Raw genomic sequence first — 84,125 nt, 5'->3', positions numbered from 1 at the left:
GCCCAGAAACGAATCACGCAGGATCCCAGCGCAATTCACCAAACCGGCCACCGTCTCACCCTCAGCGATCACCGAACCCACCGCCTCGGCCACACTGCCACGGTCAGAGACATCCATCGCCACCGTGCCAATCTGTTCAGAGCCTAACTCTGTGCCCTGCAATGCATTAGGAACGTCCGCCGCGATCGGCTGGTAGCCACTCTCGACCAGTCGCCGACAGATTGCGCGGCCGATGACACCGGCTCCGCCGGTGACGATGACCCTGTCTCCCATCTCATCTCCTCTCTAGATGCGCTCGGGGTTGGGGATCAGTCTGCGCTTTAAACAGCTAAAGGTCAACTCTTTAGCCCTTATCGCTCGGACCTACCGAAGAGAGCAGCCCGCAACGATGTGGTCCATTGAGTAGTTCAAATGCGGTTTTGCCGCATGCCGTCGGATAAAGTCGAGGTAGAAGACAGAAAGGAGGCCTGGAGATGACAAGCCCGGTAGGCATAGAACTGACCCGCGTACGGCAGATCCCCGCCCACGAACTGGTCGTTGAGCAGATCCGCCGAGCCTTGGAACTCGGCCGGTTCAAGCCGGGCGACAAGCTTCCGGCCGAACGTGAACTGACAGAGATGCTCGACGTCTCCCGCACCGTGCTACGTGCGGCAATGACCATTCTCGATCGGGAAGGCCTGGTCTCTGTGCGCCGCGGACGCAACGGCGGTGTTACCGCCCTGGCGCCGCGCCGGGACGACGCTGCCGCCCGGCGGGCATTGCGCGAGAATCGCGCCTCACTGGGCAATGCTTTCGACTACCGCGTCGTGGTCGAATCTGGCGCGGCTCGACTGGCCGCCCAACGGCGCCGAGCCGCCGATGTCACCCAGCTGCGCAAGATGCTGGCCGCTATGGACGCACATATCGCCCGGGCACAGGGGGACGACGATTCACCGCATCTGGTCACCGAGTGGCAATCGCTGGACTCGGCCTTTCACCTCAAAATTGCCGAATCCTGCCGCAACGAGTACTTCTTCGATGCCGTCGTCCAAGCCCGTCGGGCGATGTGGCTGCCGGTCGGTGCGATCTTCCACCACATCGAACCGAACGCCAACGACTACCACGATGTGATTGTCGACGCGATCGAGGATCGCGATGAGGACCGCGCCGCCGCCATGATGACCGAGCACATCAACTCGACGCGCCACACCCTCGAATCGTGGTTGCGCCGGCGCTAGTCAGCGCTATCCGTCTCACTCGGTCGCGAGCACGATCGGCCGGTCCCTGACCCCGCCGTCCCGGTCGCCGGCGGCATCGTCGTCGTCGAACACTGTCCTGCCGATGCGCTCGTACACCAGCGGCTTTGCATTACGCAGGTACCAGGCGACTCCCATGGAGCCGAGCAGGAGTGCCACCACGATCCATGGAATCGCCTTGAACAGTGGCGATTCGGCGGCGGCTCCCGCCGCGGTGGCCATATTGGTGGCCATCAGGTAGATCACGAACATCATGCCGAGCCCACCGATGATCGGGGATAGTAGGGTCCGCCACCAGCTGGCCGTCTCGGGATGCTGTTTCTTGACGTGGAAGTAGACCACGGTCGAGATCGAGCACATGGTCTGCACGACCAGCAGACACAGTGTGGCCAGGATCGCCACCAGAGTGAACAAGATCAGGTAAGGATCTGACTTCGTCGCGATGGCGATGACCAGCAACAACGCCGTGAACGCCGACTGTACAAGCGAGGCGATCCACGGTGAGCCGTGCCGCGGATGCGCAGCCCCGAGTTTGCGCCACAGCAGACGATCACGGCCGAAGGCGAACAAGTATCGACTGGCCGCATTGTGGATGGCCAGCGCGCACGCGAAGGTGCCGCCGAGCACCAGCAGCTCGAAAACCGTCACCGCCCAACTGCCGACATACTCGCGCGCCGGCGTGTACAACAGCTCGAATGGGCTATCCCCCGAGGCGAGTTCGATCGATCGCGCCGGGCCGCTGGCGCTGATCACTGCCCACGCGATGAACGTGTAGAACACGCCGATCCCGATGACAGCGATCAGCGTGGCCCTCGGCACGACGCGCTTGGGATCGGTGGATTCCTCGCCGTAGATCGCGGCAGCCTCGAAGCCCACCCAAGACCAAAACGCCATCAGCAACCCCAGTCCGACGGCACCGTCGATTACCCCGTTGGCATGCAGCGCCGCAGTAGGCACAAGCGACCCCCATTCGGGTCCGCTACCCCGTACCAGGCCGCATACAGCGGTGACGGTCAGGATGGCAACCTCGGCGATCAATGCGACCCCAAGAACTTTGGCAGCCAACGACACGTCTTTATGGGATAGCAACGCGATGGCCACTACCGCGATGAAGCCGAACCACCACCACGGGATGTCCACGGACAGAAACCGGGAGGCTGCCTGATGCGCGAATGCGGAGAATACGCCGATGACACCCGCCTCCATGATCATGTAGACGAACATCGACATCACACCGGCAGCCAGACCAGGGACGCGCGACCACCCCCGCGAGACGAACGTGTAGAACGCGCCGGCAGCCGTGATGTGCCGAGCCAGCGCCACGAAGCCGACGCTGAAGATGGTCAGCACCACGGTGGCGATGATGAAGCCGGCCGGCGCCCCCGCCCCGTTGCCGAAGCCCACCGCAACCGGAAGGTTGGCTGTCATCGCGGAGATGGGTGCCGAGAAGGCCACCACCATGAACACCACCCCGACCACGCCGATGGCGCCGCGTTTCAGTGTGTGGGGACTTTCGTCCTGCGAACCCGTTGTCTCCGAGCGGTTCTTGCCTCTGTTCACATCGACCCCTTCTCCGCGTCGCTGATGCATTTGGGTTAAAGAGATGCTCATTAGACCATAAAGGTGACGGATTGCACATGGCCGCGGCGAAGCGACCCGCGGCACATCTCCCACCCTGCGTCATTAAAGAGCTATTGACTAGTCCTTTAGCTGTTATCTATCGTCACACCGTGATCGCGCTCTACATCCGCGACGAACACCCGGCCGTTGCCAGGAAGGAACCGCAGTGATCGATCTTCGCCAGCCCGCTGTAGCCGTAACGATGGATTTTCAGGTACTCCAGCACTATCACCATTGGCGGGCAATGCTGGGCGGCATCGTGGCCGCCGGCGCCGCGCCGCTGACCATCGACTGCCGGCAGCCGCGGACCGATCTTGAACATCTCATCGGAATGGTCGACGGGTTGGTCTTACTCGGCGGTCCCGATGTCAATCCTGAACTGTACGGCGGCACCAGCACCGACCCGCTGATCAAGCCCGGCCCACGCGCTTTGGACGACAACGAGGTCACCGCACTCGAAATCGCACTGCGCCGGGGTATTCCAGTACTGGCGGTGTGCCGCGGCGCGCAACTGACCAACGTCGCTCTCGGCGGCACACTGTTCGCTGACCTGGCCCGCGACCGGCCAGGTTCAATGGTGCACCGCACCACTGCCGCCGACCTCGACGGCGCCGCGCACACCGTGAACATCCAGCCCGATACGTTGTTGGCCTCTTGGCTCGGCACAGCGGGTCGCGTCCCGGTCAACAGCTACCACCATCAGGGTTTCGACGCCCTCGCCCCGAGTGTTCGCCCGTCCGCCACGGCCGAGGACGGACTTGTCGAGGCGTTCGAGATCGCGGCCGCCAGGTTGGTCGCGGTCCAGTGGCATCCGGAAATCCTCTGGCCCACCGACGAACCCTCCGCGAGGCTGATGCGCGGTTTCGTCGGCAGCTGCACAGACCGATCCCCCGCAGCGGGCGCACGGTGTTGAGCCCGAGCAGAAAGGAACAGAAAATATGACCGGTCTCGACAGCGCGCTGAGCCCGTTGCGGTTCCTCGATCGCTCCGCCGCAGTGTTCCCAGACAAAGTGGCCGTGATCGACGGCAATCGACGCCTCACCTATTCCGACCTCTCCGCGCACGTGACTCGACTGGCGCACGCCGTGCGGGCTTCCGGTATACAGCCGGGCGAACGGATCGCTTACCTGGCTACCAACTCCGCCGAGATGCTTGCCGCCCACTTCGCAATTCCACTGGCCGGTAATGTTCTCGTCGCGGTCAACACGCGGCTGGCACCACCGGAGATCCAGTACATCTGCGACCATTCGGAGGTCGCGATGCTGATCGCCGACGGCGCTCAGCTACAACGAATCCAGCTGCGTCCGGACGACTTCCGCACCGTGAACGAGATTGTCGAGTTGCCCGACGCCGATGGCGCCGACCCCCACAGCTGGGCGGCCACTCCTTACTCGACGTTGCTGGACCGAGGTAGTGACGAGCCGCTTCCGTGGCAGGTGCCCGACGAAACCGCCACCATCACTATCAACTACACCTCCGGCACCACCGGCCGCCCCAAAGGGGTCATGTACACCCACCGCGGCGCCTACCTCAACGCACTGAACCAGGTCGTACACAACGGCTTCAGTGCCGACACCCGGTACCTGTGGACACTGCCGATGTTCCATTGCAACGGTTGGTGTCACCCTTGGGCGGTCACCGCGTCCGGCGGAACGCACGTGAGCCTGCGGGCGGTGCGTGCCGACGCGATGTGGCAAGCGATCGACGGGCACGGCGTCACCCACCTCAGTGGCGCGCCGATCGTCCTCAGCACCTTGACCAACGCATCCGAAGCCCACCAGCTGCGCCACGGCCTCACCATCACTACGGCCGGGGCGCCGCCGAGCCCGGACACCATCGAAGCGGTGCGCTCCCTGGGTGCGACGGTCAAACACGTCTACGGACTCACCGAAACCTACGGCCCCTACTCGATCTGCGAAATGCAATCCGACTGGCACACATTGGGTTCCGAGGAGTTGTCAGCCCGGCTGGCCCGCCAGGGCGTCGGCATGCTCTGTTCGGAGGACATGCGGGTGGTACGCGCGACGTCGGCTCCCGGAGAGCCGCTCGTCGATGTGCGCCCTGACGGAAGCGAGATGGGCGAGATCGTCATGCGCGGCAATATCGTCATGAAGGGCTACCACCAGGAACGCGAACTCACCGAGAAAGCCTTCGCCGGTGGCTGGTTTCATTCCGGTGACCTCGGCGTCCGCCATCCCGACGGGTACGTCCAGCTGTTCGATCGGGCCAAAGACGTCATCATCTCCGGCGGCGAGAACATCTCCTCGGTCGAGGTCGAGCAGGCATTGATGTCGCATCCCGCAGTGCTCGACGTCGCCGTCGTCGGCGTACCGGACGCGACCTGGGGCGAACGGCCCAAGGCATTCGTCGTCACCGTCCCGCACGCTCAGGTCAAGCCCACCGAACTGATCGAACACATCAAGACCCGATTGGCCGCCTACAAAGCACCCCGCGACATCCAGATCGTCCCCGAGATACCGAAGACCTCAACGGGCAAGACACTCAAGACCACACTGCGCAACGACGAATGGGGCGAGGCCGCTGCCAAGATCCGCGGCTAGCCCAAACGCCACTCCAAACAAAGGACTCCTTCATGACTTTCCTGCAGAACCGCCGCATGTTGCTGACCACCCGCCCGGTGTGGACCCTGAAGCAATCCGATTTCACTGTCGACACCACACCGGTGCCCTCGCCCAGCCCCGGCCAACTCGTCGTCAAGGTGCTCTGGTTGGCATTCGATCCCGCCCAGCGCGGATGGATGAACGACGGGCCGTCCTATGCTCCCCCGGTCGCACTCGGCGACGTCATGCGCGGACATGCGGTTGGCGAAGTCGTCGACAGCGCCGACGCCGGGTTCCCCGTTGGCACCCTGGTGCACGGCAACTTCGGCTGGCAGGACTACGCGGTGTGCATCCCCGCGGCCGGCACCATCGGGACCCTCGAGCACGTGGGCGGCAACACGGGCGCACTGCCCAAAGCACATAAAGTCCCAGAGGGCATCTCCCCCACGGCGGCGCTCGGCGTGCTGGGCACAACCGGCCTCACCGCCTACTTCGGCACTGTCGAGATCGGCCAAATCCGGCCCGGAGATGTCGTGCTCGTGTCCGGCGCCGCCGGTGCGACCGGATCGGTTGCGGGTCAGATCGCGCGACTGGCCGGTGCCCGCACGATCGGACTGGCGGGCGGCCCGGACAAGGCCCGATGGCTCACCGAAACGGCCAGGTTCGACGCCGCGATCGATTACAAGAGCGAGGATGTCGCCGGCCGTGTCGCCGAGCTGGCACCTCGCGGAGTAAACCTGTTCTACGACAACGTTGCCGGCAAAATCCTGGAGGCCGGGATCCGCAACATCGCCCAGCGGGGCCGGGTTGTGCTGTGCGGAGGCATATCCAGCGGCTACTCCGACGAAGCTACCGCGTACGGCCCGACCAACCTGTCAACCATCACAGTGCGCAGCGCCAGCATGGCGGGGTTCATCGTCACCGACTTCCTGGACCGGTTCGACGAAGCTGCCGATCGACTCACCGCATGGATCCGCGCCGGGGACATCGTCTGGGCAGAGGACGTCCAGAAGGGCACTGTCGACGACGCCGTCGGCGCCCTCAATCGCCTGTTCGATGGCAAGAACTTCGGCAAGCAGATCCTGCAGATCGCCGAGCCCACCGGAGGGAACTTCTAACAGTGGTGCTCGCCGGCATTCCCGGCCCGGACTGTCGGCGGCACGCACGCTCCTGAGGAGTTCTTGTGAACGGATACAGAGCAATCGACCTCACGAACACGCCCGCTCGCTCGCAGCGTGTCATCACTGAGCATTGGCAAGAATCTGCGAATTGCCGTAGCGCCGACCCCGATACGTTCTTCCATCCGGACGGCGAACGGGGCGATGCCCGGCGGAATCGGAATTTACTGGCCAAGCAGATCTGCACGAGTTGCTCGGTGAAACGCGACTGTCTCGATTTTGCGCTCGCATCTCGCGAAGGTTTCGGTATCTGGGGCGGAATGTCAGAGGACGAACGTACGGACGTTCTATTGGGTGCCAACATGCGCCCTCGCGGCCGAGGGCTGCACGTCGACCGCAGCTGATCGCCCGCACCCCGATCGCACTCAGCGATCGCGGCGACGCCGACGCGCGGCGTCTTTCACGGTCAACCGAGGTCGGGTGTCAGGCTCCAGAGTTCGCCGATGCGTGGTAGTCCCAGACGTTCGGCAACCCGTTGTGAGGACAGGTTGTCCATGGAAGTGCTGTAGTAAAGGCGTGGAACTCGTTGCGCGCATTGGGTCGCCCACGCGGCAACCACTGAGGCTGCCAGACCACGCCCCCGCATGCCGGGCATCGTCCACACGCCCGCCTCAGCGCCTTTCACAGACCATCGTGCCGTCTCACAGACCGCCAACACCTGATCGCCATCGGTTGCCGCTGCCCAAGGAAACCCGTTATCCAGCAGCCGTTCCCAGTCAGCCTTCGCGCCCCAGTCCGCCGCAATCCGCAACCGGTACGCATCGGTGCCACGGGTGCTGATCAAGCGGACCCCGGCCGGCGCCGCGATGCCAACCGGCCGGGAACAGTCGTAGCACAAGCTGACTTCCCAGCTGTGCGGGCCGCCCACGGGCACCAACGCAGAATGCAATCTGTCCAACAGCGACGAGAAGGGGCCGTCGCCCAGATCCGCCGCCGCTGCCCGCACTGCTTTTTCAGCGCCTGGCGGAAGGGTGGGAGAGACTTGAATGCGCCAGTCTCTACCGGCGCGGGCGATCACCGCAGAAGGCATCGGCTCGGCGCCCACACTACGGGAGCCCCAAATCACCTCGATCTCGGCAACCAGAACATTCAACTCAGCACCCTCGTCTGACACCGCCAAAAACTATCCAGGAATTAGGCAGCCTGTCCAAGGAATAACGCCGGCCAGAGCCAAGGAAGGTCGGCGTCGGAGTCGACAATGTGGGTGCGGGCGCGGGATTGGAGTCTTGCGCGATTGCGGGCTCCAGTGAGGGCCGCGGCACTCGTGACTCGGCTGATCGAACTCAGTTCCCCAATAGCCGACTTCAGCGCTCCTCCAACTGTATTCGGCTGGCACGGAGGATCTCTGCGGCCCGTTGTAGGACGTCCAGCTGCGCCGGGTTGTATAGCTCCGCCATTGCGGCATCGATCGCCCGGTCGGCGAACCGTGCTCCGCGCGGGGCGTCAGACCGGGAGTCGAGCAGTCCAGGGTGAGCCTGCGTTATCGCCCAGATGTAGGGGGCGAGGCGTGCGGCGAGATCCAGGCGCGTCGTGTCATCGGCGTCGGCGGGGAGGTCGTCGAATTCGGAGGCCACGGGATCGTTGGTTGTGTCTTTGATCAGGTCCGCATGGACCCGCAAACCCTGTGGGCCCAGAACCCGGCTCAGCACGACGACCATTGAGCGGTCGGCGTCGGTCATCTCGGCGACCGCGGCAGCAGGAACGAAATCGGCCGGAAGATCGGTCGGCGCCGACTGTTCCAGCAGCCGGCCGACTTCGTCACGGGCACGCTGCAGCCGCTCCATGGTGGCGGCGAGTTCGGCGTCGAGGTTGCGTAGGGCCTGCTCGGGGTGATCGTCGGAATCGCCCATTGCGGCGATCTGAGGAAGTGAGAACCCGAGATCGGTGAGCCGTTTTATGCGCACCAGCCGGACGAGATGCGCAACACCGTACTGCTTGTAGCCGTTGGCCCGGCGCTCGGGCTCGGGAAGCAGACCGACGTCGTGGTAGTGCCGCACCGCCCGCAGGCTGGTGCCCGCGAGGTCGGCGATTTCACGTGTACTCCAGGCCATAGCCCCATTCTTCGTGATGTCGTCAGCTTGACTATGCCGTTACGTCCGGGTGTGCGATGCAGTCATGCCATCACCTGAGCTCATATCTGTCGACGACTTTTTCAAGCCGCCTGCCCGAGCGCAGGCCGCGATCTCACCGGACGGCACCCGCGTCGCGTACCTGGCGCCGTGGAAAGACCGCCTCAATGTCTGGGTCGCCGCCGTGGACTCCCACGCGGAGTTCGGCACCGACGCAGTGCGGGTGAGCGCCGACGAGACTCGCAGCATCCTGAATTTCGAGTGGACCGAGGACTCGCGCTGGCTGCTCTACCTCCAGGACACCGGCGGCGACGAAAACTGGCACATCTTCCGGGCCGACCCGCAGAACCCCAGCGAGCCCGCCGTCGACCTCACCCCATTCCCCGGGGTGATGTCAGTGTTCGAACTCCTCGCCGACCCCGCCAAGGCGATGGTGTACTCCAACAAGCGCACACCCACACTGGTGGACGTCTACGAGATCGACATCGCCACCGGTGAACTCACCCTCGTAGCCGAGAACCCGGGCACGGTGTCCGGCTGGCCCACCAGCCACAGCGGCGAATTATTCGCCACCGCACTGACTTCCGAAGGTGACGTCGAACTGCTGCAATGGGAGACAGGTACGCGGACACTGCGGTCCATCGTCACGTTCGACGGTGCGGACTACACCATGGGCCTGTTCCCCATCACCGTCACTGCCGACGGCACCGGGATCTGGATCGGCTCCAACGACGGCACCGACCGCACCCGGATCGTGCGGGTGGACGTGATCACCGGCGAGCAGACACATGTGGACAGCCATCCCGCCTACGACGTCGACCCTCGGGCCTGCGTCTACCGGGAGATGCCACAGCCCTTGATCCTCGACCGGCACAGCCGCGATCTGATCGGCGTCCGGTATCTCGGTGAGCGGCAGGTGATTCAGGTGCTCGACCCCCAGTTCGCCGCCGTCCTGGAGAACCTCGAGAAGCTGTCCGACGGTGACCTGAACGCGGTCAGCTCCGATCTCAGCGGCCAGCGCTGGGTGGTCAACTTCACCCACGACCGCGAACCGGGCCTCACCTACTTCTACGACCACGGCACCGGCGAAAGTCGGCTGCTGTTCGGATCGCATCCGCATCTCAGGGCCGAGGACATGGCACCGATGAATCCGGTGACCATCCGCTCTCGCGACGGGCTGACGCTGCACGGGTACCTCACACTGCCCGTCGGCGTGGAGCCGAAGAACCTACCGACGGTGCTGCTGGTGCACGGCGGACCGTGGGTACGCGACAGCTGGATGTTCATCCCGGCCGTCCAATTGCTCGCCAACCGCGGATACGCGGTGCTGCAGGTCAACTTTCGCGGCTCGGCGGGCTACGGCAAGTCCTTCACCAAGGCCGCCGTCGGCGAGTTCGCCGGCAAGATGCACGACGACCTGATCGACGGGGTGGACTGGGCAGTCGATCAGGGCTACGCCGACCCCGAACGGGTAGCTATTTTCGGCGGCTCCTACGGCGGCTACGCCACCCTGGTCGGCGTCACGTTCACCCCGCACGTCTTCGCCGCGGCCATCGACTACGTCGGCATCTCCGATCTGTCCAACTTCATGCGGACCCTGCCCGTGATCGCACGACCGCACCTGGCCAACAATTGGCACTTGTTCGTCGGCAATCCGGACGATCCCGAGCAGCTGGCCGATATGCTGTCGCGTTCACCGATCACGAAGGTCGATCAGATCCGCACGCCGCTGCTGGTCATTCAGGGCGCCAACGACGTGCGCGTAGTACAGGCCGAATCGGACAACCTCGTCGACGCCCTTCGGGCGCGCGGTGTCGACGTGGAGTACATGGTCAAAGACGACGAGGGGCACGGATTCGTCAATCCGGGCAATGTGATCGACATGTTCAAGACCGTCGACCGCTTCCTGGGCGCGCATCTCGGTGATGGAAGGCGAGCGTGACTGACGAACTGGTGGAAGGACATTCACCGACGTTGCTCGAACGCATGGGCGGGGTGTCCGGGCTGGTGTACGCCAGCCTGCCCACGTTTGCCTACGTCATCGTGAACGCGATCGCAGGCCTGGACGCGGCGGTCGTGATATCCGTCGGCGCGAGCGCCGGTCTGATCGTGCTCCGCCTGTTGCGTAAGCAGCCCATCCAGCCGGCGGTATCGGGGCTGCTCGGGGTCGTGGTAGCCGCGCTGATCGCCTACTACACCGGGTCCGCCGAAGACTACTTCCTGCCCGGAATCTGGCTCAGCCTGGTGATGGCGGCCGTGTTCTCCGTATCCCTGTTGGTGCGGCGCCCCTTGGTCGGAGTGATGTGGAACCTGCTGCGTAGCGCCGGGCCCGATCCGTCATGGCGTTCCGATACCGTCGCGCTGCGCGCGTTCGACGTCGCCACGCTGGCATTCGTGACGTTGTTCTCCGCGCGATTCGTTGTGCAGCAATGGCTTTACGACGGTGGCTTCACCGGCTGGCTGGCGGTTGCCCGGATCGCCATGGGATATCCACTGCTCGGCGCGGTATCTGTGGTGGTTTATTGGGCGGTCCGCCGCGCGAACCGGCGGATCGACCCAGATATCGACCGGCACAGCACCGGGACCGATGCGAGCGGCTCGCCCGAGCCCGCCGCTCGCCCCTGAGGCATCAAGTTGAGAATTCCGACACGGAAATTGAGGACCTAACAAACCACCGAGAACCACCCCTTGTCACATAACGCTACGGCGCGTAGCGTAACGGCGCGTGACCCGGAGTTTCCACGTCGGCCAGCCGTTCACCACGCCCGATGCCGACATCGCGGTGGCGTTAGAGCAGGTCAGCATCCCGACGCTGCTGCTCTCGCTCGTGCACATCACCGGCGACCCGCGCTACATCCGCGAGTTCAAACAGGCCGGACTGTTCCTCAACGAGGTCCAGGGCTTCATGAGCGAGGAGGACAAGGCGCGGGTCCGTGAGATCGCATTGCCGGTGATCGCCGACTACCGCGACCGCGGCTGCCCGGTCCCCGCCCCGCTGTCCGCCGAGCTGGTCAGGGAGATGCTGGACTGGGCCGCCTGCGAGCCGGTCGACGACGACAACCTGCCGCTGATGCTGGAGGAACTCGACCTCGAGGGTGTCGATCCGCGTCGGCCGGCCACGCTGGAGAACACCGACGGTTTCCGCGTCGTCGTGATCGGCTGCGGAGAGTCCGGCGTGCTGGCCGGGGTCCGCCTCAAGCAGGCCGACATCGACTTCACGATCGTGGAGAAGAACGCCGGTCCGGGCGGAACCTGGTGGGAGAACAGCTATCCCGGTGCCCGCGTCGATGTGGCCAACCACTTCTACTGTTACAGCTTCGAACCCAGCAACCACTGGGATCACTTCTTCGCCGAGCAGCCCGAGCTGCGCCAGTACTTCCGCGACGTGGTGGACCGCCACCACCTGGAGCCCCACATCCGGTGGAACACCGAGGTGGTCTCGGCCGTGTGGGACGGCAAGATGTGGAACGTCACGGTGCGCTCGGCGGCCGGCACCGAGACGCTGCGGGCCAATGCCGTCATCACCGCCGTCGGCCAGCTCAACCGGCCTCAGATCCCCGACTTCCCAGGTGCGGAAACCTTTGCGGGACCGGCCTTTCACTCCGCGGCGTGGGACCACGACGTCGACGTCACCGGCAAGCGGGTCGCCCTGATCGGGGCCGGCGCCAGCGGCTTCCAGATCGCCCCGGCCATCGCCGACAAGGTCGAGCACCTCACCGTCTTCCAGCGCACCGCGCAGTGGATGTTCCCCAACCCGATGTACCACGAGCCCGTCGCGGATGGGGTGCGCTGGGCGATGGAGCACCTGCCGTATTACGGCCGGTGGTACCGCTTCCTGCTGTTGTGGCCCGGGGCCGACAAGGGCCTGGACGCCGCACGGGTGGACCCGGACTACGACGACCAGGGCAACGCGGTCAGCGAGATCAACGCCATCGCTCGCATCATGTTCACCGACTGGATCACCACTCAGGTCGGCGACGACCCCGAGCTGCTGGCCAAGGCGCTGCCCGACTATCCGGCCACCGGCAAGCGCACGCTGCAGGACAACGGCAGCTGGCTGGGCACCCTCAAACGCGACAACGTGGACCTGATCCGCACCCCGATCGAACGCATCACCCCGACCGGGATCGTCACGGCCGACGGCCAGACCCACGACGTCGATATCATCGTGTACGCCACCGGTTTTCGTGCCACCGACGTGCTGTTCCCGATGGCCATCACCGGCCGCGACGGGGTCGACCTGCACGACGTCTGGGGTCAGCGTCCCTACGCCTACCGCGGCATCACGGTGCCCGGCTTCCCCAACTTCTTCATGACCTACGGCCCGGGTACACACCTCGCGCACGGCGGCAGCCTCATCCTCAACTCCGAACTGCAGATGCGCTACATCAACAAGTGCCTGGAGCACCTCATCACCGAGGGCCTGCAGACCATGGAACCGCTCCCCGAACCGACGAAGGAATGGCACCGTCGCTCCCAGGAGGCGATCCGCCAAACCGTGTGGGCGCAGCCCTCGGTCAAACACTCGTACTTCAAGAATGCCGACGGAGAGATCCACACCGTCAGCCCGTGGCGGCTGAGCGAATACCGCTCTGCTGTCAACGAACCCATCTGGTCAGACTTCACAGTGCAGGAGGCATGAGTATGCGTGCGGTCGTCGTCGACAGCGCCGGGAAGATCCACGTCGAAACCCGGCCGGACCCGGTCCTGCCCGGTCCCGACGGGGCCATCGTCAAGGTCGAGTCCGCCTCGATCTGCGGATCGGACCTGCACTTCCTGGAAGGCCATTACCCCATCGCCGACCCGGTGTCCGTCGGACATGAGGCGGTCGGCACGATCGTCGAAATCGGGCCGGACGTCACCGGATTCGCGGTGGGCGACCGGGTGCTGGTGTCCTCGGTGGCCGGGTGCGGGCACTGCAGCGGCTGCGCGACCCACGACCCGATCCGCTGCGTGCAGGGCCCGCAGATCTTCGGCACCGGGTTTCTCGGCGGCGCCCAGGCCGAACTTCTCGCGGTGCCGGCCGCGAACTTCCAGCTACTGAAGATGCCGGAGGGCATCACCACCGAACAGGCCCTGTTGCTGACCGACAACCTGGCCACCGGCTGGGCGGCGGCCAAACGCGCCGACATCCCCATGGGTGGATCGGTCGCGGTGATCGGTCTGGGCGCGGTCGGCATGTGCGCCCTGCGCAGCGCCATCACCCTCGGTGCGGCAAAGGTCTTCGCCGTCGACCCGGTGGAAGCCAGGCGCGACCGTGCGGCGGCTTCGGGTGCGATCACGTTCGCCCCGCCCTCGGCGCAGGCGATCCGGGAGGCCACCGGTGGGCTCGGCGTGGATTCCGTCATCGACGCGGTGGGCATGGACGCCTCGATCAACGACGCCATCGACGCGGTCCGTGCCGGCGGCACAGTGTCCATCGTCGGCGTGCACGATCTGCAGCCGTACCCGATGCCCGCGCTGGGCTGCCTTCTGCGCAGCCTGACCATCCGGCTGACCACCGCACCGGTGCAGCAGACCTGGCCGGAGCTGATTCCGCTGCTGCGGGCAGGCCGGCTCAACGTCGACGGGATCTTCACCACCACGATGTCGCTGGACGACGCCGCCGAGGGCTATGCCAAGGCGTTCTCCCGCTCGGGTGAAGATCTGAAGGTGCAGCTCAAGCCGTAGAGCTTTCGCGGATGTACTCGCGCAGGTTGTCCCGGAGCGTGGACACGCCGCGCTGCATGGTCTTGAGTTCGTCCAGTGACAGACCGGTCGCCGCCACGAGATCCATCTCGAAAGCCTGCGCACGGAGTTCGCGACCGGCGTCGGTGAGGCTGACGATCACCTGACGCTCGTCGCTGGGATCACGTTGCCGTGTCACGTATCCCAGCGCCTCGAGCTTCTTCAGGATGGGCGTCAACGTGTTGGACTCCAGGAACAGCTTCTCCCCCAGGCTGCCCACGGTCTGGTGGTCCTGCTCCGAGAGCGCGACGATCGCGATGTACTGCGTGTAGGTGATGCCCCTGGCATCCAGGATCGGCTTGTATGCCTTGCCGTACGCGAGGTTGGCCGAGTAGACGGCAAAGCACAGGAAATCGGAGAGCTGCGGAGCCTCGGGTGCCATGACAAAATTATATCGGATCCGATTCAATCGGATGGGATGGAATGTGGAGCATCCAGCGTTCATCTCTAACGCATCCAATTGCATCGGCCCATCCACACGAAGGAGAACCGCAGTGACCACTGAGACCGACAACGTCCTCTACACCGCACAGACCCACACCACCGGCGGGCGGCAGGGCGAGTCCTACAGCTCCGACGGCAACCTCGACATCCAGCTCACCCCGCCGGGCGGCACCGGCACCGGCACCAACCCCGAGCAGTTGTTCGCGGCCGGCTGGTCGGCGTGCTTCCTGAGCGCCATGGGCTTGACCGCGGGCAAGCACAACGTGAAGCTGCCCGCCGAGACCGCGGTAGACGCCGAGGTAGACCTGCTCAACACCGACGGGGCGTTCTCACTGCGGGCCCGGCTCAACGTCACCATCCCGGGCGTCGATCGAGAGGTCGCCCAGGCCATCGCCGATGACGCGCACCAGGTCTGCCCCTACTCGAAGGCGACCCGCGGCAACATCGACGTCACTATCAGCGTGGCCTGACCCCAGTAGCTCAACGACTGGCCACTTGTGACACGCCTTTTGCGGCATGGCGTGCCACAAGTGGCCACTCGGCGAACCAAACCGAACAGCTACTCCTTCATGTCCAGCACCGGCGTCGGCCGCCGGAAACCGCGGGTAACCCCGGCCAACCACACGAATCCCACTGCCAGCCAGCACAACCCGACGATCAGCGTCATCCCGGACAAACTCGTCCACAGCCACACGGTCAGCAGGAAACCGATCAGTGGCAGGACGAGCTTGCTGATCACCTGGAGGCCATCGCGTTCCTGCCGGTCGACGAAGTAATGCTTGATGACCGACAGGTTGACCACCGAGAATGCCACCAGCGCACCAAAACTGATCAGCGAGGCCAGCGTGGCCAGGGAGATGACGGTCGCCAGTAGCGATACGACCGACACCGCCAGGATCGCGTAGACCGGGGTGGCGAACCGCGGCGAGACGAAACCGAAGACCGGGCGCGGCAGGATGCCGTCGCGTCCCATCGCGTACAGGATTCGGGCCACCGAGGCCTGCGACGTGATGGCGGATCCGAGCGCACCGGCGACATAGGCCGCGGTGAAGAAGGTCTGCAGGAACTGCCCGCCCGCAGTCAGCATCAAGTCCAGGGATCCGGACTCGACATCGGCGAACTGGTTGGAGGGGAACACCAGCTGTCCGAGATAAGACAGCACGACGAAGATCACGCCCGACACCAGCGTTGCGATCATGATCGCCTGCGGCACAGACCGTCTGGGCTCCTTGGCCTCCTCTGACAGCGTGGACACCGCGTCGAAACCCAGGAACGACAGGCACAGGATCGCCGCGCCGGCCAGAACCGGGCTGAATCCGGTCGCGCTCCCGTCACCGTGGATCGGCGCCATCAGGTCGAGCGTGCCCAAGCTCAACACCTTGGAGGTGGCCAGCACCAGGAATGTCGCGATGAAGATCGCCTGCACCGCGATGATGACGAAGTTCGCCCTGGCCACCGACACGATGCCGACGACGTTCAGCACCGTCACGACCGCGATGGACAGCACGACGAACACCCAGGACGGGATCGCGGGCAGTGCGGCGTGCAGGTAGATCCCGATCACCAGGTAGTTGATCATCGGCAGGAACAGGTAATCCAGCAGAAGCGACCATCCGGCGAGAAAACCGACCGGGGCGCCGAATGACTTCTGCGAGTAGGTGTATGCCGATCCAGCGACCGGGTAGGCGACCGCCATCATCGCGTACGACCGGGCGGTGAACACCATGGCCGCCAGCGTCACCAGATAGGCGACCGACAACCTGCCGCCGGTGGTCTGGGTGACGATGCCGTAGGTGGTGAACACCGTGAGCGGCACCATGTACACCAGACCGAACAGCACCAACGACGGCAGCCCCAGAGCACGGCGCAGCCGCCCCTCGGTCGCTTCAGCCACATCAGACATGCCAGTTCCTCTCATTACTCGGCCGAATAGACCTGCGTGCCCTGCAGATACGTGGCGCGCACCTTCAGCGCCGGAAGCTCGGATGGTGGGAGGTACCTCGGATCGCGGTCCAGCCACACCAGATCAGCACTCGAGCCGGGAACGATGCGGCCCCAATTCTCTTCCGCGAAAGCCTGATACGCCACGGCAGTGGTGTACGACGACAGCGCGTGCTCGATCGGAAGGACCTCTTCCGGGGTCCAGCCGCCCGCCGGCTCACCCTCGGACGTGCACCGCGAGACCGCGACGGCAACACCGTCCAGCGGCGCACCCGAGGACACCGGCCAGTCCGATCCGAACGCCAGCGCCGCACCCGAACTCTCCAGCGTGCGCATCCGGTACTGCCGATCTGCCCGCTGTGCTCCCAGCCGGGGAATCGTGAGCACCGTCATCAGGGCATCCATCTGCGCCCACAGCGGCTGCATATTGGGGATGACACCCAGCTCGGCGAAGCGGCCCAGGTCGGCGTCGTCCACCAGCTGAGCATGGGCGATCACCGGCCGCCGGTCCCGCGGACCATTGTGCCGCGCAACGTATTCGATGGCATCCAGCGCCTGTCGGACCGCGGCATCGCCGATGGCGTGGATGTGGATCTGCAGACCCAGGTCATCGACCCTCTTGGCCGCCTCCGCCAGCGCGTTGCCCTCCCACAACTGCATGCCGTGGGAGTGCAGTCCCGAGCAGTACGGTTCCAGCAGCGCACCGGTCTCGTTCTCCACCACGCCGTCGGCGAAGAACTTCACGGTCTGCGCGGTCAGCAGCGGTGAGCCCGCCGCCTGGACCCGGTCCCTGGCCGCGGCGTATTGCGTTACCTGAGTATCGAAGTGGCGCGGGTCGGCGTAGAACGCCAGGTTGAATCGCATCCGCAGGGCGCCCTGCCGGACGGCTGCGAGGTAGGTGTCCAGCTCTGCCGGCTCTACCCAGGCGTCCTGAACCCACGTCACGCCGCGCGCCAGGTAGTAGTCGGCGGCCGTGCCCAATGCCGCGACCCCGACGGCCTCGTCACGGGCCGGCATGACCGCGGTGATCAGGTCGGTGGCGCCCCATTCGCGCAACGTGCCCAGCGGCGAGCCGTCCTCACGGCGCGGAATCTCACCGAGTATCGGCTCTGGAGAGTCCGCAGTGATGCCGGCGCGTTGCAACGCAACCGAATTGACCCAGAAGGTGTGGTAGTCCCAGGCGCGCAACACCACGGGCCGGTCCGGGACGGCGGCGTCGAGCCATCGCGCGTCGAACAAGCCGTCGGGGGCAAGGCTACCGTCGTACGAAGCGCCGACAATCCACTCCTGATCGGGATTCGCGTCTGCGAATTCTTTTACCGCCGATACAATTTCGTCGACCGACCGGCAGGGCCGGACCGCGGGGCCCGCGGACTCCAAACCGCCGAACAGCGGATGTGCATGGCCGTCACCGAACGACGGCATCAGGAAGCCGCCCTCCAGGTCGATCTTCCGATCGGCCGCCGACGCCAACGCGTCGTCACCCACTGCCTGCACCACTCCATCGGCGACCAGCAGCGCATCGGTGGTCGCCGTGGGTGTCCAGATCACACCGCCGTGGAAGAGCGTCGCAGCCTTGTCGGGCACGGAGAATGAAGTCACAAACTGGTCCTAATTTCTCGGTCCTATTTTTCGGGCAGAAGCACCGCGGTCGCACCGCCATCGACGGCACGGTCGTCGCGGAGCTCTTTGGCGAGTCCATCGAGGTCAGAGCACCAGTGGCGCCACACCAACCCCACCCACGCGGGCGGCAGCCGTACGGCCACACGGCACGACAAAGGTGCGCGGGCGGTCGCACTGAGCGTGGTCATGTCACTCCTAAAGCGAATGGAATTCGTTTATTCTGTGACCCAGACCACCCTTTGTAAAGCGGTGAGATGAAATTGAGGGGGAACAGGCCATGGGACGTCCATCGATACCGATCCTGTCATTGGACCGGATCGCCAGTGCGGCAATGGATCTCGTCAACACTACGGGGGGATTCACCATCCCCGAACTGGCCCGCAGACTCAAGGTCAGCCCGTCATCGCTGTACAACCACGTGTCCGGGCGCGAGCAGATCGTCGAACTGCTCCGCGAACGGGCGATGTCGGAAGTGGAGTTGCCAGACCTCGACGCCGATCGGCCGTGGGCCGAGATCCTGGCCGACATCATGCGCTCGTACCGCAGCAGCTTCGCCCGATACCCGCGACTGATTCCCCTGCTCACGGCCCATGCCGTCAACAGCAGCCAGGCGCTCACGATGTACAACGCACTGGCCGTCACCCTGACCCGCGCCGGCTACAGCCCCACCGACACGCTGCGGACCATCACCCTGGTCGACAACTACGTGCTGGGCTCTGCCCTCGACCTGACCGCCCCCGACAGACCGTGGGAGTCCGGGGCCCAAGTCGGTCCGGAGCTGACCGCCGCGCTGGCCACCGGCGCACCCCGGCCCGCGCGGGCCGACGACGCATTCGAGTACGGACTGGCGGTGCTGCTGCGCGGGCTGGTTCTGCCCTGATCAGTCCGGCCGCCTAGGGTTGCGGGCTACCCGCAGCGGTTGTGGAAATCAGTCGCCGGTTGCCGGATGCCCTGCAGTTCGGCCCGGATCTGCGGCTTGTCCTCGAGGTAAGCCTGCACCGAATCAGCCATCTGGTCGTTCGACTGCCCCTTGAGGCTGGTGAAGAAGTCGTTGACGTCGGGATGGGTGAACAGGTAGGCCGCGCTGGCCGCGCGGACGCCGGCCATCACGCCGGCGAGGTCGGCAGCGGTGCAGTTCGGCTCATCTGCGGCAGCGATAGGCGCGCCAACGACCAAGAGCGACAGGCCGATTGCGCCGGTGGCGATCACACGGGTGAACATGGTGGCTCCTAAGTCGACTCGGATAACTGAGCTGAGGCTCATGGACGCCCCGGCCGCCAGCCGCCGCCGCCGTTATCGGGTGGGCGGGGGTCGATGTTGATTTCTAAGCCCCCGCCGGCGCAGTACCAGTCGTTGGCGCAGTAATACGGGTAGTAGGGGCCCGCCTTCGGCGGCGTGGGTCCCCCACCCCGGACGCTGCCCTGCGCACACACCGTGGAACCGCCGGCATCGATACATTCCGCGGCGGCGGGAGGGGCCGTGTTGATGGAGATGGTGATGGGTACGGTCAAACCGGCCAGTCCGAGTAACACTGGACGCCACATGCTCCGCATGACCACTCCTCAGTAGGTCCCCGTCAGCCGAGAGTAAATCCCGAGGACGACCAATATGCAGGATCGACACTAACTGGTCGCCCGCAGTAACGCAGGGGCGCCACGGCATTCGTAACCGGTTGTATTCGCACAGATCGCAAGGATGTCCGCCGGACATCAAGCTGCCTAACCTCACGCGCGTGAACGAAGACTGGCTGGCCGTGATCGTCGGCCTCACCCTACTGACCCTCGTGCTCGTCGGCGCCATCCCCGGCAGCGTGATCCCATGACCAGCACCGAAGAACGCTCGCAGCAGCGCACATCGAAGATCGGCTACGCCGTCGCCGGTGTGCTCGTGGTCATCGCACTGGGCGCGGCGACCCGATTCCTGGAGACCCAGGTACCCCACTGGGCGTCTGGAACAGGGTTGGCCAAGATCGCGAAATCAGTCGAATTTCCGTTCTACGCAATCGCTCTCGGCCTGATCGGCAACGCAATCCTGGCCAAGTTCGCGCTGCGCGACGCTCTGTCGCAAGGCTTTCGCACCGAGTTCTTCATCAAGACCGGCCTGGTCCTGCTGGGCGCGTCGATCAACCTCAAGGTGCTCGCCACCGCCGCGGGACCGGCGATCATCCAAGCCCTGCTGCTGATTTCGATCGTCTTCGGGTTCACCTGGTGGCTGGGCGGGCGACTCGGCCTCGACGACAAGCTACGGGCGTTGCTGGCCTCAGCGGTCTCCATCTGCGGGGTGAGCGCGGCCATCGCGGCGGCCGGGGCGGTGCAGGCCCGGAAGGAGCAACTGGCCTACGCCGCGTCGCTCGTCATCGTGTTCGCCCTCCCCTCGATCTTCCTGCTGCCTTGGCTCGCCGATGTGTTCGGCCTGTCCGACGCGGTCGCGGGGGCCTGGATCGGCGGCAACATCGACACCACCGCGGCCGTGGCCGCCGCGGGCACGATCGCCGGTGAGCACGCGTTGCAGATCGCCACGATCGTCAAGACCACCCAGAACGCGTTGATCGGCATCGTCGCCATCGCGCTCACCGCGTACTTCGCCCTGAAGGTCGAGCGGCAATCGGGCGACCCGGACGCAACTGTGGCACGTCCGTCGCTGCGCGAATTCTGGGATCGCTTCCCCAAATTCGTGCTCGGCTTCATCGCCGCCTCGATTACCGGCACGCTGTATCTGCAGTTCTTGGCCGACGGTAAGGCCGCGATCGCAACAGTGAACGACCTGCGGACCTGGTTCCTGATCTTCGCTTTCGTGGCGATCGGGCTGGAGTTCTCACTGCGCGGCCTCAAGGAGGCCGGATGGCGGCCCGTCGTGCTGTTCGCGGCGGCCACCGTGGTCAACATCGTGGTGGCGCTCGGGTTGGCCTCCCTCCTGTTCGGCGGTTTGTTCGGCACCTTCGGCACGGGGTAGCCGTTACCCTGGCTAAGTGCCGACAACCTGGTCGCGGCGAGGGTTTCTCACGGTCAGCGCTGCGATGACCCTGGTCGCCGCATGTAGCACGCAGAAGCCTGGCGAAATCGCGAAAGACGGTTCGGTGACCGTCCGCCACCTGTTCGGCGACACCAACATCCCAGGACCACCACAACGGGTGGTCAGCGCAGGATTCACCGAACAGGACGACCTGCTGGCGCTCGGCGTCGTCCCGGTCGCGACGACCGAATGGTTCGGAGGCGAGCCGTTCGCGGTGTGGCCCTGGGCGCAACCGAAACTCGGGGGCGCCCAGCCCACCGTGCTCGGCCTGAACGACGGCATCCAGGTCGACGAGATCGCGGCCCTCAAACCGGACCTGATCGTGGCCACCAACGCCGGGCTCGACGCCGACACCTACGCCAAGCTCTCCGAGATCGCCCCGACGATCGCTCAGTCCGGACCCGACGCGTTCTTCGAACCATGGCGCGACCAGGCCACCCTCATCGGGCAGGCGCTCTTCCAGAACGACGCGATGACCGGCCTGATCGCCGGAGCGGACGACAAGTTCAAGGCGGTGGCCACCAACAACCCGCGATTTGCCGGCAAGAAGGCCATGCTGCTGGCCGGCACCTTGTTCCGCGACGGTGTGCAAACCCAGACGGGATGGCGAACTGAATTTCTCACCCAGATGGGCTTCGCCGTGCCCCCGACACCGGAGCTGATCCCGCGCTCGGACATCGCCTCGGTGCTCGACGCCGCCGACGTACTGATCTGGACCACCGAGAGTGATCAGGAGCGCGACGCCCTACTGGCCGACCCGACCATCGCCGGCCTGCGGGCCACCACCCGCAAACGGCACGTTTTCACCCCAAAAGACCTGGCCGGCGCGATCGCGTTCGCCTCGCCGCTGTCCTACCCGGTGGTGGCCGATCAGCTGCCGCTCCTGCTCAACCGGGCGCTGACCTGACAAGATGACCGGGTGACAAGCACCCAGGAACACTCCGCGCACCGTGGTACCGCCATCGTCGGCTCGGCCTACTATCCGGTGCTCGTCGCAGTCTTCACGGCTCTGGTGATCATCTCCAACGTCACCGCCACCAAAGGCGTCGCCTTCGGGCCGATCGTCGGCGACTGGTCGATCATCACCGACGGCGGCTTCATCGTCTTCCCGCTCACCTACGTGATCGGCGACGTGCTGTCCGAGGTGTACGGGTTCAAGGCCGCACGTCGCGCCATCTTCCTCGGATTCTCGATGAATGCTCTTGCCGCACTGGCATTCTGGGTCACCATCTATCTGCCCGCGGCGGATTTCTACACCAATCAGGAACACTTCGAGAACATCGTCCACGCCTACACCCAGTTGATCGTGGCGGGCCTGGCCGGGTTCATCGTCGGGCAGACCATCAATGCCTGGGTCGTGGTCGCCATCAAGGAACGGACCAAGGAGAAGCACCTGTGGGCCCGCCTGGTCGGATCCACCTTCGCCGGCCAGCTCGGCGACACCCTGGTCTTCTGCGGCATCGCGGCCAGTGCGATCGGCATCAGCACCTTCGGCGACTTCGTCACCTACACGGCGCTGGGCTGGATCTACAAGACCGCGGTCGAGGTGGTCATGCTGCCGATCACCTACCGCGTGATCGCCGCCATCAAGCACCGCGAGCCCACATATCAGGCCGCCGTGTGAGGCTTCGATAAGGCACCTCTGGCAAGGTTCATAGAGCCGGAGCTTTCTTAGCTACCGACGGGTAGCTTCAGGTCATGAGTGTGACATCAGAGGTGATGGACGCGGGACCGAGCCTGAACCCAGGCACCGCCCGCGACTATGGCGATCAGGCTCTGCTGCTCGAGTTCGACAGCACGGCGGATGTTTTGGCGTGGACCGCCACGCTCACGGCGGCCCAACTGCTCGGTGTGCTCGATATCGTGCCGGCGTCACGCACGATCTTGATCAAGCTCGCCGATCCTCGCTACCAGGCGCCCACCCGGCAACGGCTGGGCAAGCTGCGGCTGCAACCCGGCGCGGCACCCATCCGCCCTGCCGGGCAGGCGGACGTGACCATCGACGTGGTCTACGACGGCGCCGACCTGCACGAGGTCGCGACACTGACCGGGCTGACCCCGGCGCAGGTGATCGCGGCACACACCGGCACCCCGTGGCAGGTCGGATTCATGGGCTTCGCTCCCGGATTTGCCTACCTCGTCGGGGGCGACGAGCGACTACATGTGCCACGCCGGGCCGAGCCCCGCACCAGTGTCCCGGCCGGGGCGGTGGGACTGGCCGGCGAGTTCAGCGGCATCTACCCACGGCAGTCGCCCGGCGGCTGGCAGTTGATCGGACGCACCGACGCGGTGATGTTCGACGTACATCGGGACCAACCCGCACTGCTCACCCCCGGTACGTGGGTGCAGTTCCGGGCCATCGGCTAGCCGGCGAGGAGCAGAACATGACCACAACGTTGGAAGTACTGCGCACCGGACCGCTGGCCCTGGTCGAGGATCTCGGCCGCCCTGGAATGGCCCACCTCGGCGTCACCCGTTCCGGTGCCGCCGACCGCCGGTCCCACACGCTGGCCAACCGCCTGGTGGCCAATCCGGGTGAACACGCCACCATCGAGGTGATGTTCGGCGGATTCTCCGCCCGGGTTGTCGGCGGCGATGTCTCCATCGCGGTCACCGGCGCCGACACAGACCCGGCGGTCAATGGAATCCCGTTCGGCACCAACAGCATTCACCGCGTGCGCGACGGCGAGGTGATCTCGCTGGGCGCCCCACACTCGGGGCTACGCAGCTACCTGGCGGTACGCGGCGGCATTGCCGTGGAACCGGTCCTTGGTTCGCGGAGCTACGACGTGATGTCGGCGATCGGCCCGGCACCGCTGCGGCCCGGCGACGTCCTGCCGGTCGGTGCGCACACCGCCGACCTGCCCGAGACGGACCAGGCCCCGGTCGCCTCGATCTCCGGCGACGTGCTGGAACTCAATGTGGTGCCCGGCCCGCGCGACGATTGGTTCGTCGACCCCGACGTGCTGATCCGGACCAACTGGCTGGTGACCACCCATAGCGACCGGGTAGGGATGCGGCTGGTCGGCATGCCGCTGGATTACCGCTGGCCGGAACGGCAACTGCCCAGCGAGGGCGCAACCCGAGGAGCAATCCAGATACCGCCCAACGGTTTTCCGGTGATCCTCGGGCCCGACCACCCGGTCACGGGCGGCTACCCGGTGATCGGTGTGGTGACCGACGAAGACATCGACAAGCTGGGCCAGGTCCGGCCGGGCCAGACCGTACGGCTGCACTGGGTGCACCCCCGCCGGCCGTTCGAGGGATAGTCGTCTGGACCTTCCCGTCGTCATTTTCTACGTCAGGGTTGCGATCCGCCGGCGATCAACGACCCAGGTGTGGAAAACGGCGCCCGGGGAGCGCGGCCTATGCGCTGGACGGCCGGCAACGTAGAGACACCGGCGCGCAGCGCTGGTAGAACATGGGTGTGGCCTTCCAGGATGTCAGCGCGCCGTCCGTCCGAGGCGGAATCCTGCACACCGCGCGTCTGGTCCATACCTCCGATCTCGACCACGAGACCCGCGAGGGCGCCCGGCGCATGGTCATCGAGGCGTTCGAGGGCGACTTCACCGACGCCGACTGGGAGCACTCGCTCGGCGGCATGCACGCGTTCATCTGCCATCACGGTGCGCTGATCGCGCACGCCGCCGTGGTGCAGCGGCGCCTGATCTACCGGGACATCCCGTTGCGCTGCGGCTACGTGGAAGCCGTGGCGGTACGCGAGGATTGGCGAGGCCAGGGCCTGGCCACCGCCGTCATGGACGCCGTCGAACAGGTGCTGCGCGGCGCCTACCAACTCGGCGCGCTCAGCTCGTCGGCGACCGCCACGGACATCTACATCGCCCGCGGCTGGGTGCCCTGGCAGGGCCCGACCTCGGTGCTGAAGCCTGCCGGCGTGACGCGCACACCCGAGGACGACCGGTCGCTGTTCGTGCTGCCGATCGACCTGCCCGCCGGCATGGAGCTCGACACCACCGCGGAGATCACCTGCGACTGGCGCGACGGGGACGTCTGGTAACCACCAGAAAGCACAGGCTCACATCCATGTAGGTGAGCGGGTGAGCGGAATTTCACGACCGGGTCACCGCGGGGAGCACCTCCGCAATAAACGCTTCCTACTTTTGCGCCATGCCCATTCTGCTGAAGTCGAACCGCATCACCAATTGGGATCCCGAGGACACGCTGGCCTGGGAAGCCGGAAACAAATACATCGCGCGACGAAATCTGATCTGGTCGGTGTTCGCCGAACACGTCGGCTTCTCCATCTGGTCCATCTGGTCGGTCATGGTCCTGTTCATGCCCGAGGCTGTGTACGGCTTCTCGGCCGGTGACAAGTTCCTGCTGGGCGCCACCGCCACCCTGGTCGGCGGCTGCCTGCGCATCCCCTACACGCTGGCCACCGCCACCTTCGGCGGCCGCAACTGGACGGTGTTCTCAGCCTTCGTCCTGCTGATCCCCACCGTCGCAACGATGGTGTTGCTGGCGAATCCGGGACTGCCACTGTGGCCCTACCTGCTGTGCGCGGCCCTCGCCGGTTTCGGCGGCGGCAATTTCGCCTCCTCCATGACCAACATCAATGCCTTCTTCCCGCAGCGGCTCAAAGGCTGGGCACTGGGGCTCAATGCCGGCGGCGGCAACATCGGCGTACCGATGATCCAGTTGGTCGGCCTGCTGGTGATCGCCACCGCGGGCAACCGCGCCCCGTACTGGGTGTGTGCCGTCTACCTGGTGGCGCTGGCCGCGGCCGGCATCGGCGCGGCCCTCTACATGGACAACCTCGAGCAGCACAGGATCGACCTGAGCGCGATGAAAGCCATTCTGGCAGAACGTGATACCTGGGTGATCTCGCTGCTCTATATCGGCACCTTCGGATCCTTCATCGGCTTCGCGTTCGCCTTCGGCCAGGTGCTGCAGATCAACTTCGCCGCAGGCGGCCAGACTGCTGCCCAGGCCTCGCTGCACGCCGCGCAGATCGCCTTCATCGGCCCGCTGCTCGGTTCGCTGTCCCGGGTGTACGGCGGCAAGCTGGCCGACCGGATCGGTGGCGGCCGGGTCACCCTGGCGGTGTTCGGCGGCATGATCCTGGCGGCCGGAATGCTGGTCGCGATCAGCATGTTCAGCCCCGACAACGGAGGTCACACGCCGCACGCTCCTAACAGCCTGATGATGACCGGCTACGTCATCGGCTTCATCGCCCTGTTCCTGCTCAGCGGCCTGGGCAACGGCTCGGTCTACAAGATGATCCCGTCGATCTTCGAAGCCCGCAGCCACTCCCTGCAGGTCAGCGAAGAGGAGCGGCAGCGGTGGTCGCTGTCCATGTCGGGCGCACTGATCGGATTCGCCGGTGCCATCGGCGCCCTCGGCGGTGTGGGTATCAACCTGGCCCTTCGCCAGTCCTACCTGTCCAGTGGGTCAGCCACCGCGGCGTTCTGCATCTTCCTGGCGTTCTACGTGCTGACCTCGGCATGCACCTGGTTCCGCTACGTCCGGCGGCCCGCTGCTACGGCCGTCCCAACGGCCCCGGCAGACCGACACGCCTCGGCAATGGCCGGGTAATCACTTGGAAACACAAGCTGCCTTCACTGGATCCATGAACGAGCCCGCCTGGGCACCGCTCACAGGGTTTCGTGTGGCGGTGACCTCCGCCCGACGTGCCGACGAGCTGAGCGCGCTGCTGACCAGGCGCGGCGCGACGGTGACCAGCGCGGCCGCCATCACGATGGTTCCGCTGCCCGACGACGATGAGCTGCGCGCCCACACCGCGTCGCTGATCGACGTGCCGCCGGACATCGTGGTGGCGACCACCGGGATCGGCTTCCGCGGCTGGTTCGCCGCCGCCGACGGCTGGGGCCTGGCCACCGAGCTCACCGACGCCCTGAGCAACGCCCGCATCGTCTCCCGTGGCCCGAAAGCCACGGGGGCGTTGCGTGCAGCGGGCCTGCCCGAGGAATGGTCACCGGAATCGGAATCCTCCCGGGAGGTGTTGCGCTACCTCATCGAACAGCGCGTCGACGGGCAACGCATCGCGGTGCAGCTACACGGGGCCACCGACGAATGGGACCCGTTCCCCGAGTTTCTCGATGAGTTGCGGGCCGGCGGCGCCGAGGTGGTGCCGATCCGGGTCTACCGCTGGCACCCCGCGCCACGGGACGGCGAGTTCGACCAGATGGTCGCCGGAATCGCCGAACGACGGTTCGATGCAGTCAGTTTCACCTCGGCGATGGCGGTGGCCTCGGTGCTCATGCGCGCCACCGAGATGGACATCGCCGACCGGGTACTGGCCGCGCTGCGCACCGACGTCCACGCCATGTGCGTCGGCCCGGTCACCGCGCGACCACTGGTCCGGCTCGGGGTTCCGACCTCGGCACCGGAACGGATGCGGTTGGGCGCCTTGGCCCGTCACATCACCGACGAGCTGCCGCTGCTGCAGGCGCGGACCGTCCGGGTCGCCGGGCACACGCTCGAGATCCGGGGCACCTGTGTTCTGGTCGACGGCACGGTCAAGTCGCTGTCCCCGGCCGGGATGGCGACCATCCGCGCACTGGCGCACCACCCGGGCGCGGTGGTGTCGCGGTTCGATCTGCTCAGCGCACTGCCGGGCACCGGCACCGACACCCACGCCGTCGAGACCGCGGTGCTGAGGCTTCGTACTGCCTTGGGAGACAAGAACATCGTTTCGACGGTCGTCAAACGGGGTTACCGGCTGGCCGTCGACGAAACCGAGATGGCCCGGGCGCGATGAGCCTGGTCCTGGTCGCCCACGGAACCCGCAAGCCGGGCGGTGTCGCGATGATCGGCGATCTCGCCGCGCGGGTGTCCGACATGCTCGGCCGCCCCGTGCACGTCTCATTCGTCGACGTGGTGGGCCCGACGCCAAGCGAAGTTCTCGCATCGCTACCCATGGACTGCCCGGCAGTGGTGGTGCCCGCATTCCTGGCTGCCGGATACCACGTCCGGGTCGACGTGCCCGACCACGTGGCGGCCAGTGAGCACCCGGCCGTGACAGTCACCCAGCCGCTGGGACCCTGCCAGGGAACCGTGCGGGTTCTCGCCGATCGGCTCATCGAATCAGGATGGCGGCCAGGCGATTCGGTGATCCTCGCGGCCGCCGGAACTTCGGACCGAAGCGCCCAGTCCGACCTTCGGCGCACCGCCGCACTGCTGTCAGCCGTGACCGGCGACCGCGTAGAACTGGCCTTCGCCGCCACCGGGGCGCCGAGCGTTGCCGAAGCCGTCGCCGCGCAGTGCAGCCGCGGCCATCGCCGCATAGCTGTGGCGTCCTACCTGCTCGCCGACGGGCTGTTCCAGGACCGGCTGCGTGAATCCGGCGCCGACCTCGTGGGCGAACCGCTCGGCACCCACCCCGGCATGGTTCGGCTGATTGCCAACCGGTTCCGCCGTGCCGGGGTACTGAGCCTGCCGGCCGCCGCGTGAGCGGAGCGACCGGGCGATCAGTGGCCCGGCACATCCCACGAGCAGGAGTGCGCCACCGGCGCCCGCCACCGAGAAGAACGCCGATCGCCGCGTACTGACCATCGCCGAACATTGCTCGACGTAATCACTGGCCATGAATCCCGGTCCGGCGAGCGTGTACTGGTCCAGGTTGAGCCGGTCCTGTTGGGCGGCGACGCTGTAATCCGGCTGCGCTCCGTTACCGCACGGGATGGGTTGACCGGCACGGTCCACGGCATTCAAGGCCAGGGGCATGAACGTTGCCCCGAGTGCGCCCAGCATCGCTGCCGCCCCCACCAAATTCATTACCGAACGCGCAAACATCCCTTGTCAGCCCCTCTGACGACGCTTCCTTGAGAGGGAGTTTAAACACACCCAGCGAACTATTCTAGTTAGCCAGAGAGATGCGCACCACAGCTTTGGAGACATTCCGGACCGTGCAAATCTGGCAAATTTCCCTGCGAAACCACCTCTGTCCAGGTGTTTGCCTGAGTAACGAGCCTCTGACCGTTTGCCAGCGGATCGCCGCGTCAGATCCGGGTCGAAAACTCAGCTATCGTTATCGCGATTCATCGGGCGATTCGGCAGGAGTACAGGCAAAGGTGCAGGTGACAACACCGGCGGGCGCAGCCCGTCGAGACGACGCGCACGGCAGTGCGACCCGGTGACCGGGTCCCGGCCGAACGTCTGCGTCAGCACCTGCTCAACGCTCTGGAACGCACGTCACGGCCGATGACCACTGCCCAGCTACGTGACGACATGCACCAGCACTTCCGCGCACCGGTCGTAATCGAGTCTGTGTACCGCAATCTGACGGTGCTGGAGCGCCGCGGCGCAGTGGAGCGCCGCAAGCTCCAGGGGCGCGACGCGCACTGGAGCCGGGCGACCGATCAGGCGGAGATCTGAACGAACCCGCCCGGAGTGATCCGGGTCCGGTAGACCGGGATCGACACCGTGTCGTCGTCGAGACAACTACCGTCATCGAGCGCGAAGGCCTGCTTCTTGATCGGCGACTGCACGGCCGCCCGGCCGGCGCGATCCCCCACGATCCCGCGCGAGAGCACGGCGGCACCGGAGAACGGATCGATGTTGCCCACCGCGTGCAATGACTCGTCGTCGAGGCGGAACAGTGCCGCCTGCGAGCCGTCGGGCAGCAGTACCGCGACGCCGCGGCACGGCATCAGGAAGTCATACCGGCAGGCCGTCGTCCATTCCCCAGGCGTCGCGGCGTGAACCTCTTTGTGGTCGTCGAGCAGTGTCATTTCGCCTCCTGAAATCCGCGGACCTTCGGCATCCCGATGTCGGTTGCCCCCGGCACCTTGCGACCGCCGCGCTCGGTGAACGTGATGGTGGGGTCGTCCACGTCGGGTGCGTTGACGAACGACACGAAACGCGACAGCTTCTCCGGGTCCTCCAGCACGCCCTTCCACTCACACGCGTAGCCGGCGACATGGCGCTCCATGGCCGCCTCGAATTCGGCTGCCAGACCGAGGGAGTCGTTGCACACGACATCGCGCAAGTGGTCGAGTCCGCCATCCATCGCCTCCAGCCACGGCGCGGTGCGCTGCAGCCGGTCGGCGGTGCGGATGTAGAACATCAGGAAGCGGTCGATGTAGCGGACGAGGGTCTCGTCATCGAGATCGCCTGCCAGCAACTGGGCGTGCCGCGGAGACATGCCGCCGTTACCGCATACGTAGAGGTTCCAGCCCTGTTCGGTGGCGATGACGCCGACATCCTTGCTCTGCGCCTCGGCGCATTCACGCGCACAACCCGAGACGGCCATCTTGATCTTGTGCGGTGAACGCAAGCCCCGGTACCGCTTCTCGATCTCGACGGCCATGTTCACCGAATCCTGTTGGCCGTAACGGCACCACGTGCTGCCGACGCAGCTCTTCACGGTGCGCAGCGACTTGCCGTAGGCGTGCCCGGACTCCATGCCACCCTCGACCAGGCGCGCCCAGATCTGCGGTAGCTGTTCCACCCGGGCGCCGAACATGTCGATCCGCTGGCCACCGGTGATCTTGGTGTACAGGTCGAAATCCCTTGCGATCTCGCCGATCAGGATCAACTGCTCAGGGGTGATCTCACCACCGGGCGACCGCGGCACCACCGAGTAGCTGCCGTTCTTCTGGATGTTGGCCAGGAAGTGGTCGTTGGAGTCCTGGAGCGAGGCCTGCTCACCGTCGAGCACATGATCGGAGCTGGTGGAGGCCAGGATCGACGCGACCGTGGGTTTGCAGATGTCGCAACCCTTTCCGGTCCCGAACTTCTCGATCAGGCCGGAGAAGGTACGGATCTCGGTGGCGCCGATGATCTCGAAGAGTTCGGCCCGCGACTGGCTGAAGTGCTCGCACAACGCCTTGGACTGCTCGACACCCTCGACCTCCAGCAGCTGTTTGAGCAGCGGCACACACGACCCGCACGACGTGCCCGCCAGCGTGCACTTCTTCAGGCTGGGCACGTCGTCGCAACCGCCGCAGATGGCTTCCTTCAGATCGCCCTTGGTGACGTTGTTGCACGAACAGATCTGCGCGATGTCGGGCAGTGCGGCCACGCCCAGCGCGGGTCCGTCAGTGTCTCCGACCGGAGCGATCAACGCCAGCGGGTCTCCGGGAAGTTCGCTGGCGACCATGGGCCGCAACACACCGTAGGCCGATGCGTCTCCGACCAGGATGCCGCCGAGCAGCGTCTTGGCGTCATCGGAAAGCACCAGCTTGGCGTAGGTCTGCTTGACCGGGTCGTTGACCACGACCTCCAGGCAGTTCGGCGTATTCCCTTTCGCATCACCGAAACTGGCGACGTCGACGCCGAGCAGCTTGAGTTTGGTCGACATGTCGGCGCCGGGGAACTCGGCCTCACCGCCGAGCAGTCGGTCGGCCACCACCTCAGCCGTGGTGTAACCCGGCGCGACCAGGCCGTAGCAGCGGCCCTCGATGGCCGCCACCTCGCCGATCGCATAGATGCTGGGATCGCTTGTGACACAGGACAGGTCGGCGAGGACGCCACCGCGCTGCGCCATGTCCAGGCCGGCGGCGCGGGCCAACTCGTCGCGCGGCCGCACACCGGCGGCGAAGACGACCAGTCCGGCGTCGATCGCGCTGCCGTCGTTGAGCGATATCCGCATCGAGTCGTCGACGTCGGACTTGCGCAGCGGCTTGTGCCGCTGCACCGGCTGAATGCTCTCGGTGCCGACCGCGGTGTGCACCTCGATACCCAGGCCCCGCATCATCCGGTTCAGCAGCGTGCCACCGGCCTCGTCGAGCTGGGCCGACATCAGGTGCGGCGACATCTCCAGGACATGCGTCCGTAAACCGAACTGCCGCAGCGCATTGGCCGCCTCCAAGCCCAGCAGACCGCCGCCGATCACCACACCGACCGGGGACTTCGAGTCCAGCGCGTTCTGCGCACTGGCGCGGATCGCGTCGAGGTCATCCAGCGTGCGGTAGACGTGCACACCCGGCAGGTCACGTCCCGGCACCGGCGGCACGAAGGCGTACGACCCGGTGGCCAACACCAGCGCGTCGTAGTCGAAGGTTTCGCCGGTGGCGGTGCGCACCGTGCGGGCTTCCCGGTCGATCTCGGCGACCGCACATCCCAGACGCAGATCGACCCGGTCGTCACCGGTGTAGTCATTACCCGGCAGCGCCAGCTTGGCCCGGTCCCAGTGCTCGGTGTACCCGGTCAGGCCGACCCGGTCATAGGCGGCGTCAGCTTCCTCCGACAGGACGGTGACCCGCCAGGTGCCCGCGGCGTCACGCGACCGCAGCGCCTCGACGAAGCGGTGGCCCACCATGCCGTGTCCGACGACCACGACGTTCTGTGTTGACGACATATGGCGAGGTTAGGAACCCGAAGTTGCCGAATTGTCGCCCTGTGTGACGCGCCCGTCACGGTGTGCTCACGGTCCGCGCGACGCACATGTGAGGACGCGCGGCCGTGAGGTCCAGCTAACCCAGCTGGCGGGCCAGCGCCCGGCCGATGACCCGGGCGGCCTCGGCAAAACGTTGCGGATCGGGCCCGGAATAGTTGAGTCGCAGGTACGGCCCGGACGGCTCGGCGGGAAACCACTCGTTGCCCGCCGCGACCAACACGGAATCAGCCTCGCAGTCGCGGACCAGCCGCTGCAGGTTGATCGCGTCGGGGAGTCGCAGCCACAGATGCAGCCCGCCACGTGGCACGTGTTCCAACTGCGCGCCCGGGGCATGCTCGGCCAAGGAGGCGATCAAGAGGTCACGCCGGGCCTGCAACTGCTGACGCAGGTCGCGCAGATGGGTACGCCAGGCCGGCTGGGTGACCACGTCGAGTGCCGCGGCCTGCAACAACCCGCTGACGTACATCGATTCCGCACCACGGTCGGCCAGAATCCGGTCCCGCGCAGGACCTCTGGCCACCATCGCCCCCACCCGGATCGACGGTGACACGCTCTTGGTCAGCGACCGCAGATAGATGACGTGTCCGGCGTCGTCGGAAGCCGCCACCGGCCTGGAGGTGCTCTCGATGCCGAAATCGTGGGCCCAATCGTCCTCGACCAGGAATGCACCGTGGCTGCGAACCACCTCCAGAATCTGGCTCGCGAGTTCTGGATCCCATTGGGCACCGGTCGGATTGGCGTAGTTGGGCTGCGCGTAGAACACCCGGGCGCCGGTCTCGTCGAAGGCCCGCGACAGCTCTTCGGGCTCAGGCCCCCGCGGCCCGCTGGGCACGGGCACCAGCCGCACGCCGCACTGGGCCGCGGCCAGGATGGCCCCCCAGTAGCTGGGCGACTCGATCAACATCGGCTGACCGAACCCGACCAGTGCGCGGAAGATCGAGCTCAGACCGCTCTGACTCCCAGGCAGCACGATCACCTCACGAGCCGTCGGCGCGGTGACGCCGGCGCCGTACGCCTCGGCCAGTTCCTGGGCGAACCAGGCCTGCAGGTCGGGCCGGCCGGGTGCCGGCGCCACGCTGAGCGCGGTGTCCCCGCGGGCGGCTCGCGCGAGTGCGGTACGGACCAGCCGTTGAGGAAGCAGTTCGCGGACGGGATAACCGGCGTGCAGCGCGATCACGTCAGGCGCGACGCCGCGCAGCGGCGTCGACAGTGCGGGGATCCGCGCCTGTGGCGACCGCAGCGCCGCGGTCTGCCAGCCATAGTCGGGCAGACGCGCACTGGGTACCGCCCGCACAAACGTCCCGACCCCCGGCCGGCTCTCCACCAACCCCAGGCTGCGCAGCGTGCGCATGGCCTTGGCGACCGTCACCGGGCTGGCCGCATAGTCAGCCACCAGGGCCCGGTTGGACGGTAGCTGCGCGCCGGGCGGCGCGGTGGCGATCCACTTTCGCAGGCCGGACACGATCCGCTCAGTGCTATCGTTATCCATGTTGATACAGAGTAGCGCTACTCGGAATAACTCGACTGCGCTATCCCACCCGGGGTTGTGGTGGGGCCTGCTGGGCGTCACGGCGTTCTCGTTCACCATCGTGTTCACCAAGGTGGCTACCGGCGGACTGTCCCCGCTGTTCATCGGCGCCGGGCGCGCCGTCGTCGCCGCCGCCATCGCGGTGGCCGCACTCGCCCTGACCCGGCAGGTACTGCCCTCGGCCCGGCAATGGGCCCGGCTGGCCGTCGTGGCAGCCGGTGTCGTGGCGGGCTTCCCGCTACTGACCTCCTACGCGCTCACGGTGGTTCCCGCCAGCCACGGCGCCATCGTGGTGGCATTGCTGCCGGCCGCCACCGCGGTGTGCGCGGTGTTGCGCGGCCACGAACGTCCGCCGGCCGCGTTCTGGGCGTTGGCCGCAGCCGGAGCGCTGGCCGCGGTGGTGTTCGCCATGGTCCACGGCGCCGGATTCGGTCATCTGGCCTGGCCGGACCTACTGCTGTTCGGCGCGGTTCTCGCGGCTGCGATCGGGTACGCCGAGGGCGGATTGCTGGCGAGGGAACTGGGCGCCTGGCAGACGGTGTCCTGGGCGCTGGTGGTCGCGGCGCCGGTGATGCTGACCCTGACGGTGCTGGCCGTCGTACAGCAGCCGCCGAATGCGACGCCGGTGCAGTGGGCCGCGTTCGGCTACCTGGCGGCGGTCAGCATGTACCTGGGCTTCTTCGCCTGGTACCGCGGCCTCGCCATCGGACCGATGACCCAGGTGAGCCAGGTGCAGTTGATCCAGCCGGTGATGACCATCGGCTGGGCGGCACTGCTACTGCACGAGCGGCTGACGTGGTCGACGGTGCTCGGCGGTGCCGTGGTCATCGGGTGCGCCGCCCTGGCCGTGCGCATCCGCCTCCGGTGAGTCGCCGACGCCGAAAGCCGGTGGAACCCGTTGGATTCCACCGGCTTTCGGGCAACTCAGAACTTCGCCAGGAAGTCCGAGGTGTAGACGTCACCACGGCTGCGTCCCGGCGCAGGCGGTCCCTCGACGACCACCCAGGCCGCGTTCGCCTTGTCCATGGACGGCCCAGACACGTTGATGGTCGCGGTACCGCCGGCATCCGTGTGCAGCACACCCCCGGACACCCCCGGATCGCCCGGATTGCACGTGGCGACCGACGCGCGGGGCAGCTGGATGAGCCTGACCTGGTAGTCGGTGTCGGGCCGGGCCGACTGCATGTGCACCTGCGCACTCACATTCGAGCCGTCTCTGCTGACATCGGCCCATCCCGAGCCGGAACCCGACCCCATTCCGTCGAGGAACAGTGCCGCGACGAAATCACAGTTCCGGATCTGATTCGAGAACGGAGAGAACGACGAAGCACTGGCCGGCGGGGCGCCGATCCCGCTGAGCACCACCCCGCCCGCCGCCGCCAACGTCACCACGCGCCTTGTGCGCCAATCCATCGCAATGCATCCTGCCTGCTCGACGTATCAGTGCGTCATTATTGGCACAGATCGCACGCCGAGAAGCGGCAGTTTGCACAAATCGCTGACGGCTACCGCCAGCGGCCGAGCACCTCTTTGGCCCGCGCACTCAGTACGGCCTGCAGGAACGGACCGAAGGTGACGCGCCCGACGCCGGCGGCCGTCAGTTCGGCGAGCTCGGCGGTATCGGGCGGAACGGTCACACTGACCGGCAGCGGTACCTCAGACACCAAGCGCGCCAACGCTTCCGGATCACGCAGTCCCGGCGGGAACAGCGAGTCGGCACCGGCAGCGGCGGCCTCGGACAGCCGGGCGATCGCGCGATCAACCCGGTCGGCGTCATCTCCGTCGTTGCGCAGGAACAGGTCGGTGCGCGCGTTGATCACCACATGCACTCCCGCGGCGTCCGCAGCCGCGCGTAGCTGACCCACCAGCTCGGCGTGCTCGGCCGAACTGCGCAGTCGCTTGCCCTCCTTGTGCACGGTGTCCTCGATGTTGAGCCCGACCGCCCCGACGTCGAGCAGACCCTCGATCAGCCGCTCCGGACGCTCGCCGTAACCGGACTCGATGTCCACCGAGACAGGCACGTCGACCGCGTCGGTGATTTGCCGCACCCGGGTCAGCAGGTCGTCGAACGACATCACCTCGCCGTCGGCCTTACCGATGGAATCGGCCAGCGGATGGCTACCCACGGTGAGCGCAGAGAAGCCCTCGCCCACCGCCAGTCGCGCCGACCAGGCATCCCACACAGTGGGCAACACAACGGGGTTGCCGGGTTGGTGCAGCGCCAGTAATGTCGCCGCCCGCTCCTGCAACGTGGTCTCACTCATTGATCCTCCAGGTGCTCAGATGTCCTGCTCAGATGTCCTTCGGCCAGGCGCGAAGCCGGTGCAACCAACACTACGACCCGGGTTCGGGCGGCTCATCGCGAGCGGTCCGCAACACCCCCTCTGACGTGATGCGCATCACGTCTCGATCGTGATGTGGCTAGCATTGGTTGTCGTACTGTGAGCCCTGACACCTTCAGCCCGAGGAGGTCACTTGTCCACCACCACCGAGTTCTCTGAACTGCACAACCTGATCGGCGACATGCGTCGCTGTGTCACCACGTTGGCGTCGAAGTACGGGGATTCCCCTGCCATGCGCCGCGTGATGAACGACGCCGAGCGGATCCTCAACGATATCGAGCGGTTGGACATCGACGCCGAAGAGTTGGAGATGCGTCACGGCGTGACACGCCAACAACAGGCCCGCGAGAAAATCGGCATCCCCGACACCCAATACGGAAGCGAGTTCTGGCAGGACGTCGCTGACGAGGGTCTCGGCGGATACCGCTGAGCTCACGGGCGTTTGACGCCCGACGAAACAACTGAACCTCAGAAAGGGAACCGTGAGCGCACCCACCGCTGACCGTCGCGCGACCGGGGTCTTCTCGCCTACACGAGCGCAGATCCCCCAACGCACCCTACGGACCGACCGGTGGTGGCAGGCACCACTATTGACCAATCTGGGGCTCGCGACGTTCGTCATCTATGCGACGGTCCGGGCGTTCTGGGGAAGCGCGTACTGGGTAGCGGACTACCACTACCTGACGCCCTTCTATTCGCCGTGCGTCAGCACGGCCTGCGCGCCCGGATCGAGCCACTTCGGTCAATGGGTCGGCGAGCTGCCGTGGTTCATTCCGATGGCGTTCATCTCACTGCCGTTCCTGTTGGCCTTCCGGCTGACCTGTTACTACTACCGCAAGGCGTACTACCGGTCGGTGTGGCAGTCGCCGACCGCCTGCGCGGTGGCCGAACCGCACGCGAAATACACTGGGGAAACCCGTCTTCCGCTGATCATGCAGAACCTGCACCGGTACTTCTTCTACGCCGCGGTGCTCATCTCCCTGGTCAACACCTACGACGCGATCACCGCGTTCCATTCGCCGTCCGGCTTCGGGTTCGGCCTGGGCAACATCATCCTGACCGGCAACGTCATCCTGCTGTGGGTCTACACGGTGTCCTGCCACTCCTGCCGGCACGTCACCGGCGGCCGGCTCAAGCACTTCTCCAAACACCCTGTGCGCTACTGGATGTGGACACAGGTGAGCAAGCTCAACACCCGCCACATGCTCTTCGCCTGGATCACGCTGGGCACCCTGGTCCTCACCGACTTCTACATCATGTTGGTGGCCAGCGGCACCATCTCCGATCTCAGGTTCATCGGCTGAGTCGCCCAACTGAATTCGTTGGCCGACAAGTACATACACGCGAAAGGCGAGTGGGGATTTTCATGGGCGAGTTGGAACGGCACACTTACGACGTCGTCGTGATCGGTGCCGGCGGAGCGGGTCTGCGCGCGGTGATCGAGGCCCGCGAACGCGGCCTGCGGGTGGCGGTGGTGACCAAGTCGTTGTTCGGCAAGGCCCACACCGTGATGGCCGAGGGCGGCTGCGCGGCAGCCATGCGCAACGTCAACACCAAGGACTCCTGGCAGGTTCACTTCGGTGACACCATGCGCGGCGGCAAGTTCCTCAACAACTGGCGGATGGCCGAACTGCACGCGCAGGAAGCCCCCGACCGGGTCTGGGAGCTGGAAACCTATGGGGCCCTGTTCGACCGGACCAAGGACGGCCGGATCAGCCAGCGCAACTTCGGCGGGCACACCTACCCGCGGCTGGCCCACGTCGGTGACCGCACCGGCCTGGAGATCATCCGCACCCTGCAGCAGAAGATCGTGTCGCTACAGCAGGAGGACAAGAGGGAACTCGGCGATTACGAGGCCCGGATCAAGGTCTTCCACGAGTGCTCCATCACCGACCTGATCAAAGACGGCGACCGGATTGCCGGCGCCTTCGGCTACTACCGCGAGACCGGCAACTTCGTGCTGTTCGAAGCCCCCGCGATCGTGCTGGCCACCGGCGGTATCGGCAAGTCGTTCAAGGTGTCGTCGAACTCGTGGGAGTACACCGGTGACGGCCATGCCCTGGCCCTGCGCGCCGGGTCGGGCCTGATCAACATGGAGTTCATCCAGTTCCACCCCACCGGCATGGTCTGGCCGCTGTCGGTGAAGGGCATCTTGGTCACCGAGGGTGTCCGTGGTGACGGCGGAGTGCTCAAGAACTCCGAGGGCAAGCGGTTCATGTTCGACTACATCCCCGCGGTGTTCAAGGGCCAGTACGCCGAGACCGAGGAAGAAGCCGACCAGTGGCTCAAGGACAACGACTCCGCGCGGCGCACCCCTGACCTGCTGCCCCGCGACGAAGTGGCCCGCGCCATCAACTCCGAGGTGAAGGCGGGCCGCGGCTCACCGCACGGCGGCGTGTACCTCGACATCGCCTCGCGCATGCCGACCGAGGAGATCAAGCGACGGCTGCCGTCGATGTACCACCAGTTCATGGAGCTGGCCGAGGTCGACATCACCAAAGACGAGATGGAAGTCGGCCCCACCTGTCACTACGTGATGGGCGGCATCGAGGTCGATCCCGACACCGGTGGGGCGACCACACCCGGCCTGTTCGCGGCGGGCGAGTGCTCGGGCGGCATGCACGGCTCCAACCGCCTTGGCGGCAACTCACTTTCGGATCTGCTGGTGTTCGGCCGGCGCGCCGGCCTCGGTGCTGCCGACTACGTGCAGGCACTGCCGGAGCGGCCCGCGGTTTCCGAGGCCGCGATCATCGAGGCCACCGAGTTGGCGTTGGCGCCGTTCGAATCTCACGCGCATCCGGAGAATCCGTACACGCTGCATGCCGAGCTGCAACAGTGCATGAACGACCTGGTCGGCATCATCCGCAAGGCCGACGAGATCGAGGAAGCCCTGGCCAAGCTCGCCGAGCTCCGCACCCGCGTACACAACGTCAGCGTGGAGGGCGGTCGCGTCTTCAACCCGGGCTGGCACCTGGCCATCGACATGCGCAACATGCTGCTGGTCAGTGAGTGCGTGGCCAAGGCCGCGCTGGCCAGGACGGAAAGCCGCGGCGGGCACACCCGCGACGACTATCCGGACATGGACGCCAACTGGCGCAACACCCTGCTGGTGTGCCGCGCGGCCGGCGACGATCAGGTGGTGCCGGACGTGACGGTGACGCCCGAGTCCCAGCTGCCGATGAGGGAGGACCTGCTGGCCACGTTCGAGCTGTCCGAACTCGAAAAGTATTACACCGAGCAAGAACTGGCCGAACACCCCGATCGGAAGGGCTGAGCATGAGTGCCTACAACGCGAACCTGCGCGTCTGGCGCGGCGATGACACCGGCGGCGAGTTGCAGGACTACACCGTCGAGGTGAACGACGGCGAGGTGGTGCTCGACATCATCCACCGGCTGCAGGCCACCCAGGCCGGCGATCTGGCGGTGCGGTGGAACTGCAAGGCCGGCAAGTGCGGATCCTGTTCGGCCGAGATCAACGGCCGCCCGCGGCTGATGTGCATGACCCGGATGTCGACCTTCGACCCGTCCGAGACGGTGACCATCACGCCGCTGCGCACCTTCCCGGTGATGCGCGACCTGGTGACCGATGTGTCGTTCAACTACGAAAAAGCCCGCCAGATCCCGTCATTCACGCCGCCCAAGGAACTGCAGCCCGGCGAGTACCGGATGCAGCAAGTGGACGTCGAGCGCAGCCAGGAATTCCGCAAGTGCATCGAGTGCTTCCTGTGCCAGAACGTCTGCCACGTGGTGCGTGACCACGAGGAGAACAAGGAGGCGTTCGCCGGGCCGCGGTTCCACATGCGGATCGCCGAGTTGGACATGCACCCGCTCGACGTGCTGGACCGCAAGGACATGGCTCAGGAGGAGTTCGGCCTCGGCTACTGCAACATCACCAAGTGCTGCACCGAGGTGTGCCCGGAAAACATCAAGATCACCGACAACGCGCTGATCCCGATGAAGGAACGGGTGGCGGACCGCAAGTACGACCCGATCGTGTGGTTGGGCAACAAGCTGTTCAGGCGGTAGTTCCTGCGCCCAGCCATCGAGATCAACGAAATGGTCGTTCCCGCGCGCCGGGAACGACCATTTCGTTGTTTTGGAGGTCGGGAGGAAACCGAGGCGACGGCGTAGGCTCAGGAAAAGCAGCCAATCAGCGTCGAAAGGCAGCTCCATGAGCATGGGACAGACTCACAGCATCAACGAGATCCGGACCGCGATCCGGGAACTGTCGATCCGGGCCGAGTTGGCCCGTAAAGAGGGCCGGCCGGGCGATGCCGGCGAGATCGAACAGCGCATCGCCAAATATCGCGACGAACTCGCCGCACGGCCCTGAGCCGGCCGGCCCGAGGCTCGGAGGTCAGGCGCCGAGCTTGCGGAACGTGCTGCGGTGGAACACGATTGGCGCCACATCGGCATTGACCGTGATGTCGCTGACACGCAGCACCACGATGGTGTGATCGCCGGCCTCGACGAGTTGCTCGATGGCGCTCTCCAGCCACACGCTGGTTCCGTGGATGAACACCGCGCCGGATTCGCGTGACTCGGTCTCCAGCCCGGCGAACCGGTCCCCCGTCTTGGCCGCCAATGTGCGGGCCGCCTCGTCATGGGATTCGCCGAGCACGCTGATCCCCAGCGACGGCAGATCCTTGAGCTTGGGCCAGGTGGTCGAAGAGTTCTGCACGCAGAACGACACCAGCGGCGGGTCGAGCGACACCGGCACGAAGGTGCTGGCAGCCAAGCCGACCAAGGTGCCCTCTACCTCGGCAGCAATCGCGATGACACCGGACGGAAAGTGGCCGAACGCTTCACGCAGCGACGTCGGGCTCAGTTCTGTTGCACTCATAACACCTCCATCTTCACACAGGGGTTGGTCACATCTGCTCCGCCCGCCCGTAGCCATGAGCGGCGGCCACGTCCGGGTGCGCGCGCACCCGGCTCTTCCACGCATTACGCCCGTACACCGCATAGATGCGGTCGTTCGACGGGTCGGTGCTCACTCCCCGGGCATGGGCCGCGAGGTCATCGGGCAGCGTCAGCACCGGCAGACTGGCGTCGAGCCGGGGATTGAAGAAGTACGGCACCGAGATGCGCTCGGCGGTGCTCACCCGCACCCGATGCTCGGTGGCCCGCAGATAGCCGCCGCTGGCGATCTCCAGCATCTCGCCGATGTTGACGATGAAGGCCCCCGGCAGCGGATCGACATCGATGAACGCGCCGTCGCCGCCACGGACCTGCAGACCGCGGGTTCCCGGTTCAGCGAGAAGCAGGGTCAGGACCCCCGCGTCGCGGTGCGCGCCGACGCCCTGGTCGGTCTCGGCCTGCGCCGGGTACCGCACGATCTTGATCAAGGTGGCCGGGGTGTCGGCGAATGCGGCGTGGAACACGCTGGGATCCGCCCCGAGGCCGACGGCCCAGCGCTGCAGCAGCACGCGCCCGACCCGGGCCAGTTCGGCATCCCAGTGCGCGATGACCTCGGGTAGTTCCGGCAGACCCGCCGGCCACTGGTTGGGGCCCTGCAGCCGCAGATAGTCCTGATCGGGGTCGGCCAACGGGCCGAGCTCGGGTCCGATGTCGATCTGTTCGCGCCAATCAACCCGGCCACCGGTCAGTTCACCACCCAACCTGGTGTAACCCCGGAAATGCGGGCTGTTGGTCATCGCCACCGCATCCTTGACCGCCTGCGGCAACGCGAACAAGCGGCGCGCGGCGTCGAGCAGCCGGTCCGACAACTCGGTCGGGACTCCGTGCCCGGTCAGGTAGAAGAAGCCCACGTCGTGAGCGACCTGGCGCAGCCGTTCAGGCGCGTCGTTCAGATCGACGACCGGCAGGGCGGTCCGCACAGAGGTCACCGCTCCATCATCGTCGCGACCGGCGGCGTGGGCCAGAGTCTCGATCGCGCTGAACACAACTCCGCCGTCAGCCGTGAAGCTCACGGTGCAAGCGGGGAATGTCGTCGTCCGCCCGCCGGAACCGGTGCAGGTGTTGCTGAACTGCGGGGCTCGATGCCGCTTCGAATTCCTTTGACGGCAAGTTCATCTGAAAGACCAGTCCGCGACCTCCCGCGCCTTCCAACAGTGCCCCGATTCCGGCGATGGGCAGCGTCATCAACAGCGCGCAGTAGGCCGGGGTGGTGTCCTCGAACTGGAGGCGGTACACGCCGAAGCTGCTCTGGTTGGAGACGAGCGGGTTCCACCGGTCCGGATTGAAGGAGGAGGTGACACAGCGGACGGCCCGCACGGCCCCGATGGCATCGAGGAATCGTTGGTTGATACGCATGTCGCAGTGTTCATCGGCGAAGTGATCCACGGTGTGCCGGATGCGTTCGGCGATCGCTTGCGCGCCCTCGCCGCGGCGCAGGTCGACGTTCAGGGTCGTGACGATATTTCCGATCAGCATCGGATCGAGACCACAACGATTCCGCGCGTTGACGACGATCGCCAGCGCGCGGCGGTCGACCGCAGGATCCGTTCGCATGAGCGCTTCCGACACATGCGCGCACACAACATCGTTGGCGGACAACCGGATCCGATTCCCATACGCACTGCGCATGCGGGCGATCTCATCCTCCCCGAAATACAGGCTAAGGGTTCGCTGCCGGCGCGCCTCGTTGGCCAGGTACCACGCGCCGCGGGCAATCTCTGCCGGACGCAGACAACGCACCCCGGGCTCGCGGGCGCCGTCGGCAGGCAGATGTTCGTCGAGGTAGGCCACGCGGTCTTCGACGATCAACGGCACAGCCAGTGGCTTGCCGGAGGCCGCGGCCGCCCAGGCATTCATGAAGTGCATCAGCGACTGCATGTCACCGATCGCGTGGTGCCATGACACACCGATCGCGGTCGCGCCGTCGGCAAGGTGGGTGACCCGCACCCTGCACAGCGGACCCCAACCCCATCGCGCCAGCGGGCCGTTAACCGGGTCGACGAGCCAGCTTCCGTTGCCCTGCAACGTCGATCGGATCGCATCACCGAGCGTGCCGTCAGACGACTCCGCGGTGAGCGGCACTCCCTGCCCGTCACAACGAATCGTCATCGCAGGCCTGGCCATGGCCATCCGACCCGCGAAAACCGGAACGCTGTCGAGCGCGTGGGCCAAAGCGCTCGCGAGTGCCCCGGTGTCCAGGCGCCGCTCGAAGAAGAAGACGATGTGCATCGCCAGGTTCGCGACGATGACGTCTCCGATATTGCACCGGATGTCAAACCGGTGCGCGCGTGACGGTTTGATCATCTGGGTCGACACAAGGACTGGCCTTCGCCGGGCCGGCATCGGCGCCTGACGACAATGCGACCGCCGCGCCACGGGGTGTGGCCGAGTCCGCGGAAGTGCGGCTTCTCATCGGCGGCGCTGTCGGTCTGAATCCAGAAATTGCGCAGCACCGTCCGCAGCACGACATCCACCTCGAACACCGCGAAATCCGCTCCGAGGCAACGCCGTACACCACCGCCGAACGCCAGCCATTCCGGTGCCCTCGGCCTGGTTCGCAGGAAGCGGCAGGGCTCGAACCGTTCAGGGTTAGGGAAAATGTCGGGATTCTCATGCAGGTCGGCGATGCGTACGACCACCGTACGGTCCCGCGGAATCTGCCACGGTCCGAGGCTGAAATTCGGCACCCTCACCCGGCGGCCGACCACATCGACGATGGTGCGTACTCGCAGCACTTCCAGAATTGTGGCGCGGCGGAAGTCACTGCCGCCCTCGTCGACCTCCCTGACCAGCTCGGCCAGCACGTCTGGGTGGCGCCGCAACCGCTCGAATGCCCAACTGAGCGCTGATGAGGTGGTTTCATGGCCGGCTACGGTCAGCGTCAGCAGTTCGTCGCAGATCTCCAGCCGGGACATCCAGGTCCCATCGTCACGCCCACTGCGGAGCAACAACGCCAGAGCGTCTTCCCGTTCGCCGAGGCGCGGGTCGGCTTCAGCCCGGTCGATGAGCGTGAACACGATCCGGTCGTATGCCCTGCGGTACGCGTTCAACACACCCCACGGACTCCAGCGTCCCGTCCGGAATGACGGCGTCGGGACGAAAGCCATGTAGGACCCGAGAGTGTTGAAGGCCCGGATGATCTGGCGGAGCCGGCCCATCTCGGCGCCGTCGGCGTCATCCGCGCCGAAGAGAAACTGCAGGATCACATCCAACGTGATCCTGCACATCGGCTCCAGAGTCCGGAATTCCTCGCCCTCAGGCCAATTCGCGCATTCTCGCAATGTCGCTTCCTCGACCGCCTTCTCGAGATCCTTGAGGTTCTGCCCGTGAAATACCGGGGCGAGCAATCGGCGCCGATCACGGTGCCGGTCGCCGTCGAGCGCAAATGTCGAACCCGGCCCGAAAAGGTTGCCGAGGTTCGGTTGCACATTCACCAACTGGTCGACGCTCGCGGTACACACCGACCTCACCAGGGCCGGGTCAGAGACGACGACGGAGCGTCCGAAGATGGGAGCCTTGATCTCGAAGACGTGTCCGTGCCGCTTGATCCAACTCCGCATCGCTTTACGGCGGAAGGCGACGAATCCCAGTGCTTGCACGAACTTGGGTGAGCGCACCTCCGGCGGGTTCAACCCGGCCACGGCCTGATCGGTCATGCGGTCCCCCAAGCTGCGATGTTCCCCGGAATCCCGTGGGAATCATCGCGCGCTTGCGGTGGGCCGAACTCGGTAGTGCACTACTGCAATCACGCGCGGTACAACGCAGCGGTACGGGGGTCCGCTCAGGCGTCCAAGCGCGTGAACTCGTCCTGCCGGTACTGCTCGACGCAGGCGGCTCGGCGGACCTTGCCGCTCGTGGTCGTGGGTATCGACCCCGGAGACACGAGGACGAGGTCCCCGACATTCAACCCGTGCGCATTGGATATCGCGGAGGTGACATCGCTCTTGATCTCCTTGAGCCAGTGCACCGCCTCTATCGTGGACTCTCCCCGCTTCTTGACCTCGATCACGGTCACCAGCTTCTCGGTGCTGTTCACCGGCACCGAGATCGCCGCGACCCGACCACCGGTGATCTGCTGGACCGTCGCCTCGATGTCCTCGGGGTAGTGATTACGCCCGCGGATGATCAGCAGATCCTTGATGCGCCCGACGACGAACAGATCACCCTCGGAGACGAAGCCCAGATCACCGGTTTTCAACCAAGGTCCGTCAGGCGTGCCGGCAGTCGGGTCGGCGAGCGTGGCGCCGAAGCACTGCTGCTCCTCCGGTGACCTGCTCCAGTAGCCGGCCGCGACATTGTCGCCGTGGACCCAGATCTCGCCGACCGCGTCCTGCGCGCATTCCGTGTTCGTATCGGCGTCGACGATGCGCACCACGGGAGACTGCGGCAGCTTGTAGTTGACCAGCGCAGAGCCGGTTCCGGCCGCACACCGCCGGACCCGGCCCGCGGACAGTTCATCGACGTCGAAGTGAGCGGGCTCCGACGCCTCACTCCACGTGCCGGTGGCCACGAACACGGTTGCCTCGGCCAGTCCGTATGACGGCCGCAGCATATGATCGCGAAAGTTGAAGTGGGCGAACCGATCTGTGAAACGTTCCAGGCTGGCCGGTTCGACGCGCTCGGCGCCGTTGATGATGCCCCGCACCCCGCCGAGGTCGAGCCCGGCAAGGTCCGCGTCTTTCGTCTTGCGGGCGGCCAGGTCGAAGGCGAAGTTGGGCGCCGCAGAAAAGGCACCCGGATTCTCAGCGAGCGCTCGGACCCATCTGGCCGGCTTCTCCAGGAAAGCCACCGGGCTCGTCAGGGCCGCGGAGTAGCCGCCGAGTATGGGTGCGCAGACACCGAGTACCAAACCCATGTCGTGGTAGAAGGGCAGCCACGAAACGATGGTCATATCAGTCGAGGTCTTGACGTTCGCATCCGCGAACAAACAGCGCATCAACTGCTCGAAATTCGACTGAAGGTTGCGGTGCGAGATCATCACCCCGGTAGGCAGCCGGGTCGAACCCGAGCTGTACTGCAGATACGCCGTGGCAGGGAATTCAGCTGTGCCACTGCCCAATCCATCTGTTCCATGGTCGGCGTCCAGGTTCAGCGAATCGACCACAACGATCTTCGGCGCGGTGCTCATACGTGACTGATCGACGTAGTCGCCGACATCCTCGGCGACCGCGGACGTCGTCAGGACCACCGAAGGCCTCGTATCGACGAACACCGCACTCACGCGCTCATGGCTTGAGCCGCGATGAGGCAGGGGAAGCGGAACCGCCACCAACCCGGCCTGCATCGAACCCAGGAACGCCAGGATGTACTCGAGGCCCTGCTGGGCCAGAATCACCGCACGGTCACCGACCGACCCGTGAAGGCGAATCTCGCGCGCCACGCTCATCGTCCGGCGCGACAGTTGCGACCACGTCAGCGTCTCGACCACGCCCGCCGGATCGGCGGCGTAATCGGTGAAGGTGAAGGCAACGTCGTTGGGCCGCAGACTGGCACGTCCATGCAGCATCGAGAGAATTGATGACTGGGGGCTGGGCATCACATCACGTCCGTTACTAGTCGATTCGATCGGCTCGGGAGGCGCCGTCAGCCCGCGCCCTGCGGGTTCAGCACCGACAACGCAGCGTTCGCCAGTTCCGACATCGGATCGGTGCCGCCGCCGAAGGTCGCCTGGTTCGCAGGTGCGGTGACTTCCGCGGGGTCGAAACCGTGCACCGGGTCCACCGTGACCGGAGCGGTCGCCGGATCGTCATTTCGCGAATAGCCCGCGTCCACCATGGGCAGCAAGACCCGGTCCAGCTCGTTGAGCGTGTTCTTGTCGTATCCGAGGTACTTGAACGGCAACACCAGCGGGAGGTGCTCCTCGGGGACCAGGTACGTCGTCGTCGTCGCACCCTTGGAGTTGACCGTCGTCCGGATGTTCTGTGCCGGAACGTTGCTCGGATTGGTGAACGCGATCGCGGTGTGACCGGTAGCCAAACCGGCGATCGCGTTGATCACGCTCATCCAGTTGTCGGGCCGGTCCGGCCAGTCGGCGATGCTGTCGTAGGCGGAGATGAACTGGTCGGTGTGGTACTGGCTCTCCACGGGAGCCGGTATGCGGTAGTCCATGAACGGCACGACGCTCCCGACGGGAAAGTTCTGGGTCAGGAAGCTCTCACCGAAGGGATGCTTGGCAATCGGGTCACCGAACGTCGCGAAGCTCAGCTGATCCGGCGGCGGAGCGGTCGGATCATTGGCCAGTCGCGCCTTCACGGCGTTGAGCACGAGGGCTCCCTCGGACAATCCCATCGCTGTCCCTTTGCCACCGTTGCGGATGGCCGCGTCGAGGTTTCCCTCTCCCTCGTCGACCGACTCGCCGATGCTGGGACCGTCGAGGCCCAGGCCAGGATAGATCTGTTCCCCGATCGGGCCGATACCGGGAAAGAGACGTTCCAGGGTGTGGCCCTGAACCTGTCCCGCCGGGTAGTCGACCTTCACCCGCTTCATGCCGGGGAACCACTGCTCACCCGTCATACGGATGTACTCGTCATAGGGAATCCCGAGGACGTGAGCCCCACCCAGGGCGTACGCGGTTCCGGGGTTTGACGTCCCAGAGGTCGGGCCGCCGGGCGTCGGCGGCCCGGGCGGCGACGTGTCATCGGCCGACGCGCTCCCGAGGACACCGAGGGATCCTGTGACGGTTGTCGTCACCAGCACCGCAAGTCCTGCAAGGAGTTTCTTCATCTCCACTCCTGATCGCCCCGCTTCGTTTCGTAGTTTCACACACATCACCCGTGCGCGCTCACCCGTCCTTACCTGCGCAACTTCCGAAATTGCCCCTCATGTGCGCTGCCGTCCGCCGGCTGCTCGGGACGGCCACCAGTTCGCCTTACCGATCAGGGCAGCGACGGCGGGCACCGTGATGGTGCGCACCACGAAGGTGTCCAGCAAGATGCCCACACCGATCACGAAACCGCCCTGGACCACCATGCCGATGGTGGAGAACATCAGACCGGCAACCGAAGCGGCGAAGATCAGACCCGCTGCGGTGATCACGCCTCCGGTAGAACTCAGGGTACGGATGACCCCATACCGGGTGCTGTGCGGAGACTCGTCGCGCAGTCGCGACACCAGGAGCATGTTGTAGTCGGCACCCACCGCGATCAGCACCACGAACGCCAATGGGGGCACGCTCCAATGCAATTGCTGGCCGAGGAGTGCCTGGAACACCAGGACGCTGATGCCGAGCGCCGCGAAGTACGAGATCACCACGGACCCGACGAGGTACAAGGGTGCGACGATCGAACGCAACAGCAACATCAGGATCAGCAGCACCACGATGAGGGTCGCGGTCATGATGAACCGGATGTCCTGCTGGTAGTAGTCACGTGTATCCCGTAGTGCGGCCGGGAATCCGCCCATCGTTATCGAGGCGTCTGACAGCGTGGTGTTCGGCTGAGCCCCACGGGCGACGTCCTGGATCTGATTGACCTGATCCATCGCCTCGGAGCTGAACGGGTTGAGCTTGGTCTGGACCAGATACCGCACCGACCGGCCGTCCGGCGAAACGTACGCTGCCGAGGCTTTTTTGAACTCCGGAAGGTTCAGCACCTCGGACGGAATGTTGAACCCCGCCTGTGCCGGATCTGCAGCGTCGTTGCGCATCGTCAGCAGGAACGACGAAGCCTGGTTCAACCCGGCAGAGATCACCTTGATCTGCTTGACCAGTTCATCGACGCCGCCTGCTACGTCCCGGCTCCCGCCGGCCAGGCGGTTGGCGCCTTGCTGCAGATCCTTCAAGCCCGACTGCGGACCGCCGGGCTTGTTCAGCCCCATGGCCTTGACCGCCTTGTTGACGCTGGCGAGCGCCGCGTTCAGCTTGGTGACCGTGGAGTTGAGCGATTGCTTGTCGTCGCCAGCGCCGTTCAGCTGATGAGCGAGATCGTTGATCTGGTCGAGGCTGCCGTCCTTGTTCGCGTCGATGAGCCGCTGGAACTGGATGCGGGTGTCGGCGCAGGACGGGTTGGCATCGCAGACCGCATTGTTCTGCAGCGCCGCCAGGACCGGATCGATCCAGCCGAAGATGTTCTTGACGGCGGACACGTTGTACCCCATGGCGTTGGAGAGCGCATTGACGCTCTGCACCAGCTTGGCCGTGGTTTCGACGTCCTTCACCAGCTTGTCGCCGCCGTACTCGGTTCGCACCGAGGAGAACGTGTCGACCAGGCCCTGCAGGCTGGGCGCGATCTGGTTGATCTGAGTGCGTACGTCGGCGAGGCTGTCGGCCAGCGTGTTGGCCCCGGATGCCAGTCGGTTGAGATCGCCGGAGCGCTGATCGATCTGGGTGGAGCCGTCGGCCAACCGGGTACCGACGATGCCGGCCTGGAATGTGGCCCGGAATTCCGCGGGCACCTCGCCCAAGGGACGGGAGATGCCGCTGACCAGACCGACGTCGGGCAATTGGGCGACGCGCGAAGCCATCTGCTCCAGGTCCGCCAATGCTCTCGGGGTGCGCAGGTCATGTGGCGACTGGATGAGAATGTATTCGGGAATCGACTGACTGATCGGGAAATGACGTTCGACCGCGGCGTACCCGATCGAACTCGGCGCCGATGCCGCCACGACCTTGCGATCGTCATAGTTGTACTTGGCAAAGATCGCGGTGCCGGCCAGCAACGCCAACACGAGAAGACTGGCGACGAGATGCGGCACCGGCCGGCGCACGATGCGGATTCCCGAACGCCGCCAGAACCGGGCGGTGAGTTCGCGCCGCGGTTTCACCCACCCGCGCGGTCCGACCAGCACCAGGATTGCCGGCAGCAGCGTCAGTCCGGCCAGGTACGCGACGCCGATACCGATCGCCGCCGACACTCCGACCGTCTTGAACACTCCCATTTTGGTGAAGCTCAGCAGCAGGAAGGTGAGTCCCACTGTCGCTGCGGATGCGGTGATCACCTTCCCGATCGACAACATCGCGGCCCGGACCGCCTGATCGAAGTCGTTGTCCAGGCGCAGATAGTCGTGATAGCGGCTGATCAGGAAGACCGCGTAATCCGTGCCGGCGCCCGCCATGATCGCGCTCAGGAACACGACGGACTGGTTCGAGACACCGGTACCCGTCAGCTCGGAGAAACCCGCCACCAGGGCCTGGGCGATCAGTAGGGACGACCCGATCGTCACCAACGGCAGCAGCATCGTGACCGGACTGCGGTAGACCAGCAACAACACCGCCAGGACCAGCACGGCGATCGCGAGCTCGATCGCGAGCCGATCGTTCTCACCGGCCACGGTGAGGTCGGCGGCGGTGGCCGCGGGACCGGTGAGGTGCACCTGCAGCGGGCTGCCGGCCGTGCTGAGTTTGACGATCTCGGAAACCCGCTTGAACGAGTCCATCGCCCGCGGTGTGCCCAACTCACCGACCAGGCCCACCGGCAACACCCAGGTGGTCTTGTCCTTGCTGGTCAAGAACTGTCGCAATTGTGGAGTGCCGACAAAATCCTGGACGCTTTCGACGTCTGTGACGTCGTCGCGCAGGGCGTCCACCAGCTTGCGATAGGTCGCCTCGTCCGAGGGACCCAGCCCATTCTCGTTGATCAGGGCCACCAACAGCAGGTCGTTGTTGCCCGACTCGTGAAAGGCCTCGGTCATCTTCTGGGCGGTGACACTCGACGGCGCATCACTGGGCAGGATGGCGAGCGGATGCTTCTGGGCCATGTCGCTCAGCGACGGACATGCCAACGGCAGAGCGACGAGCAGCGCCGCCCAGATCCCGATCACCGCCCAGGGCCATCGCACTACGAAATCGGCTAGCCGTCGCATGTCGCCCTCACCCTCGCGCCGCTTCCATGGCCATCGCTCCGCTCGCCGCTACGCGACGCGCCCCCAGTGCCCGCTGTCAGCAACCCTCGAAGACACCGACTTCATCGCCTCCATGTACCGCGTAACCGACTTCTCGGCAACGGCGTTGTCCGGATGCATGATCGCCATGACCGTGCCCTCCCCGTACCTGAATATGTAGATCGTCAATTGGTACGAGAATCGATTGTCGGGGTACATCCCGATGTTGTTCGCGAGGCCCAAATCGCCTGCGGCGAGGATCGCGTTGAGCGGTGCGGCACCACCGTGGAGGAAATTCGACACCGGAAAGTTCGGCTGCGGCCAATTCAACCACGGCGCCAACTCGAGCACTCGATAATACGGCACTCTCGCCATATCCAGGCCTGAATCGAAAGAAGCCTGTGCGGCTCCGGCCGCGTCGCTGAAAGAGGTCGCCGCGACCGGCACGACAATCGGGATCAAACCGGTGAACCAACCCTGCGTCATGAAATTGTCGCTGGCCGTTCGGGAATCTCTCGGCGTGAGCCCGTAATAAGTCAGTGCGCCGGTGAACTCGTGCTCGACCAGGCCCAGACAGGCGAACAAGCCGCCGACGAAGCGTGCGCCGGCCGCCGCACAGGCCGCGTCGAAGCGTTCGGTCTGCGCCGTGTCCATCAGCACCATAGAGCTCCATGCACTGCTGGTCGACTTGTCCGGATTACCAAGCGGCAGTGGGAATTCCGGAAAACCGTCAGCGTTGTTCTCGGCGAACTCGATCCACGCGCGCACCCCGGGCGAATCCAGGGTCAACCCCGACGTGTACTCCCGCTCGCGGACACAGAAGTCGTCGAAGCTACCGGCATCGGGCAGCGCGAGGGCTTGACCGCTTCCACTCATCGCCGAATACATGCCATTGGCTTCCATCATCGTCGTGCCGATCAACGTGGCATCCCCGTGCACGTGATCCATGGCCGCGAAGAAAGTGAAGTGGTCCTCGTTCTGGATTATGCCGAAAGTGAAGCAGCCCCATTCCAAGGGATTGGGTATGGCCACGACATGGCCGTGTATTTCGTCGACGGTCATATTGCCCTGATCGACCGGAATGAACTCGATATCGTCCGGGTTTTCGATCGTTCGCCTAACAAATTTGCCGTCATCGGCCTTTTCGAACCAGCTGCGGAACGTGTCATGCCTGCGCAGGTAGGTGTTGACCGCATGGTCCATGGCCGAGATGTCACATTGGCCCGCCACCTCACAGCTGGCGATGATCTGCCGGGAGAAGTTCAGCCCGGCAGCCTTCCGCTCGCTGTAATTCCGAAGATGTTGACTCTGCATGTAGCTAACCGGCACCGAGCTGACAGGTGCCCGATCCGCCGTTTCCTGAGCCGCAGCGGTCGGATGCCAGGACGTGACGGATCCCGGACTCAGCGTCCATTCCTCAAGTGCGCCAACAGTTATCTTCCCGATGCGCAAAGCGTCACCCTCCCATTTGGCCGGCTGTGGCCGTGATCACCCGTGGTTGCCCAACATACCCCCACACCCGCTGGCAACCACTCCCTCGCCTCACAGCAGAAGCTGCGCCCCACGCGTCACAGGTTCACGTGTAATAGTGCTCTAGTGCCGTCGGGGGGTGGACAATTTTCGCGTGCGACAAATGTCGGGCGTAGTCATTGAGTGACCGCCGACGCTAGGAGGACAACGGCCATGGGAACCGCTGAACATCCGATCGACAAGAACCCTCGCTTTGCCATCGTCGGCTACGCGGCGCGCTTTCCAGGCGCACCGGACGCCGATGCGTTCTGGGAGGTGCTGCGCGAGGGACGCGACGCGGTGTCAGAGATACCCGAGGACCGGTGGGACGCCGACGAGTTCTTCGACCCGGAACCAGGCGTTCCCGGCAAGGTCGTGACCCGTCGTGCGGGTTTCGTCGACGACGTGACCGGGTTCGACGCGCCGTTCTTCGGCATGTCCACCCGCGAGGTACGGTTGATGGACCCCCAACATCGGCTCCTGCTCGAAACGGCATGGCGCGCGGTGGAGCATTCAGGCACTGCGCCAACAGCTTTGGCTGAAACCAACACCGGCGTCTTCGTGGGTTTGGCCACCCACGACTACCTCGGAATGGCCTCTGACGAGCTGACTTACCCCGAGATCGAGGCCTACATGGCCATCGGTACGTCGAACGCCGCGGCCGCGGGCCGGATCAGCTACCGGTTGGGGCTGCAGGGTCCCTCGGTCGCCGTCGACACGGCGTGCAGCTCGTCGCTGGTGGCGATCCACCAGGCGTGCCAGGCGCTGCGGCTGGGAGAGTGCGACCTCGCCCTGGCCGGCGGTGCGAATGTGCTGCTCACACCGGCCACGATGATCACGTTCTCCAGCGCTCACATGCTCGCCCCCGACGGCCGCTGCAAGACATTCGACGCCGCGGCGGACGGCTATGTGCGCGGCGAGGGCTGCGGCGTCATCGTCATCAAGCGTCTCGAGGACGCGATCCGTGACGGCGACCGGATTCGGGCCGTTATCCGCGGCAGCGCAATCAACCAGGACGGCGCATCCGGCGGGTTGACCGTGCCGAATGGTGTGGCGCAGCAACGGGTTATCACCGACGCTCTGGAACGCTCCGGCCTCCGACCCAGCGAAGTCGGCTACCTGGAAGCACACGGCACCGGGACATCACTGGGCGACCCGATCGAGGCGCAGGCCGCAGGCGCGGTGCTCGGCGCCGGACGCGAACCCGACCGGCCCCTGTTGATCGGCTCGGCAAAGACGAACATCGGTCACCTGGAAGCGGCCGCGGGCATCGCGGGCGTCATCAAGGTCATCCTGTCGCTCGAGAACGAGACCTTGCCCAAGCACCTCCACTTCGAGAACCCGTCGCCCCACATTCCGTGGGACCGGCTGGCAGTGGAAGTGGTCAAGGAGACCACCCCCTGGGAACGCAACGGCGAACCGCGCATCGCGGGCGTCAGCTCATTCGGGTTCGCCGGGACCAACGCGCACGTCATCCTCGAAGAGGCTCCCGAACCAACGGCGCGGCCGGCGGCAGAGCCGGGCCGAACTGCGCAATCTGAGAGCAAGCGGTTCAGCATCCTTCCGCTGTCCGCACGGACACCGGAAGCGTTAGTGCAGGTCGCCGGCGAATACCGCAACTGGTTGGGCGCACATCCGGAGGCCACGTTGGCGGACGTGTGCCTCACCGCCGGAGTGGGGCGCGCGCACCTGGAGCACCGCGCCGCGTTGGTGGTCAACTCCAGGGAATCCGCTGTCGAACTGCTCGGCGCGCTGGCGGACGACCGCCCGGCTCCCGGTCTGGTTCGCGGGGAATCCCACGACGCCCCGAAGACGGCCTGGCTCTTCACCGGCCAGGGCAGCCAGTACCCCGGCATGGCGCGCGAGCTGTACGACACCGAACCGGTGTTCGCCGAGATCCTGAACCGGTGCGCGGCCACAGTCGCCGACGTCCTCGAAAAACCGCTGCTGGACGTGATTTTCGACCTCGACAGCCCGGATGGCGAGGAGACGCTGCGGCAGACCTCCTACGCCCAGCCCGCGCTGTTCGCCCTGGAGATGGGCTTGGCCCAGCTCTGGCAGTCGTGGGGCTTCGAACCGGACGTGGTGCTGGGTCACAGCGTCGGCCAGTACTCGGCCGCGTGCGTCGCGGGCGTGTTCAGCCTCGACGACGGCATGCGGCTCATGGCCGAACGTGGCCGACTCTTCGGCAGTCTGCCCGCGGGCGGCCGGATGGCGGCGGTGTTCACCGCAGCCGAGCGGGTCGAGAGCCTCACCGACGAGTACCCCGCGCTCTCGGTCGCCGCATACAACGGCGCCAACACCGTGCTGTCCGGACCTGCAGCGGACCTGGAGAAGGCCGTGGCGCGTTTGACGGCCGACGGCGTGCGGTGTGACTGGCTGGAAACCAGCCACGCATTCCACTCGGCACTGCTGGAACCGATCCTCAACGAGTTCGAGGCGTACGCGAACCGGTTCACTTTCAAAGCACCACAACGGATTCTGATCGACAACCGCACCGGCGCAGCCCTGGGCCGGAGCGTCAAGATGGACGGCGCCTACTGGCGTCGTCACGCGCGCCAACCGGTGGAGTTCGCCAAGAGCGTGCGCACCCTCGCCGATCTGAACTGCAAGGTGCTGCTCGAGGTCGGCCCGCGTCCGGTGCTCACCGCGACGGCCCTGGGCGCCTGGCCCGACCCGGCCACCGCACCTCGGGTGATCACCTCGCTGCGGCGGAACACCGCCGACCACCGGCAGATCACCGGAGCCGTCGCCGATGCCTACGTGCTGGGCCACCTGCCCGACTTCGGCGCCTTCCGGCAGGCCCACGCGCAGAAGCTGGACCTTCCGACCTACCCGTTCGAGCACCGCCAGTACTGGTACCGCGACAATCGTGACGAGCCCAACCAGCAGCAGCACGTGGCCGCCCGCACCCAGGCGGTCCGGCTGCTCGAGGACGGCCGGATCGAGGAACTCGCAGCCCTGCTCGACGGCGCCGGCGGCGACGATCAGACGCTCGCGGTACTGACCAAGCTTGCGGCGCAACACAACCAACAGCGCTCGACGCAGTCCATCGCGGACGACCGTTACGAGTTCCGATGGGAAAAGGCGGTTACCCCCCTCTCCGGTTCCGAAACCGGGGAGAGTTCCTGGATCCTCATCGGCGACGAGTCCGACGCCGTCAAGCCTCTGGTGGACACCCTCACCGCGCGTAGGCAGCAGTATCGATTCTTCGGATTGCCTGCGTCCGATGCGGACGAGGTGCAACTCGCAGCGACGTTGCGCGCCGCGGCAACGGGCGATTCGACGCTGCGCATCGTGCACGTCGCCGCGCTTGACTCCGGCGCCACCCCCTCGATGCGATCACTGCTGCGGATGCAACACCAGGTCCTGGCCGGAACGCGGCGGCTCCTCCGCGCCGCGGTCGCCGCTGACCTGAGGGCACCCATCTGGCTCGTCACCCGCGGGGCACAACACGTCACCGAGGCGGACACCGTGACGCCGGAGCAGAGTGCCCTGTGGGGATTCGGCCGCGCCGCGGCCCTCGAGCTTCCTCAGGTGTGGGGTGGTCTGGCCGATCTCTCCGAGGGGACGACCGGCGAATGGTCCGGGCTGCTCAACCGGATCACCACGGCAGCCGAATCGGCCGTCAAGGAAGACCAGGTCGCGCTGCGGGGTCACGAGGTCTACGTTCCCCGGCTGGTTCGGCCGGAGGACCTGCCGAGCGGCAAACCGCTGGAACTGCGCGCTGACGCAACGTATCTGGTGACCGGAGGGCTCGGCTCCATCGGGCTCGAAATCGCCGGGTACCTGGCCGCGCACGGTGCCAAGCAACTGGTGCTGACCAGCCGGCGCCAGCCCAGCGACACCGCACAAAAGCGCATCGATACGCTGCGCGACCAGCACGGCTGTGAGATCCGGGTCGCCGCGGCCGATGTCGCCGACGCACATGACGTCGCCCGCCTTCTGGCCGGTGTGCGGGCCGAGCTGCCACCGCTGGCCGGCATCGTGCACGCCGCGGGCGAGATCGGTACCACTCCGCTGAGCGAGCTCGATGACGCTGAAGTGGATCGGGTCTTCGCCGGGAAAGTCTGGGGTGCCTGGCATTTGAGCGAGGCAGCAGCTGACGAGAAGCTCGACTTCTTCATCAGCACCTCCTCGATCGCCTCGGTCTGGGGCGGTTTCGGTCAGACCGCCTACAGCGCGGCGAACGCTTTCCTGGATGGGCTGGCCTGGCGCCTGCGCGATCAGGGCATCGCCGGCACCAGTGTCAACTTCGGTCCCTGGTCGGCGGGTATGGCCGACGCGGACTCCCGTGCCCGGCTGGAGCAGCGCGGGATCAAGACATTGTCGCCGTCCGATGCGCTGGCCGGTCTGGCCGATGTCGTGGCAGCCGCTTCGGCGCACGGCCCCGCCCAAGGAGTGATAGCCCGTATCGACTGGGCCCGCTTCCTGCCGCTCTATCAGCAGGCGGGCCGACGGGCGTTCCTGGCCGAGTTGGAACGTGAGTTGCCCGCCCAGCTGACGGGAGTGGCGTCGCCGGCCACCGCGTCCGGGAAGACCAAACTGGTCGAGCAGCTCACGAATGCCCCTGTGCAGCAGCGTAAGAAGCTGCTGACGGATTACCTGCGTGACGCCGTGGCAGAGGTGACGCGCGTGGACGCCGCGGAGATCCGTGAGGACGCCGGGTTCTTCGACCTCGGCATGGATTCACTGATGGCCGTCGAATTGCGTCGCCGCATGGAACAGGGAGTGGGGGCGGAGATCCCCATCACCCTGGTGATGGACTACCCCCGGATCTCCGACGTGGCCGACTACCTGCTCGGCGACGTGCTCGGACTCAGTGAGCAGCCCAAGCCCGCTCCGCAACCGGCAGCGGCGACGACGCGCACCGACGATCCGATCGCGATCGTCGCGGTGTCGTGCCGCTTCCCCGGTGCGCCCGACCCGGAAGCTTTCTGGGACGTCCTGTCCGGCGGTGTCGATGCGATCCGGGAAGTCCCGGAAGACCGGTTCGACATCGACGAGTTCTTCGACCCGGATCCGGATGCTCCGGGCAAGACCTACACACGATTCGGCGGATTCCTCGACGGCATAGACGGATTCGACCCCGAGTTCTTCGGCATCTCCCCGCGTGAGGCCGTCTGGATCGAGCCGCAGCAGCGGCTGATGCTCGAGACGGCCTGGGAAGGACTGGAGCGGGCCGGGTACGCGCCGGCGACGTTGCGCGGCAGCCGAACCGGCATCTTCGTGGGTGTGGCGGCCAACGAGTACGCGCATCTGCTGTCGTCGGAGTCCATCGACAAGATCGAGCCGCACTTCATCACCGGCAACGCACTCAACGCCATTTCCGGTCGCGTTGCCTTCGCGCTGGGACTCGAGGGTCCCGCGGTGGCAATCGACACCGCCTGCAGCTCGGCGCTGGTGGCCGTCCATCAGGCCTGCCAGGCACTGCACTCGGGTGATTGCGACATGGCGTTGGCCGGCGGCGTGAACGTCCTGCTTTCTCCGGTGACCGTCGTCGCCGCATCCCGCGCCAGGATGCTTTCCCCGGTGGGACGGTGCAAGACGTTCGACGCCTCCGCGGACGGCTACGTGCGCAGCGAAGGCTGCGGAATTCTCGTCCTCAAGAGATTGAGCGACGCGCAACGCGACGGCGATCGGATCTGCGCGATCATTCCGGGCAGCGGGGTGAACCAGGACGGTGCGTCGAGCGGTTTGACCGTTCCCAATGGTGGTGCACAGCAACGGCTCATCGGGTCCGTACTGGCTCGCGCCGGGCTGTCCGGCGGGGACGTCGACTACCTCGAGGCGCACGGAACGGGCACTCCGCTGGGTGATCCGATTGAGGTGCAGGCCGCCGCAGCCGCCTACGGCACCTCACGTGACACGGACCGGCCACTGTTGATGGGTTCGGTGAAAACCAACATCGGCCACACCGAATCGGCATCTGGGGCAGCGGGTCTGATCAAGGTCGTGTTGTCTCTGCAGCACGAAACACTGCCGCAGAGCCTGCATTTCGACAATCCGTCGCCGCACATCCCGTGGGACTCGCTGCCGGTGCGGGTCGTGGACAAGGCGATTCCGTGGCTGACCAACGGCAGGCCGCGACGCGCCGGCGTGAGCTCCTTCGGCTTCACCGGCACGAACGCCCATGTGCTGGTCGAGGAGGCGCCCGCGCAAGCGGCACCGGCACCGGCCGGCGACGACCTCGCCGACGGGGATCTCGCCGAAGGCGTCGCGCCGGAATCGACACCGGAAGCCCAGACCGAGCAGGTGAATGTGCTGGCGCTGTCCGGGCGGTCACCGGAAGCGGTGGTCGCGCTGGCGCAGCGTTACGGAACCTGGTTGGCCGCCCATCCGGAGGCCGACCTCGCCGACGTGTGTCTCACCGCAGGCACGGGCCGTTCACACTTCGAGCACCGCGCCGCACTGGTGGTGGATTCGATCGACGATGCGCGCATATACCTGGAGGATCTGGCCGAGAATCGCACGCGGCCCGGTGTCGTACGCGGCGAGCACTTGAACCACCCGACCACGGCGTGGTTGTTCACCGGCCAGGGCAGCCAGTACCCGGGAATGGCCCGTGAACTGTTCGACTCCGAACCGGTCTTCGCGGAAACCGTGAAACGCTGCGCAGACGCGGTCAAGGACATCCTGCCGAGCCCACTGCTCGAGGTCATTTTCGCCACCGATCGCGAAACGGGCGGCAAGGCCGGAGAGACGTTGCGGCACACGTCCTTTGCCCAACCGGCGATCTTCGCAGTCGAGATGGGCCTGGCGCGGCTGTGGCAGTCGTGGGGCATCGAGCCCGATGTGGTGCTCGGGCACAGCGTCGGCCAGTACGCAGCGGCATGCGTGGCCGGAGTATTCAGCCTCGAGGACGGTGCGCGGCTTATGGCCGAGCGCGGCCGGCTGTTCGGCAGCCTCCCCGAAGGCGGACGGATGGTGGCGGTGTTCGCCGACCCCAAGCACGTCGAGCAGATTGCCGGCGAGTTCCCGCGGGTGTCGGTCGGCGCCTACAACGGACCCAACACCGTGCTGTCGGGTCCGGGTGAGGATCTCGAGCAGATCGTCGAGAAGTTCGGTGACGAGGGGGTCCGCTGCACCTGGCTGCAGACCAGCCACGCCTTCCACTCGGAACTGCTCGACCCCGTACTCGATGAGTTCGAGTCGTACGCAGCGCAGTTGCAGTTCGCCACCCCGACATTGCCGCTGGTCTGCAACCGCACCGGCAGCGTGCTCACGGCCCAGACCCCGCTCGATGCGAAGTACTGGCGCCGACACTCACGCCAACCGGTGCAGTTCGCCGAGAGCGTGCGCACCGTGGCGGCACTGGGTTGCTCGGTGTTGATGGAGATCGGTCCGCAGCCGGTGCTGACCGGGGCTGCGGTCCAGGTCTGGCCGGAGCACCTGCCTGCACCGCGCGCAATCGTCTCGCTGCGCAAGGGCGTTGCCGACCGGCGCCAGATCGCCGATGCGCTGGCCTCGGCCTACGTCGGCGGTCACCGGCCCGATTTCACCGCGCTGCATCGTCAGCCCCGTCGCCGACTCGAATTGCCGACCTACCCGTTCCAGCGTCGGCGCTTCTGGCCCAAGGGAAGCGGCATCGTCGGCTCCGGCATGGACGGTGCCATGGAATCCGGAATTCTGGGCAGTGGGAAAGACCTGGCCTCTGGCGATTCCGTGTACACCAGCAGGTTGTCGGTCAAATCCCAACCGTGGCTTGCCGACCACGTCATCTACGGCACCGTCGTCGTTCCCGGGGCGACGTACGCGGCCATGGCACTGGCCGCGGTCGGTACGCCGGCGCGGGCAAAGGACGTGTTCTTCTACGAGCCGATCATCCTGCCCGAGAAGAGCTCTCGCGAGGTACAGCTGATGTTGCACCCGCTGGACGAGGGTGGCGGGTGGAAGTTCCAGGTGCACAGCCGTCCCTACGGGGACCGGGTCGCTGACTGGTCGCTGAATGCCGAAGGCACGGTGGTGAGCGGTCTCGAGGACGTGGCCGAGACGCCGGTGCCCGAGGACGACCCGGTCGACGAAGCGATCGAGCGCATGAACCGGATGCGTCCGCAGGAACTGTTCGAGACCTTCTCCGACTTGGAACTGTCGTGGGGCCCGAACTGGTCCGGTTCGCTGAAGTCGCTGTGGCTCGGCGAGGGCGAGGCGATCGGCGACATCCTCGTCGGTGCAGAACTCGCCGAACAACTCGGAACAGAGCCGATGCACCCGGTGCTGATGGACCTGTGCACCGGTGTCGCCTTCCCGGCGTTCCCGGCACTTCTCGCCGCCGAGCAGGGCGTGAACGACCTGTTCCTGCCGCTGCGGTACGGGCAGGTGACGTTGAAGGAGAAGATGCCCCGGCGGTTCTACTGCCGCGCGAAGTGGCACGAGAGCGCACTGGACAGCGAAACCCAGGTCTTCGATCTCGATTACCTCGATCGGGATGGCCGCTACCTGGGCGGAATTCGGGAGTTCACGGTCAAGCGGGCACCTCGCGAGGCGCTGCTCCGCGGCCTCGGCGGTGACGCCACCCGGCTGCTGTACACCCTCGGCTGGGCCGAGGTCCCGGTACCGGCATCTGACAACGAGACAGTCGAGGCGGCGGCAACCGGCACCTGGCTGATCGCGGGATTCGACGACCTTGCCGCCAAGGTGCCGGGCTGCATCCCCTTCGATCGGAACACCGGTCAGCAGTTGGGAGACGTGCTGACCGAGGCCAAGGAGCGCGGCTTGCCGTTCTCCGGTGTCGTCTGGCGCGCAGGCGCACCGAGTCCCGAAGAGTCGAGCGCTGACAGCCAGGCTCGACTCGAGACCGAGATCGCCAACCTGCTCGGCGCGGTGCACACCGTGCAGGGCGGGGAGATCAAATTGCCCGGCGGACTCTGGATCGTCACCGAGCGGGCGGTCGCCACCGAATCGGGTGAGCCGGTCGATCCCGTACAGGCCGCGTTGTGGGGATTCGGACGCACCACGATCAACGAGGAACCGGCGCTGCGCGCCAAGCTGGTCGATACCGACGGATCACCCGAGGCCGTGCAGGCGCTCGCGAATCTGTTGGCCACACCGGTCGAGGAGCCCGAAATCGCTGTACGGCAGGGCAAGCTGCTGGCCTCCCGGTTGCTGCCGTGGTCGCGCAGCGGGCATCTCACGGTGCCGCGCGGGAGCGACTACGCCCTGCTGCCCACCGAACGCGGGGCGATCGACAACCTGCGGATCACCGAGAAGGAAGTGCCGGCGCCGGACGAGGGCTACGTGCAGGTGCGGGTAGAGGCCGCAGGTCTCAACTTCCGTGACGTGCTCAACGTGCTCGGCCTGTACCCGGGTGACCCCGGCCCGATCGGTGGTGACTTCGCCGGTGTCGTCACGCAATTGGGTGAGGGAGTCACCGGAGTCGAGGTGGGCCAGCGGGTCTACGGCTCCATGCAGGGTGCCTTCGCCAGCCGGTTCAACGCGCCGGCGCAGTTCCTGGCACCGATCCCCGACGGGGTCAGCGCGGTCGAGGCCGCGACGATTCCCGCCGCGGCGCTGACGGTCCGGCTCGCGTTCGACTGGGCGCAACTGAAGCCGGGCGACAAGGTGCTCATCCACGCTGCCAGTGGCGGCGTGGGATTGGCGGCCATCCAGATGGCGCAGCAGTGCGGTGCCGAGGTCTATGCGACGGCGAGCACCTTCAAGCGGGCGACGGTGCGCAAGCTCGGTGTCAAGTACGTGTATGACTCGCGTACAACCGATTTCGCCGATCAGATCCTGGCGGATACCGACGGTGCCGGCGTGGACGTGGTGCTCAACAGCTTGACGAGTGAAGGGTTCGTCGAGGCGACCGTGCGGGCCACCGCCAAGAACGGCCGGTTCGCCGAGATCGCCAAGCGCGATATCTGGACTGCGGAGCAGATGGCCGAGGCCCGACCCGACATCGCCTACGAGATCGTCGCGTTGGACACCGTGATGTTCCAAGAGCCCGAACGCATTCGCGACTTGCTGACCGAGGTGTCGGACGGACTGGCCAAGGGACAGTGGACGCCACTGCCCGCCGAGATCTACCCGCTGACCGAGGCCAGGACGGCGTTCCGGCGCATGCAGCAGGCCCGGCATATCGGCAAGATTGTGTGCCAGATGCCGAATCCGCTTGCACCGCGGCCGGATCGGACCTACCTGATCACCGGTGGACTCGGTGCGATCGGTCTGCACACCGCTGCGTACCTGGCGCAGCTGGGTGCCGGTGACATCGTGTTGACCAGCCGCCGGGCGCCCGATGCGGACACCCAACGGTTGATCGAGGAGATCACCGAGCGGTACAAGACCCGCATCCACGTCTTCGCCGCCGATGTCGGCCACGAGTCCGAGGTGGCCAAGCTCCTCGACCGGATCCGCATCGAATTGCCCCCGCTCGCCGGTGTGGCACATCTCGCGGGTGTGCTCGATGACGCACTGCTGGGCCAGCAGAGCCTGGAACGGTTCCAGACCACGTTGGCGCCCAAGGCATTCGGCGCCGGCCACCTGGACAGGTTGACGAAGGACGACGATCTGGACTTCTTCATCGTGTCCTCCTCGGTGTCCAGCTTGTTCGGTTCACCCGGTCAGTCCAACTACGCCACCGCCAATGCGCTGCTCGACGGCCTGGTGGCGCAGCGAAGGGCACAAGGCCTGCCGGCCACCGGCGTCAACTTCGGCCCGTGGGCCCAGGGCGGCATGGCCTCGTCGGAAGCCGCGACCGCCAACATCAGTGCACAGGGCCTGATTCCGCTGGAGCCCTCGGCGGCGCTGAGTGCCCTGGCCGAGGTCATCGCCAACGGCACCGGCCAGGCCACCGTCATCAAGGCGAACTGGCAGCGGGCCGCGAAGGTGCTGGGCAGTCAGCGGCCGCCGATCCTCGACCTGGTGTTGCCGAGTGCCGTCGGCGAGGTCGTCGGTGACAGCGAGGTGCTCAAGCAGCTGCTCGAGATCCCGGTACCGCAGCGTGCCGGGTTCGTGACCGAGTTCCTGCAGAAGGAAGTGCAGAACTTCCTGCGGCTGGCATCGCCGCCGGCCGCGACCAGCCGGTTCCTGGATCTCGGCACGGACTCGCTGATGGCGATCGAACTCCGCAACCGGCTGCACAGTCAGTTCGGCGGCAAGTTCACGCTCAACGCGACCGCGGTGTTCGACTATCCGACGATCGGCGGACTCGCCGAGTACCTCGTCGGTCAGCTGCCCGACGCGGAATCGCCGGAGGAGACGCAAGCGGAGGCGACGCAATCCGTCATGGAGTCCGAACCGGCAAGCGACGCCTAGAGTGTGTTGTCACCGTTTCAGCCAAAGGATGTTGGCGTCGAGCACGACGCCACTGCGGTAGTTGGGGTTGTGTCGGTTGTACCCGGGTGGCGGTAGCGCGCCATTATGTACATCGTTGGAAGCTGCGTACAACCGCGGACCCGCAAATGCTGACGGATCGCCTCGGCCTGAGACGGCCGGGCGCGGGACCAGCCAACAGGCAAATCCCGCCACGGGCAACCCGCGCAAACCGATCGACGACCGCCTCTACCACCGTACGGTGATCACGAAACGGCCTGCCGCCCTTGGCTGAAGCCACCGCATCTCCGACTCAACCAAAGCCCACAGCTCATCCGAGAACACCCGGAGCCGCGACACCACACGACACCGTCAAACCAACCGTCGTTGCGGTCACACAGCAGTGCTCAGACGGGGCGGGTCGGCGCACGTCGTGGCGTCGGCGAAAGCCACCGACCGATCGTGAGCCAGTCCGCCGTCCGCTCAGCGGCGCCTCCGGTCGCGGGCGGCCGCGGTCTCCCGTACAGCCTGGGCGACAGCACGGAAGTCCTTGTTCAGGATCTTGGAGTGGTTGCTCGCGACCTTCGCGCTCAGCTTGACGTTCGGGTTGCGGGCAAACACTGGATCGAGTGAAGCCCGCGCCTGCTCCATCTCCCCTTCCTCGTTTCCGAGGCTGACTCCCGTGGCCAGGACGAACCGCACCGGGCAGGTCAGGCGCTCGAGTACCGGCACGCTGGCGGCGGCGACCTCGTTGGCATCGATGCCGACCTCAGCGTGCTGGTCGGCAGTCATCCGCGCGGCCAGGCCCAGCGGGCGCCCCAACGGCAACACAAACCGCATCCGGCGGAACAGTTTCCGGATCCGCTCCCGGCCCTCCTCGCCGGTCAAGCCCTGCGGCGCAGCATCCACGGTCACTACCCCCAGCACGCGGTCCGGATTCCGGTCGGCCCAGTGCCACGCGAGGATCCCGCCGTAGGACCAGCCCACCAGAAGCGGCCGGTCCACGCCCCTTGCCGCGAGGACGGCATCGATGTCTCGGAGGCACGCCTCGAAGGAGTAGTCCGATGACGGCTTCGATTTACCGCGGGCCCGCTCGTCGTAGGTGATGTGCCGGTAGCTGGTGCCGAGTTCGGCGATCACGGGCCGCCAGGGGCGTTGGCTGGAATAGCCGCCGTTGAGGTATACGACGGGAAGACCGGGCCCGCCGGTGTCGGTCACGGCCAGCGCGGTGTCGTCGATCGGCATCATGCCAGTCCAGGTTGAGGTGTTCATAGGTTGTGCACTTCCTCGATGTCGGTTTTGGGCATGGTGATACGACGGTGAGGCCACCACGGCCGGGGATTAGATGAGGTGTCGGTGGGTTGTCCACCGCGAAGGATTGACCGGTAATACCGATCCCGAGGCGCACGCCTCGGCGGAGTCGATCTCCTGGTTGCCCAAGGCGGTCCCGCTCTCGCCGCCAGACGTGATCACAGCACGTCTGGCTCCGGAACCCCCGTTCCAAGCACAACCAGCTAGGAGATGTCGCGACGGTAGTGGTCGGGGCGAAGATGCTGTCTTGTGCCACGTCGAAGTTCGCGCCGGGCAGCACATGCCGTTTCTTGCAGGACTTCTCCAGACCCTGCACATGGATCGTCAGCGTTTAGCGTGTCGTCATCGAACGGCCCTACCTTCCCTTTCCGGTGTCTTCGCCGGCGGCGCGCTCGATGGCGCTGATCAGCCGCTCCCGTTCACGGTTGATCCACGAATCCTCCTGGTAGTTCCGCGCGAACGCTTCGATGAACTCCACAGGGTCCTCCCCGACGACCTCGTGGATAGGGGTTCCAGCCATAGCGCTCTGCTCGAATAGATCGGCAAGGTCCTCGAACAGCGAAACGCCGCCCCCCGATCCGAAGTACGTCAAGTACCGCTCGAAAGCACCGACTGCCGTGCGATAGGGCTCGGGAAGCTGTCTTGCGCGCGCCTTGCACTGCCTCCACCGCCGCTTGTCGCCGACGTCGCCGATCACCTTTGAGATGAACATGGTCATTTGCCTCCTTCATGGAGCTGTTCGAGCCGTTCGGAGAGGAAGCTCCAGGTCCTCCAGAACTCGTCGAGATATTCCTGTCCCTGCGCGTTGAGGGAATACACCTTGCGCGGCGGCCCCTTCTCCGACGGGATCTTCTCCACGTCGACCAGGCCCCTTTTCTCAATCCTGATGAGCAGGGCATAGATGGTGCCCTCGGCGATGTCAGAGAAGCCCCGCTCCCGTAACGACGCCGTGATCTCGTAGCCGTACGCGGGCCGTCCGGACAAGATCGCGAGGACGATGCCCTCCAGCGTGCCCTTGAGCAGCTCCGTTATCTGCTTGCCCACGGAACCCATCCTCGTTCTACTCAGTGATACTAACTACCAGTAGATAGTATCACTGAGTACTGGAGACGCAAGCCCACGTAACGACGGGGGGTGCCGGCCGGTAAAAGTCAGGGGTCCTGCGGTAGGGGCGTTAGAACAACGACGATTCGGGTAGCGCCTGGTTAGGCGAGTCGATCAGTGTCGGGCTACGCCGGGGCGGTTGACCGAATACAGGAACCAACCTCACGGATCGCCTTGGACGAGTCAGCCGTGCCACCGTGAACCCGCCGGGGCCGGGCGCGGGACCAGCCAACAGGCAAATCCCGCCACGGGCACCCGTGCAATCCCACCGACGACCGCCGCTACCGCCATGCGGAGATCACGAAACGGCCTGCCGCCCTTGGCTGAAGCCACCGCATCTCCGACTCAACCAAAGCCCAAGCTCATCTGAGAACACCCGCAGCCACGACACCGTCAAACCAACCGTCAAACGGATATGCGACACGCCCTAGTCGACCCAGCGGGTCGCCTCGACCGCGGCGGGGAGCGGTGGGTGCAACGGCACGTCGAGGCCGTCGTAGATGCCGGGCTTCTGGGTGGCCAGCCAGTCGATCGCGCCGAGCAGTCGGTTGGCCGCAGTGGTGTTGCCACCGTCGGCCCGGGTGCCGCCAGGCACGTCGGCGCGCACCACGATGCTCAGCTGGGGATCGCCGTCGACGATCACCCGGTGATCACCGACGCCTTCGTCCGGCTGCGGCCAGTCCGGCGCACAGGCCGGGTCGATGCGGGTGATGTGCTCGATGATGACCCGCTCGACCCCGCCGGCCCATCCGATCACCTGGAGCCGGAACGCGCCCTGTGTGCCGGCTTCGAACCGGCCCATGACGTTGTCGACTGTCTCGGTCAGTGGCAGTCGTTCGACCGTCTCGGTGATGTCGTCGATCTCCAGTCCCAGCCCGCGGCCGATGAGCCGGACGTTGCCGCCCCACACCATGGTGGGGATGGACGGCAGCAACATCATCGGCGTCTCGTCCATGGACCCGCCGAAACCGCACAGCACCCGCACCGAGTGCGGCTGGTTGTAGGTGGAGTAGTCGAAGATCTCCTGACACCGGATGGAGCGGATCCGGGTGCACAGTCCCGCCGCGATCACCGCCAGGGCGTCATTGCCCCAGCCCGGGTCGACGCCGCTGACCAGGAGTGCGGAGTTACCGGCCACCGCGGCGTCGGTGAGCCGGTCGACCCACTCCGCGGGGGCCGAGGCCGGGTCGTAGAGCGAATACAGCGACGGTGTCACCACCTGTTTGCCGGCACGCAGGCAACGCTCGATCTCGGCGAGCGCCTCCTCGGGGCGGATATCGCCGGATGACATGTAGGCGACGGCGTCGCACTGGGCCAGCGCCGCATCTATGTCGGTAGTGGCGCTGACACCGGTGAGGCCGTCGAGCTTGGCGAACGTCGCAGCGTCACGACCAGCCTTGTCCGCAGATGACGTGATGACTGCAGCCAATTCCAGCCCCGGGAATGCCGTGGCCGATCTGATGGCCGTCGCACCCATGTTCCCCGTGCCCCACACCGCTACTCGACGCATCCGCCCACCCTAGTGGTGATATTCGTGAGGATCGTCACAATCCGCCAAAACTGCTGGTCAAAGGCATTTCGGCGCGGCGGTACAGAGGTCGATCAACCGCTGGGTTGGTTAGCCCCCAGAAATTGCTCAGAGTCTCTTTGCGTTGAAGTTACCGAACGGTATAGTTGGCCGCAGTTACTGGTGGGTAACTTATCCAAAGTACCCAACCTCAGGTGGCATTCCACAAGGAGGAAAAGTGAGCCACTACAAGAGCAATGTCCGTGACCAGGTCTTTAACCTGTTCGACGTCTTCGGCCTGGACAAGGCCCTGGGGACAGGCGATTACAGCGATCTGGACGCCGACACCGCCCGCGAGATGCTCAGCGAAATGGCTCGACTGGCCGAGGGCCCTGTCGCCGAATCATTCGCCGGGACTGACCGCAACCCGCCGGTGTTTCATCCCGAGACTCACAGCGTCACCCTGCCCGAGCCGTTCAAGAAGTCCGTACGCGCGGTCATCGATGGCGGCTGGGACAAGTTCGGCCTCTATGAGGAACTCGGCGGAATGCCCGCGCCCAAGGCGCTGCTGTGGGCGCTCAACGAGCACATCCTCGGCGCCAACCCGGCCGTGTGGATGTACGCCGGTGGTGCCGCCTTCGCGCAGATCTTCTACGACAACGCCACCGAAGAACAGAAGAAGTGGGCCGTGCTGGCCGCCGAGCGGGGCTGGGGCTCCACCATGGTGCTCACCGAGCCGGACGCCGGTTCGGATGTCGGCGCCGGCCGCACCAAGGCCGTCAAGCAGGAGGACGGCTCCTGGCACATCGACGGCGTGAAGCGGTTCATCACCTCCGCCGATTCCGATGACCTGTTCGAGAACATCTTCCACCTGGTGCTGGCCCGCCCCGAGGGCGCAGGCCCGGGCACCAAGGGTCTGTCGCTGTTCTTCGTGCCGAAGTTCCTCTTCGATTTCGAGACCGGAGAACTGGGCGAGCGCAACGGCGTGTACGTCACCAACGTCGAGCACAAGATGGGCCTGAAGGCTTCGGCCACCTGTGAGCTGACCTTCGGCCAGCACGACAAGCCCGCCGTGGGCTGGCTGGTCGGCGAGGTGCACAACGGCATCGCGCAGATGTTCGACGTCATCGAGCAGGCTCGAATGATGGTGGGCACCAAGGCCATCGCGACCCTGTCGACCGGTTACCTGAACGCTCTCGAGTACGCCAAGGAGCGCGTCCAGGGTGCCGACCTGACCCAGATGATGGACAAGACCGCCCCGCGCGTCACCATCACCCATCACCCCGACGTGCGTCGCAGCCTGATGACGCAGAAGTCCTACGCCGAGGGCATGCGCGCGCTGTACCTGTACACCGCGACCTTCCAGGACAAGGCCGTCGCCGAGGCGGTCCACGGCATCGACGGCGAACTGGCGCACAAGGTCAACGACCTGCTGCTGCCGATCGTCAAGGGCTTCGGCTCGGAGCAGGCCTACGCCAAGCTGACTGAGAGCCTGCAGACCCTGGGCGGTTCCGGCTATCTGCAGGACTACCCGATCGAGCAGTACATCCGCGACGCCAAGATCGACTCGCTGTACGAGGGCACCACCGCCATCCAGGCGCAGGACTTCTTCTTCCGCAAGATCGTCCGCGACAAGGGCCAGGCGCTTGCCTTCGTGGCCGGCGAGATCGAGCAGTTCATCAAGAACGAGACCGGCAACGGCCGGTTGAAGACCGAGCGTGAGCTGCTGGGCACCGCGCTGGCCGATGTCCAGGGCATGGCCGCCACCCTCACCGGCTACCTGATGGCCGCGCAGGAAGATGCCGCGAGCATCTACAAGGTGGGCCTCGGTTCGGTCCGCTTCCTGCTGTCGGTCGGCGACCTGCTGCTCGGCTGGCTGCTGGCCCGCCAGGCCGCCGTGGCCATCGAGAAGCTCGACGCCGGCGCCACCGGCGAGGACCGCACCTACCTCGAGGGCAAGATCGGCGCTGCCTCGTTCTTCGCCAAGAACATGCTGCCGCTGCTCACCAGCACCCGTCAGGTCATCGAGACCATCGACAACGAGGTGATGGAGCTCGACGAGGCTGCGTTCTAAAAACCGCTGAATACGAAGAGGCTCCCGGGGATATCCCCGGGAGCCTCTTTGTTTGTCTAGGCGCCTCGACCGGCGCTCATACCGAAATGCGCTCACGGTGGCGCCGGGCCTCACCCGTCTCGGCGTCGAAGAAGTACGTCCGTTCCGGCGGCATCGCCAGACCGATCCGGGCCCCGGACTCCAACTCGGTGTCCGCCGGAGCCTGGACGATCACCCGGGTCTGAGCCGCCGGTGCACTCGACGCCTCACTGCCGACATCGACAAGCGCAGTCACCAAGACGTGACTGCCCAGCGGCTCGACGAAATCGACTCGGGCCGGCACCATGCCGGCGCCGCAGTGGCCGTGCAACTGCAGATGCTCAGGGCGCACACCGACGGTCACCGGGCCATCCGGCGACGCCACGGTCGTCACCTCTGCGCCGCCGATGTGGAGCATCCCCGAGCGGATGGCCCCGGCAATCAGGTTCATCGGCGGACTGCCCATGAACGCCGCGACGAAGGTGTTGGCCGGGCGGTTGTAGATGTCATCGGTGGTGCCGATCTGCTGCACTTCACCGTCGGACATCACGCACAACCGATCACCCAGCGTCATCGCCTCCACCTGATCGTGGGTGACGTAGATCGAGGTGACCGGGACTTCACGGTGCAGACGCTTGAGGTCGCCGCGAACCTGGTTGCGCAACTTCGCGTCCAGATTCGACAGCGGCTCATCGAGCAGAAACGCCTGCGGTTCGCGTACCAACGCGCGGCCCATGGCCACCCGCTGCCGCTGACCCCCGGACAGCTGGCCGGGTTTGCGATCCAACAGTTCGGTGATCTGCAGTAGTTCAGCGGTTTCACGGACCCGGCGCTGGATTTCGGCGCGGGGGGTCCGTCGCTGCCGCAGGCCATACGCGAGGTTGCGGTAGACCGACATGTGCGGATACAGCGCATAGTTCTGGAACACCATCGCGATATCACGCTGTCCGGGCGCGAGGTCGTTGACCACGGTGCCGCCGATCCTGATCTCACCCGATGTCGGCTTGTCGAGACCGGCGAGCATGCGTAGCGCGGTGCTCTTTCCGCAGCCCGACGGCCCGACCAGGATCAGGAACTCCCCGTCTGCCACCGTCAGATTGAGGCCCTTGAGCGCGTCCACTCCCCCCGCGAACCGGCGCGTGACGTCACGAAACTCTACTTCTGCCAAGGTTCAGCCCTTCAATCCGGTACTGGCCACCGACTGCACGAAATACCGCTGCGCACCGATGAACACCAACAACATCGGCAACAGACTCATCACGTTCGCCGCCATCAGCAGGGGCCATTTGACCCGGTGTGCTCCCTGGAAATAGCTGAGCCCCAACGGAATCGTCATCTGGTCCTGGGAGGTGATCACGATCAGCGGCCACAGGAAGTCGTTCCAGGACGTGAGCACCGTCAGCGCCGCCAGTGTGGACAATGCGGGCAGCGACAGCGGGAGCACGATCTTGAACAGCACGCCAAGGCGCGAGGTTCCGTCCACCCGGGCCGCCTCTTCGAGTTCCACCGGAACGGTCTGGAAGAACTGGCGCAGGAAAAAGATCCCGAATGCGGTGGCCAGGTTGGGCAGCATCAGGGCGCCGATGTGATCGATCCCCAGCCCGGCCCACACGTTGTCACCGAACCATTTCACGATCAGGAACACCGGGATCATCGTGACCTGAAACGGCACCATCAGGGTTGCCATCAACGTAACGAAAAGCGCTCCGCGGCCCAGAAATCGGATGCGGGCGAACGCATAGCCGGCCAGGCTGCACACGATCAGGTTGCTTACCAGCACCACCGATGTCACCAGCAGGCTGTTGAGAAAGAAGTGGCCGAACGGCGCTGCGGCCCAGGCTTCGGTGTAGTTCTCCCACCGCGGGCTTTCGGGCAGGAGCACCGGCGGAAAGCGGTTCGCCTCGCCTTCGGTCTCCAACGAGGTGACCAGCATCCACAACAGCGGAACCACCAGCAGGAACGTCAACGGAATGAGAATCAAATGCCACGGGCTGAACGGCAGCCGGAACCTGACACGATGCTTCGACAATTGGGGTGGCCGCTGCGATTGTGACTGCGGTGCGACGGTTTCAACGCGAGTATCTGGTGTGGTGGTCATGAGAAATGCACGTGCTTACGGGCGAGACGGAACTGGACAGCGGTGATCAGCAGGATCACCACGAACAACGCGTAGGCCATCGCAGCGGCGTATCCGGCGTCGAACTTGATGAAGGCGCGGTCCCACAGGTAGTACACGATGACGGTGGTGGCGCGCAGCGGTCCGCCCCGGGTGGTGGCGTAGACCTCGTCGAACAACTGCAGCGCGTTGATGGTCAGCCAGACGACGAGAAACAGGTTCGCCGGACCCAGCAGGGGCACCGTGATGGTGCGAAAGCGGGTGAACGCGCTCGCTCCATCGATCGACGCGGCCTCGTGCAGCTCGACTGGAACCCCTTGCAATGCAGCGAGGTACACGATGACCGAGAACCCGGTCCAGCCCCAGATCGTCATCGCCACGATGACATACAGGGCCTGCGACGGTGATGACAGAAAGGGCTGCGCGGGTACCCCGACCGTATTGAGGGCCGCGTTGACCACACCGTAGTCGCGGTCGGTCAACCACAGGAAGATGATGCCCTGCGAAATGGTCGAGACCGCCATGGTGACGTACGCCGCGGTTCGGTACACCGAGATGAAGCGGACCGAACGGTTCAACGCTGCCGCCACGAACAGACCGACCACCATAGTGCCGGGCACGAACAGCGCGGTGTAGATGATGGTGTGCTTGATCGCGTCGACGAACAGCGGATCGTCGGCCAGCTTGCGGTAATTATCGAACCCCACCCACGGTGTCTCCGGCGTGAGCAGATCCGAGTGCTGGAACGACAGCATCAGCGACATCAGCACCGGCAGCAGACCGAAGGCACCGATGAGCACCGCGGCGGGGCTCACCAATGCCCACCCCGCCACGGTCTCCGAGCGGCCGAGCCGCCTAAACCGGGGGACGTGTTGTCGCGTTGAAGCTAATTCAGACATGTGCGTGCGACTCCCCGTGGGCCTATTCCCCGGCCAGCGCCGCGTCCGTGGCCTTGGCCGCCGAATTCAGCGCGTCAGCGGGCTGCTCCTTGCCGAGCATGACGGCTACGACTGCCTGCCCGAGCGCCTCCGAGATCGCCGGATACTGCTCGACGGTGGGCCGCACCGACTTTACGTTGGACAGGTTCTCCACGAATGCCGCGCTGCCGGGCAGCTTTTCATTCAGTTGGTCACGGAACGCCGCATCCTGACCGATCGATTGACGCGTGGGCAAATCGCCGGTCCCCAACGAGAATGCCTTCACCTGCTCGGATGCGGTCATCCACTTGACGAAGTCGATCGCCGCCTGCTTGCGCTTGTCGCCGTTGTTGAAGACCACCCAGTTGTCCGGACCCGAGATCGACTGGTGAGCGCGTCCGCTGCCGGCGAATGTGGGCATCACCTGCACGCCGTACTCGATGTCGGACAGCTGGCTGAGATCCCACGGGCCGGTGACCAGCATCGCGACCTTGCCGCTGTTCATCAGCTTGGGACCGTTCTCGTTGGTGGTGTCGAGGTAGAGCGACTTGTCAGTGACCGCCATCTGTTGCAGCGTGGTCAGCGCTTTCGCCCCTGCATCCGAGTTGAACGCAGCGTGCTTGTTGTCGGGCGTGAGGATCTCGCCGCCGGCTTCCCAGAGCATCGGAATGTAGTGCCACACCGTGTCTTCGCTGCCATCGGCAGGCATCAACCAGCCGTACTGCCCCTTCGACGGATCGGTGAGTTTCGCCGCGGCCGACCGGAAATCCTCCCAGGTCCAATCGGCCGTCGGCGGCGCCACCCCGGCATCGGCGAAGAGCTTCTTGTTGTAGACGATCGCCAGATTGTCCACCAGGGCGGGCACACCGACGATCTTGTCGCCGACGGTCGCGGCAGCCCGCTCGGCCGGATAGAAGTCATCCCAGTTCCAATCGGGCTGAGAGACCGCATCGGACATGTCGACGACCTGCGGAATCTTGGCGATGTTCGGCGACCACGAGCCGAACATGTAAGCAACGTCGGGGGCGCTGCCGCCTCGCACCGCAGTCAGCACCTTCTGCAGCACAAGGTCATTGCTCGAGTAGAGCTCCTTGACCTGAACGTCGGGATGCTCGTTGTTGTACTGGTCGACCAGGCCCTTGAAGACCTCCCCTTCGGTGTCCTGGTAGCCGTGCCACACCGCGATCTCGGTCGGGCCGGTTGAGGAGGAGCCACCGCATGCACTGAGCGCGAGGGCAAGGACAGCGATCAATGCGATGCACAGCCTGCGTCGAATCACGGTAGACACTCCTTTATCTGGGTGTGATGGTGCATGTGTTTCACGACCGGCCGTTCTCACAGCGCCAGCTTCGAACGCAGCGGCTCAGGCAGCAGGTCTCCGTGCGCGATCGTCAATTCGTTGCACAGTTCCCATATCTGGTCGACGGTCAGCGCGGCAGCGGTGTTGGGATCGACCATGGCCGCTGCGCGGACCAGTCGCGGATCACCGTCGATCGCGGCGCGCACGGTCAACTCGACCGGTCCGAGGAAGTTCCGGTTGAGCGCGGCGCATTGTGGCGGCAGATCGCCCACCCGCATCGGATGGGCACCCAGGGCATCGAGCATCGTCGGGACTTCGACTGCCACACCGTCGGGCAGATTGGTGATCAACCCCTGGTTCACGACGTTGGCAGAGATGACTCTGGTCGTCCCGGTCTCCAGAGAATGGATCACCTGCGGCGCGTATTCGGTGGACCCGTTGTCGATCGCAAGGGTGTGGGCGCCGGCCAATTCCGCTCGGACGCGACCGTACTCGGCCAGATTGGCCTCACTGATGGAGACGTACTCGCCCACATTGATCCGCAGGCGTGCGACCTCCTCGGGGTCGCGGACGTACCAGGGGACGTACTCGCTGGAGTGCTCGCTGGTCTCGGTGGGGTAATACCCCAGGCGGCGGTACATGTCGACCCGCACGCGACGCTGCAGTTCCGGATCGGCGGCGATGCGCTGGTCCAACTGCGGATACAGATCCCGGCCGCCACGTTCCCAGCGCAGTACCCAGGCCTGGTGGTTGACACCCGCCGACCAGTAGGACACCTCCTCGTACGGCACCTCGATGAGTTCACACAGGCCGACCATCGTCCAGTACACGGAATGGCACAACCCGAGAACCTTGAGCCGCGGCGCGACGTGGTGCAGGAAAGTGACGTTCATCGCCATCGGATTGGTGTAATTGAGCAGCCAGGCGTCCGGGCACACCTCTTCCATGTCGCGTGCGATACCGGCCAGGACCGGAAAAGTCCTCAGGCCGCGGAAGATTCCGCCGACGCCGATGGTGTCGCCGATGGTCTGATTCAGCCCGTACCGCGCCGGGATCTCGAAGTCGCGCACCGTGGCCTCGTGCATGCCGACCTGAATGACGTTGATGACGTAGTCAGCGCCCTCGAGCGCACGGCGCCGTTCGAGGGTGGCGATCACCTCCGGATCGGCACCCGCCGCACGGGCGGTCGCACGGGTGATCGCCTCTGCGGTTTCGAGGCGTTCGGAGTCGATGTCATGCAACACAATCCGAATCGACCGCAGTTCGGGGAACGACAGGATGTCCCCGAGTAGTTCGCGGGTGAACTCGACACTGCCCGCTCCGATGATGACGATGGTGGGTGACACGTCCGGCTCCTTGGCTGCGCGATTTCGGTTGTCAGGCTGGGGTTGTGGCCAGTTGGTGCAGTGCGGCCGCACTCAACGGATGGCCACTGTGTCTGGCGGCGTAGAGGGCGGCCCCCAGCGCCGGGTCGAGCAGCGGGCGCCGCAGTTCGTACTTGGCCGGCTGCTCCCGGAGTGCGGCGACGAACATCCCCAGGAAGCCGTCGTCGGAGAACATCCCACCCGAGTACGACACCGGCACCGTTTCGGGTTCGGTGAATCCGAGCAGCATGCGGGTGGTTTCGACGAGTGCGACGAGTTCGTCGACCGCGGCGGACAGAATCTGGATCGACGCGTCGTCACCGGCCCGCACCGCCTCGCACACCGTGGTGGCCAACGCGGCGATAGAGGTGCGTTTTCCGGACCACTTGCCGATCAGCAGGCTGACGATGTCGAGGTCGCTGTCGAGCTGCAGACGCTCTGTCAAGAGTGTGTGCAGCGGACCCGATGGGAGCCTGCCGTCGCTCATCCTGCTGAATGCGTTGAGCCCCCGGGTGGCGACCCAGTACGCCGATCCTTCGTCGCCGAACAGTTCGCCCCACCCGCCGACCCGGTGTCCGACGCCCCGCCGCTCGCCGTAGGTCATCGAACCGGTTCCACTGATGACGTTGATGCCGTCCTCGCCTGCCAGCGAGCCGGCCCACCCGCAGACCATGTCGTTGTCGCAGCGATAGCGGTCGTGACCGAGCACTCGCGCCCCGACCGCGTTCAGTCGTTCGATGTCAGCGCCGGCCTCGCCATAGCCGGGGATGCCGAAGAAGGCCGCGTCGATTCCGGAGGGCTCGATTCCCCCTTGCTCGGAGATGACGGAAACCCCTTGCCTCAGCACGTTTTCAACGACATCGAAACCGTCGTTGAAGTAGTACGAGGCCGGTGCGGTGGCGCGGGCCAAGACGCGGCCCTGGTCGTCGATCAGGGCGAAAGCGGTCTTGGAACCGCCACCGTCAACCCCGAGATAACAGGCCATCGCACATCACCGCGCAGCCGGATGGCCGGCGGGCGTCATCGGATAGATGGTGACACCCTTGACGACTCGGCTCACCTCGCCGGATGGAAACGGATTATCCGGTGTCTTGGCGTATGCCAGCGCGGAGAACAACGCGAGATACTGAGCGAACACCAGGTACGGAAGGGCAACCTGGGCATCATCGAGCCCGCCGAGGTCGGGTAGCACGACGCTCGGGCCCAGCGCTTCCGGGATCGGCTCGGCGCTGATCACCGTGACCGCGTCCCGGCCCAGCTGAGCGCGGATCTCGGCGATGATGTCGAGGTCGTAGCGGCGGGTGTGCGGATCGGTCGAAACATACACCACCACCAAGGTATCGCCATCGAGGACGGACTTGGGTCCGTGCCGGAATCCCAATGGAGAATCGAAGTACGTGACGACTTCTCCTGCGGTCAGTTCCAGGAGTTTGAGTGCCGATTCCTGGGCGAGGCCAGCCAACGGCCCACTGCCGAGGTAGACAAATCGTTGCTTCTTGGTCTGGGCCAGGGCCCGGATGTCGGACTGCAGGCCCACCACGTGTTCGGCGGCGCGGGCGAGAGCATGCGCATTGCCGGGCCGCGCCGGACCCAGCATCAGCAGACACGACAACAACATTGAGGTCAGACTGGACGTCATCGCGAATCCGGTGTCGTTGGTGCGCTCCGGCATGCAGACGACGCGCGAATTCTCCCGCGCTCGGTGTGCGCGGCCCAGTTCGCCCTCGGGGTCGCAGGTGTAGATCAGGTGCCATACGTCGGTGACGAGCTCGTCGGCCAGCGCCGTGGTCGCCAGACTCTCCGGGCTGTTGCCCGACCGGCCGAAGGACACCAGAAGCGTGGGGGTGTCCCGCTCCAGATGGTCCAGCGGGTTGGCGACAATGTCCGTCGTCGCAATGGGTTCGACACGGCGGTTGAGGTGCCGGCGCAACGCCGGCGCCGCGATGTCACCGACGAACGCCGAGCTGCCGGCCCCGGTCAGAATGACCCGCAGGTCAGGCCTTTCGAGTATGCCGCGCAGAAAGGCTCCGGTGTCCTCACCGAGCCGGCCGGCAACCTCCCGCCAGGCTCCTGGCTGCTGGCCGATCTCGACTATCGTTGCGCCACCGTTTTTTTGGTCGGGATATTGAACCTGCGAGCTAGTCATCGGCACCTCCAGTGGTCAGGGCGCGGGAAAGGTGTCGGGCGGTACCGCAGGCGCTGGCGTAGGGCCGCAACGCGTCGCGTATGCGATCGATCACCAACGACCGGGCATCGGGTTCCAGATCACCGGAGCGGATCCGCTCGTACTGAGCGGGCAGGAACTGGCTGATCAGCGGCAGCGGAATGCCGGTGCGGTCGAGGTTGGCGAGCAGCGCCCGCCGGGCCGCCTCCACCTCTTCGTCGGCCCAGTAATAGCGCAACCGATCGCTGTAGCTGTACCGGCGGGCTGTGCGCTGGGTGACCGGGTCACCCTCGTAGTAACCCTGCCAGTACCCGGGCTCGGCCAGCATCCTGCGCTCGATGACCTCGATGAGGTTCGACCGCGCCGGCGGCGCGACAAGATCTGCCTCCACGAGGCTCAAGGCAAACAGCGCCTCACGCATGGCGAATGTGAGGCCCGGCCCGACTTTGAGGATGGCCCAATGGTCCTCAACGAGCTCACTCAGCTGGGCGGGCCGCTGATAGTCGGTGGAATGCGCTTCGAACACCAGGTTGTCCTCGGTGTCGAGAACCTTCCGTAACTGTTCGGTGGCGCTGTGCCGGTAGTCGATGACGTTGAGGTGGTCGAACTCGACACCGGGCTGCACCACCAGGGCGACGACGCGCGGCCACACATGGGAGAGCCCCACCTCGGCGAAGGCGGCCTGGTGTGCCGCGATGGTTCGCCTGGCCCGTTCGGCCGGGGTCGGGGTGAGCTGACTCAGCGTTTCGTGCGCTCCCCCGGGAACCGGCACCTCGGTGCCTATCACGTACACCGGGCCGTCGGCACCGAGGCCGCCTGCGGTTTCTCCGGCGACGTTTTCGGCGACCCGCAGCAGCCGCGCGGTGCGGCTCGCCACCACCTCGTCGGACAGCACCGCCGGATCGTCTGCACAGGACATGCTGCAGTCGAGGTGGATCTTGCTGTATCCGGCTTCGACGTAGGCGGCGACCAGCACCTCGGCGTGAGCCATTGCCGCACTGGAGGGTTGGCCCTGCCAACGATTCGGCCCGAGGTGGTCACCGCCGAGCACGACCCGGTCCCGAGGGAATCCGTTCTCGTCGGCGATGCCGAGAACCAGGTCACGAAACTGAGCCGGTCGCAGACCGGTGTAGCCGCCGAACTGATCGACCTGGTTCGAGGTGGCCTCGATCAACACGTAGCTGTTGTCGGCCGCGGCCTGCGCGATGGCCGCCGCCACCACCGTGGGGTGTGCTGAGCACACCGAATAAATGCCCACCGCAGCGCCGGCCTTGTGCCACTCGATGGTCTCGGCGATCCCACTGGCAGGCCGCGGGAAGTGTGCGGACGTGTTGTCCGGCAATGCATTCGAAGTGTCCGGTGTTGATTGGATCATCGGGCGTCACGCTCCCCGGCGCGCGCCGGTGCAAGCGACTGCACGGCACGGCACCGATCGGCCACGGTGTCGCCGACGGCCTGCCGCCCGGCCTTCAGGTATCTGCGAGGGTCGGTGGCTGTGAGATCACCGGCCAGCGCCTCGCGCACGGCCCCGGTGTAGGCGATGTTCAGCGCGGTTCCGACGTTGATCTTGCGGATGCCGGCGCGAACCGCGACGCAGAGCTGGTCGTCCGATACTCCGGATGACCCGTGCAGGACAAGCGGAACCGGCACGCGGGCCGCCAGTTGCTGGATCAGAGCGACGTCAAGGCAGGCATCGCGGGTGGTCATCGCATGGGTGCTCCCGACTGCCACCGCGAGGCCGTCCACCCCGGTCTGCTCGGCGAAAGCCACCGCTTCGTCCGGATCCGTTCGGACACCGGGCGCATGCGCGCTGACGGCTGCGTGGTCCTTGCCTCCGATCTCTCCCAACTCCGCTTCCACCCACAACTCCGCGGCGTGTGCAGCCTCGGCGAAGGTTCGCGTGCGGGCGACATTGTCCCGATACGGCAGATGGGCGGCATCGACCATGATCGAGGTGACGCCGAGCGCCGGTGCGATTTCGACCGCCTCGTCGAGCAGGGTCACATCGTGAAAGTGGTCGAGATGCAGGGCAATCGGGACCGCGCAGCTCTCCGCGATACGCGCACAGGCCGACACCAGCGGCTCGATCCGACCGCCGTGGAAGCGCACGGTGTTCTCGCTGATCTGCATCAGCACGGCGGCACCGGCGCGTTCCGCGCCCTCGGAAATGCCTTCTGCGTGCTCGATGGTGATGACGTTGAACGCGAGCACTGCGGTGCGCTCGACAGCTGCCGAAGCGAGCAGATCGGCGGTGGCGGCCAGGGTCACATTGCCACCCGATGTCGGGTATCGGTCGTGTCGAACATTCGTCGATCATGAGAAGCTCGCTCAAAGCGCGCAAGATGAAACCGTAAAGCGATCAGTAAAACTGATTGCCTCAACCATCACCCAAGGAGTCGTGAGCATGTCGATCAAGCGCACCGACCGAATGCGTGAAGTGCTCTCGCTCCTGCGTGACCGCGGTGAAGTTGCTTCCCCGGTGCTCTGCGCAGAGTTGGGGGTGTCGGCCGCGACGCTTCGCCGCGATCTCAGCGAACTCGAGGAACAGGGTCTGCTGGTGCGCACGCACGGGGGCGCCCAGGCACTCGACCCCAGTGACAGTGAGATCCCGGTACGACTTCGCGATCACCGGATGGTGGCCGTCAAACGGCGGATCGCCCAGCGTGCCGCCGCCCTGGTGCCGACAGGACAACAGGCGGTTGCCCTCACCGGCGGCATCACCACCGGCGAGGTGGCCCGCGCGTTGCGCGGACGGCCTCAGCTGACGATCGTCACGAACTCGCTGACGATCGCCACCGATTGCGCCGTCCACGCCCACCTCAAGGTGATCATGACCGGTGGCGTCGTGCGATCCAATTCCCTTGAGGCTGTTGGCCCCATGTCCGAGCAGGCGTTTCAGATGATCACCGTGGGCACCGCGGTTCTCGGCGCCGACGGAATGTCGGCCGAGGTCGGCGCAACCACCTTCGACGAAGCCGAAGCCAGGACCGCGACCGCCATGGCCGCCAACGCTCGACGTGTCGTCGTCGCAGTCGACGGTTCCAAGATCGGCAACACGACGCTCGGAAAGATGGTGCTGCCCAATCAGATCGATCATCTGGTGACCGACTCGACCGCGGACCCGCAACAGCTGGATCAGATCCGGGCGGCGGGAGTGCAGGTACACGTCGTCGAGGGCGGAGACGGCTGACGGGGTGGACGTAGTGGCACTTGGGCCCGCGCTCGCACCGACAGGCAAACTGATCCCATGACCGAAGCCCGTGGCATCCTGCTGGTCGTCTCGTTGATGGCGACGACCGCGCTGACCCTCGCTCTGGGGATCACCGATCCGGCCGCACCGATGTCCTACCCGACCAAGTTCCTGGTGTGGAACCTGGTGCTGGCCTGGATCCCGATGGTCTTCGCGATCGCGTTCGATCTGGTCGAACGCCGGCTGTGGCTGCTGCCCCTGGGCCTCGGCTGGTTGGCGTTCCTGCCGAACGCGCCCTATCTGGTGACCGATCTGGTCCACCTCGGCGAGGGCTATGAACTGTGGCGGCATGTGTTGCAGTACGGGTTCGCCGCGTGGACCGGGATCCTGCTCGGCGTGGTGTCGCTGCTGCTCGTGCATCAGCGATTGGACGACGAGTTCGGCTCATTCTGGGGCTGGCTGGCCGTCGTACTGTCCGTCGCGCTGTGCGCCGTCGGGGTCGTCATCGGCCGCTTTCAACGCTGGAACTCCTGGGACCTGGTGACCCGGCCCGATGCGGTGGTCGCGGCGACGCTCGACTGGGTGCGCGCACCGCTGTCCTACGTACAGTCGACGGGCGTGGCGATAGCCGTTGCGGCGTTCTTCGGGTTGGCCTATCTGACGATCTGGGCGATACGCGGATTGCGCTGACCGGCGGACCGGCGGAGTCAGAAGCGAGTCAGACTCGGCATCAACACATCGTCCACGAGTGCGCGAACCGTCGCCTCCGTCGGCGGACGTCCGGGAATCAGGGACCGGAACACGAGATACCCCGGCATCACGTCCCACAGTTCGTCATGGATCGCCTCGGCCTCGATCTCGCCCCGGTCGACGGCATCGGCCAGAACCTCAGCCATCAATTTCTTGCGCTGGACTACGAACTGATTCTGCAGGGCCGCACTCAACTCCGGGCTGTGCGCCACCTCGGACATGATCGCGCTCATCGTGCTGCCGTGCTCTCGTGCCTGCTCGCACACCGAGGTTCCGATGCTCAGAAGGTCGGTGCGTAACGAGCCGGTGCAGGGCGGGACCAGTTGCACCCGGGTGCCCTCGATGAAGGCCGCCAGGACGAGGTCGGTCTTCGACGGCCACCGGCGGTAGATGGTGGCCTTGCTGGACTTCGCCTCGGTCGCTACGGCTTCCACGGTCAACCGGTCGTATCCGTGCTGCTGCAACAGTCGCAGGGTCACCGCCAATAACTCGGCCTCCCGCTCAGTCCACTGCGACGCCGCGGCCGGCGGTGAGACGTGATGCGTCGAGGCGGAAGTCACGCGGGAAACCCTTTCCTTAGCCGGGAGCCAAGCTGTCCTAGGTCTTGCCCGGTTCAGAATAGTACCGTACGGTACCGTTCAGATACTTAGGACGGCCAAAGACTATCGCCTCACGGCGCGCTACGCGTCCGTTGTCGAAAGGCTCTGAGATGCAGGGGATCTCGGTAGGAAGCCTGGTCAGGCGGCGCTGGACGGTGATCGTGGCTGTCCTCGTGGTGGCCGTCGTCGCGTTCACCGTCAGTCGACTGCACGGCATATTCGGGTCTGACAATCATGTGTCGCGCCCCAGCGCCGACACCCTGGAGAACACCGGCTACAACCCGAAACGGGTTCTGTTCGAAGTGTTCGGGTCACCGGGTTCGGTCGCCACCATCAATTATCTGGATATCGATGCACAACCCCAGCGGGTCGAGGATGCGACCTTGCCGTGGTCGCAAACCCTGGTCACGGACGATCCGACGCTGTTCGCCGACCTCCGGGCGCAAGGGGACGGTGCGACCATCGGGTGCCGCATCACCGTCAATGGCGTGGTCAAGGACGAAAGGTCGACCAGTAACGTGAACGGTTACATCGCCTGCTTGGACAAGTCCGCATGAGCACCCGGCACGCAGAAGGTGAAGCCGCCGGTTCCAGGACGGCGCGAACCATCCGTCTGCTCGCCGTGCCGATCGTGCTCGTATGGGTCGCCATCGCCGCGCTGACGAACATCCTTGTGCCACAACTGGAAGTCGTCGGTGCAGCGCGCTCGGTGGGACTGAACGCGCCCGATGCGCCGTCGACCATGGCGATGCGACACATCGGCCAGGTCTTCGACGAGTTCAACTCCGACAGCGCCGCCATGATCGTGCTCGAGGGCGATCAGCCTCTCGGCGACGACGCCCACCGCTTCTACGACACCCTCGTGAAACGGCTGGCCGAGGACACCAAACACGTCGAGCACATTCAGGACTTCTGGGGCGATCCGCTCACCGCCGGCGGTTCCCAGAGCAAGGACGGCAAGGCCGCGTTGGTGCAGGTGTACCTGGCCGGCAACCAGGGCGAAGCGCTGTCCAACCAATCCGTGGACGCCATCCGCCAGATCGTGGCGAGCGTCCCTCCGCCGCCCGGGGTCAAGGCCTACGTCACCGGTGCCGCACCGCTCATCACCGACAACTTCGAGGTCGGCAGCGAGGGAACCCATAAGGTCACCGGCATAACCTTTCTGGTGATCGCGGTGATGCTGCTCGTGGTCTACCGGTCGCTGGTCACGATGCTCCTCATGCTGGTTACGGTCGCCGTCGAGCTGGCCGCCGCGCGCGGCGTCGTCGCCGCGCTCGCGCATTCCGGGGTCATCGGCCTGTCCACCTATTCGACGAACCTGCTGACGCTGTTGGCAATCGCCGCGGGCACGGACTACGGCATCTTCGTCATCGGCCGGTATCACGAGGCCCGCGCCCGTGGGATGGACCGCGAGGCCGCGTATTACGACATGTTCGGCGGCACCGTCCACGTCATCGTCGGCTCGGGGCTGACCATCGCCGGGGCCGTGGCCTGCCTGCACTTCACCCGGCTGCCCTACTTCCAGACCTTGGGCATACCCGCCGCCATCGGCGTGCTCGTGACGTTGGCAGCGGCACTGACGCTGGGGCCCGCCGTACTGACCATCGCCA

General features: G+C 65.7%; 70 protein-coding genes (1 of these 70 running past the window's edge). 33 read left to right on the top strand and 37 right to left on the bottom strand.

The genetic code is table 11. The annotated features are described in order from the left end of the window. On the bottom strand, positions 1 to 273 hold a 273-nt coding region (locus EYZ64_RS02185; protein WP_135459748.1), incomplete at its 3' end, for an SDR family NAD(P)-dependent oxidoreductase. Between the two features lie 200 nt (positions 274 to 473). Between EYZ64_RS02185 and EYZ64_RS02180 the strand changes: the two genes are divergently transcribed. Next, complete coding sequence (locus EYZ64_RS02180) at positions 474 to 1,217, top strand: FadR/GntR family transcriptional regulator (protein WP_135451665.1); 744 nt, start codon at positions 474 to 476, stop codon at positions 1,215 to 1,217. A 15-nt stretch (positions 1,218 to 1,232) separates the two neighbouring features. Here the strand turns inward: EYZ64_RS02180 and EYZ64_RS02175 are convergent, their stop codons facing one another. After that, entirely contained in the window at positions 1,233 to 2,795 is a 1,563-nt protein-coding gene (locus tag EYZ64_RS02175) for an APC family permease (protein WP_286174569.1), read from the bottom strand. 226 nt (positions 2,796 to 3,021) lie between these two features. Between EYZ64_RS02175 and EYZ64_RS02170 the strand changes: the two genes are divergently transcribed. From EYZ64_RS02170 to EYZ64_RS02155, 4 genes are all read left to right on the top strand, one after another. Continuing rightward, positions 3,022 to 3,768, top strand: a complete 747-nt coding sequence (locus tag EYZ64_RS02170; protein WP_135451664.1) for a gamma-glutamyl-gamma-aminobutyrate hydrolase family protein — start codon at positions 3,022 to 3,024, stop codon at positions 3,766 to 3,768. 25 nt (positions 3,769 to 3,793) lie between these two features. Beyond that, a complete protein-coding gene (locus EYZ64_RS02165; RefSeq protein WP_135451663.1) occupies positions 3,794 to 5,416 on the top strand; it encodes an AMP-binding protein in 1,623 nt (540 codons plus the stop codon). A 32-nt stretch (positions 5,417 to 5,448) separates the two neighbouring features. After that, positions 5,449 to 6,534, top strand: a complete 1,086-nt coding sequence (locus tag EYZ64_RS02160) for an NADP-dependent oxidoreductase (protein ID WP_135451662.1) — start codon at positions 5,449 to 5,451, stop codon at positions 6,532 to 6,534. A gap of 65 nt (positions 6,535 to 6,599) precedes the next feature. Next, positions 6,600 to 6,938 (top strand): WhiB family transcriptional regulator, encoded by a 339-nt coding sequence (locus EYZ64_RS02155; protein ID WP_286174568.1) that lies wholly within the window; start codon positions 6,600 to 6,602, stop codon positions 6,936 to 6,938. A gap of 62 nt (positions 6,939 to 7,000) precedes the next feature. Here EYZ64_RS02155 and EYZ64_RS02150 read toward each other — a convergent pair whose 3' ends face one another. Beyond that, positions 7,001 to 7,708 carry a GNAT family N-acetyltransferase gene (locus tag EYZ64_RS02150; RefSeq protein ID WP_286175244.1) on the bottom strand — a complete coding sequence of 236 codons (708 nt, stop codon included), beginning with the start codon at positions 7,706 to 7,708 and terminating at the stop codon, positions 7,001 to 7,003. Between the two features lie 190 nt (positions 7,709 to 7,898). Beyond that, on the bottom strand, positions 7,899 to 8,645 hold the full coding sequence (locus EYZ64_RS02145; protein WP_135451660.1) for a helix-turn-helix domain-containing protein: 747 nt from the start codon (positions 8,643 to 8,645) through the stop codon (positions 7,899 to 7,901). Positions 8,646 to 8,709: 64 nt separating this feature from the next. Between EYZ64_RS02145 and EYZ64_RS02140 the strand changes: the two genes are divergently transcribed. From EYZ64_RS02140 to EYZ64_RS02125, 4 genes are all read left to right on the top strand, one after another. After that, a complete protein-coding gene (locus EYZ64_RS02140) occupies positions 8,710 to 10,605 on the top strand; it encodes an alpha/beta hydrolase family protein (RefSeq protein ID WP_135451659.1) in 1,896 nt (631 codons plus the stop codon). Next, positions 10,602 to 11,288 (top strand): DUF3159 domain-containing protein, encoded by a 687-nt coding sequence (locus EYZ64_RS02135; protein ID WP_286174567.1) that lies wholly within the window; start codon positions 10,602 to 10,604, stop codon positions 11,286 to 11,288. Before EYZ64_RS02140 ends, EYZ64_RS02135 begins: the two co-directional genes overlap by 4 nt. Positions 11,289 to 11,388: 100 nt before the next feature. Then, positions 11,389 to 13,305 carry a flavin-containing monooxygenase gene (locus EYZ64_RS02130; protein WP_135451658.1) on the top strand — a complete coding sequence of 639 codons (1,917 nt, stop codon included), beginning with the start codon at positions 11,389 to 11,391 and terminating at the stop codon, positions 13,303 to 13,305. Positions 13,306 to 13,307: 2 nt separating this feature from the next. After that, positions 13,308 to 14,333: an alcohol dehydrogenase catalytic domain-containing protein gene (locus tag EYZ64_RS02125; RefSeq protein ID WP_135459744.1), complete on the top strand. Its 1,026-nt coding sequence runs from the start codon at positions 13,308 to 13,310 to the stop codon at positions 14,331 to 14,333. On the opposite strand, the gene EYZ64_RS02120 is transcribed toward EYZ64_RS02125, so the two are convergent. Then, on the bottom strand, positions 14,323 to 14,772 hold the full coding sequence (locus EYZ64_RS02120; RefSeq protein WP_135451657.1) for a MarR family winged helix-turn-helix transcriptional regulator: 450 nt from the start codon (positions 14,770 to 14,772) through the stop codon (positions 14,323 to 14,325). The two genes, EYZ64_RS02125 and EYZ64_RS02120, sit on opposite strands and share 11 nt — an antisense overlap. 112 nt (positions 14,773 to 14,884) lie before the next feature. Between EYZ64_RS02120 and EYZ64_RS02115 the strand changes: the two genes are divergently transcribed. After that, positions 14,885 to 15,304, top strand: a complete 420-nt coding sequence (locus EYZ64_RS02115) for an organic hydroperoxide resistance protein (protein ID WP_135451656.1) — start codon at positions 14,885 to 14,887, stop codon at positions 15,302 to 15,304. A gap of 89 nt (positions 15,305 to 15,393) precedes the next feature. Here EYZ64_RS02115 and EYZ64_RS02110 read toward each other — a convergent pair whose 3' ends face one another. From EYZ64_RS02110 to EYZ64_RS02100, 3 genes are read right to left on the bottom strand one after another with little or no spacing between them, the layout of a single operon-like run. Beyond that, complete coding sequence (locus EYZ64_RS02110; RefSeq protein ID WP_135451655.1) at positions 15,394 to 16,737, bottom strand: APC family permease; 1,344 nt, start codon at positions 16,735 to 16,737, stop codon at positions 15,394 to 15,396. 14 nt (positions 16,738 to 16,751) lie between these two features. After that, on the bottom strand, positions 16,752 to 18,377 hold the full coding sequence (locus EYZ64_RS02105) for an amidohydrolase (protein ID WP_135451654.1): 1,626 nt from the start codon (positions 18,375 to 18,377) through the stop codon (positions 16,752 to 16,754). Between the two features lie 23 nt (positions 18,378 to 18,400). Next, positions 18,401 to 18,586 carry a hypothetical protein gene (locus EYZ64_RS02100; protein WP_135451653.1) on the bottom strand — a complete coding sequence of 62 codons (186 nt, stop codon included), beginning with the start codon at positions 18,584 to 18,586 and terminating at the stop codon, positions 18,401 to 18,403. Positions 18,587 to 18,675: 89 nt separating this feature from the next. Between EYZ64_RS02100 and EYZ64_RS02095 the strand changes: the two genes are divergently transcribed. Beyond that, complete coding sequence (locus EYZ64_RS02095; protein WP_135451652.1) at positions 18,676 to 19,278, top strand: TetR/AcrR family transcriptional regulator; 603 nt, start codon at positions 18,676 to 18,678, stop codon at positions 19,276 to 19,278. 26 nt (positions 19,279 to 19,304) lie between these two features. Here EYZ64_RS02095 and EYZ64_RS02090 read toward each other — a convergent pair whose 3' ends face one another. Next, positions 19,305 to 19,619, bottom strand: a complete 315-nt coding sequence (locus EYZ64_RS02090; RefSeq protein WP_135451651.1) for a heme-binding protein — start codon at positions 19,617 to 19,619, stop codon at positions 19,305 to 19,307. Between the two features lie 38 nt (positions 19,620 to 19,657). Continuing rightward, on the bottom strand, positions 19,658 to 19,951 hold the full coding sequence (locus EYZ64_RS02085) for a hypothetical protein (protein WP_286174566.1): 294 nt from the start codon (positions 19,949 to 19,951) through the stop codon (positions 19,658 to 19,660). Between the two features lie 265 nt (positions 19,952 to 20,216). On the opposite strand from EYZ64_RS02085, the gene EYZ64_RS02075 reads away from it, so the two are divergent. The 10 genes from EYZ64_RS02075 (at position 20,217) to EYZ64_RS02030 (ending at position 29,768) form a co-directional block, all read left to right on the top strand. Then, positions 20,217 to 21,350 (top strand): YeiH family protein, encoded by a 1,134-nt coding sequence (locus tag EYZ64_RS02075; RefSeq protein ID WP_135451650.1) that lies wholly within the window; start codon positions 20,217 to 20,219, stop codon positions 21,348 to 21,350. A gap of 16 nt (positions 21,351 to 21,366) precedes the next feature. Next, entirely contained in the window at positions 21,367 to 22,317 is a 951-nt protein-coding gene (locus tag EYZ64_RS02070) for an ABC transporter substrate-binding protein (RefSeq protein ID WP_167857678.1), read from the top strand. 12 nt (positions 22,318 to 22,329) lie between these two features. After that, entirely contained in the window at positions 22,330 to 23,034 is a 705-nt protein-coding gene (locus tag EYZ64_RS02065; RefSeq protein ID WP_135451649.1) for a queuosine precursor transporter, read from the top strand. A gap of 74 nt (positions 23,035 to 23,108) precedes the next feature. Then, entirely contained in the window at positions 23,109 to 23,777 is a 669-nt protein-coding gene (locus EYZ64_RS02060) for a 5-oxoprolinase subunit B family protein (RefSeq protein ID WP_167857677.1), read from the top strand. Positions 23,778 to 23,794: 17 nt separating this feature from the next. Then, entirely contained in the window at positions 23,795 to 24,679 is an 885-nt protein-coding gene (locus EYZ64_RS02055) for a 5-oxoprolinase/urea amidolyase family protein (RefSeq protein WP_135451648.1), read from the top strand. Positions 24,680 to 24,837: 158 nt separating this feature from the next. After that, positions 24,838 to 25,428, top strand: a complete 591-nt coding sequence (gene aac(2')-Ib, locus EYZ64_RS02050) for an aminoglycoside N-acetyltransferase AAC(2')-Ib (protein ID WP_135451647.1) — start codon at positions 24,838 to 24,840, stop codon at positions 25,426 to 25,428. 110 nt (positions 25,429 to 25,538) lie between these two features. Continuing rightward, positions 25,539 to 26,966: an MFS transporter gene (locus EYZ64_RS02045; RefSeq protein WP_135451646.1), complete on the top strand. Its 1,428-nt coding sequence runs from the start codon at positions 25,539 to 25,541 to the stop codon at positions 26,964 to 26,966. A 34-nt stretch (positions 26,967 to 27,000) separates the two neighbouring features. Continuing rightward, positions 27,001 to 28,152 (top strand): uroporphyrinogen-III synthase, encoded by a 1,152-nt coding sequence (locus tag EYZ64_RS02040; RefSeq protein WP_135451645.1) that lies wholly within the window; start codon positions 27,001 to 27,003, stop codon positions 28,150 to 28,152. Continuing rightward, the gene (locus EYZ64_RS02035; protein WP_135451644.1) at positions 28,149 to 28,844 is read left to right on the top strand and encodes a sirohydrochlorin chelatase; all 696 of its coding nucleotides are present in this window, start codon (positions 28,149 to 28,151) and stop codon (positions 28,842 to 28,844) included. The genes EYZ64_RS02040 and EYZ64_RS02035 overlap by 4 nt, the downstream gene beginning before the upstream one ends. A gap of 672 nt (positions 28,845 to 29,516) precedes the next feature. Continuing rightward, the gene (locus tag EYZ64_RS02030; protein ID WP_090433722.1) at positions 29,517 to 29,768 is read left to right on the top strand and encodes a transcriptional repressor; all 252 of its coding nucleotides are present in this window, start codon (positions 29,517 to 29,519) and stop codon (positions 29,766 to 29,768) included. Here EYZ64_RS02030 and nirD read toward each other — a convergent pair. The 3 genes from nirD to EYZ64_RS02015 all read right to left on the bottom strand — a co-directional run bounded on the left by nirD (position 29,753) and on the right by EYZ64_RS02015 (position 34,222). Next, positions 29,753 to 30,124, bottom strand: a complete 372-nt coding sequence (nirD, locus tag EYZ64_RS02025) for a nitrite reductase small subunit NirD (protein ID WP_135451643.1) — start codon at positions 30,122 to 30,124, stop codon at positions 29,753 to 29,755. The two genes, EYZ64_RS02030 and nirD, sit on opposite strands and share 16 nt — an antisense overlap. Further along, complete coding sequence (nirB, locus tag EYZ64_RS02020; RefSeq protein ID WP_135451642.1) at positions 30,121 to 32,694, bottom strand: nitrite reductase large subunit NirB; 2,574 nt, start codon at positions 32,692 to 32,694, stop codon at positions 30,121 to 30,123. Before nirB ends, nirD begins: the two co-directional genes overlap by 4 nt. Before the next feature lie 115 nt (positions 32,695 to 32,809). Beyond that, entirely contained in the window at positions 32,810 to 34,222 is a 1,413-nt protein-coding gene (locus EYZ64_RS02015) for an aminotransferase-like domain-containing protein (protein ID WP_135451641.1), read from the bottom strand. Here EYZ64_RS02015 and EYZ64_RS02010 point away from each other — a divergent pair. Beyond that, on the top strand, positions 34,221 to 35,129 hold the full coding sequence (locus EYZ64_RS02010; protein WP_135451640.1) for a DMT family transporter: 909 nt from the start codon (positions 34,221 to 34,223) through the stop codon (positions 35,127 to 35,129). The genes EYZ64_RS02015 and EYZ64_RS02010 overlap by 2 nt on opposite strands. Before the next feature lie 56 nt (positions 35,130 to 35,185). Here EYZ64_RS02010 and EYZ64_RS02005 read toward each other — a convergent pair whose 3' ends face one another. Both EYZ64_RS02005 and EYZ64_RS02000 read right to left on the bottom strand, forming a co-directional pair. After that, complete coding sequence (locus tag EYZ64_RS02005) at positions 35,186 to 35,674, bottom strand: hypothetical protein (RefSeq protein WP_286174565.1); 489 nt, start codon at positions 35,672 to 35,674, stop codon at positions 35,186 to 35,188. A gap of 92 nt (positions 35,675 to 35,766) precedes the next feature. Then, positions 35,767 to 36,525: an isocitrate lyase/PEP mutase family protein gene (locus EYZ64_RS02000; RefSeq protein ID WP_135451639.1), complete on the bottom strand. Its 759-nt coding sequence runs from the start codon at positions 36,523 to 36,525 to the stop codon at positions 35,767 to 35,769. 211 nt (positions 36,526 to 36,736) lie between these two features. Here EYZ64_RS02000 and EYZ64_RS01995 point away from each other — a divergent pair, with 211 nt between their 5' ends. The 5 genes from EYZ64_RS01995 (at position 36,737) to EYZ64_RS01975 (ending at position 40,936) form a co-directional block, all read left to right on the top strand. Further along, a complete protein-coding gene (locus EYZ64_RS01995; protein ID WP_135451638.1) occupies positions 36,737 to 37,033 on the top strand; it encodes an Rv0250c family protein in 297 nt (98 codons plus the stop codon). 52 nt (positions 37,034 to 37,085) lie between these two features. Then, positions 37,086 to 37,907 carry a succinate dehydrogenase subunit SdhC gene (gene sdhC, locus EYZ64_RS01990; RefSeq protein ID WP_135451637.1) on the top strand — a complete coding sequence of 274 codons (822 nt, stop codon included), beginning with the start codon at positions 37,086 to 37,088 and terminating at the stop codon, positions 37,905 to 37,907. Positions 37,908 to 37,969: 62 nt separating this feature from the next. Continuing rightward, a complete protein-coding gene (locus EYZ64_RS01985; protein WP_135451636.1) occupies positions 37,970 to 39,877 on the top strand; it encodes a fumarate reductase/succinate dehydrogenase flavoprotein subunit in 1,908 nt (635 codons plus the stop codon). Positions 39,878 to 39,879: 2 nt separating this feature from the next. Next, positions 39,880 to 40,629 (top strand): succinate dehydrogenase/fumarate reductase iron-sulfur subunit, encoded by a 750-nt coding sequence (locus EYZ64_RS01980; protein WP_135451635.1) that lies wholly within the window; start codon positions 39,880 to 39,882, stop codon positions 40,627 to 40,629. Between the two features lie 145 nt (positions 40,630 to 40,774). Then, positions 40,775 to 40,936: a hypothetical protein gene (locus tag EYZ64_RS01975; protein ID WP_135451634.1), complete on the top strand. Its 162-nt coding sequence runs from the start codon at positions 40,775 to 40,777 to the stop codon at positions 40,934 to 40,936. Between the two features lie 24 nt (positions 40,937 to 40,960). On the opposite strand, the gene EYZ64_RS01970 is transcribed toward EYZ64_RS01975, so the two are convergent. The 8 genes from EYZ64_RS01970 to EYZ64_RS01935 form a co-directional block, all read right to left on the bottom strand. Continuing rightward, positions 40,961 to 41,446 carry a flavin reductase family protein gene (locus EYZ64_RS01970; RefSeq protein ID WP_044514767.1) on the bottom strand — a complete coding sequence of 162 codons (486 nt, stop codon included), beginning with the start codon at positions 41,444 to 41,446 and terminating at the stop codon, positions 40,961 to 40,963. Positions 41,447 to 41,474: 28 nt separating this feature from the next. Continuing rightward, on the bottom strand, positions 41,475 to 42,488 hold the full coding sequence (locus EYZ64_RS01965; RefSeq protein ID WP_502703002.1) for an isopenicillin N synthase family dioxygenase: 1,014 nt from the start codon (positions 42,486 to 42,488) through the stop codon (positions 41,475 to 41,477). Between the two features lie 31 nt (positions 42,489 to 42,519). Further along, positions 42,520 to 43,827 carry an acyltransferase gene (locus EYZ64_RS01960; protein ID WP_167857676.1) on the bottom strand — a complete coding sequence of 436 codons (1,308 nt, stop codon included), beginning with the start codon at positions 43,825 to 43,827 and terminating at the stop codon, positions 42,520 to 42,522. After that, the gene (locus EYZ64_RS01955) at positions 43,824 to 45,179 is read right to left on the bottom strand and encodes a cytochrome P450 (RefSeq protein ID WP_135451632.1); all 1,356 of its coding nucleotides are present in this window, start codon (positions 45,177 to 45,179) and stop codon (positions 43,824 to 43,826) included. Before EYZ64_RS01955 ends, EYZ64_RS01960 begins: the two co-directional genes overlap by 4 nt. 125 nt (positions 45,180 to 45,304) lie before the next feature. Then, the gene (locus tag EYZ64_RS01950) at positions 45,305 to 47,059 is read right to left on the bottom strand and encodes an AMP-binding protein (protein WP_135451631.1); all 1,755 of its coding nucleotides are present in this window, start codon (positions 47,057 to 47,059) and stop codon (positions 45,305 to 45,307) included. Between the two features lie 47 nt (positions 47,060 to 47,106). Beyond that, the gene (pe, locus tag EYZ64_RS01945; protein ID WP_135451630.1) at positions 47,107 to 48,246 is read right to left on the bottom strand and encodes an acyltransferase PE; all 1,140 of its coding nucleotides are present in this window, start codon (positions 48,244 to 48,246) and stop codon (positions 47,107 to 47,109) included. Positions 48,247 to 48,342: 96 nt separating this feature from the next. Beyond that, positions 48,343 to 51,321: an MMPL/RND family transporter gene (locus tag EYZ64_RS01940; protein WP_135451629.1), complete on the bottom strand. Its 2,979-nt coding sequence runs from the start codon at positions 51,319 to 51,321 to the stop codon at positions 48,343 to 48,345. Between the two features lie 48 nt (positions 51,322 to 51,369). Further along, a complete protein-coding gene (locus tag EYZ64_RS01935) occupies positions 51,370 to 52,791 on the bottom strand; it encodes a condensation domain-containing protein (protein WP_135451628.1) in 1,422 nt (473 codons plus the stop codon). A gap of 231 nt (positions 52,792 to 53,022) precedes the next feature. Between EYZ64_RS01935 and EYZ64_RS01930 the strand changes: the two genes are divergently transcribed. Continuing rightward, a complete protein-coding gene (locus EYZ64_RS01930; RefSeq protein WP_135451627.1) occupies positions 53,023 to 64,104 on the top strand; it encodes a type I polyketide synthase in 11,082 nt (3,693 codons plus the stop codon). A gap of 480 nt (positions 64,105 to 64,584) precedes the next feature. On the opposite strand, the gene EYZ64_RS01925 is transcribed toward EYZ64_RS01930, so the two are convergent. From EYZ64_RS01925 to EYZ64_RS01905, 4 genes are all read right to left on the bottom strand, one after another. Beyond that, the gene (locus tag EYZ64_RS01925; protein WP_286174564.1) at positions 64,585 to 65,373 is read right to left on the bottom strand and encodes an alpha/beta fold hydrolase; all 789 of its coding nucleotides are present in this window, start codon (positions 65,371 to 65,373) and stop codon (positions 64,585 to 64,587) included. 394 nt (positions 65,374 to 65,767) lie between these two features. Then, complete coding sequence (locus tag EYZ64_RS01915; RefSeq protein WP_167857675.1) at positions 65,768 to 66,130, bottom strand: DUF1048 domain-containing protein; 363 nt, start codon at positions 66,128 to 66,130, stop codon at positions 65,768 to 65,770. Then, on the bottom strand, positions 66,127 to 66,456 hold the full coding sequence (locus EYZ64_RS01910; protein WP_135451626.1) for a PadR family transcriptional regulator: 330 nt from the start codon (positions 66,454 to 66,456) through the stop codon (positions 66,127 to 66,129). Before EYZ64_RS01910 ends, EYZ64_RS01915 begins: the two co-directional genes overlap by 4 nt. Positions 66,457 to 66,943: 487 nt before the next feature. Next, the gene (locus EYZ64_RS01905; RefSeq protein WP_135451625.1) at positions 66,944 to 68,026 is read right to left on the bottom strand and encodes an NAD(P)H-dependent amine dehydrogenase family protein; all 1,083 of its coding nucleotides are present in this window, start codon (positions 68,024 to 68,026) and stop codon (positions 66,944 to 66,946) included. Between the two features lie 235 nt (positions 68,027 to 68,261). On the opposite strand from EYZ64_RS01905, the gene EYZ64_RS01900 reads away from it, so the two are divergent. Beyond that, positions 68,262 to 70,097, top strand: coding sequence for an acyl-CoA dehydrogenase (locus EYZ64_RS01900; RefSeq protein WP_135451624.1), 1,836 nt, complete (start codon positions 68,262 to 68,264; stop codon positions 70,095 to 70,097). A 76-nt stretch (positions 70,098 to 70,173) separates the two neighbouring features. Here EYZ64_RS01900 and EYZ64_RS01895 read toward each other — a convergent pair whose 3' ends face one another. From EYZ64_RS01895 to EYZ64_RS01855, 9 genes are all read right to left on the bottom strand, one after another. Next, positions 70,174 to 71,283: an ABC transporter ATP-binding protein gene (locus EYZ64_RS01895; RefSeq protein ID WP_135451623.1), complete on the bottom strand. Its 1,110-nt coding sequence runs from the start codon at positions 71,281 to 71,283 to the stop codon at positions 70,174 to 70,176. A 3-nt stretch (positions 71,284 to 71,286) separates the two neighbouring features. Continuing rightward, the gene (locus tag EYZ64_RS01890; RefSeq protein ID WP_286174563.1) at positions 71,287 to 72,081 is read right to left on the bottom strand and encodes a carbohydrate ABC transporter permease; all 795 of its coding nucleotides are present in this window, start codon (positions 72,079 to 72,081) and stop codon (positions 71,287 to 71,289) included. A 128-nt stretch (positions 72,082 to 72,209) separates the two neighbouring features. Continuing rightward, positions 72,210 to 73,046 carry a carbohydrate ABC transporter permease gene (locus EYZ64_RS01885; RefSeq protein ID WP_286174562.1) on the bottom strand — a complete coding sequence of 279 codons (837 nt, stop codon included), beginning with the start codon at positions 73,044 to 73,046 and terminating at the stop codon, positions 72,210 to 72,212. A 106-nt stretch (positions 73,047 to 73,152) separates the two neighbouring features. Then, positions 73,153 to 74,427, bottom strand: coding sequence for an ABC transporter substrate-binding protein (locus tag EYZ64_RS01880; RefSeq protein WP_135451621.1), 1,275 nt, complete (start codon positions 74,425 to 74,427; stop codon positions 73,153 to 73,155). A gap of 56 nt (positions 74,428 to 74,483) precedes the next feature. Next, entirely contained in the window at positions 74,484 to 75,794 is a 1,311-nt protein-coding gene (locus EYZ64_RS01875; RefSeq protein WP_135451620.1) for an alpha-glucosidase/alpha-galactosidase, read from the bottom strand. 31 nt (positions 75,795 to 75,825) lie between these two features. After that, the gene (locus EYZ64_RS01870; protein WP_135451619.1) at positions 75,826 to 76,797 is read right to left on the bottom strand and encodes a BadF/BadG/BcrA/BcrD ATPase family protein; all 972 of its coding nucleotides are present in this window, start codon (positions 76,795 to 76,797) and stop codon (positions 75,826 to 75,828) included. Between the two features lie 6 nt (positions 76,798 to 76,803). Beyond that, on the bottom strand, positions 76,804 to 77,958 hold the full coding sequence (locus tag EYZ64_RS01865; protein ID WP_135451618.1) for an SIS domain-containing protein: 1,155 nt from the start codon (positions 77,956 to 77,958) through the stop codon (positions 76,804 to 76,806). Continuing rightward, positions 77,951 to 79,351 carry a D-tagatose-bisphosphate aldolase, class II, non-catalytic subunit gene (locus tag EYZ64_RS01860; RefSeq protein WP_135451617.1) on the bottom strand — a complete coding sequence of 467 codons (1,401 nt, stop codon included), beginning with the start codon at positions 79,349 to 79,351 and terminating at the stop codon, positions 77,951 to 77,953. Before EYZ64_RS01860 ends, EYZ64_RS01865 begins: the two co-directional genes overlap by 8 nt. Next, positions 79,348 to 80,244: a class II fructose-bisphosphate aldolase gene (locus EYZ64_RS01855; RefSeq protein WP_135451616.1), complete on the bottom strand. Its 897-nt coding sequence runs from the start codon at positions 80,242 to 80,244 to the stop codon at positions 79,348 to 79,350. The genes EYZ64_RS01860 and EYZ64_RS01855 overlap by 4 nt, the downstream gene beginning before the upstream one ends. A 136-nt stretch (positions 80,245 to 80,380) precedes the next feature. Between EYZ64_RS01855 and EYZ64_RS01850 the strand changes: the two genes are divergently transcribed. Both EYZ64_RS01850 and EYZ64_RS01845 read left to right on the top strand, forming a co-directional pair. Then, positions 80,381 to 81,166: a DeoR/GlpR family DNA-binding transcription regulator gene (locus EYZ64_RS01850; protein WP_135451615.1), complete on the top strand. Its 786-nt coding sequence runs from the start codon at positions 80,381 to 80,383 to the stop codon at positions 81,164 to 81,166. A 57-nt stretch (positions 81,167 to 81,223) separates the two neighbouring features. Continuing rightward, on the top strand, positions 81,224 to 81,856 hold the full coding sequence (locus tag EYZ64_RS01845; RefSeq protein WP_135451614.1) for a DUF1361 domain-containing protein: 633 nt from the start codon (positions 81,224 to 81,226) through the stop codon (positions 81,854 to 81,856). A 17-nt stretch (positions 81,857 to 81,873) separates the two neighbouring features. Here EYZ64_RS01845 and EYZ64_RS01840 read toward each other — a convergent pair whose 3' ends face one another. Next, positions 81,874 to 82,476: a TetR/AcrR family transcriptional regulator gene (locus EYZ64_RS01840; RefSeq protein ID WP_135451613.1), complete on the bottom strand. Its 603-nt coding sequence runs from the start codon at positions 82,474 to 82,476 to the stop codon at positions 81,874 to 81,876. A gap of 149 nt (positions 82,477 to 82,625) precedes the next feature. On the opposite strand from EYZ64_RS01840, the gene EYZ64_RS01835 reads away from it, so the two are divergent. Both EYZ64_RS01835 and EYZ64_RS01830 read left to right on the top strand, forming a co-directional pair. Further along, on the top strand, positions 82,626 to 83,072 hold the full coding sequence (locus EYZ64_RS01835; RefSeq protein ID WP_135451612.1) for an MmpS family transport accessory protein: 447 nt from the start codon (positions 82,626 to 82,628) through the stop codon (positions 83,070 to 83,072). After that, positions 83,069 to 84,125 carry the 5' portion of an MMPL/RND family transporter gene (locus EYZ64_RS01830; RefSeq protein ID WP_135451611.1) on the top strand. 1,841 nt of this gene lie beyond the right edge of the window, so the window shows 1,057 of its 2,898 coding nt (coding positions 1-1,057); its start codon is at positions 83,069 to 83,071; its stop codon lies beyond the right edge, outside the window. The genes EYZ64_RS01835 and EYZ64_RS01830 overlap by 4 nt, the downstream gene beginning before the upstream one ends.

Source organism: Mycobacterium sp. DL99, assembly GCF_004762045.1.
Lineage (GTDB): Bacteria > Actinomycetota > Actinomycetes > Mycobacteriales > Mycobacteriaceae > Mycobacterium.
This window is presented reverse-complemented; position numbering and strand designations above follow the sequence as displayed.

Bases quoted from the DNA above. Each gene is read 5' to 3' on its own strand.
- EYZ64_RS02180 (WP_135451665.1), top strand. From the start codon at position 474: ATGACAAGCCCGGTAGGCATAGAACTGACCCGCGTACGGCAGATCCCC.
- EYZ64_RS02165 (WP_135451663.1), top strand. From the start codon at position 3,794: ATGACCGGTCTCGACAGCGCGCTGAGCCCGTTGCGGTTCCTCGATCGC.
- EYZ64_RS02160 (WP_135451662.1), top strand. From the start codon at position 5,449: ATGACTTTCCTGCAGAACCGCCGCATGTTGCTGACCACCCGCCCGGTG.
- EYZ64_RS02145 (WP_135451660.1), bottom strand. From the start codon at position 8,645: ATGGCCTGGAGTACACGTGAAATCGCCGACCTCGCGGGCACCAGCCTG.
- EYZ64_RS02140 (WP_135451659.1), top strand. From the start codon at position 8,710: ATGCCATCACCTGAGCTCATATCTGTCGACGACTTTTTCAAGCCGCCT.
- EYZ64_RS02125 (WP_135459744.1), top strand. From the start codon at position 13,308: ATGCGTGCGGTCGTCGTCGACAGCGCCGGGAAGATCCACGTCGAAACC.
- EYZ64_RS02120 (WP_135451657.1), bottom strand. From the start codon at position 14,772: ATGGCACCCGAGGCTCCGCAGCTCTCCGATTTCCTGTGCTTTGCCGTC.
- EYZ64_RS02110 (WP_135451655.1), bottom strand. From the start codon at position 16,737: ATGTCTGATGTGGCTGAAGCGACCGAGGGGCGGCTGCGCCGTGCTCTG.
- EYZ64_RS02100 (WP_135451653.1), bottom strand. From the start codon at position 18,586: ATGACCACGCTCAGTGCGACCGCCCGCGCACCTTTGTCGTGCCGTGTG.
- EYZ64_RS02095 (WP_135451652.1), top strand. From the start codon at position 18,676: ATGGGACGTCCATCGATACCGATCCTGTCATTGGACCGGATCGCCAGT.
- EYZ64_RS02090 (WP_135451651.1), bottom strand. From the start codon at position 19,619: ATGTTCACCCGTGTGATCGCCACCGGCGCAATCGGCCTGTCGCTCTTG.
- EYZ64_RS02085 (WP_286174566.1), bottom strand. From the start codon at position 19,951: ATGCGGAGCATGTGGCGTCCAGTGTTACTCGGACTGGCCGGTTTGACC.
- EYZ64_RS02075 (WP_135451650.1), top strand. From the start codon at position 20,217: ATGACCAGCACCGAAGAACGCTCGCAGCAGCGCACATCGAAGATCGGC.
- EYZ64_RS02060 (WP_167857677.1), top strand. From the start codon at position 23,109: ATGAGTGTGACATCAGAGGTGATGGACGCGGGACCGAGCCTGAACCCA.
- EYZ64_RS02055 (WP_135451648.1), top strand. From the start codon at position 23,795: ATGACCACAACGTTGGAAGTACTGCGCACCGGACCGCTGGCCCTGGTC.
- EYZ64_RS02045 (WP_135451646.1), top strand. From the start codon at position 25,539: ATGCCCATTCTGCTGAAGTCGAACCGCATCACCAATTGGGATCCCGAG.
- EYZ64_RS02040 (WP_135451645.1), top strand. From the start codon at position 27,001: ATGAACGAGCCCGCCTGGGCACCGCTCACAGGGTTTCGTGTGGCGGTG.
- EYZ64_RS02035 (WP_135451644.1), top strand. From the start codon at position 28,149: ATGAGCCTGGTCCTGGTCGCCCACGGAACCCGCAAGCCGGGCGGTGTC.
- nirD (WP_135451643.1), bottom strand. From the start codon at position 30,124: ATGACACTGCTCGACGACCACAAAGAGGTTCACGCCGCGACGCCTGGG.
- nirB (WP_135451642.1), bottom strand. From the start codon at position 32,694: ATGTCGTCAACACAGAACGTCGTGGTCGTCGGACACGGCATGGTGGGC.
- EYZ64_RS02010 (WP_135451640.1), top strand. From the start codon at position 34,221: ATGTTGATACAGAGTAGCGCTACTCGGAATAACTCGACTGCGCTATCC.
- EYZ64_RS02015 (WP_135451641.1), bottom strand. From the start codon at position 34,222: ATGGATAACGATAGCACTGAGCGGATCGTGTCCGGCCTGCGAAAGTGG.
- EYZ64_RS02005 (WP_286174565.1), bottom strand. From the start codon at position 35,674: ATGGATTGGCGCACAAGGCGCGTGGTGACGTTGGCGGCGGCGGGCGGG.
- EYZ64_RS02000 (WP_135451639.1), bottom strand. From the start codon at position 36,525: ATGAGTGAGACCACGTTGCAGGAGCGGGCGGCGACATTACTGGCGCTG.
- EYZ64_RS01985 (WP_135451636.1), top strand. From the start codon at position 37,970: ATGGGCGAGTTGGAACGGCACACTTACGACGTCGTCGTGATCGGTGCC.
- EYZ64_RS01980 (WP_135451635.1), top strand. From the start codon at position 39,880: ATGAGTGCCTACAACGCGAACCTGCGCGTCTGGCGCGGCGATGACACC.
- EYZ64_RS01975 (WP_135451634.1), top strand. From the start codon at position 40,775: ATGAGCATGGGACAGACTCACAGCATCAACGAGATCCGGACCGCGATC.
- EYZ64_RS01970 (WP_044514767.1), bottom strand. From the start codon at position 41,446: ATGAGTGCAACAGAACTGAGCCCGACGTCGCTGCGTGAAGCGTTCGGC.
- EYZ64_RS01960 (WP_167857676.1), bottom strand. From the start codon at position 43,827: ATGATCAAACCGTCACGCGCGCACCGGTTTGACATCCGGTGCAATATC.
- EYZ64_RS01955 (WP_135451632.1), bottom strand. From the start codon at position 45,179: ATGACCGATCAGGCCGTGGCCGGGTTGAACCCGCCGGAGGTGCGCTCA.
- EYZ64_RS01950 (WP_135451631.1), bottom strand. From the start codon at position 47,059: ATGCCCAGCCCCCAGTCATCAATTCTCTCGATGCTGCATGGACGTGCC.
- pe (WP_135451630.1), bottom strand. From the start codon at position 48,246: ATGAAGAAACTCCTTGCAGGACTTGCGGTGCTGGTGACGACAACCGTC.
- EYZ64_RS01940 (WP_135451629.1), bottom strand. From the start codon at position 51,321: ATGCGACGGCTAGCCGATTTCGTAGTGCGATGGCCCTGGGCGGTGATC.
- EYZ64_RS01930 (WP_135451627.1), top strand. From the start codon at position 53,023: ATGGGAACCGCTGAACATCCGATCGACAAGAACCCTCGCTTTGCCATC.
- EYZ64_RS01925 (WP_286174564.1), bottom strand. From the start codon at position 65,373: ATGAACACCTCAACCTGGACTGGCATGATGCCGATCGACGACACCGCG.
- EYZ64_RS01915 (WP_167857675.1), bottom strand. From the start codon at position 66,130: ATGACCATGTTCATCTCAAAGGTGATCGGCGACGTCGGCGACAAGCGG.
- EYZ64_RS01905 (WP_135451625.1), bottom strand. From the start codon at position 68,026: ATGCGTCGAGTAGCGGTGTGGGGCACGGGGAACATGGGTGCGACGGCC.
- EYZ64_RS01870 (WP_135451619.1), bottom strand. From the start codon at position 76,797: ATGGCCTGTTATCTCGGGGTTGACGGTGGCGGTTCCAAGACCGCTTTC.
- EYZ64_RS01865 (WP_135451618.1), bottom strand. From the start codon at position 77,958: ATGACTAGCTCGCAGGTTCAATATCCCGACCAAAAAAACGGTGGCGCA.
- EYZ64_RS01860 (WP_135451617.1), bottom strand. From the start codon at position 79,351: ATGATCCAATCAACACCGGACACTTCGAATGCATTGCCGGACAACACG.
- EYZ64_RS01850 (WP_135451615.1), top strand. From the start codon at position 80,381: ATGTCGATCAAGCGCACCGACCGAATGCGTGAAGTGCTCTCGCTCCTG.
- EYZ64_RS01845 (WP_135451614.1), top strand. From the start codon at position 81,224: ATGACCGAAGCCCGTGGCATCCTGCTGGTCGTCTCGTTGATGGCGACG.
- EYZ64_RS01835 (WP_135451612.1), top strand. From the start codon at position 82,626: ATGCAGGGGATCTCGGTAGGAAGCCTGGTCAGGCGGCGCTGGACGGTG.